This window comes from Limnohabitans sp. MORI2 (assembly GCF_027925025.1).
Classification (GTDB): domain Bacteria; phylum Pseudomonadota; class Gammaproteobacteria; order Burkholderiales; family Burkholderiaceae_C; genus Limnohabitans.
In genome coordinates this window covers 336,207-450,015 of the sequence record NZ_AP027058.1, presented here as the reverse complement: position 1 = coordinate 450,015, position 113,809 = coordinate 336,207, and the positions used below count along the sequence as shown (strand labels likewise).

At 56.0% G+C, this 113,809-nt stretch carries 113 protein-coding genes and 1 other RNA gene (2 of these 114 only partly in view); 36 read left to right on the top strand and 78 right to left on the bottom strand.

From position 1 onward, the window contains the following. The 4 genes from QMG27_RS02295 to QMG27_RS02280 all read left to right on the top strand — a co-directional run. On the top strand, positions 1-117 hold the 3' end of the coding sequence (locus tag QMG27_RS02295; protein ID WP_281814481.1) for a ribonucleoside-diphosphate reductase subunit alpha. 2,763 nt of this gene lie to the left of the window's left edge; only the last 117 of its 2,880 coding nucleotides appear in the window; its start codon lies beyond the left edge, outside the window; its stop codon occupies positions 115-117. Between the two features lie 84 nt (positions 118-201). Further along, the gene (locus QMG27_RS02290; protein WP_281812751.1) at positions 202-1,404 is read left to right on the top strand and encodes a ribonucleotide-diphosphate reductase subunit beta; all 1,203 of its coding nucleotides are present in this window, start codon (positions 202-204) and stop codon (positions 1,402-1,404) included. A 192-nt stretch (positions 1,405-1,596) separates the two neighbouring features. Continuing rightward, positions 1,597-2,067: a histone H1-like DNA-binding protein gene (locus QMG27_RS02285; protein ID WP_281812749.1), complete on the top strand. Its 471-nt coding sequence runs from the start codon at positions 1,597-1,599 to the stop codon at positions 2,065-2,067. Between the two features lie 80 nt (positions 2,068-2,147). Further along, positions 2,148-2,456 carry a DUF167 domain-containing protein gene (locus tag QMG27_RS02280; protein WP_281812747.1) on the top strand — a complete coding sequence of 103 codons (309 nt, stop codon included), beginning with the start codon at positions 2,148-2,150 and terminating at the stop codon, positions 2,454-2,456. Positions 2,457-2,466: 10 nt separating this feature from the next. Here QMG27_RS02280 and QMG27_RS02275 read toward each other — a convergent pair whose 3' ends face one another. From QMG27_RS02275 to QMG27_RS02245, 7 genes are all read right to left on the bottom strand, one after another. Next, positions 2,467-3,366, bottom strand: a complete 900-nt coding sequence (locus QMG27_RS02275) for a carbohydrate kinase family protein (RefSeq protein WP_281812745.1) — start codon at positions 3,364-3,366, stop codon at positions 2,467-2,469. A 29-nt stretch (positions 3,367-3,395) separates the two neighbouring features. After that, positions 3,396-4,121, bottom strand: coding sequence for a zinc-ribbon and DUF3426 domain-containing protein (locus QMG27_RS02270; protein ID WP_281812743.1), 726 nt, complete (start codon positions 4,119-4,121; stop codon positions 3,396-3,398). Continuing rightward, positions 4,121-5,002, bottom strand: a complete 882-nt coding sequence (gene prmA / locus QMG27_RS02265) for a 50S ribosomal protein L11 methyltransferase (RefSeq protein ID WP_281812741.1) — start codon at positions 5,000-5,002, stop codon at positions 4,121-4,123. The genes QMG27_RS02270 and prmA overlap by 1 nt, the downstream gene beginning before the upstream one ends. Continuing rightward, entirely contained in the window at positions 5,002-6,351 is a 1,350-nt protein-coding gene (accC, locus tag QMG27_RS02260; RefSeq protein ID WP_281812739.1) for an acetyl-CoA carboxylase biotin carboxylase subunit, read from the bottom strand. The genes prmA and accC overlap by 1 nt, the downstream gene beginning before the upstream one ends. A gap of 14 nt (positions 6,352-6,365) precedes the next feature. Then, positions 6,366-6,827: an acetyl-CoA carboxylase biotin carboxyl carrier protein gene (gene accB / locus QMG27_RS02255; RefSeq protein ID WP_281812737.1), complete on the bottom strand. Its 462-nt coding sequence runs from the start codon at positions 6,825-6,827 to the stop codon at positions 6,366-6,368. 72 nt (positions 6,828-6,899) lie between these two features. Further along, positions 6,900-7,427: a TlpA disulfide reductase family protein gene (locus QMG27_RS02250; RefSeq protein WP_281812735.1), complete on the bottom strand. Its 528-nt coding sequence runs from the start codon at positions 7,425-7,427 to the stop codon at positions 6,900-6,902. Then, a complete protein-coding gene (locus tag QMG27_RS02245; protein WP_281812733.1) occupies positions 7,424-8,014 on the bottom strand; it encodes a hypothetical protein in 591 nt (196 codons plus the stop codon). The genes QMG27_RS02250 and QMG27_RS02245 overlap by 4 nt, the downstream gene beginning before the upstream one ends. A gap of 72 nt (positions 8,015-8,086) precedes the next feature. Between QMG27_RS02245 and mpl the strand changes: the two genes are divergently transcribed. Then, the gene (mpl, locus tag QMG27_RS02240) at positions 8,087-9,529 is read left to right on the top strand and encodes a UDP-N-acetylmuramate:L-alanyl-gamma-D-glutamyl-meso-diaminopimelate ligase (protein ID WP_281812731.1); all 1,443 of its coding nucleotides are present in this window, start codon (positions 8,087-8,089) and stop codon (positions 9,527-9,529) included. 401 nt (positions 9,530-9,930) lie between these two features. Here mpl and QMG27_RS02235 read toward each other — a convergent pair whose 3' ends face one another. From QMG27_RS02235 to rodA, 3 genes are all read right to left on the bottom strand, one after another. Continuing rightward, the gene (locus QMG27_RS02235) at positions 9,931-11,040 is read right to left on the bottom strand and encodes a 3-deoxy-7-phosphoheptulonate synthase (protein ID WP_281812729.1); all 1,110 of its coding nucleotides are present in this window, start codon (positions 11,038-11,040) and stop codon (positions 9,931-9,933) included. A 239-nt stretch (positions 11,041-11,279) separates the two neighbouring features. Beyond that, positions 11,280-12,740: a metalloprotease TldD gene (gene tldD, locus QMG27_RS02230; protein WP_281812727.1), complete on the bottom strand. Its 1,461-nt coding sequence runs from the start codon at positions 12,738-12,740 to the stop codon at positions 11,280-11,282. A 7-nt stretch (positions 12,741-12,747) separates the two neighbouring features. Continuing rightward, positions 12,748-13,902: a rod shape-determining protein RodA gene (rodA, locus tag QMG27_RS02225; RefSeq protein ID WP_281812725.1), complete on the bottom strand. Its 1,155-nt coding sequence runs from the start codon at positions 13,900-13,902 to the stop codon at positions 12,748-12,750. Between the two features lie 56 nt (positions 13,903-13,958). On the opposite strand from rodA, the gene QMG27_RS02220 reads away from it, so the two are divergent. The 5 genes from QMG27_RS02220 to ruvC are packed head-to-tail and all read left to right on the top strand — an operon-like array spanning position 13,959 to position 18,830. Then, positions 13,959-14,573, top strand: coding sequence for a YqiA/YcfP family alpha/beta fold hydrolase (locus tag QMG27_RS02220; RefSeq protein WP_281812723.1), 615 nt, complete (start codon positions 13,959-13,961; stop codon positions 14,571-14,573). Positions 14,574-14,597: 24 nt separating this feature from the next. Next, positions 14,598-16,664 (top strand): RNB domain-containing ribonuclease, encoded by a 2,067-nt coding sequence (locus QMG27_RS02215; protein WP_281812721.1) that lies wholly within the window; start codon positions 14,598-14,600, stop codon positions 16,662-16,664. Then, positions 16,661-17,536, top strand: coding sequence for a TonB family protein (locus QMG27_RS02210; RefSeq protein WP_281812719.1), 876 nt, complete (start codon positions 16,661-16,663; stop codon positions 17,534-17,536). Before QMG27_RS02215 ends, QMG27_RS02210 begins: the two co-directional genes overlap by 4 nt. Positions 17,537-17,547: 11 nt before the next feature. Beyond that, positions 17,548-18,282, top strand: a complete 735-nt coding sequence (gene mtgA, locus QMG27_RS02205) for a monofunctional biosynthetic peptidoglycan transglycosylase (protein ID WP_281812717.1) — start codon at positions 17,548-17,550, stop codon at positions 18,280-18,282. Next, entirely contained in the window at positions 18,282-18,830 is a 549-nt protein-coding gene (gene ruvC / locus QMG27_RS02200; RefSeq protein ID WP_281812715.1) for a crossover junction endodeoxyribonuclease RuvC, read from the top strand. The genes mtgA and ruvC overlap by 1 nt, the downstream gene beginning before the upstream one ends. A 17-nt stretch (positions 18,831-18,847) precedes the next feature. On the opposite strand, the gene QMG27_RS02195 is transcribed toward ruvC, so the two are convergent. The 20 genes from QMG27_RS02195 to QMG27_RS02100 form a co-directional block, all read right to left on the bottom strand. Then, positions 18,848-20,239: an ATP-binding protein gene (locus QMG27_RS02195; RefSeq protein WP_281812713.1), complete on the bottom strand. Its 1,392-nt coding sequence runs from the start codon at positions 20,237-20,239 to the stop codon at positions 18,848-18,850. A gap of 43 nt (positions 20,240-20,282) precedes the next feature. Continuing rightward, positions 20,283-21,206, bottom strand: coding sequence for a UDP-3-O-acyl-N-acetylglucosamine deacetylase (lpxC, locus tag QMG27_RS02190; protein ID WP_281812711.1), 924 nt, complete (start codon positions 21,204-21,206; stop codon positions 20,283-20,285). Between the two features lie 20 nt (positions 21,207-21,226). Then, entirely contained in the window at positions 21,227-22,489 is a 1,263-nt protein-coding gene (gene ftsZ, locus QMG27_RS02185; RefSeq protein WP_281812709.1) for a cell division protein FtsZ, read from the bottom strand. 182 nt (positions 22,490-22,671) lie between these two features. Beyond that, positions 22,672-23,901: a cell division protein FtsA gene (ftsA, locus tag QMG27_RS02180; protein ID WP_281812707.1), complete on the bottom strand. Its 1,230-nt coding sequence runs from the start codon at positions 23,899-23,901 to the stop codon at positions 22,672-22,674. Positions 23,902-23,940: 39 nt separating this feature from the next. Further along, on the bottom strand, positions 23,941-24,762 hold the full coding sequence (locus QMG27_RS02175) for a cell division protein FtsQ/DivIB (RefSeq protein ID WP_348773622.1): 822 nt from the start codon (positions 24,760-24,762) through the stop codon (positions 23,941-23,943). After that, the gene (locus QMG27_RS02170) at positions 24,759-25,730 is read right to left on the bottom strand and encodes a D-alanine--D-alanine ligase (protein WP_281812705.1); all 972 of its coding nucleotides are present in this window, start codon (positions 25,728-25,730) and stop codon (positions 24,759-24,761) included. The genes QMG27_RS02175 and QMG27_RS02170 overlap by 4 nt, the downstream gene beginning before the upstream one ends. A gap of 4 nt (positions 25,731-25,734) precedes the next feature. After that, positions 25,735-27,144 carry a UDP-N-acetylmuramate--L-alanine ligase gene (murC, locus tag QMG27_RS02165; protein ID WP_281812703.1) on the bottom strand — a complete coding sequence of 470 codons (1,410 nt, stop codon included), beginning with the start codon at positions 27,142-27,144 and terminating at the stop codon, positions 25,735-25,737. Beyond that, positions 27,141-28,229 (bottom strand): undecaprenyldiphospho-muramoylpentapeptide beta-N-acetylglucosaminyltransferase, encoded by a 1,089-nt coding sequence (murG, locus tag QMG27_RS02160; RefSeq protein ID WP_281812701.1) that lies wholly within the window; start codon positions 28,227-28,229, stop codon positions 27,141-27,143. Before murG ends, murC begins: the two co-directional genes overlap by 4 nt. Then, positions 28,226-29,485 carry a putative lipid II flippase FtsW gene (ftsW, locus tag QMG27_RS02155; protein WP_281814476.1) on the bottom strand — a complete coding sequence of 420 codons (1,260 nt, stop codon included), beginning with the start codon at positions 29,483-29,485 and terminating at the stop codon, positions 28,226-28,228. The genes murG and ftsW overlap by 4 nt, the downstream gene beginning before the upstream one ends. A 32-nt stretch (positions 29,486-29,517) precedes the next feature. After that, positions 29,518-31,377: a UDP-N-acetylmuramoyl-L-alanine--D-glutamate ligase gene (gene murD, locus QMG27_RS02150; protein WP_281812699.1), complete on the bottom strand. Its 1,860-nt coding sequence runs from the start codon at positions 31,375-31,377 to the stop codon at positions 29,518-29,520. A 4-nt stretch (positions 31,378-31,381) separates the two neighbouring features. Then, positions 31,382-32,560, bottom strand: a complete 1,179-nt coding sequence (gene mraY / locus QMG27_RS02145) for a phospho-N-acetylmuramoyl-pentapeptide-transferase (RefSeq protein WP_281812697.1) — start codon at positions 32,558-32,560, stop codon at positions 31,382-31,384. After that, a complete protein-coding gene (murF, locus tag QMG27_RS02140) occupies positions 32,551-33,963 on the bottom strand; it encodes a UDP-N-acetylmuramoyl-tripeptide--D-alanyl-D-alanine ligase (RefSeq protein ID WP_281812695.1) in 1,413 nt (470 codons plus the stop codon). Before murF ends, mraY begins: the two co-directional genes overlap by 10 nt. Continuing rightward, positions 33,956-35,473: a UDP-N-acetylmuramoyl-L-alanyl-D-glutamate--2,6-diaminopimelate ligase gene (locus tag QMG27_RS02135; RefSeq protein ID WP_281812693.1), complete on the bottom strand. Its 1,518-nt coding sequence runs from the start codon at positions 35,471-35,473 to the stop codon at positions 33,956-33,958. The genes murF and QMG27_RS02135 overlap by 8 nt, the downstream gene beginning before the upstream one ends. Then, positions 35,473-37,212 (bottom strand): penicillin-binding protein 2, encoded by a 1,740-nt coding sequence (locus tag QMG27_RS02130; RefSeq protein WP_281812691.1) that lies wholly within the window; start codon positions 37,210-37,212, stop codon positions 35,473-35,475. The genes QMG27_RS02135 and QMG27_RS02130 overlap by 1 nt, the downstream gene beginning before the upstream one ends. Then, positions 37,209-37,523: a cell division protein FtsL gene (gene ftsL, locus QMG27_RS02125; protein WP_281812689.1), complete on the bottom strand. Its 315-nt coding sequence runs from the start codon at positions 37,521-37,523 to the stop codon at positions 37,209-37,211. Before ftsL ends, QMG27_RS02130 begins: the two co-directional genes overlap by 4 nt. Beyond that, positions 37,520-38,437 (bottom strand): 16S rRNA (cytosine(1402)-N(4))-methyltransferase RsmH, encoded by a 918-nt coding sequence (rsmH, locus tag QMG27_RS02120; protein WP_281812687.1) that lies wholly within the window; start codon positions 38,435-38,437, stop codon positions 37,520-37,522. Before rsmH ends, ftsL begins: the two co-directional genes overlap by 4 nt. Positions 38,438-38,446: 9 nt before the next feature. Beyond that, positions 38,447-38,875 (bottom strand): division/cell wall cluster transcriptional repressor MraZ, encoded by a 429-nt coding sequence (gene mraZ, locus QMG27_RS02115; protein ID WP_281812686.1) that lies wholly within the window; start codon positions 38,873-38,875, stop codon positions 38,447-38,449. Between the two features lie 306 nt (positions 38,876-39,181). Further along, the gene (dksA, locus tag QMG27_RS02110) at positions 39,182-40,405 is read right to left on the bottom strand and encodes an RNA polymerase-binding protein DksA (protein ID WP_281812684.1); all 1,224 of its coding nucleotides are present in this window, start codon (positions 40,403-40,405) and stop codon (positions 39,182-39,184) included. Positions 40,406-40,519: 114 nt separating this feature from the next. Beyond that, entirely contained in the window at positions 40,520-41,623 is a 1,104-nt protein-coding gene (locus tag QMG27_RS02105) for a GTP-binding protein (RefSeq protein WP_281812682.1), read from the bottom strand. Between the two features lie 58 nt (positions 41,624-41,681). Next, the gene (locus tag QMG27_RS02100) at positions 41,682-42,875 is read right to left on the bottom strand and encodes a class I SAM-dependent methyltransferase (RefSeq protein ID WP_281812680.1); all 1,194 of its coding nucleotides are present in this window, start codon (positions 42,873-42,875) and stop codon (positions 41,682-41,684) included. Positions 42,876-42,913: 38 nt separating this feature from the next. On the opposite strand from QMG27_RS02100, the gene QMG27_RS02095 reads away from it, so the two are divergent. Continuing rightward, positions 42,914-43,243: a hypothetical protein gene (locus QMG27_RS02095; RefSeq protein WP_281812678.1), complete on the top strand. Its 330-nt coding sequence runs from the start codon at positions 42,914-42,916 to the stop codon at positions 43,241-43,243. Here the strand turns inward: QMG27_RS02095 and QMG27_RS02090 are convergent, their stop codons facing one another. Genes QMG27_RS02090 through dapF form a run of 3 tightly spaced genes read right to left on the bottom strand, consistent with a single transcriptional unit; the run spans position 43,244 to position 45,749 of the window. Continuing rightward, positions 43,244-44,170, bottom strand: coding sequence for a tyrosine recombinase XerC (locus QMG27_RS02090; RefSeq protein WP_281812677.1), 927 nt, complete (start codon positions 44,168-44,170; stop codon positions 43,244-43,246). Positions 44,171-44,190: 20 nt separating this feature from the next. Continuing rightward, positions 44,191-44,895 (bottom strand): DUF484 family protein, encoded by a 705-nt coding sequence (locus QMG27_RS02085; protein ID WP_281812675.1) that lies wholly within the window; start codon positions 44,893-44,895, stop codon positions 44,191-44,193. Next, positions 44,892-45,749 (bottom strand): diaminopimelate epimerase, encoded by an 858-nt coding sequence (gene dapF, locus QMG27_RS02080; RefSeq protein ID WP_281812673.1) that lies wholly within the window; start codon positions 45,747-45,749, stop codon positions 44,892-44,894. Before dapF ends, QMG27_RS02085 begins: the two co-directional genes overlap by 4 nt. Positions 45,750-45,902: 153 nt before the next feature. Between dapF and QMG27_RS02075 the strand changes: the two genes are divergently transcribed. Beyond that, positions 45,903-46,460, top strand: a complete 558-nt coding sequence (locus QMG27_RS02075) for a carboxymuconolactone decarboxylase family protein (RefSeq protein ID WP_281812671.1) — start codon at positions 45,903-45,905, stop codon at positions 46,458-46,460. A gap of 55 nt (positions 46,461-46,515) precedes the next feature. Here QMG27_RS02075 and QMG27_RS02070 read toward each other — a convergent pair whose 3' ends face one another. Then, positions 46,516-47,496 (bottom strand): tripartite tricarboxylate transporter substrate binding protein, encoded by a 981-nt coding sequence (locus QMG27_RS02070; RefSeq protein ID WP_281812669.1) that lies wholly within the window; start codon positions 47,494-47,496, stop codon positions 46,516-46,518. Positions 47,497-47,628: 132 nt separating this feature from the next. Between QMG27_RS02070 and QMG27_RS02065 the strand changes: the two genes are divergently transcribed. After that, positions 47,629-49,293 carry an MBL fold metallo-hydrolase gene (locus tag QMG27_RS02065; protein ID WP_281812667.1) on the top strand — a complete coding sequence of 555 codons (1,665 nt, stop codon included), beginning with the start codon at positions 47,629-47,631 and terminating at the stop codon, positions 49,291-49,293. Between the two features lie 10 nt (positions 49,294-49,303). Here the strand turns inward: QMG27_RS02065 and QMG27_RS02060 are convergent, their stop codons facing one another. The 4 genes from QMG27_RS02060 to rnpB form a co-directional block, all read right to left on the bottom strand. Continuing rightward, complete coding sequence (locus QMG27_RS02060) at positions 49,304-50,983, bottom strand: DUF748 domain-containing protein (RefSeq protein ID WP_281812665.1); 1,680 nt, start codon at positions 50,981-50,983, stop codon at positions 49,304-49,306. Positions 50,984-51,020: 37 nt separating this feature from the next. Then, positions 51,021-51,746 carry a fused MFS/spermidine synthase gene (locus tag QMG27_RS02055; protein WP_281812663.1) on the bottom strand — a complete coding sequence of 242 codons (726 nt, stop codon included), beginning with the start codon at positions 51,744-51,746 and terminating at the stop codon, positions 51,021-51,023. Further along, entirely contained in the window at positions 51,743-53,182 is a 1,440-nt protein-coding gene (locus QMG27_RS02050) for a PLP-dependent aminotransferase family protein (protein ID WP_281812662.1), read from the bottom strand. The genes QMG27_RS02055 and QMG27_RS02050 overlap by 4 nt, the downstream gene beginning before the upstream one ends. Positions 53,183-53,586: 404 nt before the next feature. Then, positions 53,587-53,906, bottom strand: an RNA gene (rnpB, locus tag QMG27_RS02045) — RNase P RNA component class A. A gap of 70 nt (positions 53,907-53,976) precedes the next feature. Here rnpB and QMG27_RS02040 point away from each other — a divergent pair. The 3 genes from QMG27_RS02040 to QMG27_RS02030 all read left to right on the top strand — a co-directional run bounded on the left by QMG27_RS02040 (position 53,977) and on the right by QMG27_RS02030 (position 57,253). Beyond that, complete coding sequence (locus QMG27_RS02040) at positions 53,977-55,788, top strand: FAD-dependent protein (RefSeq protein ID WP_281812661.1); 1,812 nt, start codon at positions 53,977-53,979, stop codon at positions 55,786-55,788. Positions 55,789-55,851: 63 nt separating this feature from the next. After that, the gene (gene cysK / locus QMG27_RS02035; protein WP_281812660.1) at positions 55,852-56,769 is read left to right on the top strand and encodes a cysteine synthase A; all 918 of its coding nucleotides are present in this window, start codon (positions 55,852-55,854) and stop codon (positions 56,767-56,769) included. 37 nt (positions 56,770-56,806) lie between these two features. Next, positions 56,807-57,253: an SRPBCC family protein gene (locus QMG27_RS02030; protein WP_281812658.1), complete on the top strand. Its 447-nt coding sequence runs from the start codon at positions 56,807-56,809 to the stop codon at positions 57,251-57,253. 45 nt (positions 57,254-57,298) lie between these two features. Here QMG27_RS02030 and QMG27_RS02025 read toward each other — a convergent pair whose 3' ends face one another. From QMG27_RS02025 to pyrC, 4 genes are all read right to left on the bottom strand, one after another. Then, a complete protein-coding gene (locus QMG27_RS02025) occupies positions 57,299-58,453 on the bottom strand; it encodes a hypothetical protein (RefSeq protein ID WP_281812656.1) in 1,155 nt (384 codons plus the stop codon). Positions 58,454-58,456: 3 nt separating this feature from the next. Further along, positions 58,457-59,329, bottom strand: a complete 873-nt coding sequence (gene htpX, locus QMG27_RS02020; RefSeq protein ID WP_281812654.1) for a protease HtpX — start codon at positions 59,327-59,329, stop codon at positions 58,457-58,459. 99 nt (positions 59,330-59,428) lie between these two features. Next, the gene (locus tag QMG27_RS02015) at positions 59,429-60,310 is read right to left on the bottom strand and encodes a DUF3025 domain-containing protein (protein ID WP_281812652.1); all 882 of its coding nucleotides are present in this window, start codon (positions 60,308-60,310) and stop codon (positions 59,429-59,431) included. Further along, positions 60,295-61,326, bottom strand: a complete 1,032-nt coding sequence (pyrC, locus tag QMG27_RS02010) for a dihydroorotase (protein WP_281812651.1) — start codon at positions 61,324-61,326, stop codon at positions 60,295-60,297. Before pyrC ends, QMG27_RS02015 begins: the two co-directional genes overlap by 16 nt. Before the next feature lie 139 nt (positions 61,327-61,465). Here pyrC and QMG27_RS02005 point away from each other — a divergent pair, with 139 nt between their 5' ends. From QMG27_RS02005 to QMG27_RS01970, 8 genes are read left to right on the top strand one after another with little or no spacing between them, the layout of a single operon-like run. Then, positions 61,466-62,635 carry an ABC transporter substrate-binding protein gene (locus QMG27_RS02005; protein ID WP_281814709.1) on the top strand — a complete coding sequence of 390 codons (1,170 nt, stop codon included), beginning with the start codon at positions 61,466-61,468 and terminating at the stop codon, positions 62,633-62,635. Next, positions 62,636-63,385 (top strand): alpha/beta hydrolase, encoded by a 750-nt coding sequence (locus QMG27_RS02000; protein WP_281812649.1) that lies wholly within the window; start codon positions 62,636-62,638, stop codon positions 63,383-63,385. It begins immediately after the preceding gene. Further along, positions 63,379-64,245: a branched-chain amino acid ABC transporter permease gene (locus QMG27_RS01995; RefSeq protein ID WP_281812647.1), complete on the top strand. Its 867-nt coding sequence runs from the start codon at positions 63,379-63,381 to the stop codon at positions 64,243-64,245. Before QMG27_RS02000 ends, QMG27_RS01995 begins: the two co-directional genes overlap by 7 nt. An 11-nt stretch (positions 64,246-64,256) precedes the next feature. Further along, the gene (locus QMG27_RS01990) at positions 64,257-65,216 is read left to right on the top strand and encodes a branched-chain amino acid ABC transporter permease (RefSeq protein ID WP_281812645.1); all 960 of its coding nucleotides are present in this window, start codon (positions 64,257-64,259) and stop codon (positions 65,214-65,216) included. Beyond that, positions 65,213-65,974, top strand: a complete 762-nt coding sequence (locus tag QMG27_RS01985) for an ABC transporter ATP-binding protein (RefSeq protein WP_281812643.1) — start codon at positions 65,213-65,215, stop codon at positions 65,972-65,974. The genes QMG27_RS01990 and QMG27_RS01985 overlap by 4 nt, the downstream gene beginning before the upstream one ends. Beyond that, the gene (locus QMG27_RS01980; RefSeq protein ID WP_281812641.1) at positions 65,971-66,678 is read left to right on the top strand and encodes an ABC transporter ATP-binding protein; all 708 of its coding nucleotides are present in this window, start codon (positions 65,971-65,973) and stop codon (positions 66,676-66,678) included. Before QMG27_RS01985 ends, QMG27_RS01980 begins: the two co-directional genes overlap by 4 nt. Before the next feature lie 18 nt (positions 66,679-66,696). After that, a complete protein-coding gene (locus QMG27_RS01975) occupies positions 66,697-67,755 on the top strand; it encodes an aromatic ring-hydroxylating dioxygenase subunit alpha (protein ID WP_281812639.1) in 1,059 nt (352 codons plus the stop codon). Continuing rightward, on the top strand, positions 67,752-68,030 hold the full coding sequence (locus QMG27_RS01970) for a 2Fe-2S iron-sulfur cluster binding domain-containing protein (RefSeq protein WP_281812637.1): 279 nt from the start codon (positions 67,752-67,754) through the stop codon (positions 68,028-68,030). The genes QMG27_RS01975 and QMG27_RS01970 overlap by 4 nt, the downstream gene beginning before the upstream one ends. A gap of 63 nt (positions 68,031-68,093) precedes the next feature. Here the strand turns inward: QMG27_RS01970 and QMG27_RS01965 are convergent, their stop codons facing one another. From QMG27_RS01965 to QMG27_RS01950, 4 genes are read right to left on the bottom strand one after another with little or no spacing between them, the layout of a single operon-like run. Then, entirely contained in the window at positions 68,094-68,831 is a 738-nt protein-coding gene (locus QMG27_RS01965; RefSeq protein WP_281812635.1) for an amino acid ABC transporter ATP-binding protein, read from the bottom strand. A 27-nt stretch (positions 68,832-68,858) separates the two neighbouring features. Further along, positions 68,859-69,527, bottom strand: coding sequence for an amino acid ABC transporter permease (locus tag QMG27_RS01960; protein ID WP_281812633.1), 669 nt, complete (start codon positions 69,525-69,527; stop codon positions 68,859-68,861). Positions 69,528-69,529: 2 nt separating this feature from the next. Beyond that, complete coding sequence (locus tag QMG27_RS01955) at positions 69,530-70,264, bottom strand: amino acid ABC transporter permease (protein ID WP_281812631.1); 735 nt, start codon at positions 70,262-70,264, stop codon at positions 69,530-69,532. Positions 70,265-70,282: 18 nt separating this feature from the next. Continuing rightward, positions 70,283-71,182 (bottom strand): amino acid ABC transporter substrate-binding protein, encoded by a 900-nt coding sequence (locus QMG27_RS01950; protein ID WP_281812629.1) that lies wholly within the window; start codon positions 71,180-71,182, stop codon positions 70,283-70,285. Between the two features lie 150 nt (positions 71,183-71,332). Here QMG27_RS01950 and QMG27_RS01945 point away from each other — a divergent pair, with 150 nt between their 5' ends. Genes QMG27_RS01945 through QMG27_RS01935 form a run of 3 tightly spaced genes read left to right on the top strand, consistent with a single transcriptional unit; the run spans position 71,333 to position 73,225 of the window. Continuing rightward, positions 71,333-72,046 (top strand): ABC transporter ATP-binding protein, encoded by a 714-nt coding sequence (locus tag QMG27_RS01945; RefSeq protein WP_281812627.1) that lies wholly within the window; start codon positions 71,333-71,335, stop codon positions 72,044-72,046. A gap of 2 nt (positions 72,047-72,048) precedes the next feature. Continuing rightward, on the top strand, positions 72,049-72,642 hold the full coding sequence (locus QMG27_RS01940) for an energy-coupling factor transporter transmembrane component T (protein ID WP_281812625.1): 594 nt from the start codon (positions 72,049-72,051) through the stop codon (positions 72,640-72,642). Between the two features lie 22 nt (positions 72,643-72,664). Further along, positions 72,665-73,225, top strand: a complete 561-nt coding sequence (locus QMG27_RS01935; RefSeq protein WP_281812623.1) for a biotin transporter BioY — start codon at positions 72,665-72,667, stop codon at positions 73,223-73,225. A 10-nt stretch (positions 73,226-73,235) separates the two neighbouring features. On the opposite strand, the gene QMG27_RS01930 is transcribed toward QMG27_RS01935, so the two are convergent. The 9 genes from QMG27_RS01930 to QMG27_RS01890 form a co-directional block, all read right to left on the bottom strand. Further along, on the bottom strand, positions 73,236-74,237 hold the full coding sequence (locus QMG27_RS01930) for an aldo/keto reductase (protein WP_281814707.1): 1,002 nt from the start codon (positions 74,235-74,237) through the stop codon (positions 73,236-73,238). Between the two features lie 2 nt (positions 74,238-74,239). Next, entirely contained in the window at positions 74,240-75,121 is an 882-nt protein-coding gene (locus tag QMG27_RS01925) for a TIM barrel protein (protein WP_281812621.1), read from the bottom strand. Between the two features lie 12 nt (positions 75,122-75,133). After that, on the bottom strand, positions 75,134-76,012 hold the full coding sequence (locus QMG27_RS01920) for a 4-hydroxyphenylpyruvate dioxygenase (protein WP_281812619.1): 879 nt from the start codon (positions 76,010-76,012) through the stop codon (positions 75,134-75,136). A gap of 17 nt (positions 76,013-76,029) precedes the next feature. Further along, positions 76,030-76,881 (bottom strand): ThiF family adenylyltransferase, encoded by an 852-nt coding sequence (locus tag QMG27_RS01915; RefSeq protein ID WP_281812617.1) that lies wholly within the window; start codon positions 76,879-76,881, stop codon positions 76,030-76,032. Between the two features lie 3 nt (positions 76,882-76,884). Beyond that, positions 76,885-77,328: a type II 3-dehydroquinate dehydratase gene (aroQ, locus tag QMG27_RS01910; RefSeq protein WP_281812615.1), complete on the bottom strand. Its 444-nt coding sequence runs from the start codon at positions 77,326-77,328 to the stop codon at positions 76,885-76,887. A 66-nt stretch (positions 77,329-77,394) separates the two neighbouring features. Further along, positions 77,395-78,417: a TRAP transporter substrate-binding protein gene (locus tag QMG27_RS01905; RefSeq protein WP_281812613.1), complete on the bottom strand. Its 1,023-nt coding sequence runs from the start codon at positions 78,415-78,417 to the stop codon at positions 77,395-77,397. A gap of 87 nt (positions 78,418-78,504) precedes the next feature. Beyond that, the gene (locus QMG27_RS01900; protein WP_281812611.1) at positions 78,505-79,782 is read right to left on the bottom strand and encodes a TRAP transporter large permease subunit; all 1,278 of its coding nucleotides are present in this window, start codon (positions 79,780-79,782) and stop codon (positions 78,505-78,507) included. Positions 79,783-79,803: 21 nt separating this feature from the next. Then, the gene (locus tag QMG27_RS01895; protein ID WP_281812609.1) at positions 79,804-80,334 is read right to left on the bottom strand and encodes a TRAP transporter small permease; all 531 of its coding nucleotides are present in this window, start codon (positions 80,332-80,334) and stop codon (positions 79,804-79,806) included. Between the two features lie 106 nt (positions 80,335-80,440). Beyond that, complete coding sequence (locus QMG27_RS01890; RefSeq protein WP_281812607.1) at positions 80,441-81,106, bottom strand: TetR/AcrR family transcriptional regulator; 666 nt, start codon at positions 81,104-81,106, stop codon at positions 80,441-80,443. 107 nt (positions 81,107-81,213) lie between these two features. Here QMG27_RS01890 and QMG27_RS01885 point away from each other — a divergent pair, with 107 nt between their 5' ends. Together QMG27_RS01885 and QMG27_RS01880 are read left to right on the top strand one after the other, a co-directional pair. Next, positions 81,214-81,951 carry a sulfite exporter TauE/SafE family protein gene (locus tag QMG27_RS01885; RefSeq protein ID WP_281812605.1) on the top strand — a complete coding sequence of 246 codons (738 nt, stop codon included), beginning with the start codon at positions 81,214-81,216 and terminating at the stop codon, positions 81,949-81,951. Further along, positions 81,948-82,991, top strand: coding sequence for a Gfo/Idh/MocA family oxidoreductase (locus tag QMG27_RS01880; RefSeq protein WP_281812603.1), 1,044 nt, complete (start codon positions 81,948-81,950; stop codon positions 82,989-82,991). Before QMG27_RS01885 ends, QMG27_RS01880 begins: the two co-directional genes overlap by 4 nt. 54 nt (positions 82,992-83,045) lie before the next feature. Here the strand turns inward: QMG27_RS01880 and QMG27_RS01875 are convergent, their stop codons facing one another. The 5 genes from QMG27_RS01875 to QMG27_RS01855 form a co-directional block, all read right to left on the bottom strand. Further along, positions 83,046-83,789: an ABC transporter ATP-binding protein gene (locus QMG27_RS01875; protein WP_281812601.1), complete on the bottom strand. Its 744-nt coding sequence runs from the start codon at positions 83,787-83,789 to the stop codon at positions 83,046-83,048. Between the two features lie 2 nt (positions 83,790-83,791). Beyond that, on the bottom strand, positions 83,792-84,550 hold the full coding sequence (locus tag QMG27_RS01870) for an ABC transporter ATP-binding protein (RefSeq protein ID WP_281812599.1): 759 nt from the start codon (positions 84,548-84,550) through the stop codon (positions 83,792-83,794). Further along, positions 84,547-85,530: a branched-chain amino acid ABC transporter permease gene (locus tag QMG27_RS01865; RefSeq protein ID WP_281812597.1), complete on the bottom strand. Its 984-nt coding sequence runs from the start codon at positions 85,528-85,530 to the stop codon at positions 84,547-84,549. Before QMG27_RS01865 ends, QMG27_RS01870 begins: the two co-directional genes overlap by 4 nt. Beyond that, a complete protein-coding gene (locus QMG27_RS01860; protein WP_281812595.1) occupies positions 85,527-86,402 on the bottom strand; it encodes a branched-chain amino acid ABC transporter permease in 876 nt (291 codons plus the stop codon). The genes QMG27_RS01865 and QMG27_RS01860 overlap by 4 nt, the downstream gene beginning before the upstream one ends. A 73-nt stretch (positions 86,403-86,475) precedes the next feature. Continuing rightward, positions 86,476-87,621: an ABC transporter substrate-binding protein gene (locus QMG27_RS01855; protein ID WP_281812593.1), complete on the bottom strand. Its 1,146-nt coding sequence runs from the start codon at positions 87,619-87,621 to the stop codon at positions 86,476-86,478. Positions 87,622-87,817: 196 nt separating this feature from the next. Between QMG27_RS01855 and QMG27_RS01850 the strand changes: the two genes are divergently transcribed. Further along, positions 87,818-88,615 carry an IclR family transcriptional regulator C-terminal domain-containing protein gene (locus QMG27_RS01850; protein WP_281812591.1) on the top strand — a complete coding sequence of 266 codons (798 nt, stop codon included), beginning with the start codon at positions 87,818-87,820 and terminating at the stop codon, positions 88,613-88,615. Between the two features lie 13 nt (positions 88,616-88,628). On the opposite strand, the gene QMG27_RS01845 is transcribed toward QMG27_RS01850, so the two are convergent. The 3 genes from QMG27_RS01845 to QMG27_RS01835 are packed head-to-tail and all read right to left on the bottom strand — an operon-like array spanning position 88,629 to position 92,708. Continuing rightward, entirely contained in the window at positions 88,629-89,438 is an 810-nt protein-coding gene (locus QMG27_RS01845; RefSeq protein ID WP_281812589.1) for a sugar phosphate isomerase/epimerase, read from the bottom strand. A gap of 19 nt (positions 89,439-89,457) precedes the next feature. Further along, the gene (locus QMG27_RS01840) at positions 89,458-91,857 is read right to left on the bottom strand and encodes an FAD-dependent oxidoreductase (protein WP_281812587.1); all 2,400 of its coding nucleotides are present in this window, start codon (positions 91,855-91,857) and stop codon (positions 89,458-89,460) included. A gap of 35 nt (positions 91,858-91,892) precedes the next feature. Then, on the bottom strand, positions 91,893-92,708 hold the full coding sequence (locus QMG27_RS01835) for an IclR family transcriptional regulator (RefSeq protein ID WP_281812585.1): 816 nt from the start codon (positions 92,706-92,708) through the stop codon (positions 91,893-91,895). A gap of 124 nt (positions 92,709-92,832) precedes the next feature. Between QMG27_RS01835 and QMG27_RS01830 the strand changes: the two genes are divergently transcribed. Next, positions 92,833-93,627, top strand: a complete 795-nt coding sequence (locus QMG27_RS01830; RefSeq protein WP_281812583.1) for a ThiF family adenylyltransferase — start codon at positions 92,833-92,835, stop codon at positions 93,625-93,627. 3 nt (positions 93,628-93,630) lie between these two features. Beyond that, the gene (locus QMG27_RS01825) at positions 93,631-95,400 is read left to right on the top strand and encodes an FAD-dependent oxidoreductase (protein WP_281812581.1); all 1,770 of its coding nucleotides are present in this window, start codon (positions 93,631-93,633) and stop codon (positions 95,398-95,400) included. Here QMG27_RS01825 and QMG27_RS01820 read toward each other — a convergent pair. Both QMG27_RS01820 and QMG27_RS01815 read right to left on the bottom strand, forming a co-directional pair. Beyond that, positions 95,397-96,236 carry a class III extradiol dioxygenase family protein gene (locus tag QMG27_RS01820; RefSeq protein WP_281812579.1) on the bottom strand — a complete coding sequence of 280 codons (840 nt, stop codon included), beginning with the start codon at positions 96,234-96,236 and terminating at the stop codon, positions 95,397-95,399. The genes QMG27_RS01825 and QMG27_RS01820 overlap by 4 nt on opposite strands. Before the next feature lie 18 nt (positions 96,237-96,254). Then, entirely contained in the window at positions 96,255-96,605 is a 351-nt protein-coding gene (locus tag QMG27_RS01815) for a protocatechuate 4,5-dioxygenase subunit alpha (protein ID WP_281812577.1), read from the bottom strand. Between the two features lie 87 nt (positions 96,606-96,692). Here QMG27_RS01815 and QMG27_RS01810 point away from each other — a divergent pair, with 87 nt between their 5' ends. Next, positions 96,693-97,586, top strand: a complete 894-nt coding sequence (locus QMG27_RS01810) for a LysR family transcriptional regulator (RefSeq protein ID WP_281812575.1) — start codon at positions 96,693-96,695, stop codon at positions 97,584-97,586. On the opposite strand, the gene QMG27_RS01805 is transcribed toward QMG27_RS01810, so the two are convergent. From QMG27_RS01805 to QMG27_RS01765, 9 genes are read right to left on the bottom strand one after another with little or no spacing between them, the layout of a single operon-like run. Beyond that, on the bottom strand, positions 97,577-98,644 hold the full coding sequence (locus QMG27_RS01805; protein WP_281812573.1) for a Gfo/Idh/MocA family oxidoreductase: 1,068 nt from the start codon (positions 98,642-98,644) through the stop codon (positions 97,577-97,579). The two genes, QMG27_RS01810 and QMG27_RS01805, sit on opposite strands and share 10 nt — an antisense overlap. A 17-nt stretch (positions 98,645-98,661) precedes the next feature. Further along, on the bottom strand, positions 98,662-99,543 hold the full coding sequence (locus QMG27_RS01800) for a DMT family transporter (protein ID WP_281812571.1): 882 nt from the start codon (positions 99,541-99,543) through the stop codon (positions 98,662-98,664). Positions 99,544-99,549: 6 nt separating this feature from the next. Further along, positions 99,550-100,506 carry a Gfo/Idh/MocA family oxidoreductase gene (locus QMG27_RS01795; RefSeq protein ID WP_281812569.1) on the bottom strand — a complete coding sequence of 319 codons (957 nt, stop codon included), beginning with the start codon at positions 100,504-100,506 and terminating at the stop codon, positions 99,550-99,552. Positions 100,507-100,516: 10 nt separating this feature from the next. Continuing rightward, positions 100,517-101,395 carry a class III extradiol dioxygenase subunit beta gene (locus tag QMG27_RS01790; RefSeq protein WP_281812567.1) on the bottom strand — a complete coding sequence of 293 codons (879 nt, stop codon included), beginning with the start codon at positions 101,393-101,395 and terminating at the stop codon, positions 100,517-100,519. Between the two features lie 4 nt (positions 101,396-101,399). Next, positions 101,400-101,837 (bottom strand): protocatechuate 4,5-dioxygenase subunit alpha, encoded by a 438-nt coding sequence (gene ligA, locus QMG27_RS01785; RefSeq protein ID WP_281812565.1) that lies wholly within the window; start codon positions 101,835-101,837, stop codon positions 101,400-101,402. 1 nt (position 101,838) lies between these two features. After that, positions 101,839-102,774: an amidohydrolase family protein gene (locus tag QMG27_RS01780; RefSeq protein ID WP_281812563.1), complete on the bottom strand. Its 936-nt coding sequence runs from the start codon at positions 102,772-102,774 to the stop codon at positions 101,839-101,841. A 14-nt stretch (positions 102,775-102,788) separates the two neighbouring features. Further along, positions 102,789-103,472 (bottom strand): 4-carboxy-4-hydroxy-2-oxoadipate aldolase/oxaloacetate decarboxylase, encoded by a 684-nt coding sequence (ligK, locus tag QMG27_RS01775; RefSeq protein ID WP_281812561.1) that lies wholly within the window; start codon positions 103,470-103,472, stop codon positions 102,789-102,791. A gap of 45 nt (positions 103,473-103,517) precedes the next feature. Beyond that, the gene (locus QMG27_RS01770; RefSeq protein WP_281812559.1) at positions 103,518-104,552 is read right to left on the bottom strand and encodes an amidohydrolase family protein; all 1,035 of its coding nucleotides are present in this window, start codon (positions 104,550-104,552) and stop codon (positions 103,518-103,520) included. A 27-nt stretch (positions 104,553-104,579) separates the two neighbouring features. Next, positions 104,580-105,296: a substrate-binding domain-containing protein gene (locus QMG27_RS01765; RefSeq protein ID WP_281812557.1), complete on the bottom strand. Its 717-nt coding sequence runs from the start codon at positions 105,294-105,296 to the stop codon at positions 104,580-104,582. A 106-nt stretch (positions 105,297-105,402) separates the two neighbouring features. Between QMG27_RS01765 and QMG27_RS01760 the strand changes: the two genes are divergently transcribed. Then, positions 105,403-106,329: a LysR substrate-binding domain-containing protein gene (locus QMG27_RS01760; RefSeq protein ID WP_281812555.1), complete on the top strand. Its 927-nt coding sequence runs from the start codon at positions 105,403-105,405 to the stop codon at positions 106,327-106,329. 13 nt (positions 106,330-106,342) lie between these two features. Here QMG27_RS01760 and QMG27_RS01755 read toward each other — a convergent pair whose 3' ends face one another. After that, a complete protein-coding gene (locus QMG27_RS01755) occupies positions 106,343-108,082 on the bottom strand; it encodes a tannase/feruloyl esterase family alpha/beta hydrolase (protein WP_281812553.1) in 1,740 nt (579 codons plus the stop codon). A gap of 104 nt (positions 108,083-108,186) precedes the next feature. Here QMG27_RS01755 and QMG27_RS01750 point away from each other — a divergent pair, with 104 nt between their 5' ends. Beyond that, positions 108,187-110,307 (top strand): tetratricopeptide repeat protein, encoded by a 2,121-nt coding sequence (locus QMG27_RS01750; protein ID WP_281812550.1) that lies wholly within the window; start codon positions 108,187-108,189, stop codon positions 110,305-110,307. 9 nt (positions 110,308-110,316) lie between these two features. Here QMG27_RS01750 and QMG27_RS01745 read toward each other — a convergent pair whose 3' ends face one another. Beyond that, positions 110,317-111,192, bottom strand: coding sequence for a hypothetical protein (locus QMG27_RS01745; RefSeq protein ID WP_281812548.1), 876 nt, complete (start codon positions 111,190-111,192; stop codon positions 110,317-110,319). A 103-nt stretch (positions 111,193-111,295) separates the two neighbouring features. Continuing rightward, positions 111,296-112,459, bottom strand: a complete 1,164-nt coding sequence (locus QMG27_RS01740) for a porin (RefSeq protein ID WP_281812546.1) — start codon at positions 112,457-112,459, stop codon at positions 111,296-111,298. Between the two features lie 262 nt (positions 112,460-112,721). Between QMG27_RS01740 and coq7 the strand changes: the two genes are divergently transcribed. Next, a complete protein-coding gene (coq7, locus tag QMG27_RS01735; protein WP_281812544.1) occupies positions 112,722-113,351 on the top strand; it encodes a 2-polyprenyl-3-methyl-6-methoxy-1,4-benzoquinone monooxygenase in 630 nt (209 codons plus the stop codon). Between the two features lie 18 nt (positions 113,352-113,369). On the opposite strand, the gene QMG27_RS01730 is transcribed toward coq7, so the two are convergent. After that, positions 113,370-113,809 carry the 3' portion of an OsmC family protein gene (locus QMG27_RS01730; RefSeq protein ID WP_281812542.1) on the bottom strand. The gene runs 10 nt beyond the window's last position, so only the last 440 of its 450 coding nucleotides appear in the window; its start codon lies beyond the right edge, outside the window; it ends in the stop codon at positions 113,370-113,372.

The following is a 113,809-nucleotide window of genomic DNA, read 5'->3' as shown; positions in this document are numbered from 1 at the left end:
GGCATGAGTGCACTTGAAGCAGCTGCAGCTGCAGCACAAGCGCAGATGAATGCGATCCCTGCGACTGACATCAAGTTCTGCGGTGTGGATGATCCCACCTGCGAATCGTGTCAGTGATACAACAAAATTCGGCAACGAAGTTCACGAATGCTTTGCGTTTGTCTTCGTTGCATTCATAATTCGCACATTGGATAATTTTTTATGTTGACCTGGGACGAAGAAGTCAAGCCCTCATCGCCATCACCTTTTGCAAGCGGCACACCTAGCCGCTCGATGGAACTCCCACCTCTTTCTGCGACACCTGCCATGCAGCCTGTCGCTGCTGCTCGCCCTCTGAATGATGGTGCGGCCCCCGCACAAACCACCTCTGCAGCTGCCACCAGCGAACGTCGCGTGAATGCTGCGGACAAGCGCATCATCAACGGCCAAACCGACGTGAACCAGTTGGTGCCGTTCAAATACAAATGGGCTTGGGAAAAATACCTCGCCACTTGTGCCAATCACTGGATGCCCCAAGAGGTGAACATGACGCGCGACATCGCGTTGTGGAAAGACCCCAATGGCTTGAGCGAAGACGAGCGCCGCATCATCAAACGCAACCTCGGCTTCTTTGTGACTGCCGACTCTTTGGCGGCCAACAACATTGTGTTGGGCACATACCGCCACATCACTGCGCCTGAGTGCCGTCAGTTCTTGCTGCGCCAAGCGTTTGAAGAAGCGATTCACACCCACGCTTACCAATACATCGTTGAATCTTTGGGCTTGGATGAGTCTGAAATTTTCAACGCGTACCACGAAGTTCAATCCATCCGAGACAAAGACGAGTTCCTGATCCCGTTCATTGACGCCATCATGGACCCCAACTTCCACACAGGCACTTTGCAAAACGACCAAACGCTGTTGAAGTCGTTGATCGTGTTTGCTTGCTTGATGGAAGGCTTGTTCTTCTACGTAGGCTTCACACAAATTTTGGCCTTGGGTCGTCAAAACAAAATGACGGGTGCTGCCGAGCAGTACCAGTACATCTTGCGTGACGAGTCCATGCATTGCAACTTTGGCATTGACTTGATCAACCAAATCAAACTCGAAAACCCACAGCTGTGGACCGCCGAGTTCAAAGAAGAGATCAAAGCCTTGTTCATGCACGCTGTTGAGCTTGAGTACCGCTACGCCGAAGACACCATGCCTCGTGGCGTGCTCGGCTTGAACGCCTCAATGTTCAAAGGCTACTTGCGCTACATTGCCAATCGTCGCGCCACCCAAATTGGCTTGGAGGCCCTCTTCCCCAACGAAGAGAATCCCTTCCCTTGGATGAGCGAGATGATTGACCTCAAGAAAGAACGCAACTTCTTCGAGACCCGTGTGATTGAGTACCAATCTGGTGGTGCTCTGTCTTGGGATTGATAGCTTAAATACACACATGTCACCGAACTTGTTCACCACCCCAACAAACACCCGTTCACGAGGTGTGGTGGTGGACTTACCCTGTTCATGGCGTTGGACCCGGGTCCAGCGCCATGAATCGTTTTGCGCACACAAAAAACCGTGCAAAGCGTTTTTCACCCAATGATCTAAATTCGATCTAGGAGAACAGAAATGGCAACTGCAAAAAAACCGGCCGCCAAAAAGGCCACTGTAAAGAAAGCTGTCGCTAAAAAGCCAGCAGCAAAGAAAGTCGCGGCTAAAAAGCCAGCAGCTAAAAAAGTAGCGGCTAAGAAGCCAGCTGCTAAAAAAGTTGCAGCTAAAAAGCCAGCAGCTAAAAAAGTAGCGGCCAAGAAGCCAGCTGCTAAGAAAGTTGCGGCTAAAAAGCCAGCAGCTAAAAAAGTAGCAGCTAAGAAGCCAGCCGTTAAAAAAGCTGCCGCTAAAAAGCCTGCTGCTAAGAAAACCGCTGCTAAAAAAGTAGCGAAAAAAGCAGTCGCTAAAAAGCCTGCTGCTAAAAAACCAGCTGCTAAAAAAGCCGCTAAAAAGCCTGCTGCTAAGAAAGCTGCGAAAGCACCCGCTGCCCGTGCACAGACCACGTTGAACCCGCAAGCTGCTTGGCCTTTCCCAACAGCAAGCAAGCCTTAATCTGTAAAGATCTAGGCAACGGTTTACCGTTAACTCAAGCCCGATGTCGTAAGGCCTCGGGCTTTTTCTTGGCCCAATTCATGACACTCCCTGCCAAAACGTACCTTCGCCTCGAAAAAACAGGTGCTGTGATCGTGGACATCCATGTCATTCCCAATGCCTCTCGTACGCAAACAGATGGCGAACACGATGGCGCATTGCGTGTGCGCCTACACGCACCGCCAGTCGACGGCAAGGCCAACTTGGCTTTGGCAGCTTGGCTAGCTGATGCGTTGGGAATTGCCAAACGCGATGTAGAACTCATTCGTGGACAAACGTCCAAACGAAAACAGCTGCGGGTCAGCGCAGCTGCTGGTGACAAAGCCGACTGGTCGGCTTTAGCGCGTTAAACGCGTTGAATTACGCGATGGTCAAACCATCCACGTTGTAATTCTGTGGTCCGCGCTGCGCAATTTTGAGTGCGCCCACTTGGTTACCCAAAGCTGCACACTTGGCCAATGACCAGCCTTGTTCCAAACCAAACAACAACGCACCGCGCCAAGCGTCACCGCAACCTGTGGGGTCCACCACAGCCGAGGGTTTGACAGGTGGCACCAGCGTTTTCTCGCCATCGACCCATACTTCGCAACCTTCAGCTCCCAAGGTCACGATAAGGCCTTGGACACGGCGCGAAATGTCTGCATGACTCAGGCCCGTACGATCACTGAGCATCTTGCCTTCGTAGTCATTCACCGTCACCCAAGTCGCTTGATCGATGAAACGCATCAAATCAGCGCCATCAAACATGGGCAAGCCCTGACCTGGGTCAAACACAAATGGAATGTCCGCAGCTTTGAGTTGCTCAGCATGTTGCACCATGGCATCACGACCATCGGGAGAAATGATGGCCAATTTGATGTCAGCACGCTTCTCAACCTGGGTGATGTGCGCTTGCATCATGGCGCCCGGGTGAAAGGCCGTGATTTGGTTGTTGTCACGGTCTGTCATGATCATGGCCTGAGCGGTATAGCTACCTTCAACTTGACGCACATACTCGGTTGAAATACCCAGCGTTTTCAGTCGTTGCAAGTAGTCTGCGGCATCAGTACCCAAAGTCGCCATCGGCAAGGGCGTGCCGCCCAACACCTTCAAGCTGTAGGCGATATTGCCTGCACAACCGCCAAAGTCACGACGCAAGGCGGGAACCAAAAATGACACATTCAATATGTGCAATTGATCGGGCAAGATTTGCTCAGCAAATCGGCCTTCAAAGTCCATGATGGTGTCAAACGCGAGTGAGCCGCAAATCAGCGATGCCATACAACTACTTTCTAAAACAAAAAGAAAAATTAAGGATAAAAAACAATGGCGCGAAAACCAGTGATGCGCTTGCTCACCTTCTCGTCTAAATCAAAATTCAAAGTCGAACGCACATCACGCAGGGCCTGCACATGGTCTTTGCCAGAAAGCTCTTCTGCTGTGAACACGCGTCGCACCAGTACTTGATCTTGCAAGTCCGTCAAGCTCAGTTCCAAAGCAGGCATTGCCACTGGATGATGCTGGGTATTTTTCAAACGCAGCTGAACGGTGTAGCCACCCTGCGGGTTCTCTGTGAAGCTACTACTTTCAATCAACACCGCTTCAGGCTCACGAGGCCATGTCACTTGGCATGCGCATAAGGTGGCAAGAACGGGTCGTAAGGCTGGCTCTTCCGCTGCTAGCCAGTGACGCTGAACCACCAAGAACTGCATGCACAACAGCAACGCCAACAAGGTTGAACCAACTACCCACGGCATGGGCAGCTTTGCATTTGCATCGTCTTGGGCCTCAGTTTTCGCTGGGAATGTAGTGACCTGATCTTTCGCGACAGCAGGTGCTATGACAGAGCGGAACAAAGACGGCGCATCCGCGCTCGCCAAAGGCGGTACTGGAACCTCAGGCGGCGTTTCAAAATACAACGCCGCCTCAAACACATGCGCACAGCGACCGCACCGCACCCACCCTTTGGCCAGCTCTAGCTGTTGGGGCGACACCTTGAAAGCGGTCTCGCATTGGGGGCAGTGGGTAATTTGCATCAGCAATGGGCGGTCATCAAAATCCAGCCGTCTTCAGAGTCGCTCACTTGCAAAGTGCAATACGGCGCATAGGCGTCTTTGAGCTCTTGGGCTTGTCGCTCAAGGATACCCGCTAACACCAAGTTGCCACCTGCCGCCACATGACTGCGCAGCAGGGGTGCCAACACTTTGAGTGGCGTCGCCAAGATGTTAGCCAACACGGTTTGGTAGTGGCCCGTGGCTTTTTCAGGCAAGCCTGCATTCAAGCGCACGTTATTCGCATCGGCGTTGAGTTCCGTGGCAGTGACGGCCGCATCATCAATGTCAACCGCATCAATCGTGCTTGCGCCATGCAAGGCTGCACCAATCGCCAAAATGCCAGAGCCGCAACCGTAATCGAGCACACGTTGATTGGCCACATCATGCGTGGCAATCCAGCGCAAACACATGCGCGTGGTGGGATGTGTGCCTGTTCCGAAAGCCAAACCCGGATCTAAACGAATGACTTTCTTTGCCTGCGCGGGGGGCTCATGCCATGTCGGCACAATCCAAAACTCTGGCGTGATATCCACAGGCGCAAACTGCGACTGCGTCAAACGCACCCAGTCCTGATCAGCCACTGCTTGAATACCCAAGACTTGGCTATCAGTAAAGAAATCTTGCAAAGCCAGTAAACGCGATGCATCTTGAGCCTGCGCCTGTTGAGCAAACAAGGCCACGATGCGCGAACGCTTCCACCCCTCTTTGGGTGGTGGCATGCCGGGCTCGCCAAACAGCGCCTGCTCGGCATCGGTTTGGGCATCAGCGTCTTCGACGGACACACTCAAAGCGTCGAGTGCATCCAGTGCCTCGCAGACAGCTTCGACGCTGTCTTCGGGGCACATCAATCGCAACTCAAACATCAGCGCTTGTGAGCGGCGAGCCACTCTTCCAAGTAATGGATGTTGGTGCCACCGGCCATGAACTTGGCATCCACCATCAACTCGCGATGCAGCGGGATGTTGGTGTTGATACCTTCGACCAAAGTCTCAGCCAAGGCCGTGCGCATGCGTGCCAAGGCTTCGTCACGGGTGTCGCCATGCACAATGATCTTGCCGATCATCGAGTCGTAATTTGGCGGCACATAGTAGTTGGTGTAGATGTGTGAATCCACACGCACGCCAGGGCCACCAGGAGCGTGCCACATGGTGATGCGACCAGGCGATGGGATGAACTTGAAGGGGTCTTCTGCGTTGATACGGCACTCAATCGAGTGGCCGCGCACTTGAATGTCACGCTGTGCAAAAGGCAACTTCAAACCAGCCGCCACCATGATTTGTGTTTTCACGATGTCCACGCCAGTGATGTATTCCGTCACAGGGTGCTCCACCTGCACGCGGGTGTTCATCTCAATGAAATAGAACTCACCGTTCTCATACAAGAATTCGAACGTCCCCGCACCGCGGTAACCAATCTTTTTACATGCGTTGGCACAGCGCTCGCCAATCTTATCGATCAGTTTGCGAGGAATACCTGGCGCTGGCGCTTCCTCAATCACTTTTTGGTGACGACGTTGCATGGAGCAATCGCGCTCGCCCAAGTACACCGCATTCTTGTGCTTGTCAGCCAAGACTTGGATTTCGATGTGACGCGGGTTTTGAAGGAACTTTTCCATGTACACCGCGGGATTGCCAAACGCTGTACCAGCTTCTGCTTTGGTCATTTGCACGGCGTTGATCAGCGCAGCTTCGGTGTGCACCACACGCATGCCGCGACCACCACCACCGCCAGCGGCCTTGATGATCACTGGATAACCCACACTCTTCGCCACACGTTTGATCACTGCGGGATCGTCAGGCAACTCACCTTCGGAGCCGGGCACGCAAGGCACACCTGCTTTGATCATGGCTTGCTTGGCCGATACCTTGTCGCCCATGATGCGAATGGATTCAGCGGTCGGTCCAATGAATTGGAAACCACTCTTTTCAACGCGTTCCGCAAAATCTGCGTTCTCGCTCAAGAAACCGTAGCCGGGGTGAATGGCTTCAGCGTCTGTCACTTCAGCAGCCGCAATGATGGCGGGCATGTTGAGGTAGCTTGCGGCAGAAGGGGCTGGGCCAATACACACCGCTTCGTCAGCCAATTTGACGTACTTGGCATCTCGGTCGGCTTCGGAATACACCATCACCGCTTTGACACCCAACTCGCGACAAGCGCGTTGAATGCGCAGCGCGATTTCGCCACGGTTGGCGATCAGGATTTTTTTAAACATGGAACGTCCGCCTGTTATTCAATGATGAACAGGGGTGCGCCGTATTCCACAGCTTGGCCGTTTTCAGCCAAGATTTTGGTGATGGTGCCCGCCTTGTCAGCCTCGATCTCATTCAAGATCTTCATGGCTTCAATGATGCAGATGGTGTCGCCTTCTTTGACTTGTTGTCCCACTTCGGCAAATGCCTTGGCGCCGGGGCTAGAAGCACGGTAGAACGTGCCAACCATTGGAGATTTAACCGTATGCCCCGTGGGTGCTGCCTCGGCTACAGGAGCCGCAGCAGCGGGCGCAGGTGCAGCAGCCACAGGTGCGGCCACCGCGACAGGCGCAGGTGCAGCCATTTGCGTCACCATCGCCACTGGGGCTGGTGCACTCTTAACGATACGGACCGTGCCTTCTGCCTCAGTGATTTCGAGTTCAGACACATTGGAGTCGGAGACCAGGTCAATCAACGTCTTGAGTTTTCGCAAATCCATAACTACATCCTATTTGTTGTAAATAATGTGCTAATTTACACCAATTTCAAGATTTTCACCTCTCCAAACCAGTTAAACAGTCCATTTTTTGACATCATCTGCTGTCAATTTGCCCAATTTCCGCAAAATCAACTGCCCATCTGCATTTAAAACAACAGTAAATGGCAGCCCTCCGACGTCATTTCCCAACATCTTGCCGAGTTCTGTGCCGTTCATACCCGCCAGACCAATCTTGTAACTCACGGGAAATTGCGTCAAAAACTGACGCACACGGCTCGGTTGGTCAATGGCCAAGCCAAGCACTTGCCAGCCTTTAGATTCATTTTCACGAAAAAAAGCATCAATTAAAGGCATTTCCTCAATACAAGGCGTACACCAGGTGGCCCAAAAGTTGATCACCAAAGGGCGACCTTGCAAGGTCTTCATCAACAAGGGCTCTCCAGTCGGCGTATCGAACTCTGCCGCCCAAAAAGCATTGAGCGCTTCAGGCGCAATTGACCCGAGCGCTTGACGCTTCCATGCCACCCCCGCCCCGGCAAGGGCAGCCAGTGCTGCCACACCTGCGTACATGGCTGTACGTCTGTTTGCATAGAACGTCATTCAACTTCCTTCATCAATCGATTTAATGCCGCCAAATCACCCCGGTAGGTTCGCCCTTGCCCGTCTGGCTTCAACGCGCCACGCAAGTCATCTAAGTCATAAATCATCAAATGCACCAGTACTTTTTGCGACAAACCTGGGCAAGCGCTCAAGACACTCAAGGCATCCACGGCATCTCCTTGAAAGCCCTGGACAGTACTGACGTCGTAACGCACATTGTGATCGATGAGGCTAATTTCGGCTGATTTGGGGTCATCACAAAACAACTGTAGATAAATATCGGACAAACGCGTGGCCGTCCCTCGCCAAACGGCTCCCGTCAAATGCGGCCTGAAAGCCGCCATGCGATCCATCCACACTGCCGCCAGTTCGCGTAAAGCCTGCAGTTCAGCGGGCTGGGTATCGGCACAGAATAAGTCCAAGTATTCACGCACTGCGTCTTCCACTTGGTCGTTGTTGGGCAGCTGGGCACGGGCATTCAAACCCAGCTGTTTGACCGCGCGGCGTTTGGCAGGGCCGTATTCCAACCCCTCTTCCACCACCATCCGCGCCGCAGTGGCTGCAATTTCTTCTTGAACCGTATTCATAGGGTTGCGATTGTGAGGCCACCGAGACCTGCCCGCTCAAGCGCAGCCGAAACACCCTCCTAAAATGCATGGATGCACATACATATTTTGGGAATTTGCGGCACGTTCATGGGTGGACTGGCTGCATTGGCGCGTGAAGCGGGTCATAAGGTCACAGGTTGCGATGCGGGCGTCTACCCGCCGATGAGCGACCAGCTACGGGCCTTGGGCATTGAACTCATTGAAGGCTTTGGCGCAGACCAAATGGCTTTGAAACCCGATGTGTACGTGATTGGCAACGTTGTCTCTCGCGCGCGCTTGGCAGACGGCAGCCCCAAATTCCCGCTGATGGAAGCCATTTTGGAAAGCGGCGCCACTTACACCAGCGGCCCCCAATGGCTGGCGGAACATGTGCTGCACCACCCTAGCCAACCTCGCCACGTCCTGGCTGTAGCTGGCACACATGGCAAAACCACCACCACCTCCATGCTCGCTTGGATTCTTCAAGCCGCAGGCTTAGAGCCCGGCTTCTTGGTCGGCGGTGTACCCATGAACTTTGGGGTGTCTGCCCGCTTAGGTCGTTTGAGCAGTCCAGCCGATGTGGCCGCACACAAACGCACGCCATTCGTCATTGAAGCCGATGAGTACGACACCGCCTTCTTCGACAAGCGCAGCAAGTTCGTGCATTACCACCCACGCACGGCCATCTTGAACAACTTGGAGTTCGACCACGCCGACATCTTTGACAACCTCGCTGCCATCGAACGCCAATTCCACCACTTGGTGCGCACTGTGCCAGGCAGTGGCCGAGTGGTGGTCAATGCGGACGAAGACAGCTTGCAACGCGTGCTAGACCAAGGCTACTGGAGCGGCGTGGCCAAGTTTGGCGTGAATGCCAACGCAACGGGCCAAGAAGGTTGGTCTGTTCAAGGTGAGCCTGACAACTTTACAGTGTTGCATCACGGCACAGAGGTGGGCCGCGTGCAATGGGACATCACCGGCGTGCACAACCAACTCAACGCATTAGCGGCGATTGCCGCTGCGGAGCACTTGGGGGTGTCGCCCGCACAAGCCGCGGCGTCGCTCAGTGAATTTCAGAACGTGCGCCGACGCATGGAAGTGCGCGGCACGGTACATCGTGCTGGCGGAGACATCACGGTGTACGACGACTTCGCACATCACCCCACCGCCATTCGCACCACGGTCGATGGCCTGCGCCGCAAAGTGGGTCCGAACGCGCGCATCTTGGCGGTGTTTGAGCCACGCAGCAACACGATGAAACTGGGCACGATGAAGTCGCAATTGCCTTGGAGTTTGGAAGACGCCAACCTCGCGTTTTGTCACTCAGGTGGTTTGGACTGGGATGCTGTTGACGCTTTGTCACCCATGGGTGCACGTGCATGCGTAGGTGCGACTGTGGATGAAGTCATTGCGCAAGTCGTGGCGGCTGCGCAGGCGGGGGACCATGTGCTGTGTATGAGCAATGGTGGCTTTGGTGGGATTCACGCTAAGTTGTTGACGGCTCTGGCTGCTTAACTTCTCTTCTTCTATCGCTTGCTTCGTGTGTGTGTTGCTACTTGTTTCTCTCGTACGCACACAGAGCGGCCAGCACCTGACACGGCTTAACGTCCCTACGGGCCGTGATGGCGCCGTATCAGGCGCTGACCACTCTGCATGCTGAGCGTGTGCAATCGAAACGTTTTGGGACTTGCTCCTGCTACGCAGTTCGGCGACACCAACGCCAACATCAACGCCTATCTGTTCGCGCGAAATCTTCCGAACCACAAAACGCCGAGAGCGCGGTGTCTGATTTGGCGCCATCACGGCCCAAAGGGACGCTAAGCCAAGTCAGACACCGCGCTCTCGGCGTACTGGATCAAAGAAGCTCAACCTTGCGCTAGGAATCTAAACCCCAGCGCAAGGAAAGCAAAACGCAATTACCCGCGCTTACGACGCGCCGCCACAGCGTGAGACAACACATCCAGCGAAGCGACCGAGTCGTCCCAACCCAAGCACGCATCGGTGATGCTCTTGCCGTATTCCAGCTTGGATACATCATCTTTACCGGGCGTGAACTTTTGAGCACCACCGTGAATGTGGCTTTCAATCATCACACCAAAAATTTGATGTGAACCACCGCTGATTTGCTCGGCAATGTCTTTGGCCACTACCAACTGACGCTCGTGTTGCTTACTGCTGTTCGCGTGGCTGCAATCCACCATCAATGAAGCAGGCAGTTTGGCTTTACCCAACTCTTCACAAGCAGCGGTCACGCTGGCTGCGTCGTAGTTAGGTGTTTTGCCGCCGCGCAAGATGACGTGGCAGTCTTTGTTGCCCTTGGTTTGCACGATCGCGACTTGGCCGTTTTTGTGAACCGACAAAAAGTGGTGAGCGCCAGCAGCCGCTTGAATCGCATCGGTGGCGATTTTGATGTTGCCATCAGTACCGTTCTTGAAGCCGATGGGCGCAGAAATACCAGAAGCCAATTCGCGGTGCACTTGGCTCTCGGTCGTGCGCGCACCAATCGCGCCCCACGAAATCAAGTCGCCAATGTATTGCGGACTAATGGCATCCAAAAATTCACTGCCTGCGGGCAAACCAAGGCGGTTGATTTCAATCAACAGCTGACGTGCGATGCGCAAACCTTCGTCAATGCGGTAGCTCTCGTCCAAGTACGGGTCGTTAATCAAACCCTTCCAGCCCACGGTCGTGCGTGGTTTTTCGAAGTACACGCGCATCACGATTTCTAAGGTGTCGGCGTACCTTTCGCGCAACGGTTGCAAGCGACGTGCGTAGTCAATCGCAGCAGCGGGGTCATGGATCGAGCATGGACCAATCACCACCAACAGGCGGTCATCGCTGCCGTGCATGATGTTGTGGATGGTTTTGCGTGTCTTTGTAATCAGCTTCTCAACAGGCGAGCCTTGAATGGGGAAGAAGCGAATCAAATGTTCGGGAGGAGGTAGCACGGTGATGTCCTTGATACGTTGATCGTCGGTTTGACTGGTGTGTTCAACGTGGCTTGGATAAGGGGTGTTCGTTTTCATGGTCTCGTCCTCAAGTTTCAAAATTCAAATTCGGCAAAAAAAAACCGCCGGGAGGTCCGGCGGTTGGCTTGGAGTTCAGATCGTTGGGCTACGTTCAGATCTCTCGACCGCCGTGGGGGCGTGAGATAAAAAAGTAAGCAAAGTAAAAACGTGCTGAAGTCATGGATTGGAATGTAGCACAGAGATTCTGGCAGTTTGCTGACAAGTTGCTAGGGTTTACGCGGTTCCACCCACAGCCTTTAGGCTGTGCCACCGACTGTCAAACCATCAATACGCAAAGTAGGCTGCCCCACCCCCACCGGCACACTCTGGCCTTCTTTGCCGCAGGTGCCCACACCGGGGTCGAGTTGCATGTCGTTGCCAATCAAGCTCACGCGGGTCAATGCGTCAGGCCCGTTGCCCACTAGGGTAGCGCCCTTGACGGGGTATTGGATCTTGCCGTTTTCTACCCAAAACGCTTGAGAGGCTGAGAACACAAATTTGCCCGAGGTGATGTCCACTTGGCCGCCACCGAAGTTCACGGCGTACAAACCTTTTTTCAGGCTCGACACAATTTCTTCTGGCGATTTGTCACCGCCCAACATGTAGGTGTTGGTCATGCGCGGCATGGGCACATGAGCATAGCTTTCGCGGCGGCCATTGCCTGTGGGCTTGACGCCCATCAAGCGGGCATTCATACCGTCTTGGATATAGCCCTTCAAAATGCCATCTTCAATCAACACATTGCGTTGACTGGGGTTGCCTTCGTCGTCCACATTGAGTGAACCGCGACGATCAGGGATCGTGCCGTCATCCAACACGGTCACGCCTTTGGCTGCCACACGTTGGCCAATGCGACCACTGAATGCGCTAGAGCCTTTGCGGTTGAAGTCTCCCTCCAAACCGTGGCCAATCGCTTCGTGCAACAAAATGCCGGGCCAGCCTGGGCCCAACACCACACTCATTTCACCCGCAGGTGCGGGGCGTGCATCCAGGTTGGTGAGTGCGCATTGCACAGCTTCATCGACATAGCCTTGCACCAAGGCGTCATCAAAATGGTCCAAGCCGAAGCGGCCACCGCCGCCAGCAGACCCCATTTCACGGCGACCGTTTTGTTCAGCAATCACGGTCACGCTCAAGCGCACCAGCGGGCGCACATCGGCAGCCAAGGTGCCATCGGCACGCACCACCATCACCACGTCGTATTCGCTGGCCAAACCCGCCATGACTTGGATGATGCGAGGGTCTTTGGCGCGGGCCATGTGTTCCACACGGCCGAGTAGCTCGACTTTTTCGGTGCTATTGAGCGAACCGATGGGATCTAAATCGCCATACAACGAACGGCTCGAAGCAACTTTGCGCGCAGGCACTTTGACACGCCCGCCTTTGGCAGCTGCACCAATCGAGCGTACGGTGCGTGCAGCGTCAAGCAAAGAGGCTTTGGAGATATCGTCGGAATAAGCGAAGGCGGTTTTTTCACCACTCACGGCACGCACGCCCACGCCTTGGTCAATGCTGAATGAACCGGTTTTGACAATACCCTCTTCCAGGCTCCAACCCTCGGCACGGGTGTATTGAAAATACAAATCGGCTTCGTCAACCTTGTGCGCCTTGATTTCGGCCAAGGTATGGGCCAGATCAGTTTCGTCTAAACCAAAAGGCTCTAACAACAGTTGACGGGCAACAGCCAATCGCTCAAGGGTAGGTTCGCGTGAAATCATGCGCGAATTATGACTGCACCAACTGTTTGGCCTTGGCGACCGACATCAATATCCCTAGGCCCAAACCGAGTGTCACCATGGCTGTCCCACCGTAACTAATGAATGGCAACGGCACACCCACCACTGGCAACATGCCGCTGACCATGCCCATGTTCACGAAGGCGTAAATGAAGAAGCTCAAGGTCACACTGCCCGCCAGCAAACGGGCAAACAAGGTGGGGCCTTCCACTGCAATGGCCAAGCCACGCATGATGAGAAAGATGAAGCCAAAAATCAGCATCACATCGCCTACAAAGCCAAACTCTTCGCTGTAAGCAGCAAACACGAAGTCGGTGGTGCGCTCGGGGATGAAGTCCAAATGGGTTTGCGTGCCTTGCATAAAGCCCTTACCCCAAAAACCGCCCGAGCCAATAGCGATCATGCCTTGGATGATGTGAAAGCCTTTGCCCAGTGGGTCTCGCGTTGGATCGAGCAAGGTGCAAATGCGTTGTTGTTGGTAGTCGTGAAGAATAGGCCAGCGAAAGCCATCGGCGCACAGCGTCGGCTCAAACACCACCACCAAGCCCACACCAATCACCCCAAGGATGATGGGCGGCACAATGAGCCACCAGCTCAAGCCAGCAAAGAAAATCACGGCCATGCCTGCAGACAGCACCAAAATAGCGGTCCCCAAATCTGGCTGTCGAACAATCAATCCCACGGGCACCATTAGCAGCAAACCAGCCACCAAAAAGTCCAGAGGTCGCAACTGGCCTTCACGCTTTTGGAACCACCAAGCCAGCATCAGTGGCATGGCAATTTTCATGATTTCACTGGGCTGAATCACCACACCAATATTCAACCAACGACGTGCGCCTTTTTTGGTCAAGCCAAACAAAGCCACCGCCACCAACAGCGCCACGCCCACGGTGTAAAGCGGTACGGCAAACGCCATCAGACGTTGCGGTGGAATCTGCGCCACCACAAACATGATGAAGCCCGCGATCAACATATTGCGACCGTGGTCAAAGAAGCGCGCACCGTTGGCAAAGCCGGACGAATACATGGTGAGCATGCCTGCACAAGCCAGCAAAAAAATACCAAACGCCAGCGGACCATCAAAGCCTTTGAGCAAAGGCATCAAACGTTGAAACGGGCTGGGTTTGTGAATGACGGTGGGCATGCCTGAGATTATCCCCTGTTGAGACATTGGCCCGCCAGGCACTGCTAGCATGTGCCATGACCTTGCCCAGCCCTTCGTTACCCACCACCCATGTGCTGTATTTGCATGGGTTTCGCTCGTCGCCCCAATCCACCAAAGCAAGACAAGTCGCAGCCCTCATGGCGCAACAGTTTCCGCATATCACCTGGTGGTGCCCGCAACTGCCGCCCTCCCCGCAAGCGGCGGCAGCCTTGATTGAAAAAGGCACAACCCATTGGCCTGCGCAAAGCACGGCCGTCATCGGCTCATCGCTGGGCGGGTTTTACGCTACTTGGCTAGCCGCCCACAAGGGATGCAAAGCAGTGTTGCTCAACCCAGCCATTGACCCTGCCCGCGATTTGGCTAAGTACATTGGCGAACAAACCGCTTGGCACGATCCAAATGAACGCTTTTACTTTGCACCTGAATTTGTCGAAGAATTACGTGCCATGAAAGTCGGCCCACTGTCACATCCCGAACGCGTCTGGGCCCTCATCGCCAAGGGCGATGAAGTGTTGGACTGGCGCGAAATGACAGCGCGTTACCCAGCGTCACCACAAGTGGTTTTAGAAGGGGGAGACCACGCCATCAGCGACTTCCCACAACACCTGCCGCAGCTGCTGGAATTTCTCAATTTGCAGCCTGCACCCTAGGTCGAGCGTGGGACAATGTGTCCCATGTACGCATTGTTTGAAGAAGCTGGAAAATTCCAGACGGGCCGCATCCTTTCTGAAGCTGAAAGTTCGGCCCAAATTGAGCTGGAATCCGGCAAACGGGTCAAGGTCAAGGCCGCTAATTTGTTGCTCAAGTTTGAGAAGCCCTCGCCTGCCGACCTCATGCGCGATGCGCAAGCCTTGAGCCCATCCATCGAGCTCGATCTGGCCTGGGAGTTCGCCCCCGAAGACGAGTTTGGCTTTGCCGATCTCGCCCGCGAATACTTCAGTGCGCAAGCCACACTCACCGAACAAACTGCGGCGCTGTTTCGTTTGTACGACGCACCGCATTACTTTCGTCGCGCAGGCAAAGGGCGGTTCAAAAAAGCCTCTGCCGAGGTGATTGCCCAAGCGCTTGCCGCGATCGAAAAGAAAAAACAAATCCAAGCGCAAATTGAGAGTTGGGCGACTGAGTTAGGCCAAGGTACATGCCCTGAACCCATCCGCACGCAACTCTACAAAATCTTGTTCAAGCCCGACAAGAATGCGCCTGAATACAAAGCCGTGGTCGAAGCCGCGCGCGCCACCCAAACTGCGCCGCTCGCACTGCTGCAAAAAGCAGGCGCCATCACCTCGGCCTACCAGTTCCATTGGCAACGCTTTTTGTTTGACAACTTTCCAAAGGGCACGGGCTTTCCCACTTTGCAAGCACCGGCCATTGCGGACGAATTGCCACTGGCCAATGTGCAGGCCTACTCGATCGACGACTCACAAACCACCGAGATTGACGACGCCTTGTCGGTGCAAGGCTTGGGCACTGGCACGGTCACACTGGGTGTTCACATCGCTGCACCTGCACTCGCTTTGAAACCGGGCGATGCCATTGACCAACTCGGTCGCCAGCGTTTGTCCACCGTCTACATGCCGGGCTACAAAATCACCATGCTGCCCGACGATGTGGTGCAAACCTACACCTTGCAAGAAGGTCGCGATTGCCCCGCCGTGTCGTTGTACGCCACATTTGACGAGGCCACACTGGCGTTGCAACACACCGAGACACGCGTGGAGCGTGTCCCCATTGCGGCCAACTTACGCCACGACCAACTGGATGCCATCGTCACCGACGCTTGGTTGAACGACGACACATTCACGCATGCCGCTGATGTGACTGAACCTGCCATGCCCCGCGCTCAACTGGCATTTTTATTCCGCTTGGCCAAACACCTCAAAGCCCAACGCGAAGTGGTGCGCGGCAAGCCTGAAACCTTTAACCGCCCCGACTACAACTTCCGCTTGGTCGGCAACGAGGGCCGTGAGCCCACAGGCCAAGAACAAGTACACATCAGCATCCGCCAGCGCGGTGCTCCTTTGGATTTGATGGTGGCTGAAGCCATGATCTTGGCCAACAGCACCTGGGGGCAATGGATGGCTGAGCTGGGTGTACCCGGCATTTACCGTAGCCAAGCCAGCTTGCTGCCAGGCGTCAAAGTCCGTATGGGCACCAAGGCGTTGCCCCATGCGGGCATTGGTGTGCCGAGCTATGCGTGGAGCACCTCACCGTTGCGCCGCTACACCGACCTCGTCAACCAATGGCAAATCATGGCGTGTGCCAAACACGGCAGCACCGCTGCACTGGCCGCGCCCTTCAAACCCAAAGATGCAGAACTCTTTGCCATCATCTCAGCCTTCGATGGCGCTTATGGCGCGTACAACGCCTACCAAAACGGCATGGAACGTTTTTGGACACTGCAGTACCTGAAACAAAACAACATCACCGAACTCAGCGCCACCATCTTCAAAGCCTTCCCTGGCCAGCCTCCGATGGCACGCGCTGATGACTTGCCTTTGGTGTTGCCCGTCTTCGGTGGTGGCGATTTGCCACGCGGTGCCCATGTGCAACTGCGCTTGAGTGAGATTGACGACATCAGCCTCGACATCAGCGGCCAACTGCTGCACGTGCTGGAGGTCGATGCGCCCGCCAGCACCGAAGAAGCCGACATGAGTGACGACGAGGACGACAGCGCCGCCGGCCCCATTGCTTTGGCCATGGATGTGAACGAAGCGCCAGCCACAGAAGGAAACGCGGCATGAAACTGACGCGTTGGTCATGGCACAACTGGACTCGGCTGCAAAAGGCCTTGTTCATTTCATTTGCCATTCACGGCGCGTTGCTCACACTGCGCATTGCAGACCCTGAGCGCTTTGACCGCTTGTTCAGCGATGCACCGCTGGACGTGATTTTGGTCAACACACGAGCTAAGGCCGATGCGCCAGACAAAGCTCAGGCCTTGGCGCAAACGCAATTGGCAGGCGGCGGCGAGCTCAAGAGCGGCCGCGCCGCATCACCACTACCCACCGCTGCCACAACGTCTGTGGGCGATATGGCCGAATCGATGCAACGCCAAGTGGCGGCCATGCGTAAAGAACAGTCGTTGTTGCTAGCGCAAGTGAAAAACCTACTCGCGCAACTGCCACCCCCTCAACCGCAAAAGTCGAAAGCCGAACAAGAAGCTGTCGAACAAAAGCGCCGCCAGCTGCTCAAGCTCTTGGCCGAGATTGAGCAACGCATCAACCAAGACAACGCACGTCCCCGTAAACATTACGTGAGTCCTGCCACCAAACAAGTGGCCTACGCGCTCTATTACGATACTTTGCGTCGCAAAATTGAAGACCGCGGCACGCGATACTTTCCCGCCACCAGCAGCGGACAAAAACTCTACGGCGAGCTGACCATGATCATCACAGTCAATACCGATGGCCGAGTACTTGCAACCGAAGTGGTGCAAAGCTCAGGACTAGCAGACCTTGACCGTCGCGCACAAGCCATTGCCACTGCGGCTGGCCCATTTGGCGAGTTCACAGAAGAGATGCGCAAACAAGCTGACCAATTGGCTGTGGTGTCACGTTTCATCTTCAGCCGAGACAATGTGTTGCAAACCAAAGGCGGTGAAGCCGTCCACTGACACGCCACACCATGAATACGACACGCTTTCGCCCCTGGTTTCGCTGGTTGCTGCTAGTCGGTGTGGCATGGATGGGGTTGCAAGTCTTCTTCTTGGCACGCATCGCCGTGATGGCACGCGTAGCTCCAGAGTCCACGGCCTTTGAACGCTCAGAAGCTTGGCGCATCGTCAACACCAAAGACCGTTTGCGTTGGCGCCAAGACTGGGTGCCCTATGCCCAAATTTCTAATAATCTCAAACGCGCTGTGATTGCGTCTGAAGACGACATCTTTGCGCAACACGATGGCGTGCAATGGGATGCAATTGAAAAGGCTTGGGCCAAGAACGCCAAAGCCGAGCTGCAAGCCAGTAAAAAAGCGCAAGGCAAAGCAATCCCCAAAGTGGTGGGCGGCTCTACCATCACGCAGCAACTGGCAAAGAATTTGTTTTTATCAGGCGAACGCACCTTCATCCGCAAAGGCCAAGAGTTTGTGCTGACCTTGATGCTCGAAGGCTTGCTCGGTAAACAACGCATCCTCGAGATTTATCTCAACCATGTGGAATGGGGTGAAGGCATTTTTGGCGCAGAAGCGGCTGCACAACACTACTTTCAAAAGCCTGCGTCACAACTCACGCCTTGGGAGGCCGGCAGATTGGCGGTCATGCTGCCTCGACCCAAGCACTACCAAAAATTCCCACAGTCTGAGTACCTCTCAGGTCGTACCGAAATTATCTTGATGCGCATGGGCAGTGCGCAGCTGCCCTGATGCGCATTCTTGGCATTGACCCCGGCTTGCGTACCACTGGCTTTGGCGTGGTGGAAAAACACGGTAGCCAATTGCTTTACGTGGCCAGTGGGACCATCAAAACCAACAAGCAAGAACAAGGCAATTTGGCAGAGCGTTTGAAGGTGCTGTTTGACGGCATTCACGAAGTGGCCGAGCGTTACCAACCCGACACCTCGGCGGTGGAAATTGTGTTTGTCAACGTCAACCCACAAGCCACTTTGCTGCTGGGCCAAGCTCGCGGTGCGTGCATCACCGCTTTGGCCACCTGCAACTTGCCCGTGGCCGAATACACCGCCTTGCAAATGAAGCAAGCTGTGGCCGGTCATGGCCTGGCCAAGAAAGAGCAAGTGCAAGAGATGGTCAAACGCATGCTCAACCTTCCAGGTTTGCCTGGGCCTGATGCGGCAGATGCCTTGGGCATTGCCATCACCCATGCGCATGCAGGCCATTCGATGGCCAAGTTGGCCGCTGCCACCGAGTTGCAGCGCAGCACCAGCGGGATGTATAAAAAAGGGCGCAGTCGCTAACGTTAGCTGCCGTGGCTTTATGCAGCAGGCAAATTCAGCTCAACCAACGCGCCGCCGCCCACTGCATTGGTGATACTGAAACTGCCGCCGTGCATTTCGGCGATGGTGGTGGAAATTGACAACCCTACACCCAAGCCTTCTGCCTTGGTGGTGACAAAGGGCTGCCCGAGTTGGTCACGTTTGTCTTCATTCAATCCGGGGCCGCTGTCATGCACACGTAGCACCACATGATGTTCTTCTCGCTCCAATGCCACATGGATCGTGCGCACATCTGAATAAGCCATGGCCTGAACTGCATTGCGGTACACATTCAGCACGATTTGTGACAGCTGTACTTTATCTCCGCGTACCAAACATTCTGCGGCATCAAAGTCCCATTGAAACGTCACGTTTTGCTTGCGTATATCGTGTGCCAGCAGAAGTTGTACGTCATGAACCAATAACTTCAGGTCCACCAACTCATGCATGCCTTTCGTGGGTCGTATGAAGTTACGAATCCCCTCAATCAATGCGACCGTGCGATTCGCGCTTTTCTCAATCTCGTGAATTGAGTCTGTGACATCTTCCAAGTTCAACACCGGGGATTGCAAACTGGTTTTGATAGATTGCGTGTCCATCAAGAGGGCAGTCAGTGGTTGACTCAATTCGTGCGCAAACGCATACGACATGGCGCCCAATGTGCGCTGGCGTTCGAGCTGCGCAATTTGGTCTGCCAGTCGCGCACTCTCTTGCTGCCTTGCTCTGTTTTCGACATCAATCAAATCCCGCTTTGCGGAACGCTCTAAGAACATACTGACAAAGGTAAAACTGCCAATGACTGAGATCAAAAGTCCGCTGACCACCGTCAGGATGCTATCGACACCATCGGCGACGACATCGGGTTCAGTCATATCCAACATCACTCGACCAATGCGCAGAATCAGTGCAATTGCGGCCACAACATACACAACAGCCAACCAACGACCACTTCGCAGATCTTGCTCTGTAGAAATTTGCCATGCTAAATATGCGATGTACAGGAACACCATCACGTAAAGTGTCATGGACCATGCAAAACGATAATCCTGACTTTGCAGCACCACTCTGAAATAATCAAAAACGATCGCCCATAAAACGACGATCAGGGCAAGCCATTTGACGTGCCACTGTTTTTTGAGAGCATGACGTAAAGCAGTGGCTTGCATCAGAATACCGGACCAAGCAAACACATTGGCCACGGTGTAAGTTACCCACAAAGGTAAAAATTGGCGTTGTGAAATAAACAACAGGCCAACGGCCAACACGCCGCCACCCAGACACCACAACGACACGGTGTGAGAAGCCTGATGTTTGAGTACTAACCAAACAATGATCGGCAAGAAAAGATAAAGCAGGCCAATGATGAAGAACGCTGTGGGGATATGAAACATCATGACTTCACCACCTCACAGACTTCAATGCATAGCTAGTTATTTACCACGCAGGCGCAAGTTGAGCCAAACCTGGCGGTGCTTTGCGGGCATCTTCAAAAGTAACCACTTCGTAAGCGTCAGGCTGACTCAGCAACTCACGCAACAGCAGGTTATTCATCGCATGCCCTGAGCGGAAGGCGACATACGAAGCCAGCAAGGGTTTACCGATCAAATACAAATCGCCCATGGCGTCGAGAATCTTGTGTTTCACAAACTCGTCGTCATAGCGCAAACCATCGCTGTTCAAGACCTTGTAGTCATCCATCACGATGGCGTTGTCCAAACCGCCGCCCAGTGCGAGGCCATTGGCACGCATCATTTCCACATCGCGTGTGAAACCAAAGGTGCGGGCACGCGCAATGTCTCGGGTATAAACATCCGTATCCATGTCAAAAACCACGCTCTGCCCTGTGGAGTCGACTGCTGGATGACGGAAATCAATTTCAAAGCTGAGCTTGTAGCCATGATGTGGGTCTAGACGCGCCCACTTCACATTGGCTCCCTCGCCTTCACGAACTTCCACTGTTTTCAATAGGCGAATGAAACGTTTGGGTGCGTTTTGCTCCACGATGCCCGCGCTTTGCAGCAAGAACACAAACGACGAAGCCGAGCCATCCAAGATGGGCACTTCTTCTGCCGTGATGTCGATGTAAAGGTTGTCAATGCCTAAACCTGCACAAGCCGACATCAAATGCTCAACAGTGAACACCTTCGCACCGCCATTGGAAATAGTCGAAGCCAAACGCGTATCCGTCACCGCCGTGGCGGTGATGGGGATATCGACAGGCTGCGGCAAATCCACCCGACGGAACACGATGCCCGTGTCGGGTTGCGCAGGCCTTAGGGTCAGTTCCACGCGTTGACCGCTGTGAAGACCGACGCCAACGGCTTTGGTCAGGGATTGAAGGGTTCTTTGTTTAAGCACAGATGGATTTTAGTGAATCATCAGTCAGCTTGCTTGCGCAAGAAGGCTGGGATTTCGTAATCGTCCATACCACCAGAAGACAAAGCATCCACTTTGGCCGCAGCCGATGTACGGTTGTTACGGAACACAGCAGGAGATGTCATGGCATCGTAGTTCGGTTGTGCAGTGCTTGCGCCCACACCAAAACCAGCAGCCAAACCAGCCAAACCTGTGGATGCAGCAGCCAACACGCCAGCGGGTGAAGCGTTAGGCGCTTGTGTAGTGGGGAAGCCCACACCGTCTGTACCTGTGCGCAACACTTGCAACTGAGGTGCAGCACGACGACCACCTGCCAAGCCTGTAGCCACTACGGTGACGCGAATTTGGTCACCCAAGCTTTCGTCGTAAGCCGTACCGTAAATTACATGCGCATCTTGCGAAGCAAACTTGCGGATGGTGTTCATGGCTTCGCGCGACTCTGACAACTTCAAGCCACCCTTGGCAGCGGTAATCAACACCAACACGCCCTTGGCACCTGACATGTCCACGCCCTCGAGCAATGGGCAAGCCACAGCTTGTTCGGCAGCAATGCGTGCACGGTCTGGGCCATTGGCCACAGCCGTACCCATCATGGCTTTGCCGGTTTCGCTCATCACGGTGCGCACGTCTTCAAAGTCGACGTTCACCAAAGCTTCGACGTTGATGATCTCAGCAATACCGCCGACCGAGTTTTTCAACACGTCGTTGGCAAATGCGAAGGCTTCGTCTTGGCTGGCGTCTTCGCCCAACACATCCATCAGCTTTTCGTTCAACACCACGATCAGTGAGTCGACGTTGGCTTCCAGTTCGGCCAAACCGGTCTCAGCGTTGTTCATGCGACGGCTGCCTTCAAATTCGAAAGGCTTGGTCACCACGCCCACGGTCAAGATACCCATCTCACGTGCCACACGTGCCACCACAGGTGCAGCACCTGTACCTGTGCCGCCACCCATACCGGCCGTCACGAACAACATATTGGTGCCTTCCAGCGCCAAACGGATGTCATCAATCGCGGCCTCTGCTGCTTCACGGCCGCGCTCTGGCTTGCTGCCAGCGCCCAGACCTGTCGAACCCAGTTGAATCACTTTGTGCGCATTGCTCACGCGCAGGGCTTGTGCGTCGGTGTTCGCGCAAACGAACTCCACGCCTTGAACGCCAGAGCTGATCATGTGTTCCACAGCGTTACCGCCGCCGCCACCCACGCCAATGACTTTAATTTGGGTGCCTGAGTTGAATGCTTCCACTTCGATCATTTCGATGCTCATGATGTTTCTCCTAATCTAAAAATTTGCAGTTGCCTAAGTGTTTGTGTTTTTGCTTTTTGGTTCATCGCGCTCCTTCTATGAGGGTGGCGCGGTGGCAGCACAGAATCGACATCGTCGATATCTGTGCGGTCGTTGCGGCGGGCTGCCGCGTGCGAGGTAAAGCAAGGTGTGTGGAATCATGGTTAGAAGTTCCCCACAAACCAGTTTTTGAGGCTGTCCATCAAGGAATTGACGGAGCCACTCTTTTGTGAAACTTTGAAACCGCGTTGACGGTCTACGCCAGCCTCAGCCAGTAAGCCCATCACGGTAGATGCACGAGGCTGAGCCACCATATCGGCCAACACGCCGTTGTAATGAGGTACGCCACGACGAACGGGTTTCAAGAAAATATCTTCACCCAGCTCCACCATGCCTGGCATCACGGCACTACCGCCCGTGAGAACGATGCCTGAGGACAACACCTCTTCGTAACCTGAATCACGAATGACTTGCTGCACGAGCGAGAAGATTTCTTCCACGCGTGGCTCAATCACGCCCGCCAACGCTTGACGACTCAACATGCGTGGCGTGCGGTCACCCAGACCCGGCACTTCCACTTGAATATCTGGGTCGGCCAATAATTGCTTGGCATAGCCTGACTCAATTTTGATTTCTTCCGCATCTTTGGTCGGCGTGCGCAAAGCCATCGCGATGTCGCTGGTGATCAAGTCGCCCGCAATTGGAATCACCGCCGTGTGACGAATCGCGCCATTGGTGAAGATCGCCACATCCGTGGTGCCTGCACCAATGTCCACCAAAGCGACGCCAAGTTCGCGTTCATCATCGGTCAACACCGACATGCTCGACGCCAAAGGATTGAGCATCAAGCGATCCACATCCAAGCCGCAACGACGTACACACTTGATGATGTTTTCTGCCGCACTTTGTGCGCCGGTCACGATGTGTACCTTTGACTCCAAGCGAATGCCGCTCATACCAATGGGTTGCTTCACATCTTGCCCGTCAATCACAAACTCTTGTGGTTCAACCAACAGCAAGCGCTGATCGGTAGAAATATTGATGGCCTTCGCGGTCTCCACCACACGGGCCACATCTGCGGCTGTGACTTCTTTGTCTTTGACTGCCACCATGCCTGTGGAGTTGAAGCCACGGATATGACTACCGGTAATGCCGGTATAGACATGTGTGATCTTGCAGTCAGCCATGAACTCGGCTTCTTTCAACGCTTGCTGAATGCTTTGCACCGTGGCATCAATGTTGACCACCACACCACGTTTCAAACCATTGCTTGGCGCCACACCAAGGCCTGCGAGTTTGAGCTCACCATCGGGCATGACTTCGGCCACGACCACCATGACCTTGGCTGTGCCAATGTCTAAGCCGACCACCAAATCTTTGTTTTCTTTTGCCATAACAGCCTCGTTCTTTCTCGTCTTCTCTTGTTGTGCTTGTCAGCGCTTGGAGGGCACGTCCTGCGTGCTCACCCCTCGCAAACGAAGCGCATACCCGTTGTCATGTCGCAAATCGGCTGACTCAATCGCCGTCACTTTTCGTCCTAACTTTTGCGTCACTTGTGCCAAGGTTTGTGACACGCGTTGCACCCTGGCCATCACATCCCCGACGTTGCCTCTTCCCAACTCGATGACCGCACCGTGCGCCAACTTGGCACGCCAGCTGCCGCGCTCAGTCAGCACCAAGCTGTTGAGCGGCAAACTCAACGCGTGAAATGCAGGCTCTAAGGCTAAATACATGGTCAACACTTGCTGCGACTGACTATCTGGCCCACTCAAACGTGGCATCTTGTCGTCATCCAAATCGCCCACATTGGCTTCAAACACTTCACCAAAACTGTTGACCATGCGTTGGTCGCCGTCGTCACCCCAATAAGCCACTGGTTTGTGCTCTTGCAAGGTGACACGCAAACGGTTGGGAAACTCACGTTGCACGGAAGCCATGCGCACCCAAGGCACACTCTCAAACGCACTGCGCACACGACCCAAATCGGCCGTGAAGAAGTTACCCGTGAACTTGGTCACCACATTGGCACGCAAAGTCACTTCGTTGTTGTGCTCCACATCGCCCTTGACGGTGATGCCCTTCAACGCAAATGCAGGTAACTGAACCAAAGACCACACACCACCGACCAACACGCCCACGACCAAGCCCACGAACATGAGCGAAGCCGCCATGTGCATGAGCTTGACGTCGAGCGGCACCGGCACTGAGGCATTCACCTCTGGACGGGGTCGCATGTGGGTATAGCGCGAGGTCATACGGCTTTCGGACCTCCGGGGTGATCAAGCGTGGCGCTCTCGAGCAACATCAAGCACAAATCTTCGTAGCTGATGCCTGCTGCACGTGCAGACATGGGCACCAAAGAATGGCTGGTCATACCAGGCGATGTGTTCATCTCCAGCAAAAACGGTTTGCGGTCTGACGCACGCAACATGATGTCTGCGCGGCCCCAGCCACGGCAGCCCAAAGCGCGGTACGCAGCCACCACCAAACGCTGAATCTCTTGCTCTTCGGCTTCAGGCAAACCGCTTGGGCAGTGGTACTTCACATCGTCGGTGAAGTACTTGTGGTTGTAGTCATAAGCACCATCGGGTGCGGCAATGCGCACCACAGGCAAGGCGCGGGCATTGGGGCCATTGCCCAAGATCGGACATGTCAGCTCTTCGCCTGAGATGAATTCTTCTGCGAGTAAATCTGGGTCGTACTGGGTGGCCAGCTTGGCAGCGGCTTGGATCTCGTCAGCATGCGTCACCTTGCTCATGCCAATGGATGAGCCTTCGCGTGGTGGCTTAACGATGAGCGGCAAACCCAGCTTGGCAGGAATCGCTTGGATGTTGTCTGCCGTTTGGTCTTCGGGTGACAACCACACATAACCGGGGGTTGACAGACCCACCGTACTCCACACGCGCTTGGTCATCACCTTGTCCATGGCCATCGCAGAAGCCATCACGCCCGAACCGGTGTAGGGAATACCGAGCAACTCCAATGCACCCTGCACCGCCCCGTCTTCGCCGTAGCGGCCATGCAGCGCGATGAAAGCGTGTGTATAGCCTTCACGCTTGAGTTCGTCCAAACTGCGATGGGCAGGGTCGAACGCATGCGCGTTCACACCTTTGCTTTGCAAGGCTTGAAGCACGCCCGTGCCCGACATGATGGATACATCGCGTTCGGCAGACAGGCCACCGGTAAGGACAGCAACTTTGGCAGTGTTGATGTTGAACGTCATCTCTTTAACTCTTACGTTGTTGCACTAGCTCTAGCACTTTGGCTGGCACTTGGCCAATTGAGCCTGCGCCCATGCACATCACCACATCACCCGCTTGGGCGTTGTCGGCAATGACTTGGGCCATGTTTTGAATGTCATCCACGAACACCAAGGCCTCGTGGCCCGCCACACGCATGGCGCGTGACAGTGCGCGACCATCGGCAGCGGGAATGGGTGCTTCCCCTGCGGCGTAAATTTCTGAGAGCCACAACACATCGGCGCGGCCCATGACTTGCACAAAGTCTTCAAAGCAGTCACGCGTGCGGGTGTAGCGGTGCGGCTGGAAGGCCAACACCAAGCGACGGCCAGGGAACGCCCCACGGGCCGCAGCCAAGGTGGCGGCCACTTCCACAGGGTGGTGTCCATAGTCTTCAATGAGGGTGAACTCACCACCACTCTTGGCAGCCACATCGCCATGGCGCTGAAAGCGGCGGCCGACGCCTTTGAACTCGGCCAGGGCTTTTTGCAAAGCTTCATCGGGCACGTTCAGCTCAACCGCAATTGCAATCGCCGCCAAGGCATTGAGTACGTTGTGCTCGCCCGCCAAGTTGAGTGTGATGTCAAGGTCGGGCAAAGTCACGCCGTTGCGGCGTTGTACCGTGAAGCACATGCGGCCGTTGTCTGCACGCACATTCACCGCGCGCACTTGCGCATCTTCGTTGAAACCGTAGGTGGTGATGGGGCGTGACACCTCGGGCAAGATGCTGCGCACTGCCACATCGTCGGTGCACAAAATGGCGGCGCCGTAGAAGGGCATGCGGTGCAAGAACTCGATGAACGCGCCTTTCAACTTGTTGAAGTCATGGCCATAGGTGTCCATGTGATCGGCGTCGATGTTGGTGACAACCGCCATCACGGGCAAGAGGTTCAAGAACGAGGCGTCTGACTCGTCGGCCTCCACCACGATGTAGTCACCCGAGCCCAGCTTGGCATTCGCGCCTGCGCTGTTGAGCTTGCCACCAATCACAAAGGTGGGGTCCATGCCGGCTTCGGCCAACACACTGGCCACCAAGCTGGTGGTGGTGGTTTTGCCGTGTGTACCGGCAATCGCCACGCCGGTTTTGAGGCGCATCAACTCAGCCAACATCACAGCGCGTGGCACGACAGGAATGAGCTTGGCGTGTGCCGCCACCACTTCAGGGTTGTCTGCGTGCACCGCAGTGGACGTGACCACCGCATCGGCACCCGCAATGTTTTTGGCATCGTGACCCACATGGGTTTGAATGCCCAAACTTTGCAAGCGTTTCAAGGCTGCGCTGTCTGACAAATCAGAACCTGACACGGCATAGCCCAAGTTCAACAGCACTTCAGCGATGCCGCTCATGCCCGCGCCGCCGATGCCGACAAAATGGATGTGACGAATGGCGTGTTTCATTGTTTTTTTCCTTTCGCTGCGAGCTGCTCGCAAGCGGCCACCACTTGATCCACCGCGTCCACTTGACGCACGGCATACGCCTTCTCGGCACATGCCAACAAAGTGCGGCGCGTCATGAATTGCAAACGGTCAGCCAAGTCTTGGGCTTTCAGTTCTTGTTGTGGCATCAACCAACCACCACCTGCATCCACCACAAAGCGGGCGTTGGTGGTTTGGTGGTCGTCCACTGCATGGGGGAACGGCACATAAATGGCAGCCGCGCCGACAGCGGCAAGTTCGGTCACAGTGCTAGCACCCGCGCGAGCAATCACCACATCCGCATCGGCAAAGGCCTGTGCGGTGTCTTCAATGAACGGGGTCAACTCAGCTTGCACGCGCGCTTCTTCATACGCTGCACGCAAGGCGTCAATTTGTTTCGCGCCACTTTGGTGGGTCACGATGGGCCGTTGGTCGTGCGGAATCTTGGCTAGGGCTTGCGGCACCACGGTGTTGAGTGCTTGTGCACCCAAACTGCCCCCCACCACCAACACACGCAGCGGGCCTGTGCGATCAGCAAAACGTTGCGCAGGCTCGGGCTGCTTCATAAAGCCGTCGCGCATGGGGTTACCCACCCATTCGGCTTTTGACAACACATTTGGGAAGGCACTGAACACACGGTCCGCCACACCACTCAACACTTTGTTGGCCATACCAGCCACTGAGTTTTGCTCGTGCAAGACCAAAGGCTTGCCGCACAACACGGCCATCATCCCGGCTGGGAAGGTGATGTAACCACCAAGCCCCACCACCACATCAGGTTTCACGCGTCGCACCACGCACAGGCTCTGCCAGAAGGCACGCAACAACTTGAAAGGCAGCAATGCCAAGGTTTTGACACCTTTGCCACGCACGCCACCGAAATGAACGGTCTCATAGGCAAAGCCACGAGGGGGTACCAACTGGCTTTCCATGCTGGGCTCGGGCGCACCGAGCCAATGCACATTCCAACCGTGAATGCGCAATTGTTCAGCCACAGCCAAGCCCGGAAAGATATGGCCGCCAGTGCCGCCTGCCATGATGAGTGCGGTGCGTGTATTGAGCGTCATAGTCGCCCTCCATGCATCACCACACGGTTTTCAAAGTCCACACGCAATACCACGGCAATGGCAATGAGGTTCAACAAAATCGCAGAACCACCATAGCTCATGAGGGGCAAGGTCAAGCCCTTGGTTGGCAGAGCCCCCAAGTTCACGCCCATGTTGATGAAGGATTGAAAGCCAATCCAAATACCCACGCCTTGTGCGACCAAGCCGGCAAACACACGGTCCATCGCAATGGCTTGTCGACCGATGTACATGATGCGACGTGTGAGCCACATGAACATGGCGATGATCGCCACGACCCCCACAAAGCCAAACTCTTCGCCAATCACAGCCATCAAAAAGTCGGTGTGTGCTTCGGGCAACCAATGCAGTTTTTCAACACTGCCGCCCAAACCCACACCAAATATTTCGCCACGCCCAATCGCAATCAACGAATGCGACAACTGGTAACCCTTACCCAGCGCATGCTCCATGCTCCAAGGATCGAGGTATGCAAAGATGCGCTCGCGACGCCACTCAGAGGTAGCGATGATCAAGCCAAACACGCCCACCAACGCAGCGGCGATCAAGAAGAACATGCGTGCGTTCACGCCACCCAAGAACAAGATACCCATCGCAATCACAGCGATCACCATGAAGGCACCCATGTCTGGCTCAGACAACAAGAGCAAGCCCACAGCCGCCACCGCAGCGCCCATGGGCGTCACAGCAGCGAAGAAGTTCTCTTTCACATCCATCTTGCGCACCATGTAGTTGGCGGCATACAACAACACGCCCCACTTGGCCAGTTCAGAAGGTTGAAAGTTCATGAAGCCCAGGCCAATCCAGCGTCGTGCGCCGTTGACCGACTTGCCAATGAGCGGAATCAACACCGCGATCAACAACACGATCGAGGCAATGAACACCCATGGCGCAATGCGCTCCCATGTATTGAGCGGAATTTGGAATGCCAACAAAGCAGCCACGAAAGCCACAAACAATGACAGTGCATGACGCAACAAGAAATGCGTTTGGGTGTAGCCCGCCCCCATGCGTGGGTTATCAGGAATCGCAATGGAGGCTGAGTACACCATCACCAAGCCAAACATGAGCAATGCAAATGTGACCCACACCAAGGGTTGATCAAAGCCTTTGACATGCACGGGCGAAGCCGCTGTGCGTGCAAACTCAGTGCCGTGCACACGCACGGGCAAAGCATCCATCCCACGCTCTGGCTCGGTTGCCAAAAGATGGCCCATGCGCAGCTTCATGCGTTGCATGAACGAGACTTTTTCAGGCGTCACGGCTTCAGTCACACCATGCCTCCTGCTTCTTCAACCAAATGGTTCACCGCACTCACAAACACTTCAGCGCGCTGCGCGTAGTTGCGGAACATGTCCATGCTCGCGCAAGCGGGCGACAACAACACGGCATCACCCGAGTGGGCTTGCTCGCTACACAGCTTGACGGCGTCTTCCAAAGTGGCTGCATCTAACAAGGTCACCCCGCTGTGCTGCAACACCTCGCGCAAAGCGGGGGCATCGCGGCCAATCAACACCACTGCACGCGCATAACGCGCAACGGGCTCGCTCAAAGGCGCAAAGTCTTGCCCTTTGCCATCGCCACCCAAGATAACCACCAAGCGACGATCGACACCAAGGCCATGCAAGGCCGCCACAGTGGCGCCCACGTTGGTACCTTTGCTGTCGTCAAAATATTCCACGCCGTTGAGCACAGTGACTGGCTCCACACGGTGTGGCTCACCTTGGTATTCACGCAAACCAAACAACATTGGGGCCAAGTCGCCACCAGCGTTCCCTGCCAAGGCCAAAGCCGCCAAGGCATTAAGCGCGTTGTGGCGACCACGGATGCGCAGCGCATCGGCGGGCATCAGGCGTTGGATGTGAATTTCTTCTTCGTCGTCTTTTTTGCGCTTGCGGGTTTCGTCCGCCTCGAGTGCACGCACCAGCCATGTCATGCCATTGACGGTTTCGATGCCATAGTCGCCTGGGCGTTGTGGCAGGTCTCCACCAAAGGTGAGATGCGCACGCACTTGAACTTTGGGCGCCTTCGCACGAGAAGGTTTGGCTACAGCTTCTGCCACCTCAACAGGGGCACTGTCCAACATGACCATCACAGCTGCGTCTTCGCGGTTGAGCACCATCACACCACGCTTGCCAAAAATGCGGGCTTTGGCGGCGGCGTAGCCGTCCATGCTGCCGTGCCAGTCGAGGTGGTCTTGAGTGAGGTTGAGCACCGCAGCTGCAGTGGGTTCGAAATTGTCCACGCCTTCCAACTGGAAGCTCGACAACTCCAACACCCACACCTGTGGCAGATACGGATGGTCTGCAGGTGGTGGAGGTGGTGGCACGAGGGGTGGTAAGTCCACTTCGAACGGCTCGTCATCTGCGGCTGCAACAGTTGCAGCTTGCTCAGCATCCGTATCCGCCAGTGCCATTTGAGATTCAGTGTCGCCCTGAGCTGCTGTTTCTTGCGCGAGGGCTTCTTCAGCATCCAATGCCATTTGTGCAGCTTGTGCAGCCGCAGCTTTTTCTTTGGCCTCTAGCTCAAGACGTGCTTGCTCGGCCAAAGCTTCATCAGCAGCCAGCGCCTCAGCTTCTTGAGCCGCCAGCGCATCAGCTGCGGCTTGCTCATTGGCCGCTTGATCGAGTGCTTGCGACAAGGTATCCAAGAGCGTCGGGCCAATATTGCCTGCCACGGCCACGCGCTTGCCTGCGCGCTCCAGCAACTGGCCTGTCAACGAGGTCACGGTGGTTTTGCCGTTGGTACCTGTGATGGCTAACACCTTGGGGTGATACGCCATGCTCTCTTGCAAATCGCTCAGCGCTTGCGCAAACAAGGTCAGCTCAGTGCCCACCCACAAACCAGCTGCCACGGCTGCATTCCAGACGGGCGCGACTGACTCGGGGCTCAAGCCTGGGCTCTTGAACACCGCACGCACGTCTTGACCTTCAACCAAGTTTGCGTCAAACGCGCCGTGCACAAATTTCACAGCCGGCAACTCTGCTTGCAATGCCGCCAAATGCGGTGGCTGCTCGCGTGTGTCCACGACTTTCACTTGCGCACCATGGCGTGCGCACCAACGCGCCATCGCTAGGCCGGAGTCACCCAAGCCCAGAATCAGCACCGATTGGTTGTGGAGTACTTGCATCGTCTTATCTCAGCTTCAAAGTAGACAGACCCACCAAGCACAGCAGCATGGTGATGATCCAAAAACGCACGACGACTTGGGTTTCTTTCCAGCCGCTTTTCTCAAAGTGGTGATGCAAAGGCGCCATCTTCAAAATGCGGCGGCCTTCGCCATATTTCTTTTTGGTGTACTTGAAGTAAGTCACTTGCAGCATGACCGACAAAGCTTCCACCACAAAAATGCCACCCATGATGGCGAGCACAATTTCTTGACGCACGATGACGGCAATCGTGCCGAGCGCACCACCCAAAGCAAGCGCACCTACATCGCCCATGAACACTTGCGCAGGGTGGGTGTTGAACCATAAAAACGCCAAACCAGAACCCGCCATGGCTGCACAGAAGATGAGCAACTCACCCGAACCTGGGATGTGCGGGAAGAACAAATATTTGGAATACACCGCGCTGCCCGTGACATAGGCAAACACGCCCAAGGCCGAGCCCACCATCACCACCGGCATGATGGCCAAGCCATCCAAACCATCGGTCAAGTTCACCGCATTGCTCGACCCCACAATGACCAAGTAGGTCATGATGACAAAGCCAAACACGCCCAATGGATAAGTGATTTCTTTAAAGAAAGGCACCATCAAACCGGCTTTGGGTGGCAAGTCCACATCAAAACCAGATTTCACCCACGAGATAAATAGTTCAGCGACTTTGTAGTTGTTGCTCTCAGAAATGCTGAACACCATGTACAGCGCTGCCACCAAACCGATGATCGATTGCCACATGTACTTCTCGCGTGAGCGCATGCCCTCTGGGTCTTTGTTGACGACCTTGCGCCAATCGTCCACCCAACCAATGGCACCAAAGCCAAAGGTGACGATCATCACGATCCAGACAAAGCGGTTGGACAAATCAGCCCACAGCAATGTGGAGATGGCGATGCCAATCAAAATCAACACGCCGCCCATGGTGGGCGTGCCGCTCTTGGTCAAGTGGGTTTCCATTGCGTACTCGCGAATGGGCTGGCCAATTTTCAAAGCGGCTAGGCCACGAATCACAGCGGGGCCTGCGATCAAACCAATCAGCAATGCGGTCAATGCCGCCATCACCGCACGGAAGGTGATGTACTGAAACACGCGGAAAAAGCCAAAGTCTGGCGACAAAGTTTGCAGCCATTGGGCCAAGGTCAGCAGCATGGTGCAGCCTCCTTTTTAGATGAATCACATTGAAGAATGGCGTCGATCACGCGTTCCATCTTCATAAAACGCGAGCCTTTGACGAGCACGCTGCCCATGTGCGGCAACAGCTTGGTCATCTCAGCGTTGAGGGTGTCGATGTCAGCCATGTGCTGCGCCGCAGCGCCCACGGCTTGTGCGGTGTGCACCGCCAAGTCGCCCAAGCACAACACGTGGTCAATGCCTTGGGCTTTGGCATACGCGCCCACCTCTTGGTGGAACTCGGGGCCTTGCTGGCCCACTTCGCCCATGTCGCCAAGCACCAGCAAACGTGGCGCAGGCAGGTCGGCCAACACATCGATGGCGGCACGTACCGAGTCGGGGTTGGCGTTGTAGGTGTCGTCCACCACGGTGATGGTGCGGCCTTGGCACGTCACACTCAAGGCGCGTGAGCGGCCTTTGACAGGTTCAAACTGACTAAGGCCTTGTGCAATCACATCAAGCGACACACCTGCGGCAAGTGCACAAGCGGTAGCGGCCAGAGCGTTGCCAATGTTGTGACGACCGGCAATGTGCAGTTGCACATGCAAGTCACCCGCAGGCGTGTGGGCCACGACCGCCCAATGGTCTTGCTGCCACGCGGCGCTTTGCAAACGCACAGGTGCGCTGCTGTGGGGCGCGAGCGAGAAACACAAGGTGGCACGTGCACCAGCCATGGCTTGCCATTGCGCGGTGTAGGTGTCGTCAGCGGGGAACACCGCCACGCCGTTGGCGGGCAAAGCCAGAATGACTTGGCCGTTTTCTTGGGCCACGGCATCCACGCTGTTCATGTGTTCTTGGTGTTCGCGCTGAGCGTTGTTGACCAAGGCCACGGTGGCTTGGGTCATGTCAGCCAGACCTGCAATTTCACCAGGGTGATTCATGCCCAACTCCACCACCGCACTGCGGTGATGCGCGCGCATACGCAACAGGGTTTGCGGTACGCCAATATCGTTGTTGAGGTTGCCTTGTGTGGCCAACGCGTCGTCACCAAAGCCTGCACGCAAGATGCTGGCAATCATTTGGGTCACGGTGGTTTTGCCGTTGCTGCCAGTCACCGCAATGATGGGCAGCTTGAATTGGCTGCGCCATCCTTTGGCCAGCTGCCCCAATGCGATGCGCGTGTCGCTCACTTGCACACCCGCGAGCTTGGCTTCGGTCAAACCGTGTGTAGCCAAAGCAGCAGTAGCACCGCTGGTGGCCACTTGCGGCAAAAAGTCGTTGGCATCAAAGCGCTCACCTTTCAAGGCCACAAACAAGTCGCCCGCTTGGCAGGTGCGGCTGTCGGTGTTGATGCGTTGAACCGTCAAGGCGGCATCACCCACCAGCTGTGCGCCGCTGAGCCACTGGCTGATTTGCTTCAAGCTGAGGTTCATCTCAGACATGGGCCGCCTCCTGCTTAGCGCGACGAAGCAACGCATCGCGTGCGTGTTGAACATCGCTGAACGGATGTTTGACGCCTGCAATTTCTTGGTAATCCTCGTGGCCTTTGCCTGCGACCAACACCACATCTTGTGCGCGTGCGTGCTGCACCGTTTGCGCAATCGCTTGCGCACGGTCGGCAATGACGATGGCTTTGTCTGCGTTTTGTACGCCAGCCAACATCTGATTCAAAATTGTTTGCGGGTCTTCGCTGCGTGGGTTGTCGCTGGTCAACACCACCTGCTGTGCGTATTGCTCAGCGGCTGCGGCCATCAAGGGACGCTTGGCGACATCGCGGTCACCACCGCAACCCAACACGCAGGTCAGTTCGCCACCGCGTGACTGCGCGAGTGGCAACAATGCTTGTACGGCTTGCGCCACCGCATCTGGCGTGTGTGCGTAATCAATCACGACCAAAGGCTCGCCCGCTTCGCCCACGGTTTGCATGCGGCCTGGCACGGCTGGCAACACACGGCAAGCTTGCACGGCATCAGCCAAGCTATAGCCCAAGGCGCGCAAACAAGCGATGACACCCAACACATTGCTCACGTTGTAATGACCAACCAAATGGGTTTGAAGCGCGTGCACTTCATCGCCCTCTGTCACATCAAAGCACAAGCCTGTTGTGCCGTGTTGGATGTGTCGAGCCACGATGTGTTGAGCTGACGCCTGTTCGCTTGAATCTGCCACACACGATACTGTCCAAACACTTGGCGCTTTAGCGCGTGCTTGCAGTTGCGCAGCCAAGGCAGAGCCTTTGGCATCGTCCACATTGATCACCGTCGCTTGCAAACCTGTCCAGCTGAACAAAGCCAGCTTGGCCTGCCAGTAGCTGTCCATGCTGCCGTGGTAGTCCAAATGGTCTTGGGTGAAATTGGTGAACATGGCCACACGCACCTGCGTGCCGTCCAAGCGGTGTTCGGCCAAACCGATGGATGACGCCTCAATCGCGCAGGCCTTCACGCCGGCATTCACCATATCGCGCAAACGGGCTTGCAACAACACGGGGTCAGGCGTGGTCATACCCGTCACTTCGAGATGACCAACTTCACCCACACCCAAGGTGCCCACGATGGCACAGCGCTTGCCTCCGTTTTGCAGGGCATGCGCCAACCACCATGCGGTGGATGTTTTGCCATTGGTGCCCGTGATGGCCACCACGTCCAACGCTTGGCTGGGTTGTTCGTAATACGCTGCAGCAATCAAACCACTGGCGGCTTTCAAGCCGTCATAAGTAGCAATAGCGTCGCAGTCAGTCCACGCAAATGCGTCAGCGCCTGAGTGCTCCACGACACAGGCTGTCGCGCCCTGCTTCAATGCAGAGGCCACAAACTGACGACCGTCCGTCACACCACCGGGCCAAGCGATGAAGCCATCACCATCGCTCACACGACGGCTGTCGGTGTGCAGCATGCCGCGCACTTGGGTGCGCAGCCACTGTGCGGTGTCTTGAGGGCTATGCAGTCGCTTCATCAAAACGACTCCTTCTCAACTTTGGTCACCACTTGGGGCTTGACCGCCATGTCGGGCTGCACACCCATCATGCGCAAGGTTTGTTGCACGGTTTGACTGAACACCGGTGCAGCCACATCGCCACCGAAGTAAGCACCATTGGTCGGCTCATCCACCATCACCGCCACCACGATGCGTGGGTTGTCGATGGGTGCGATGCCAACAAAGAAGCCACGGTATTTTTTGCTCGCGTAGCCCTTGCCTTCGACCTTGTGCGCGGTACCGGTTTTGCCACCGACCGAGTAGCCCATGGTTTGCGCCTTCGGTGCGGTACCGCCTTGGATGGTGACCATGTGCAGCATGTTGCGAATGGCGGCTGCATTTTGAGAGGACAACACGCGCGCGCCGCTGACCACCGCTTGGTTGGTTTTAACCAAACTCATGGGCACCATCTCGCCATCGTGTGCAAACACGGTATAGGCCTGCGCCAACTGAAACAAACTGGCCGATAGCCCGTAGCCATAGCTCATGGTGGCTTGCTCAATCGGACGCCATGTTTTGTAGGCGCGCACTTTGCCAGCAACCGCACCTGGGAACGGCACTTGGGGTTTTTGTCCCAAACCCACTTGCGTGAACATCTCCCAAATATCGTGAGGCTGCATTTGCATGGCGATCTTCACCGTGCCCACGTTGCTGGATTTTTGAATCACTTCATTCACACTCAGCACACCGTGTGGATGCGCATCGGTAATGGTGGCCGTGCCCATTTGCAATTTGCCAGGCGCGGTTTGAATCAAGGTCTCAGGCTTGACAATGCCCTTCTCCAAAGCCAAACCCACCACGAGTGGTTTCATGGTGGATCCTGGTTCAAACGTATCGGTGAGGGCTCGGTTGCGAAGCTGCGCACCACTCAGGCTACCCCGTTTGCCCGGCGAGTAACTGGGGTAATTGACCAAGGCCAATACCTCACCCGTTTTGATATCCAGCACAACCACGCTGCCAGCCACGGCCTTGTTGTTGACCACGGATTCTTTGATTTTTTCGTAAGCGAAATATTGAACCTTGCTGTCTATGCTCAGTTGCAAATCTTCACCATCCACAGGCGGCACCATTTCGCCAATATCCTCAACCACCTGACCCAGACGGTTTTTGATCACGCGACGCGAGCCAGCCTTGCCACCCAACGCTTGGTTGAAGGTGAGCTCTACACCTTCTTGACCCAAGTTTTCGACATTCGTAAATCCCACCACATGGGCAACCGATTCACCTTCGGGGTAGATGCGCTTGTACTCTTTACGGTCGTAAACGCCTTTGATCTTGAGCGCCGCAATGTCTTTCGCCACCGACTCATCAACTTGACGTTTGAGCCACACAAAGGTTTTGTCTTCGTCTTGCAGCTTCTTTTCCAGATCTGCAGGGCTCATGCCCAGCAACTTGGCCAACGCCTTGAGCTTGACAGGGTCGCGCTCAATATCCTCTGGATTGGCCCAAATACTTGGCACCGGCACACTGGAGGCCAAGATATTGCCGTGGCGGTCCAGGATGCGTCCTCGGTTCGCTGGCAAGTCCAAGGTGCGCACGAAGCGGACCGCACCTTGTCGTTTAAAAAAGGCGTTATCGATGACCTGCACATAAGCCGCGCGCACCACCAATGCCAAGAAGCCAGCCGCAATCACAGCCACAATGAACTGACTGCGCCAGATCGGCGTCTTGCTTGCCAACAAAGGGCTAGAGGTGTATTGCACGCTGCGGTTGGTCATGGCCTCACCTCCGCAGAAGCAACTGGCGCAACTGATGTCTCAGCACCTGCTTTGATGGTGGCGTATTGGGTGATGGCCGGCGTGATGGTGCGCATGTGCAATTGCTCACGCGCCAATTTTTCAACACGCACAGGCGTGGCCTGCGCACGGCGCTCTACATCCAAGCGATCGTTTTCTGTTTCTAGGTTACGCGCCAAACTGGTGGCACGGTCAATCTCTGTTGTGAGCGAGCGCGACTCGTACTGTGTGCGCACCAAGTACAACGCACTGGCCATGACCGCGATCATGAGGAGCAAGCTCACGCGACTCATGCGCCAGCTCCTAACCGTTCAGCCACGCGCATGATGGCACTGCGTGAGCGGGGGTTTCCCTCCACCTCGGCCGCGCTGGGCTTGATGCGATCAATCGCTTTGAAGTCCATCACCTTGGGTGCCGCAAAAGGCGCACGGCGGTCATACACCTCACGCGAATGTTGCGTGATGAATTGCTTGACGATGCGGTCTTCCAAGGAATGGAAACTGATCACAGCCAATCGACCTCCGGGGCGTAAGACTTGCAACGAAGCGCTCAGCGCTTGTTGCAACTCCTCAAGCTCGGCATTGATGAAAATCCGAAAAGCCTGAAATGTGCGCGTTGCAGGGTCCTTGCCCGGCTCGCGGGTTTTGACCGTGTCAGCCACGAGCTGGGCCAATTCAGCGGTGGATGTAGGCACGCCCCGTTCTTGTCGGCGAGCATCAATCGCCTTTGCAATCTGTAAAGCAAACCGTTCTTCGCCGTATTCACGTATCACCTCCGCCATGTGTTGGACTTCTGCCTCGGCTAGCCACTCGGACACGCTCTGGCCACGGGTGGTGTCCATGCGCATGTCCAAAGGACCATCGTTTCGAAATGAAAAACCGCGTGCTGGGTTGTCGATCTGGGGTGAGCTCACCCCCAAATCCATCAGCACGCCGTCGACCGACGCCGCATCCAACTCGCCCAGGTGCGTGAAGCCTTGGTGGCGAATTGAAAAGCGTGGGTCTTGAATGGTGTTGGCCTCGGCAATGGCATCGAGGTCTTTGTCGAAGGCGATCAAACGCCCCTGCGGCGAGAGCTTGGACAAGATGAGACGGGAATGCCCACCGCGACCAAAGGTCGCATCTACGTAGGTACCGTCCGGCTTGATGTCGAGTGCATCGACAGCTTCGCTGAGTAGGACGGTGGTGTGCTGCCATGGCGTGTCCACCGTCATCCTTTAAAAAGAGAATTCCTTGAACACATCGGGCATCTCGCCCTGCATGGCTTGGGCTTCTTGCTCGTCGTACGTCGCCTTGTCCCAAAGTTCAAAGTGGTTACCCATACCCAAGAACATGGTGTCTTTGCTAATGCCCGCTGCCGTGCGCAGCTCAGGCGAGATGAGGACACGACCTGTGCCATCCATCTCCACATCCATCGCATTGCCCAAGAAGATACGTTTCCACCATTGCGCACTCATCGGCAGAGAGGCAATGCGCTCACGGAACTTCTCCCACTCGGTGCGTGGAAAGATCATCAAACAGCCGTGGGGGTGACGCGTGATGGTGAGCTGCCCAGCCGCAGTCGCGCTCAAGACGTCGCGATGCCTGGTTGGCACCGACAGACGACCTTTGGCGTCGAGACTCAGCGATGAAGCGCCCTGAAACACGTTGGCGACCCTTTTTCCACGAGCAAACAAAACAAACAACCAGCGGCGAAAGCACTTAAGGCACTTTTCACCACTTAATTGCACTTATTTGCACTGTAGCAGGAAAACAGGTTCTGAACGACTAAATTGGGAATTTTTTCAATGAAATCAACAACTTACAGCGATTTCGAGATGCAATCAAGAGGTTAAAAAACGTTATAAATGAAGCACTTAGAAAAGGCACTAAAAGTGGCTTATGAAGAAAAAAAGGCATAAAAAAAGCAGGTCCAAGGACCTGCTTTTTGAGGATTTTTGGCGTTTTGGCCATCAATCCCCAAACATACGCTGCTTGATTTCGCGACGCTCTTGTGCTTCGAGCGACAAACTGGCCGTTGGGCGAGCCAACAAACGGCCCACACCGATGGCTTCACCAGTTTCGTCGCAGTAGCCATAGTCGCCATCGTCGATGCGCTGAATGGACTGCTCAATCTTCTTGAGCAACTTGCGTTCGCGGTCGCGTGTACGCAATTCCAAGGCGTGCTCTTCTTCAATCGTGGCGCGATCAGCTGGATCAGGCACCACCACGGTGTCTTCACGCAGATGCTCTGTGGTTTCACTGGCATTGCTGAGCACTTCGTTTTTCAATTGCACGAGTTTGAGTCGGAAGAAAGCCATTTGGGTGGCGTTCATGTACTCGCTGTCAGGCATGGCGATGATTTCTGCATCGGTCAGTTGGTCGGCCGTTTTGGTCTTCCAGTTATTAGCAAGCTTGGCGTCTTTTTTAGGTATCACGGGAACAATAGTTGGAGCAGTAGGTGCCGTCATCGGCATAAAGCTGTTTTTGGCTGCATTGGACGCAACCACTTGAGCTGGCGGGGGTGGAACCAAAGCTGCCATCTTGGCGGCTCTGGAGTTTTTCTTGTGCACCACAGGGGTGTAACCAGGAATGATGGGCGTCACATGCACCACAGGTGCAGGTGCGGCCACCACTTTGGCTTTTGGTTCTTTGGCAGGCTTGGCTGCTTTGACCACAGGCGCTTTAGCGGGCGTGGGTTTGGCTGCTGGGGCCTTTTTGGCTAGAGCAGCTTTCGCTGAAACCTTAGGTGCTGCTTTTGGCGAGGCCTTGACTGCTACTTTGACGGCTGTCTTTGCTGCTGCCTTCTTGACAACGGGCTTAGCCGTTGCTTTGACTGCTTTTGCAGGTGCTTTCACCACTTTGGCAGGCGCTTTCTTGGCGACGGCCTTTTTAGCAGGTGCAGCCACCTTCTTAGCAACCACCTTTTTAGGTGCGGTCTTCGGCGTTGCTTTAGAAGCCACTGGCTTTTTAGCTGGAGCCTTCTTAGCAACCACCTTCTTAGCAACCGACTTAGCAGGTGCAGCCTTCTTAGCCACAGGCTTGGCTGCGGGCTTGGCAGACTTTGCGGAGGGCTTAGCCGCCACAGGTTTTTTCACGACCTTCTTCGCAACCGCTTTAGGCGTTGCAACTGTCTTAGCCGCCTTCTTGGCGGGAACAGGCTTCTTAGAAGCGGGTTTCTTGGATTTAGCGTTCACTGTGGGTCTCCTCGCGGCCTCAGCCAAGGCGGATGCATTGGCAGGGTCTGGCGCGCGGGATTGTAGCCACAATCCCCAAGGGTTCAATAAATTAGTTAAAACTGACAAAACTCATCAAACCAGAGATTGCTCAAGGCCTTGCACCAAGATGTCTTTCGGCAAATCAATACCAATGAACACCATCTTGCTGATGCGCTCTTCGCCTTCGGCCCAATCGGGGCCTAAATCACTGCCCATTAACTGGTGCACGCCTTGGAAGATCACCTTCTTTTCAGTGCCTTTCATATTGAGCACGCCTTTGTAGCGCAGCATCTTGGGGCCATAGATGTTGACGATGGCGCCCAAAAAGTCTTCCAGCTTGGCAGGATCGAACTTGCGCTTGGTCTTGTAGACAAAGCTCTTCACGTCATCATCATGGTGGTGATGGTGACCGTGGTTGCAATGCTCATCATGCACATGGTCATGGTCGCAATGTTCGCCGTGCGCATGATCGTGGCCATGTGAATGGTCATGCTTGTGCGAAGGGTGGTCGCAGTGTTCGCCATGGTGGTGATGGTGGTCGTCGTCCGACAAGAAGTCGGGATCGATGTCGAGCTTGGCGTTCAAGTTGAAGCCACGCAGGTCAAACACCTCGCTCAAAGACACTTCACCGAAATGCGCCACTTTTTGTGGCGCGCGTGGGTTCATGTGCTTCAAGCGGTGTTGCAACGCATCTAGCTCGGCAGGTGATACGAGATCAGCCTTGCTGATGAAGATTTGGTCGGCAAAGCCCACTTGGCGGCGCGCTTCTTGGCGGTCATTCAGCTGCTGGGCGGCGTGCTTGGCGTCGACCAAGGTCAAGATGGAGTCAAGCAAAAAGCTCTCAGCAATTTCGTCGTCCATGAAAAAGGTTTGCGCCACAGGGCCGGGGTCGGCGAGGCCAGTGGTTTCAATCACCACACGCTCAAAATCGAGCAAGCCTTTGCGTTTTTTAGCGGCCAACAGTTGCAATGTGGTGCGCAAGTCTTCGCGGATCGAGCAGCACACGCAGCCGTTGTTCATCTGAATGATTTGCTCGTTGGTGTCAGACACCAAGATCTCGTTGTCGATGTTTTCTTCGCCAAACTCGTTTTCAATGACGGCAATTTTTTGGCCATGTGCTTCGGTCAACACGCGCTTGAGCAGCGTGGTTTTGCCCGAGCCCAAAAAGCCGGTCAGGATGGTGGCGGGGATCAACATAAAAAGTAACCTTGTAGAAACAACTTCATTAACGCGCTATTGTCGCCGAGCTGGCTGCTCAGGCCAGCGTCGCCGCTTTGATGACCACCAAGCCCTTGAGGTATTCGCCCTCAGGGAAGGTCAGAGTCATGGGATGGTCGGGGGCGCCCTGCATGCGCTCGCTGATGTAGCCGTCCACGCCCGCATCCGTGCCCGCCGAGGCCACGATTTTGTGAAACAAGTCAGCGCTGATGCCGCCCGAGCAGCTGTAGGTGAACAACACACCACCTGGCTCCAACAGCTTGAACGCCAAACGGTTGATGTCTTTGTAGGCCCGTGCCGCACGGTCGGCATGCGCGGCTGTGGGCGCGAACTTGGGCGGATCGAGCACGATGGCGTCAAACGTACGCCTCTCTTGAATGAATTGCCGCAAAGAGGCATTCACATCCGCATCCATCATGGTCGTGCGCGTGGCATCAAAACCGTTCAAAGCCACATTGGCTTTGGCCAGTTCAATGGCGGGGCCGGACGAGTCGATAGACGTCACATGCACCGCACCGCCCGCCAAAGCGGCCACCGTGAAGCCACCGGTGTAGCAATAGCAGTTGAGCACGCGCTGAAACTGCAAACGCTTGGCATAGTCGGCAAACTTCTTGCGGCTGTCGCGCTGGTCTAAATAAAACCCCGTCTTGTGCCCTTCGGCCACATCGAGCGACAGCTGCCATTCGTGTTCGCGCAGCACCACGCCAGTCTCGCCCTTGCCGCGCAACCAGCCCGTGACTTCGGGCAAGCCTTCGAGTTGGCGCACGTTGGCGTCTGAGCGTTCGTAGAGTTTCGTTAAGCCCGTTTGCGCCAGCAACTCGTCGGCAATCACGCTTTTCCAGCGCTCCGTACCGCACGACAAAAACGCGGCCACCAAGATGTCGCCATAACGGTCGACGATGAGGCCGGGCAGACCATCGGACTCACCGTGAATCAGCCGCACGCCGTTGCTTTGAATGTCAAAACGGCTGCGCGCTGCAATGGCACGGGCGATGGAGGCTTTGAAAAACGAAGCGTCAATGCGTTGCTTTTCGTCAAAGCTCCAAATGCGCGCACGGATTTTGGAGTTGGGGCTGAACGAGGCCCAGCCCAAGAACTGCCCCTCAGCGCTCTCCACACGCACTGTCTCGCCCGAGTCGCCACCGCCTTTGGCAATCGCGCCTTCAAAAATCCAAGGGTGACGGCGCAGGGCCGAGCGTTCTTTGCCTGCTTTGAGTTTGATGGTTTTCATTGCTTTGATTGTCGCGGCAGAGATGGCCGCTTGCCTCATTGATCGAAACTCAAAAATATATTGATCGCAAATTACTTTTAAAAATCTGTCACTTTTACAGTCATCCCTCATTCAAAAATCACAGTGAGCGCGGTTTGAGCAAAGAAAATGGCTGGCTTTCCATCAGTTGCATCCGGCCAGAAGATGGACAACTTTGTCTGGTGACCCGCTCAACGTGGGCAGAGCCAAGACTTTTGAGGTTTCAGCTCAGCGCACTCATGGTTGATTGGGCATTTGTGGGCAACACGCGTCAGCGCATCAAAGCCAACGCCGCCGATTTGCTTTGGATCCCAGCAGATTGGGAAGCGCCAAGCCATCCAAACCCTTGATTATTTTTTACGCGCCCTCGGGTGCGCCGCGTCATACGCTTTGGCCAAATGCTGAAAATCCAACCGCGTATACACCTGCGTGGTGGTGATGTTGGCGTGGCCCAGCAACTCTTGCACCCCGCGCAAATCTTGGCTGGACTGCAGCACATGGCTGGCAAATGAGTGACGCAGCATGTGCGGATGCACGGGCGTAGACAACCCCGCTTTCAAGCTGCGCTGACGCAAGCGCTGCCACACAGCTTGCGCGGTCAGGCGCGTGCCGTTGCGACCAATGAACATCGCGGTTTGTTCGGCAGTGGCGGGGGTTAGGCCTTGCTCGCGCACGGCTATCCAAGCTTGCATGGCTTCTAAAGCTTTGCCACCCACAGGCACGCTGCGGCGTTTGCTGCCTTTACCCAGTACGTGGGCTTCGCCGCCTTCAAAATCGATCCAGCCTTTGGCTTGTGCGCCCGCTTGCACATCTAAGCCAACCAATTCGCCCACGCGCAGGCCACAGCCGTACAGCAGTTCCACCAGTGCAGCGTCGCGGCAGTCTAGCCAAGGATCGCTTGCGTCATATGGCGTTTTGTATTCGGCTAATTGCACAGCATCGTCCACGCTCAGTGCTTTGGGCAAAGGCTTTGGGGCTTTAGGCGCACGCACATCTTGCACGGGGTTACTACTGACCAAGCCTTGACGGCCGAGCCACACATAAAAACCTCGCCAGCCCGAGAGGATGAGCGCAATGCCGCGTCCGCTGCGGCCACCGCTGTGCATCTGTGCCACCCAACGACGGATGTGTGTACTTTGCACCGCTTCGAGTGCCACATTGGCTTGGTCTGCGTAGTCGGTGAGTTTTTCTAGGTCGAGGCTGTAGAGCGTGACGGTACGCTCAGCCAAGCGCTTTTCAAAGCGAACGTGGTCGAGGTAGCGGGCGACCAGGTCCATGTGCTTTGAATGCGTAGTTTTTAACGGAGATGTGAGAGCGCTGCGCTGGCCAAGTCACCCATGCGCTCGATGATGGTGGTACCCATGCCTTCGTAGTAGCGCTGTGGGTCGGGCGAGGCCAACACCAACAAGCCAATCACGGGTTGTGCGGCGGCAGTTTGTGGCGTGTCCTCAGGGCGTGTGGCGCGCAAAGCGATGATGGCCACCGACTGCGCGGCCTCAGGCTCAGCCAACCACTGCACCGCATCGAAGTTGTGGTTGATGCCCACATAGGGTGTGGCCAATGTGGCAGCAAATTCTTTGATGGCATCTGTCGCGCCTTGTGCGAAAGGCTCAATTTGAAATGACTCGCCCACGCCCCACACCTTGATGGCCACTTGCGGGACCATGAAGTCGTGTTGAATGTGATCGGCAATGGTGTGCGGCAAATCGCGCGCATTGCTGGTCATCAGCAAGGTTTTGACCCAGCGTTGCATGCGCTCGATCAGCACCTCGTTTTCTGTGCCGTGGCGCATCATGTCCATCATGCGCAGCTCGAGCACGCGAATTTTTTCGCGCATCATTTCGGCTTGACGCTCTTGCAAGCTCACCGCACGATGGCTGTGTGGGCTGGTCAGTTTGACGGCTGACAACAGCTCGGCATGGCGCTCAAAAAAATCAGGCGTATGCACCAGGAAATTGGCAATGTCGTCTTCGGTGATGGGGTTCATAGCAGCGTGGGTCATAAAGTGTCTGGAAGAGTGATTTCGCCTTGAAAGACGGTGGTGGCAGGGCCAGTCATGCGCACAGATGTGTCGCCGCCCTGCCATTCAATGGTGAGTGTGCCGCCGTGGGTTTGCACCGTCACGCGTGAATCAAGCAAGCCCCAGCGAATGCCGGTGACGACCGCCGCACATGCACCTGTGCCGCAAGCCAGGGTTTCGCCAGCGCCGCGCTCAAACACGCGCAAGCGCACGGCACCGCGATTGAGCACTTGCATGAAACCCGCGTTCACGCGCTTAGGAAAAGCCGCATGGTTTTCAATGAGAGGGCCTTGCTCCAACACGAGGGCAGTGTCCACATCGTCCACCACTTGCACGGCATGTGGGTTACCCATAGACACCACGCCCACTTTGGGTGAGTCACCATTGCCCAGTTGCAATTGCCATTGCGTGTCGTTAATTGCCACGGCGTATTTGGGTGCAAAGGGCACTAGTGGCAAATCAAACACGGGCGCCCCCATGTCGACCGTCACTTGACCATCGGACATCTCTTGCAAGGTGATGACACCGCCATGCACTTTGACGCGCACCGTGGTTTTGTCGGTCAGGCCCTGTTCGCGCACAAAGCGCACAAAGCAGCGTGAGCCATTGCCGCACTGCTCCACCTCGCCGCCATCGGCGTTGTGGATGACGTATTCAAAGTCCACGTCAGGCTGCGGCGCGGGGCGCACAGTGAGAATTTGGTCTGCGCCCACGCCAAAGTGGCGGTCGGCCAGAAAGCGGTAGTGAGCGGGCGTGAGGTGCAAGCGCTCCGTGGTCTCGTCCAAGACCACGAAGTCGTTGCCGGCGCCCTGCATTTTGGTGAAGCGAATTCGCATGGGCTGATTATCGGCCACGATGCACACCACGCGACACGCGCTTGCGAGCCTTGGCATTCCCCTTGGCTACGCAAAGGCTGTCGCTCAAAGGTCAGCTCTTGAGCGCGCTAGCGTTTATCCTGCAGGCCCTTTGTTAATCAACCTCTGTTTCACATGCGCATTCCAGCTTGGACCCCCGAACAAAAACACCAACCTCAAGACTTGGTCGACGCCATCTTGGCCCGCCGTGGCGGTGAGCTGATCAACCTCGACCGAGCCCTGCTGTGGAGTGAGCCAGTGGCACGTGGCTGGAACGTGTACATGAAGAATGTGCGCACGGGTCTACCCACCAGCCGCAAGCTCTGCGAATTGGGCATTTGCACCGTGGCGCTGTTGACCGATGCCAAGTACGAATACCACCACCACGCACCCGATTTTTTGACAGCAGGTGGCACACAAGCCGAGCTAGACGCTTTGAACCGCGTGGTGCAAGGCGACGCTCGCCAGCCCGTGACCGATGCAGACTTGGGCGAAATTGAACGCTTGGTGGTGCAATACGCCGCACAACTCACAGTCAATGCCAAAATTGAAGATGCGCTGTTTGCCGCCATGCAAACACGCTTCACCACCACCGAACTGGTGGAGCTCACCATCGCCATCTCGGCCTACAACATGGTGGCGCGCTTTTTAGGCGCCTTCCAAATTACGCCCGACGGCGAACCCCCTCGCTGAATGTAAATAGGCCACCCAATTGGGTGGCCTATTTGTTGGAGGGCGCGATTAAAAGTTAATCCGCCTTGATGCCGTTGTCTTTGACTACTTTGGACCAAATGTTCATTTGCTTGTCAATGAATGCCGCTGCTTGTGCTGTTGTGCCGCCCATGATGTCAATGCCTTGCGCGTCGAGCTTCTTAGCTACTTCGGGGTTCTTGAGCGCTTTGTTGAGCTCTTCATTCATACGCTTGACCACATCAGCCGGTGTTTTGGCGGGAGCCAACACAGCCCACCAAGCAGGGGCCTCAAAGCCGGGGTAGCCATTTTCGGCAATGGTGGGCACGTTCGGCAAATCAGCGGCACGTTTGCTGGTGGTCACGGCCAATGGGCGCATGCGACCGCTGTCGATGTGGGGCTTGGTCACAAAGACGGAAGCGATGGACAAAGGCACGTGGCCTGAGATGGCATCGCTCATCAAGGGGCCACCGCCTTTGTAGGGAATGTGTGTCCATTCCAAATTGGCATCCTTGCCCAGCAAGGCCATGGCCAAGTGGCCCAAGCTACCGTTACCGATGGAGCCAAAACCCACGTTCTTCTTAGCCTTGGCAGCGTCCACCACGTCTTTGAAGGTTTTGTATTCAGAGTTCACGTGCGTCGCCAACACCATGGGCGATGTGCCTACCAACACCAAAGGCACCAAATCTTTTTTGCTGTCGTAAGGCAAGTTGGGATTGAGCGCGGGGTTCACACCGTGGGTGTCAAACACCACGGCAAAGGTATACCCATCAGGTGCAGACTGCGCCACAGCAGCCGTACCAATAGCACCCGATGCACCGCCACGGTTTTCCACAATCACACTTTGACCAATTTGCGTGCTGAGTTGCTGCCCCAAAATGCGAGCCACTTGGTCCACCGAACCACCGGGCGGAAACACGGCCACCATCTTGATGGGCTGCTTGCTTGGCCATGCTTGCGCATGGGCCCACTGTGGCATCGCAAGTGCGGTCAACGTCAGCGCCAAACCGATGGCAGCTTTGAAAGTGCGTCTTTGCATGTGAATCACTCCTTATGGTTGTCTTGGGCAAATTGTTATAGCGAACACGGCCAACTTTCATACGGCTTTTACGCAAGGGTAAATACTCGGTAATCAAAAGATTTAACGAATTGGCTTCTTCATAATGCACGAATGGTTAGATCTACCCAACTCCTTCATCCTCACAAAGAACCTGCGCGCCTGCTGTCAGCAGCGACCGTGCTGCTGTTGCGCGATGGCCCGCAAGGCCTAGAAGTGCTCATGACCCGCCGCTCCATGACGGCCAGCTTCGCACCGGGCGCGTATGTGTTCCCGGGCGGTGGCATTGACGCAGCGGATGCACAGGCCCACGCTCATGCCAAACGCCGCGCTACGCAAAGTGACTTGCACCTCACGCAAGCCATTGCCGCCATTCGCGAAAGCTTTGAAGAACTTGGCATCTTGCTGGCCCGCCACGCCAACGGCCAAATGGCCAATGCGGCTGACATTGCCGCGCTTGACCGCAAAGCCTCCGGCGGCGATTTCGCCCAGCAGTGTGCAGCACGCGGCCTAACGCTCGCGGCTGACGAAGTGTTTGTGCTGGCCCACTGGATCACCGACCGCGACCTGCCTCGTCGCTTTGATGTGCCGTTTTTGGTAGCCCGCATGCCCGACGCGCAAACACCCGTGGCCGATGAGAAAGAACAATTCGCACCCGAGTGGATACGCCCTGCGGAAGCGCTGAGCCGCCACGCCCAAGGCGACTTCTTCATCATCTACCCCACCATCAAAACCCTAGAGCGCATGCAATGCTACGCCACGGTCGACAGCGTGTTGGCGGACTGCGCCAGCGAACAACCTTGGTTCACCAGCTGTCCGCGTGCAGGTTGGTTGGGCGGTAAAGAAGAACGTTATATGGAGCACGAGGGGCCATTTGGTGAACTCGCCCTCACCTGCCCCGATGGACAAATGCTGCATCACCTGGATTGGGTGAGTGACCAACCCGTGCTGCTGCTCAAAAACGTGCAGCGCCTCACCGCCCCCAACCCGGGCGTGATGACCGGCCCCGGCACCAACAGCTATTTGGTGGGCGACCCCGACACTGGTTACGCGGCCATCGACCCTGGCCCCGAAGATGCCGAACACCTCGACCGCTTGTGGCGTGCTGCTGGCGGCAACATCCGCTACATCGTGTGCACGCATTCGCACCCTGACCACTCACCAGGGGCAGCACCGCTGCAAGCCCTGTGTGCACAACATGGACACACGCCCCCCGTTTTGGGCCTGGCCTCACACACCTCTGCGCGAGCACACAGCCAGTTCACCCCAGACCGCGAGCTTGACGATGGTGAGCGCTTGATCTTGCAAGGCAACGGTGTGACGCACACCTTGCGTGTGATTCATACACCGGGCCATGCCGCCAACCACCTATGCTTGGTGCTCGAAGAAGACGGCTTGTTGTTCAGCGGCGACCATGTGCTCAACGGCAGCACCACCGTCATTGATCCGCCCGATGGCAACATGAACGACTACTTAAACTCGCTCGACAAACTGTTGACCGCATGCGAGCAAGACCGCATTGAATTCATCCTGCCTGCACACGGCTATGTGCTGGGCAACTTGTGGGATGCGCCGCACGATGCGCGTGCTTGCATCAACCACCTCAAAGCCCACCGCCTCAAACGCGAAGCCAAAATTTTGAAAGTCATGCAGCAGCACCCCGAGGGCAGCATGGATGATTGGGTGAAGCTGGCTTACGACGATGTGCCACCCCGTTTGTGGCCCGTGGCCATGCGCTCGTTACTGGCGCATGTGGAGCGTATTCGTATGTTGGGCTGAGGGTGCGACCTCAGTCCTCCTTGTCCTCACTCCCTAGCAAACTTCCAACGGCACGCACCGGCGCTGTGACGACTTTGACCAGCGTATTGCCGATGGTCTGAGCCACCAAGCCACCCAACGAAAACGCAGGCGCATCCACCGCACCCGACATGGGCAAATCGATGTCAATTTGTCCGCTGCTGTTTGTGAGCAACGACACCCCCAAAGACACCGGCGCATCAATCGCGTGTGGGCTTGACACTGGCTCGCCCAAAGTCAAATGGTCAATGACGACGTGGTTGTCTGCTTGCAGTTGTTTGTCTTGGATGCGGTAACTCGCGTCCATCGACAACTTGCCTCGGTGGATCGGGTAACCCAAATATTTTTGGGCATAACCTGAAAACTGGATGAGATCCATACCACTGACCTGCAACTTTGCATCCAAAAAGGCCGTCAGGTCGAGCGGCTGTACACGCGCCTGCAACTGCAACGGTGCAGCAGAGCCCAAGTTCGCCTTGAGCGCCAGCTCGGCTTGTGCGCCCGGCTGTGTGCTGATGTTGGTCATCTCAGCGTTGATGTCCGTGATGCGCGTTTGCACGGCCGGTTTGACAGACCCATCTGAAAACATCGCGACACCACGACGCAGATTGAACTGCGCGACTTGCATTTCCAAAGGCGACTTTGTTTTGATCGGCGTGCTCTGCTCAGGCTGAGCAAGTGGCTCACCAACCATCCAATTGGGTTTGCCGTCTCGGTTGATGTGCCACGCGATTTGAGGGGCCTCTAACGTCACCTGACTGAACAGCAAAGGACCCGCTAAGACGTCACTAGGACTCAATGACATGGCCAAGGTTTTGAATGACAGTAAGGCACGATCGTGCACATCGTTGATCACCACATCTTGCAGTTGCGACGTTCCATTGAGCAGCAAGGCCAAACGATCTGGTGCATCGCTGAACTGAAGCTTCAAATCAGCACGCCATTTGCCACGGACCCAACGCAGGGGCAAGGTCTGAGGTACATACGCCTGCAACGCTGATAGATCAAAAGCCGCCACCGACAACGCCAACACGCCGTCAGGCGCATCAGCCAACGGTCGCACATGTCCGGTCAAATGCACAGGCGCGCCATTGAAGACGGCCGATAACTCAGGCTTCAGTGTGAAACCATTTTCGCCAGATAGGCTGCTGACAAGCGGCAACATCAATTCGAAATACTCAACGGTGTGCGTGCGTTCAAAGGGCCGATCCTCCAAACGGATACGACCATCATGAATCGTCAACTCGTGCAAAACAAACGGAGGTAATTTGGTGGTTGTGCGTTCCTGCGAATCGCTTTGCAACAAGTCTGAAAAATCAAAGCGACCTTGGCCTAAATGCACCACAGACACACGCAGACTTTGTACCGTGAGGGCATCCAGCACCAACGCGCGTTGGAGAAAAGACTTGGCTGACACATCCACCGTCAGACTCTGCCAACCCACCCACTCACTGCCATCGGTGTTTTTGACAGACAACCCGTCCACCCTGAGTGACAAAGACAGAGGATGCAGATGCACAGCCTGCACCATCACCTCGCGGTGCAAAACGTGATGGAGTTGCTGCACCAGCAACCACTTGATGCCCAATGGCGTGACCCACATCACGACCACTAAACACAACAGCGCGATAGCCACACGTCGGATCGCAAAAGATAACTCTTTAATACTCATATTGAATGAGTTTAATTCGACGACGATGACAGACGCTTTATTGCGTCGCTAAAAACGTTCTCGCCACGCTAGGGGAAATTTGCGCCCACGCCTCCGCACTGATGTGCTCGGGCTTGTGTTTGCTGTAACTGAGCCTGATGTCTTTTGAAAACCCATGCATGGCGAACACCACGCAGTTGGTCGTACCTGGCGCATTCACCACCCACAGCGCGCCGTCAAACGCAGATTCGATGCGATCTACATACACATCGCGGTACGCATGGAATCTATGCAGATTCGCCACGGCCATGCCACCCGTATTGAGCACGCGGCGGCAGTCTGAATAAAACTGCGGCGAGCACAACTGCTCGGGCATGCCGTGCTGGTCAAACCCATCCACAAACACCACATCAAAAGTTTGCTCGGTCTGCGCCATGAAATGTGCCGCATCCATCTGCACCACTTGAAACCGTGCATCGTCGTCGGGAATGCAAAAGCTCTGACGCAGGGCGATGACGTGTGGGTTGATCTCCACCACGGTGATGTGCGCGTCGGGCAAATGCTTGTAACAAAACTTGGCGAGCGAACCGCCGCCCAAGCCCACCATCAAGATACGTTTGGGTTGCGGCTGAAACAACAACACGCCCATCATCAAACGCGTGTATTCAAACTGCAGCTCGTCGGGTCGCGCCGTGCTCATGCGGCTCTGGATGTCGATGTCGGAAAACACCATCGACTTACTGAGTGCGGTTTCTTGCACCACAGGAATCTCATATGAACTCACGCAACACCCTTTGAAATTTCACCTATCTTGCGCAAGGCTTGGCGCTCCACATCAGTCCATGTGCCAGCAAAGCTTAACCGCAAGCAATGATCAAACCTGTCAGTGGCCGTGAACAAAGCGCCGGGACCAAAGCTGATGCCCTGCGCCATGCACTGCTTGAAGAGCTCCATCGTGTTGAATGCTTCTGGCAACTCCACCCACAAGGTGTAGCCCGATGCAGGGCGACTTACACGGGTGCCACTGGGGAAACATTCGCTGATGATGTTGCGTGCTTCTTCTAGGCGCTCACGCAAAAAACCACTGAGCCGACGCATGCGTGCCTCGTAATTGCTTTGCGTCAACAAATCGGCCAATGCGTGTTCCAACACATCGGTGGTCTGAATGCCATGCACGCTTTTGAGTCGCATCACGCTGTCTTTCCAACGCCCCGCTTCGCACCAGCCCATGCGCACACCCGGTGTGAGCGTTTTAGAAAACGAGCCACACACCATCACCCAACCATCTACATCATAGGCTTTGGCCGCTTTGCGGCGTTCATCGGAGGCCAGCAAATCGTTGAACACCACATCTTCAATCAATGGCACTTGGTGCTTGGTCAACATCTGCACCAAAGCTTTTTTGTCGGAGTTTTTCATCACCGCACCCAAAGGATTCGACAACGTGGGCACGCTCAACACGGCCTTGACAGGCTGCGTGTCCAGCGCCAACTGCAACGCAGACAAGGACATGCCATCTTTGGGATGTGTTGGTATTTCAAGTGCGCGCAGATTCAAGGACTCAATCAAATCCAAAAAACCAAAATGTGTGGGCGACTCCAACGCCACCACATCACCAGGCTTGGTCACAGCACGCAAACACAGGCTGACGGCATTGATGCAACTCGACGCAATGACGATGTTGTCTGGTTGCAGTCGACACCCCAAATGCAAAGCTCGGCGTGACACCGACTCTTTCAACGCCGGTGTACCGGATGAATCGGTGTACGCCACCAAGCTGAAGCGATGCTCACGCGTGGCCCGATTGACAGCAGCACGCACACGCGCTTCGTCAAAGAAATCTGGATCTTTGGGACAAGTCCCACCAAAGCTAACGATGGGACCAGGGAAGTTTTCTAAGCCAATTTGCTCTGATCTGTTTTGGCTGTCGACCTGCAAACTGTATTTAGGTGGTCGGCTTGTGGCAGGTAGGGCTGGCCCTTTGTTGCGGGACGCCACGTAATAGCCAGATTTAGGCTTTGCAGTGATGAGGTTACGCTCTTCGAGCCAACGATAGGCTTGAACGGCTGTCGACACAGACACCGTGTTCTGTGCTGCCACCTCGCGCACCGAGGGCAAGCGCTTGCCTGCCTTGAATACCTGACCGTCAATCAGCTGTGAGATGCCCTGCGCAATCTGCGCGTACAACGGCTGCGAAGGATCAGGTGAGTGGCTGGGCATGTCGAAACATTGTGCCGTACAGATTTCACCTCGATTTGATTTCAACCAGTACAGATTGAACCCTTTTGGTGAAGAACAGTTAAGCCAAGCGCTAGATTGCGATGGTGTAAATCACTCCTGCGTGTGGATAGGCAAAGAGCCAACAAAAAGCGACATTGGTGCCATCAAGGAGCATTCATGTCGGCACTGCTGCACTACCTCTCACCCCATCAATGCGAAACCTTTGAGGCCAAGCCTCACACGCAGCTGCATGTGGTCAGTGGTCGTTTGTGGGTGACGATGGCCAATGACAGCGCCGATCACTTCATCACACCAGGCCATACGCTGGCGTTGAGAGTAGGTTGGGTCACGCTGCAAGCAGATTCATCTCAACCGGCCACATTTGCGATAGAAATACATGAAAAGTGTGAAGTTCGCCGATACGCCGGATTCTGTGCACGCGGGTTGCCCCACGCGTGACCGTCATTAATCTGGGCCGAGGGTCACCCACTCGGCTCGGTGCTACCTACCCGCCAACTCTGCGGAACCACATCAACGCTGGCCTACTTGGTATTGCTGCGCGTAGAGATTGCCCGTTTCACCCGAACTGAATCGGCTCGTCTCTGTTGCTCTGATCCTCACCTCACGGTGGAGAGGTGTTACCTCTTACGCTGTCCTACGCAGTCCGGACGTTCCTCCAGTGCCTGGTTTCCCAGATTGCACCAGCGACGGCCTAGCGAACTTCACGCGTGGATTATCGACGGATAATCACAACCCTCGACATAACTTGCCCGATCACTACGGGCCACACGCTTGTGATTCGACTCTCAGAACTCAAACTGCCTTTGTCGGCTGTCCCCTTCGAAGAACGCCGCGCTGCCGATGCGCCCGCCGAAACCGAGGCCGACCGCCAGCTCCCGCCCCACCCCTTAGACGCACTGCGCACTTTGGCCGCGCAAGCCTTGGGTATTGAGACCAATGCCATCGCCGAAGTGAGCGTGTTCAAGCGCAGCTTTGACGCACGCAAACAAAACTTGCTGGTGGTCTACATCGTTGATGTCACCTTGGTGGATGCCTCGCAAGAAGCGGCGCTGCTGGCCAAGCACGAGAAGAACTCTCACATCCAAGCCACGCCCGACATGGCGTGGCACGCGCCTGCGCATGCCCCCGGCGACTGGGGCACGCACACCGGCGAGCGCCCTGTGGTGGTGGGCTTTGGGCCGTGTGGCATCTTCGCGGCGCTGGTGTTGGCGCAAATGGGCTTCAAGCCCATCGTGATTGAGCGCGGTACTACCGTGCGCCAGCGCACCAAAGACACCTGGGGCTTGTGGCGCAAAAAGATTTTGAATACCGAGAGCAATGTGCAGTTTGGCGAAGGCGGTGCAGGCACGTTCTCAGACGGCAAGCTGTACAGCCAAATCAAAGACCCACGCCACTTGGGCCGCAAGGTGATGCACGAGTTTGTGCGCTTTGGTGCGCCCGAAGAAATTTTGTTCACCGCACATCCGCACATTGGCACGTTCAAGTTGGTCAAAGTGGTGGAAGGCTTGCGCGAAGAAATCATTCGCTTGGGCGGCGAGGTGCGTTTTGAGCAGCGTGTGGTGGACATCGAATACGACGACAACACACCATCACGCGCCATTCAAGCCCTGAAGGTCCACAACCACGCCACGGGCGAGACCTACTCCCTGCACGCCCGCCATGTGGTGATGGCGCTGGGCCACAGCTCGCGTGACACCTTCACCATGCTGCACCGTCATGCGGTGGCGATGGAGGCCAAGCCCTTCTCTGTTGGCGTGCGCATTGAGCACCCGCAAAGCGTGATTGACCGCGCCCGTTGGGGCCAACACGCGGGCCATCCGCTGCTGGGCGCTGCCGACTACAAGCTGGTGCACCACGCCGAAAATGGCCGCGCCGTCTACAGCTTTTGCATGTGCCCCGGCGGCACGGTGGTGGCCGCCACCAGCGAGGCAGGCCGCGTGGTGACCAATGGCATGAGCCAATACTCACGCGCTGAACGCAACGCCAACTCTGGCATCGTGGTGGGCATTGACCCGAGCGACTACCCCACTGACCCCGCCGCATTTGAAGCCGAGCTAGGCCAAGAACTCGGCAACGCCGTGCGCCACAGTACGCACGATGCGCCCGGCGGCTACCACCCACTCGCAGGATTGGTGCTGCAACGCCAACTTGAAGCCCACGCCTACACCTTGGGCGGTAGCACTTACGAAGCACCCGCACAACTCGTGGGCGACTTCGTGGCCAACCGTGCATCCACTGCGCTGGGCAGTGTCGAGCCTTCTTACAAACCCGGCGTGAAGATGGTCAGCCTCAACAGCGCTTTACCCGACTACGCCATCACCGCCATGCGCGAAGCGCTGCCTGTGTTTGGTCGCAAGATCAAAGGCTACGACATGCACGACGCGGTAATGACAGGCGTGGAAACGCGCACCTCATCGCCTTTGCGGATCGCGCGTGACGACGACACCTTACAAAGCCCCAACCTGCATGGCCTGTACCCCGCTGGCGAAGGCGCGGGCTATGCGGGCGGCATTTTGTCGGCGGGGGTGGACGGCATCAAAGTGGGTGAGGCTGTGGCCAAGCAACTCATGGCACAGCGACACTAACCCTTTGCACCACCCAGACTTTTCGCTTCACTCACAATCACCCATCGCCATTTGGAGACACCCATGAAAGCCAACAACGTTTTAGACACCATCGGCCACACGCCACACATTCGCATCAACCGTTTGTTTGGCAACACGCATCAGGTGTGGGTCAAGTCCGAGCGCACCAACCCCGGTGGCTCGATCAAAGACCGCATTGCCTTGGCGATGGTCGAAGCGGCTGAAAAGTCGGGCGCTCTGAAAGCGGGCGGCACCATCATCGAGCCCACCTCGGGCAACACCGGCGTGGGCCTCGCCATGGTCGCTGCGGTGAAGGGCTACAAACTCATCTTGGTCATGCCCGACAGCATGAGCGTGGAGCGTCGCCGTTTGATGCTGGCCTACGGCGCCAGCTTTGATTTGACGCCCCGCGAAAAAGGCATGAAGGGCGCCATTGCCCGTGCCGAAGAACTGGCCGCGCAAACACCTGGCGCATGGATCCCGCAACAGTTTGAAAACCCTGCCAACGTCGAAGTGCACACCCGCACCACCGCGCAAGAAATCATCGCCGACTTTCCCGAAGGCGTGGACGTGCTCATCACCGGCGTGGGCACGGGCGGTCACTTGAGTGGCGTCGCGCAAGTGCTCAAAGCCAAGTGGCCCAAGCTCAAGGTGTATGCGGTCGAGCCCACAGCCTCGCCCGTCATCTCGGGCGGCGCGCCTGCACCTCACCCCATTCAAGGCATTGGCGCGGGCTTCATTCCGAAGAACTTGGACACCGCCTTGCTCGACGGTGTGATTCAAGTCGAAGCCGATGCCGCCCGCGAAATGGGCCGCCGCAGTGCAGCCGAAGAAGGTTTGTTGGTCGGCATCTCTTCTGGCGCAACACTGGCCGCGATTGCGCAAAAGCTGCCTGAAATTCCCGCAGGCGCAACGGTGCTGGGCTTTAACTACGACACGGGCGAGCGCTATTTGTCGGTGGAAGGTTACTTGCCGGTTTAAGGGATGGCAGTTGCCCCCGTTTCCAAAGGAGTTCGCCATGTCCAGTCGCAGCGTTCAACTGCATCGCGTTTTGAAAACATCACCTGACAAGGTGTATCGCGCCTTCCTTGAAGGCGGCGCTTTGGCCAAATGGCTGCCGCCTTACGGCTTTACTTGCACAGTACATCACCTCGACGCACGCGTGGGTGGCACGTTCCGCATGTCGTTTCACAATTTCGGCAGCGGCAATGGTCATTCGTTTGGTGGTGAGTATCTTGAGCTTGTGCCTAACGAACGCATCCATTACACCGACAAGTTTGAAGACCCCAACTTGCCCGGAGTGTTGGAAGTCACCGTGTCACTCACACCCGTGCTGTGCGGCACAGAGTTGAACGTCACACAAGCTGGTATTCCAGAGATGATTCCGCTGGAGATGTGCTACCTCGGATGGCAAGAGTCCTTGGAACAGCTGGCGAAATTGGTGGAGCCGCACATCGAGGGCTAAGCCCGCAAAGCCCCCACGTCAAAGCGCCCAACTCGGGCGCTTTTTTCATCGGTACAACAAGCGGTCTAAGTCGGTTAACTCAACTCTGGCTTCCTTGGCCAACTGCGCTTGCTCTTTGAGCCAACGTTTCAGCTCGGCCTCGTTTTGAATACGGCGCAGGTCGCGCTCTAGCGTATCCACCTCGTGCTCTTTGTCGCGTAGCTGAATGGCCAGCGCACGGGCCAAGCTCTCAGCGCTGATGTGATCGAGCTCATGCACACCAAGGTAGTGGCGAATTTCAAACTGGGCTTGAGCTTCGTCCTCTTCCAACGCCTCCACTTGCTCTTTGAGCAGCAGGCACATGGCGTTGAGTTTGTCGTCTGCCATGCGACTCAAGGCCGCGCTGTCGATTTGGGCAATGTGCAGTTGCAGCTTGAGCAACTCCGATAAGTTCTTGCGGTCATACGCAGCGTTGACTTCGCTCATCAACGCCGTTTTGCGCAAGCGCTCGGCTTCGTCAGGTTCGCGATCAGGATGCAGGGCACTGGCGAGCTGGCGATACACCGTGCGCAGCGCGGTGTTGGCATCCATCTTTTGCTGCGCGTCTTTGAGCTGACGGGCTACAGGTTTTTTCTTGGCCTTCTTGGCTTGGCGTTTGTCTTCGAGGCGTTGTTCCTGTTCGCGGTATTGGCGCAGACCCGCTTCAAACACCGCCTCTGCCGTGTGCAAATCGTCGGCGCCGTGCAGGGGCTTGCCAAACAAATCTTCAAACACAGCCTTGGCATGCTCAGCACCGGCGCGCGCTTCTTCGGCCAAGGCTTGCGCATCTTCTTCACTGTGGTGTTGGCTGAAGATGGCTTGCACTTGCGGGTCTTGCTTGTGCGCCAGCGCTTCACACAAAGCCAAGATGATTTGCGTGGCGCTGCGTCGGTGCGTCGCTGTGAGCTCAACCGTGTGCAGGCGACCATCCAAAAACAGCAACAAGTTTTTACGCGCCGCGTCTTCTTGGTTCTTTAACGCACTCATCGCACGCAAGTGGCTGCTGCGATGCTGGGTAGACAAAGCCTCTAGTGTGGCGATGGACTCAGACAACGCTGACACGCGCGCGAGCAAGGTGTTGAACCGCTTTTGCGCAGGTGTTAACTCTGCATCAGGTTGAATGGCAACGGTCGCCACCGCTTGCGCGGGGGCGACCGTCCAAGGGGATTGCGGTGCGCTCAACGATCAGCGTGCGTTTTGCAATGCTGCAATACGCTCTTCCAACGGTGGATGCGAGGCAAACAACTTGCCCAAACCGCCCGTGATACCCATCGCCGCCACGCTGGTGGGCAACTCGCCCGCTTGCATGCTGTTCAAACGCGCCAAGGCATTGATCATGGGTTGCTTGTTGCCCAAGAGCTGAGCTGAGCCTTCGTCGGCACGGAATTCGCGGTAACGGCTGAACCACGCCACGATCATGCTGGCCACAAAACCCAGCACGATGTCGAGCACAAAGCTGGTGATGTAGTAGCCCATGCCGGGGCCGCTGGATTCTTCATCGTTCTTACGCAGCATGCCATCTACAAAGTAGCCGATGACGCGGCTCAAGAACACCACGAAGGTGTTGAGCACGCCTTGGATGAGCGTGAGAGTGACCATGTCGCCATTGGCCACGTGGGCAATTTCGTGGCCCAACACGGCTTCAACTTCTTCCTTGGTCATGCCTTGCAGCAAACCGGTGGACACGGCCACCAAGGCCGAGTTTTTAAAAGCACCCGTGGCAAACGCGTTGGGCTCGCCTTCGTAAATCGCGACTTCAGGCATGGCGATGCCAGCGCGTTCAGACAAACGTTGCACGGTGCTCACGATCCAAGCTTCGTCTGGGTTGCGTGGCTGGGTGATGACTTCAGCACCTGTGCTCCACTTGGCCATGGACTTGCTCATCAAGAGCGAAATGATGGCACCGCCAAAACCCATGATGAGCGAGAAGCCCAGCAAGGCAGACAAGTTCAAACCGTTGGCAGTGAGGTAACGGTTGACGCCGAGCAAACTGGCGACGACCCCCAGCACCACCATGACGGCGAGGTTGGTGAGGACGAACAGAAGAATGCGTTTCATGGTTTCCTTTTCAGCGGGTAGTACAAAGGTCCGCTGTTGTGAATGGTAGGGGTGAATGTTGGCAATTCAATGCTTGCACGTCAAAAAGCCACACAAAAGTTAGGTAACTACGCGCTTGGGGCGAAACACGGTCGTGTCTTCGTAAAAAGCACGCTCAGCATTGGCGGCACACCAGCCCGGGATGCCTAACACCGGCAATGGCTCGTAGGGTTTGGTGGCAAGCTTCGCAGGTTGAAGGTCTTGCACGAGCCATGCGTCTAGTGCGATTTCGTCGTGCGGATTTACTTCATTCGCAATGCGGTACACATGGCCTGTGATGGACTTGTAGGGGGTGACGAGTTTTTCCACCAAGGCATGGCCAAACAACACCAAGTGCACCTGCTGCCATTGATCGCGCAAATCGACAAAGAGCTTGAGCCAATCGCGGGCTTGCAGCGCGGCCCACACCGCATCGGGCGCATGCATGAGCACCACGTTTTCGTCAAACAGCGTGAGGGCATCGCGCACAGGTCCGCGCGTAGAGCGAATACCCTGAGCCTCAATTTCGGCAGCTTGCAATTGGTTCAAGCGGCGTTTGGCCAATGGGAAGCGATGCCAACACAAACCGTTGAAGAAGTCGTGCAGGCCATCGCGGGTGGGGACTTGCGCGGTTTTGAAGATGAAGTCTTCGTAGGCCTGGCCTTCGGGCAGGGCTGATTGGGGAACGAACTTCACTTCGTTGGCGTCGCCAAGCGCGAGGCCAGCACGGGTCGTGTTCACGCTCGCTGCGCTCGCAATATCACCCGAGCCCGCACTGGCCTCGCGCTTGGCTGCGTATGTGATTGCGTTGAGAGCTTCGGCAACGCTTAGCTGCTGTAGCGCTTGCTGCACCGTAGGCTCACCCAACTCGCGCCACGGCGCGAACCACGGTTGAGACCAATCTATCTCGGCTAAGACAGCGCCTGCAAAGCCTTCTGTTTTCGGACTTAAACCACGCGCCAAGGCAAGGCCTCGCCAGAGCGCAGGGGTTTGAGCTCAGCTTCGCCGAAGGCAAAACTCTCTGGCGGTGTCCAGCTTTCGCGACGCAGGGTGAGCGTGCCGCTGTTGCGTGGCAAGCCGTAAAAGTCTGCGCCAAAGAAGCTGGCGAAGCCTTCGAGTTTGTCGAGTGCACCTTCGTTGTCAAACGCTTCGGCGTACATGGGCATGGCGGCGTGTGCGGTATAGCAGCCGGCGCAGCCGGTGGCGTGCTCTTTGAGCTGCGCGGGGTGAGGCGCGCTGTCTGTGCCCAAGAAGAATTTGGGTGAACCGCTGGTGGCCGCCTTCACCAAGGCTTGGCGATGTGTTTCGCGCTTGAGCACGGGCAAGCAGTAGTAATGCGGACGAATGCCACCGGTGAAGATCGCGTTGCGGTTGTAGAGCAAATGATGCGCAGTGATGGTCGCGCCGGTGTACTTATCTGCAGAGGCCACGTATTGCGCGGCGTCTGCAGTGGTGATGTGCTCGAACACAATCTTGAGTTCGGGGAAGTCTTTGCGCAGCGGAATGAGCTGGGTGTCGATGAAAACGGCTTCACGGTCAAACAAATCGATGTCACTGCTGGTCACTTCACCATGTACTAACAACAACATGCCCGCCTTTTGCATGGCTTCGAGTGTTTTGTAGGTCTTACGCATATCGGTTACACCGGCGTCGCTGTTGGTGGTAGCACCCGCTGGATAGAGCTTGGCAGCAACCACGCCGGCGTCTTTGGCTCGGGCGATTTCGTCAGCGGGCAAGTTGTCTGTGAGGTAGAGCGTCATCAAAGGCTCGAAACTCATGCCCTTTGGAACGGCGGCCAAGATGCGTTGTTTGTACTCAAGCGCTTGGGCCGCGGTGGTCACGGGCGGCTTGAGGTTGGGCATGATGATGGCACGGCCAAATTCGGCGGCGGTGTGGGGCACCACGGTATTCAGGGCAGCGCCATCGCGCACGTGCAGGTGCCAGTCGTCGGGTCTTGTGATGGTGATTTCTGTTGTCATGCCTCAGATTGTCGCTTTGTTTTTTGACACACTTCGCGGTGTCACCTAAGTGCATGGTTTACGGGTTTTTCTGTAGGTTCCGGCCTTACCCTATCAGCAAAGATCCTCTATGAATTTAACTAGGAGACATGTGATGCACATGAACAAACGTCGACTTTTGGTGGCCTCCGTCCTCAGCGGTTTGGCTTTGACCAGCATGGGGGCAATGGCCCAAACAGACACTTTCAAAATTGGTCTGATCTTGCCCATGACGGGGCCGTTCGCCTCGACGGGCAAACAAATCGAAGCGGCCGCACGTTTGTACATGGCACAAAACGGCAGCACCGTGGCTGGCAAAAAAGTTGAACTGATTGTCAAAGACGACACCAGCGCCCCCGACGTGACCAAACGCATCGCCCAAGAGTTGGTGGTGAACGACAAAGTCAGTGTGCTCGCTGGTTTTGGCTTAACGCCTTTGGCACTCGCGACAGCGCCCATTGCCACCCAATCTAAAACGCCCTTGGTGGTCATGGCGGCAGCCACGTCCAGCATCACGGAAGCTTCGCCTTTCATCGTGCGCACCAGCTTCACCCTGCCTCAAGCGGCTGTGGCCATGGCGGACTGGGCGGCCAGCAATCAAATCAAAAAAGTGGTGACCTTGGTCTCAGACTACGGCCCTGGCATTGATGCTGAAAAGTATTTCAAAGATCGCCTGTTGCTCAACGGCGGCCAGGTGCTCGACACCCTACGTGTGCCCATGCGCAACCCCGACTTCGCGCCGTTCCTGCAGAAGGTGCGGGACCTCAAGCCCGATGCGGTGTATGTGTTTGTGCCCTCGGGCATTGGCGCACCGCTGATGAAGCAGTTTGCCGAACGTGGACTGGACAAAGCGGGCATCAAACTGATTGGCACGGGTGACATCACGGACGACGATATCTTGAACGGCATGGGCGATGTGGCCAATGGCGTGGTCACCGCGCATCACTACTCGGCTTCGCACAATTCACCGCTGAACAAGAAATTTGTCGAAGCCTTCGGCAAAGCCAACAACGGCCTGCGTCCCAACTTCATGGCCGTGGGCGGCTATGACGGCATGCGCGTGATCTACGAAGCAGCCAAAGCCACCAAGGGCGCGGGCGGCCAGGCCTTGCTGGATGCAATGAAAGGCCAGATCTTCGAGAGCCCGCGTGGCCCGATGTTCATCGACGCACAGACCCGCGATGTGGTGCACAACATCTACATCCGCAAAGTCGAGAAGGTGAACGGCCAGCTCTACAACCAGGAGTTCGCGACCATCAAGGATGTGAAAGATCCAGGCAAGGCCAAGTAAATGACCCCTGCCAAGCCCACGCTCGTGCTGGTGCCGGGCCTGATGTGTGACGCCTCATCTTGGGGCGCTGTGCCATCGGGCCTGCCCGACTGGCATGTCCAGGTGGTGGACCATGGCCGTGCCGACAGCCTGGTGCAGATGGCCGAGCAGTTGCTGTCGCGAGCGCCTGTGCGCTTTGCGCTGGCAGGCCACTCTATGGGTGGGCGCGTGGCGCTTGAAGTCATGCGCATCGCGCCCGAGCGGGTGACGCACGTAGGCCTGTTCGACACCGGTCACCTGCCCAAACCGGCCGGTGAGGCCGGTGACGAAGAGGTGCGCAAGCGCATGGCCTTGCTGGCAATCGCCCGCTCGCAGGGGGTGCGCGCCATGGCCAGCGAGTGGGTCAAAGGCATGGTTGCGCCACAGCGCCTGAACGACCGGCCCCTGATCGACGCGATCCTGGACATGTTCGAGCGCAAAGATGCCGACATTTTCGAAAAACAACTGCACGCCTTGATCCATCGGCCCGATGCCACCACCGTGCTTCAAACGGTGAAGGTGCCCACGCTGGTGCTGTGTGGTGCGCTCGATGCCTGGTCGCCACCCATCCAGCACCAAGCTATCGCTGATTGCATTCCCGCGCGACCGGCCATCGTCTCGGTGCCTGATGGCGGCCACATGGTCATGCAGGAGCAGCCCGAGGCGGTGCTGGCCGCCATGCGCCAGTGGCTGGCTCTGCCATCGTCAGTCTCTCAAGGAGCGTCATGCTGACCTTGCTTTTTGACGGCATCGCCTACGGCATGCTGCTCTTCATCCTGGCCGTGGGCCTGTCGGTGACCATGGGCCTGATGAACTTCATCAACCTGGCCCACGGCGCTTTTGCCATGGTGGGGGGTTACATCACGGTGGTGCTGATGCAGCGCTTGGATGTGCCGTTCCTTTTGTGCCTGCCATTGGCTTTTGCCGGTGCGGCCGCGCTGGGCGCGGTGCTGGAGGGCACGGTGTACCGGCCCATGTACCGCAAGCCGCATCTGGACCAGGTGTTGTTCTCGATCGGCCTGGCCTTCATGGCCGTGGCGGCGGTCGACTATTTCATGGGCTCGCAGCAGCAGATCATGCAGCTGCCCGAATGGTTGCGGGGGCGCACTGAATTGTGGGATGGTGCCCTGGGGATGGGCCACTACCGCCTGTTCATCATCGCCGTGTGCGCGGTGCTGACGGTGGCGCTGCAATACGTGCTCACCCGCACGCGCTTTGGCAGCCGCCTGCGCGCCAGCGTGGACGACAGCCGCGTGGCCGCGGGCCTGGGCATCCCGGTCAACCAGGTGTTCGCTCTGACCTTTGCGGTGGGCTCGGGCTTGGCGGGCCTGGGCGGCGCATTGGGTGCCGAAGTGCTGGGGCTGGACCCGACTTTTCCGCTCAAGTTCATGGTTTACTTTTTGATCGTGGTCGCCGTGGGCGGCACCTCGTCCATCACCGGCCCGCTGCTGGCCGCACTGCTGCTGGGCGTGGCCGATGTGGCGGGTAAATATTACGTGCCCAAGCTGGGCGCTTTCATTGTGTATGCGCTGATGATCGCCATTCTGATCTGGCGGCCGCAAGGCCTGTTTGTGCGCAAGGGGGGCAAGTGATGGCACATCCCATGGATGCCCGTTCCCGACTGCTGTCGGCCTCTCGCTGGCGCTGGTACGAGCCGCTGCTCTGGGCGGTGGCCTTCGCCCTGCCTGCTTTGCTGCCGGGCCATGCGCTCATCGTCAACGAGATCGCCATCGTGGCCCTGTTCGCCGTCTCGCTGGACCTGGTGCTGGGCTACACCGGCATCGTCACGCTGGGGCATGCAGCCTTTCTGGGTTTTGGCGCGTATTGCGCGGCGCTGTTTGCCAAGTTCATCCATCCCGATCCTTTGCTGGGTCTGGCGGTGGGCATGGCTGCCGCCACGGTGCTGGGCGCGGTCTGCTCGGTCACCATCCTGCGCGGCTCGGACCTCACTCGCCTGATGGTCACGCTGGGCGTGGCGCTGCTCCTGCTGGAACTGGCCAACAAGCTCGACTGGCTCACCGGCGGCTCGGATGGTTTGCAGGGCGTGATGATGGGGCCGCTCTTGGGCCGATTTGAATTTGACCTGTACGGTCAGACGGCCGCCTGGTACTCGCTCACGGTTTTGCTGCTGTTGTTTGCCTTGGCGCGGCGCTGGGTGTCTTCGCCCTGGGGCGCTACCTTGAGGGCGGTGCGCGACAACCCGTTGCGCGCTGCGGCGATTGGCATTTCGGTGCCCTCGCGCCTGGCCGTGGTCTATACCCTGGCCGCAGGCGTGGCAGGCGCTGCCGGGGCGCTGCTGGCGCAGACCACCGGCTTTGCCTCGCTCGATGTGTTCGCGCTGGAGCGCTCGGCCGATGCGGTGCTGATGCTGGTGATTGGCGGTGTGGGCTGGCTGTATGGCGGCGTGCTGGGTGCGGTGGTGTTCAAGCTGCTGCACGACATCATCTCGGGCATCACGCCGCAGTACTGGACTTTCTGGATGGGCCTGTTCCTGGTGGTGTTGATGCTGGTGGGGCGTGAGCGCTTGAGCCCTGCCCGCTGGTTCAAAGGGGGGCAAGTATGAGCCAAGTCGTGTTGCAGGCCCATGGCCTGGTCAAACGCTTTGGGGGCATCACGGCCACCGACCATGTGAACCTGTCGCTCCAGCTCGGCGCACGCCATGCCCTGATCGGCCCCAACGGCGCGGGCAAGACCACGCTGATCAACCTGCTGACCGGCGTGTTGCCGCCCACCGAAGGCCGCATCGAGCTGCTGGGCGAAGACATCAGCCACTTACCCAGCCACCAGCGGGTGGCGCGTGGCCTGGTGCGGACCTTCCAGATCAACCAGCTGTTTGCCAGCATGACGCCTCTGCAAACCCTGGCCATGGTGGTGTCGCAACGGCGCGGCTTGGGCGCGCGCTGGTGGCCCAAGCTGGGCCAGGATGCGGCCGTGGTGGCGCGCTGCGAAGAGCTGCTGGCCCTGTTTCGCCTGACCGAAGTGATGCACCAGAACACCGCTGCACTGCCTTACGGCAAACGCCGCCTGCTGGAGATGGCCATTGCCCTGGCCTGCGAGCCCAAGGTGCTGCTGCTCGACGAGCCGGTGGCCGGCGTGCCCGCCGGTGAGCGCGAAGAACTGCTGCAGACCGTGGCCGCATTGCCTGCCGATGTGTCGGTGCTCTTGATCGAGCACGACATGGACCTGGTGTTTGAATTCGCCGACCGCATCACCGTGCTGGTCAATGGCGCGGTCTTGACCGAAGGCACGCCCGACGTGATTGCCAACGATCCGCAGGTCAAGGCGGTGTATTTGGGGCATGGAGAGGAGCTGAGGGCATGACGCAACTCCTGCAAGTTGAACAACTGAGCGCAGGTTACGGCGATGCCGTGGTGCTGCACGACGTGAGCCTCTCGCTCGCTGAAGGCCAGACCCTGGCCCTGCTGGGCCGCAACGGTGTGGGCAAGACCACCTTCATGGACACGCTGGCCGGGGCCACGCGTCAGCATGGCGGGCGCATCACGCTCGGTGGTGTGGCGCTGCACAGCCTGCCTTCGCATGCCCGGGCGGCCGCCGGTATCGGCTGGGTGCCGCAGGAGCGCAACATTTTCAAATCGCTCACGGTGGATGAAAACCTCACCGCCGTGGCGCGCCCCGGTGCTTGGACGCCGCAGCGTGCTTACGAGATGTTCCCGCGCCTGGCCGAACGCAAGGGCAATCTGGGCACGCAGCTGTCGGGCGGCGAGCAGCAGATGCTGGCCGTGGCCCGTGCACTGGTGCTCAACCCCAAACTGCTCTTGCTGGACGAGCCGCTCGAAGGCCTGGCACCCATCATCGTGGAAGAGCTGCTGCGTGCGATTGCCCGCATCACCCGCGAAGAGGGGCTGTCGGCCATCATCGTCGAGCAGCACCCGCAGGCCATTCTGGCCATCAGCCACCAGGCGGTGGTGCTGGACCACGGCACCGTGGTGCACGCCAGCGACGCCGACACGCTGCGCCAAGACCCCGAACTGCTGGACCGCCTGCTGGGCGTGTCCCGCCATTGAACACTTAGGAGACCGATCATGTTCATCAAGAACACCTGGTATGTGGCCTGCTCGCTGGCCGAACTCGAAGCGTTGGGCGACAAGCCGCTGGGCCGCACCATCTGCAACGAGAAGATGGCCATCTTCAAAGGGGTGGACGGCAAAGTGGCGGCGGTCGAAGACTTCTGCCCGCACCGGGGCGCGCCCATGTCGCTGGGCAAGGCCTGCAAGAACGGTTTGCGCTGTGGCTACCACGGGCTGGAGATGGGCGCCGATGGCAAGACGGTGCACATGCCCGGCCAGCGCGTGCGCGGCTTCCCAGCGGTCAAGGCCTTTGCAGTGGTGGAGCGTTACGGTTTTGTCTGGGTCTGGCCCGGCGACCAAGCCCAAGCCGATGAGGCGCAAATGCCGATGTTCGAATTTTTCGACAACCCCGCGTGGGCCTATGGCGGCGGTCTGTACCACGTCCAGGCCGACTACCGCCTGATGATCGACAACCTGATGGACCTGACGCACGAGACCTATGTGCACTCGACCAGCATCGGCCAGCCCGAGATTGACGAGACGCCATGCGAAACCAAGGTCGATGGCGACAAGGTGGTCACCCAGCGCTTCATGGACGGCATCCAGGCCCCGCCGTTCTGGCAGATGGCCATGAGCGCCAATGGCCTGGACCCGCAGGCGCAGGTGGACCGCTGGCAAATCTGCCGTTTCAGTCCACCCAGCCACATCATGATCGACGTGGGTGTGGCCCTGGCGGGGCACGGCGGCTTTGATGCGCCCGCTGACAAGAAGGCCTACAGCGTGGTGGTGGACTTCATCACGCCCGAGACCGAGACCTCGCACTGGTACCACTGGGGCATGGCCCGCAACTTCAAGGCCGATGATGCTGCGCTGACCGACAGCATCCGCCAAGGCCAGGGCAAGATTTTTGGCGAAGACATGGAGATGCTGCAGCTGCAGCAGCAAAACATCCTGCGCCACCCCGAACGCAAGCTGCTCATGCTCAACATCGACGCTGGTGGCGTACAGTCACGCCGCGTCATTGACCGCCTGCTGGCGCAAGAAAAAACCACAGAAACTGGAGCGAACGCATGAGCGACCACAACACCTTTGAAGTGCACTTGGCCCAACGCAATCTCACCTTGACGGTACCCCCCGAAAAAAGCATTTTGCAAGTGCTACAAGATGCCGGCGTGGAGGTCCCCTTCTCGTGCAGTGAAGGCGTTTGCGGCACTTGCCTGACGCAAGTCAAAGAAGGCGAGCCCGAGCATTGGGACATGTACCTCACCCCCGAAGAGCAAGAGAAAAATGACTGCATGATGGTCTGTATCTCTCGCAGCAAGTCACCGCGCTTGGTGCTAGATCTGTAAACGTAACACGCCCAACAAAAAAGGCGTCTCGTCGAGACGCCTTTTTTTACGAGCAAGCCAAAATCAGTGCTGCAAAATTTTGGCCAAAAAGTCTTTGGTCCGTGGTTGACGGTTTTCAGGATGGTTGAAAAACTCATCCTTGCTGCAGTCTTCCAAAATCTTGCCTCCCACGTCCATGAAGATCACGCGGCTGCCCACCTTGCGGGCAAAACCCATTTCGTGCGTCACACACATCATGGTCATGCCCTCGTTGGCCAAGTCCACCATCACGTCCAACACCTCGCCCACCATCTCAGGGTCGAGAGCCGATGTGGGTTCGTCAAACAACATCACGATGGGGTCCATGCTCAAAGCACGGGCAATGGCCACGCGTTGTTGCTGACCGCCTGAGAGCTGACCTGGAAACTTGTCTTTGTGCGCCATCAGGCCCACGCGTTCCAAGTACTTCAGGCCATGGGCGCGAGCCTCTTCGGCGCTGCGGCCCAGCACTTTTTGTTGGGCGATGGTGAGGTTGTCCGTCACCGACAAATGGGGGAACAGCTCGAAGTGTTGAAACACCATGCCCACGCGGCTGCGCAGTTTGGGCAGGTCGGTGGTCTTGTCATGCACAGCCACGCCGTCAACATAGATTTCGCCCTGTTGCACAGGCTCAAGCGCGTTGATGGTTTTGATGAGGGTGGACTTGCCTGAGCCTGATGGACCACAGATCACAACCACCTCGCCTTTTTGGATGTTGGTGGAACAGTTGTTCAGCACCTGCACCGGGCCGTACCACTTGGAAACATTTTTTAATTCAATCACAGCAAACTCCAGTGAACGTCAATGCGCTCAGCGAATGATGGCAATGCGCGCTTGCAAGCGACGCACCAGGGCCGAGAGGCCAAAACAAATCACGAAATACACCAAGGCGGCCAAGATGTACACCTCTTCGACGCGGCCATAAATCTTGCCGGCAGTCACGAAGCCCTTGAGCAGGTCGTAGGCGCCAATCGCGTAGACCAACGAGGTGTCTTGAAACAAGATGATGGTTTGCGTGAGCAAGACAGGAATCATGTTGCGAAAAGCTTGCGGCAACACAATCAGGCGCATGTTCTGGCTGTAGCTCATGCCCAAGGCTTGACCCGCCATCACCTGACCGCGCGGGATGGACTGGATGCCCGCACGCATGATCTCGCTGAAGTACGCTGCTTCAAAAGCCACAAAGGTGATGGTGGCCGACAGCTCAGCGCCAATCGAGCGGCCAATCAAAAACGGGATCAGCAAGAAGAACCACAGAATCACCATCACCAAAGGGATGGAGCGCATGCCGTTCACATAAATGACGGCTGGCAGTTCCAGCACTTTGTTACCCGACAAGCGCATGAGCGCAAGGAGGGTGCCAAACACAATGCCGCCCACGGTAGCGATGATGGTCAGCTCCACGCTGAACAACATGCCCTTCAACACAAACTTGTTGAAGATGTCCCATTCGAGAAAAGAAAAATCGAGTGCGCTCATGCTCAGTGCCCTCCGCCCACATTACCCGCAACCACGAGGCCGGGGATTTGCATGCGGCGCTCCACGAAGGCCATCACACGGTTCACAGCAAAAGCTGACAAGGTGTACAACGCTGTCACGGCCAAGTACACCTCAATACCACGCGAGGTTTCTTCTTGCACTTGCATGGCGTACATGGTGAGCTCGGCAATCGACACCGCAAAAGCCACCGATGAGTTCTTGAGCAAGTTCATCGACTCGCTGGTGAGCGGTGGCCAAATGGTGCGAAACGCAATGGGCAGCAACACATAACGGTAAGTCTGCCAAGTGGTAAAGCCCATGGCCATGGCCGCATAACGCTGGCCGCGTGGCATGGCTTGAATACCTGCGCGCAGCATCTCGGCCACGCGTGAGGATGTGAAGAAGCCTAAGCCCAACACCACCAACACAAACCCCGGTACTTGTTGCATGGCCGGAAAGACCTTGGGCAACACAAAGTACCAGAGAAAAATTTGGACCAACACCGGGATGTTGCGAAACAGCTCCACCCACGCGTTGGCGAATCTTGCTAACCAAACATTCAAACGCGTGTCTTGTGGCAAGGTGCGCAAGATGCCCATCAGGCACCCCGACACCATGGCCACAACCCAAGCGCTGCCCGCGACTGAAAGCGTCCAGCCCCAGGCATCAAACATCCACTCGAGGTAGGTTCGTCCCCCACCGTCGTCCTGAAGAAAAACCTGCCAATCGAGTGTCATGTTTTGTCGCTTCTGAAATTACTTCTTGGCGTAGGCTTCGACTGGCTTGTCGTTCAAGTTCTTCCAAGCGTCCTTGTTGGCATCGCTGGCAGGCATGCCCAGCTTGATGTTCTTAGGAGGAATAGGTTGTGTGAACCACTTGTCGTACAGCTTGGCGAGCTCGCCAGATTTGGCCAAACCGGCGATGGTGTCGTCAGCCAATTTCTTGAAAGCTGGGTCGTCCTTGCGGAACATGATGGCGATCGGCTCAACGTTCAACACTTCGCCCACGATCTTGAAATCAGCGGGAGTTTTGGAGTTAGCAATGTTGCCAGCCAAGATTTGGCCGTCCATCACGAACGCGTCAGCGCGGCCAGACTCGAGCAACAAGAAGCTGTCTGCATGGTCTTTGCCGAACACTTCTTTGAAGTCAACACCAGTAGCGCGCTCGTTCTTGCGCAGCAATTGCACAGAAGTAGTACCGGTGGTGGTGGCCACGTTCTTGCCATTCAACTGAGCGATGGAGGTGATGCCCGAGTTAGCGCGGACCGCGATGCGCACTTCTTCCACGTAGGTGGTGTAGGCGAACGCCACTTGTTTTTGGCGCGCTTCGTTGTTGGTGGTGGAGCCACACTCGATGTCGACTGTGCCGTTCTCAACCAAAGGAATGCGGTTTTGTGAAGTAACAGGGGTGTACTTCACTTCCAGCTTTTTGCCAGCTGCTTTTTCGAGGTTGGCAATGATGCGTTGGCAAATCTCAACGTGATAACCCACATACTTGCCGTCACCCAAGGTGTAAGACAAAGCGCCTGAAGAGTCGCGCACACCCATGGTGATTGAGCCTGCGGCTTTGACTTTGGCGATGGTGTCATTGGCTTGCGCGAAAGCGGTGCCTGCCAACAAAGTGGCTACGGCCAAGGTAACGAACTGCTTTTTCATGAGTTGCTCCAGTTGAGGTGAATGAATGGGTAAATCTACATTCTAGAGAGTGCAGCCATGGGGAAATTACTTACCTCACTTGCGGTTTCAAGCCGCAAATTGGCTCCAACGATAATCTGACTTTTCAAAACAGCACACGCCCCCTCAGCCTTGAATTCAACGACCAAACTTTCGGCGAACGCAAACATCACGCTTGATGACGTGACCTTGCAGCGTGGCAATACCACGGTGTTTCACTCGTTGAGCTTGACATTCAATGCGTCACGCATTGGTTTGATCGGTGACAACGGGGCTGGCAAGAGCAGTTTGTTTCGTTTGATTTGCGGATTGGATCAACCAGATTCAGGGCGTGTGCATGTGCCATCGTCAGACGATCAACACGCTGCGCCTGTCGTGGGCATGATGTTTCAAAACCCCGACGAGCAAATCATTTTCCCCACCGTCGAAGAAGAATTGGCACTCAGCCTGCGCCACCTGAACCTGTCGCGTGCACAAACGCAAACACAGGTGCGCACGTGGTTGGCCGCCCGCGGATTGGCAGACTGGGCGCAACGCGCGATTGGTAGCTTGAGCCAAGGGCAGCGTCAGCATGTGTGCTGGCTGGCTTTGCTGATTGGTGGGCATCGCACTCTTTTGCTCGACGAGCCGTTTTCCAGCCTTGACCTACCGGGACAAGCCTTACTCCGCCACGAGATCAATGCGGCCTCGCAGCAAATCATTGTGTCGACGCATGTGCTTGATCATGTGCGTCACTTTGAACGAGTCATCTGGTTGGACAAAGGGCATGTACGTTCGGATGGTCTGGGCGTTCAGGTGTGCGCGCAATACGAAGCAGATGTCGCCGCGCGGATGGGCAAAGTCTGAACATGGGCAGCCTGTACAGCGATCACCCGACTTGGTTACATGGTTTGCCTGCGGGCTTCAAACTATTGGTGTTGACCCTTTTAGGCATAGGTGTTTTTGCCTCGCAAGAGTTGCCCGTGTTGTTTGCCAGCGCGGGCGTTTGTATCCTCATGTTTGCATCGCTGGGTCGTACCGCGAAGCGGACGCTACCTTTGCTCATCGCTTTGGGCATCACCAGCCTATTGATTGGCCTGTTTCACGTTTACATGCAGCAACCCTGGGTAGGGGTGATCAGCGTGTTGCGTTTGCTTTGCACGACTTTGATGGGTTTGGCACTCACGCTGACCACGCGTCACACAGATTTGCTAGCAGTGTTCGAATGGCTACTTGCGCCCACGAGACTCTTGGGCATGCACCCCGAACGTTTGTCATTACAAGTGGCATTGATGCTGCGATTCACTGAGCATTTTTTCATCGTGTGGCGCCGTTTGGATGAAGCTCATCGATTACGTACAGGCAAGGCTGGCGGTTTTAAAATACTGGCACCACTTACCATCCACATGCTTGTAGCCGCAAGACGTGTGGCGGACACCCTTCATGTGCGCTTTCAGCGCTGAAGCTAAAAACCTCATTCTTTTTATGAACACATCCTCTTTGTCCATCGCCTTGGTTTCGCTCTTCGCTGCGTTGATTGCTGTGTTGGGCTTGATTCCCAAAATCGATTTACCCCTGGGCGTCCCCATCACCATGCAAACCTTAGGCGTCATGCTGGCGGGTTGTATGCTGGGGCCGAAACGCGCACTTCAAGCTTTGGGACTATTCCTTGCGGCGGTCGCCATTGGCTTGCCCTTGCTCTCAGGCGGGCGCGGTGGTATCAGCGCATTCTTTGCCCCCACGAGTGGCTATCTCATCGGATGGCCTGTTGGCGCATTTGTCGCGGGATGGATCATGCACACATTGCCCACCAGCTCGCCGCGCAGCGCTGCTATCAGTGCGTTCATTGCTTCTGCCATTGGTGGCTTGTTGGTGGTGCACGTGTTTGGCGTGATCGGCTTGGTCAACATCGCCAATTTACCTCTTGAGAAAGCCATCATGGGCACCTTGGTGTTTGTGCCGGGCGACTTGATCAAGTGCGCAGTGTGCGCCAGCGTGGTTCACACCGTGGCGCGTGGTCTGCCAGACTGGCGCTTGGGTCGCTGAGATCGCTGACTCAAACGAATTCTTCGGTATCCACCTCAGAGGCGTTCAACGCGTTGTAACGCGGCCCCTTCACCGTCTGCTGATTGACGAGCACCTCTAAGCGTTGCATCTGCTCAGCCGACAACACCACATCAGCCGCAGCGATGTTGTCTTCGAGGTGATGGATGTTTTGTGTGCCGGGAATGGGGATGAGCTTGTCATCTTTGTGCAGCAACCAAGCCAAAGCCAGTTGAGCGGGTGTGCAACCCACTTCTTGCGCAATAGCTTGGTAGGCATCCAGCAAAGGCAAATTGGCGGCGTAAGTATCAGGCGCGAAGCGAGGCATAGCGCGTCGAATGTCATTGGCAGCCAAGGTACTCACATCACGCAAATCACCACACAAGAACCCACGCGCCACGGGGCTGAAGGCCACAAAGGTCGCGCCTAGTTCTTCGCAAGCTTTGAGCACGGCAATTTCAGGGTTGCGTGTCCACAGCGAGTATTCGGTTTGCACGGCTGCAATGGGGTGCACCGCATGCGCTTTGCGCAGCATAGTGGCCGAGACTTCGCTCAACCCAATCTCGCGAATCTTGCCTGCGCGCACCAAGTCGCTCAGTGCGCCCACACTGTCTTCGATGGGCACTTGTTTGTCCCAGCGGTGCAGGTAGTACAGGTCAATCACATCGGTGCCCAAACGCGACAAGCTGTCTTCACAGTTTTTGCGCAGCGTCTCGGGGCGGCCATCAATCACGCGCTTCACACCATCCGGGAACGACACACCGGCCATGCCACCTTTGCTACACAAAGTAATCTCATGGCGATGCGCTTTGAGCGCCCTGCCCACCAACAACTCGTTGGTGCCAAAGCCATACAAGGCTGCGGTGTCAAACATCGTCACGCCGAGGTCCAAGGCACGATAAATGAGCGCCTCACCCACTTCAGGCGCAGGTGGCGCGCCGTAAGCGTGGCTGAGATTCATGCAGCCTAGGCCAATGGCTGAAACTTTGTAGGGACCGAGTTGGCGTTGTTTCATAGTCAAGCGTGTGTGCGTGTCCAAGCTGGCAATGGGGCTGAGCGGTGCAGCACGTTGTCGTGCAACCATGTGGCGCTCTTGCGCGCGCGCTCGGCCACGGTGGCCAAGGGGAGTTGTTGGTAGTCGTCGTTGAAGACTTCAAAGCTGTAGTCGCCGCGATAGCCAATGCGGTCCAAGCGCAGCACCAAATCGGCCAAAGCTTCGCTGTGCACGCCTTCGCCTGGGAACACGCGGAAAGTGCGTGCCGTGGTCATGCGATCTTCAAACGTGGGCGTTTCGTGCCACATGAAGTCAGACAGTTGTACCAAGAAAATTTTCTCGGGGTCGAGGTCTTCAATCGCATCCAGCGGCGTGTTGGCTGCAAAGATGTGGAAGGAATCAATGCCGATGCCGAGGTTTGGGCAATCGGCGCGGCACACCACATCCCACGAGGTGGTGAACTCGTTGACGGTGCGGCCCCATGACAAACCTTCATAGGCCACTTTGATACCCAAAGGCAAGGCCAGCATGGCGAGCTTTTTCAAATCGCGTGCGATGTGATCTAAGTCATCTGTCGCGTGGCGTGAGGTGGATGAACACGCGAGCAACACTTTGCTGCCCGTGGCCGCACACATCTCCAGCATCGATTTGGCAATGTCTACTTTGTAGCCATGCAAGTGGCCCGACAAACCTTCAAAGTCGCGCAACACTTGGAAACCTGTGGGGCGCAAACCGCTGGCCTGCACTGCTGCCACCGCAGCAGGCACGCCGCCGGGGTGGGTGACCAAGTCACGCGCCATGAGCATGACTTGCGAGAAGCCTGCGTCTTTCATCGCCGACAGCTTGGCTTCCAAAGAGCCCGCCATCGTGATGGTGTCCATGCCGAAACCGTCGAGTAAGTTCATGGCGTGGCCTTCTTAATCTTTGTGAACCAACTCAAATGACACCGAGCCCAAAGCGCTGCGTGTGAGCGCGCCACGGTCTTCTGGGTGCAACTGGGTGGATTCAACAAACTCCACACCGCGAGCTTTGAGCGCCGTCACGGCTGCGCCGACATCTTTCGCGCCCAGGCCAATGCGTTGCAGACATTCAGGTGATTCATCTGCATCCATCCAAGGATCGGGCTCGATGAGTTGCCACAAGAAGTTGCCACACGGGCTCTTCATCAACTTACCTTTGGGCAAGATGCCAAAGCGTTGGTCATCAGGGACGAAGCTGAAATCAAACATGTGTTCGAAGTACGCTAGCCAGTCTGCGCTGCGGCCTGCACCGATGTACTGCACCACACCAAAGTAGCTCATGCCAGCCGTCGCTTCTGGGTGTTGGTCCACCGTGGGGATGGGTTTGAAGTCGATGTCGTAAATCGAGAACTCTTGCCAGCGATCCACAAAGTAAAAGCGGCTACCACCTGGTCCGTGGATGGCGGGAATGTGCAGCTCCATCGCTTGCGCTTGACTGCTCACGCTCCATGCACCGAGGTCCATGCAGCGGGTGTGCGCTTGCAAGGCATCGCGCACGCGAAAGGCCACGGCCGAGATGACGGGTTGGCCATCGCTGGTGGCGCTCACGCGCGCATCATCGGGGCTGGCATTGACCACCAAGTTCATGCCGCCTTGGCGGTACAACGTGACTTCACGCGAGCGATGACGCGCCACAGGGCGAAAGCCCATGTTCTCCAACACTTGACCCAGCGCTTGTGGGCGGCTGGTGGCGTATTCGATGAACTCAATCCCCTCTAAGCCCAAACGGTTGGGCATATCAGGCACAGACTCTCGGTGTGTGGATTGCAAGGTCATCGTGGACTCCAAGAAAATTAGTAACTCAGCTGCGCGACATCGCGCAGCACTTCAGCGGTCGTTGTGGGCAAGCCGAAGTATTCCAAATAAGCAGGGATTTGTTCAAACAGCATATCTGAACCCACCTGCACACGGCAGCCACGGTTTTTAGCGGCTTGCAAAAAGGCTGTCATTTCGGTTTTCATCACCACTTCGCCCACAAAGGCATCGGGTGAAATGCGAGACACATCCATCGGCAAGGGATCACCTTCGTTCATGCCCATGGGTGTGGCGTTGACCACCAAGTCTTGGTCAGCGGGGTCGTTCGAACCCGTGCGCACATCGATCTGTGGGTAGTTTTGTTTCAGGCGTTGGCCCAAGGCCTCGGCAGATGCGGTGTTCACATCAAACAAGCTGATGGCCGCAATGCCTGCGCCCGCGAGCGACGCCGCAATCGCGCAGCCCACGCCGCCCGAGCCGACCACCAACACGCGTTTACCTGCGAGGTCAAAGCCTTTGCGTTGCACGCCGCGGACAAAGCCAGCGCCGTCAAACATATCGCCCACCAAACGGCCATCTGAAAGCTTTTTGACCGCGTTGCAAGCACCAGCCACGCGCACAGTGGCCGTGACTTCATCGAGCAAGCCCACCGTCACCACCTTGTGAGGCATGGTGATGAGCGCACCGCAAATATTGGTGAGGCTGAACACCGATTTCAAAAACACCGGGTAGTCAGGCGTTTGGCAACCCATGGGCACCACCACCGCATTGACCCCCGCACTGGCGAAGTACGGGTTGTAGATCATGGGTGACTTGAACGTGTGCGTGGGGTAGCCAATATGGGCAATCAACTGTGTGTTGCCATTGATGGAAATACCATGCTTGCTCATGATTTATTTGGATGACTGAACGGCAGACACGGCAGCACGCAAAGCCAGTTCATAGCTGTCTGCACCGAATCCACAAATTTGGCCACGCACAACTTCGGAAAATACCGACACATGACGGAACGCCTCGCGTGCGTGCACATTGGACATGTGTAGCTCAATGATGGGACAAGTCAACATAGCCAAGGCATCACGAATGCCGTAGCTGTAGTGCGTCCAAGCGCCTGCATTGATGAGTACCGCGCTCACGTTGTCTGTGAATGCACGATGGATGCGTTCACACATCTCGCCTTCGAAATTGGTTTGGAAACATTCCACCTCGGCACCCAGCTCTTTGCCGAGGGCTTGGAGTCGCTCGTCAATCTGTGCGAGCGTGGTCGTGCCGTAATGCTTGGGATCGCGTTTGCCAAACATGTTCAGATTGACGCCATTGAGAACCAAAATTTTCATAACAAGGCCTTTGTTTCAACAAAAAAAGCTTCGCCGCTACCTAGCGGCGAAGCATCGCGAAGTCAATTACTTCGACTTTTTACCGGCTGCGGCTGTTCGCACTTTGTCAATTTCAGCTTGCAACTCTTTCACCACATCTTGACCCACGTTCACGCCGTGCTTCGCTGTGACAGGACGCATTTTGTCGCGCAAGATGGACATCTCGGATTCGGGCAATTGTGTGACTTGCATGCCGTTCTTCTTCAAATTAGCCAACAAGCTGGCTTCCAAGTTGCGAGCAGTTTCGCGTTGGAACTTGGCTGACTCGGTTGCAGCATCAGCCACCACTTTTTTCTCAGCAGCGCTCAGGGTGTCCCAGAACTTTTTGCTGATGATCACAGACTGTGGGTTGTATTGGTGAGCGGTCAGCACCATGTGCTTTTGCACTTCGTACAACTTAGCGCTGTTGATGGTGGGGATGGGGTTTTCTTGGCCGTCCACAGCACCTTGCTCTAACGCGGCATACAACTCGGGGAATGGCAGCGGTGTGGGGTTGGCACCCAAGGCCTTCACCCAATCGACGTTGATCGGGTTAGGAATCACACGCAACTTCAAACCTTCGAGGTCAGACACTTTGTTGATGGCGCGCTTGCCGTTGGTGATGTGACGAAAGCCTAGCTCGTAGTAAGCCAAACCGACCAAGCCTTTTTCTTCCAACTTGGCGTGCATCTTCTTGCCGAAAGGACCGTCCACCACGGCATCCGCTTCTTTGGTGCTGGCGAACATGAAGGGGAAGTCATAAATGGCGAATTCTTTGACTTGGCTGGCGAAGATGCCAGAGTTCATGGAAGCCATTTCCAATGAGCCGCCTTGAATGGCAGACACGTTGGCTTGGTCGCTACCCAGAGTACCACCTGGGAAGATGTTGACCTTCAGCTTGCCGCCAGAGTTCTTCTCAACGATCTCTTTGAATTTCTCCATGCCTTGCACGATGGGGTGACCCGCAGCGTTCTGGTTGGCAAACTTGATGGTTTTCACTTGTGCCGAGGCAATGCCCATGGCGGCCATGGCCACAGTGGCGATCACGGTCTTGATAAATACACGTTTCATGTCAGTGTCTCCTGAAGAACTTTGCGGTCGTACGCCAAAGAAAAGGTTTCACGGTCTGGCGTACCCGGTCAGACCGTGAAAAAGAAATCAATAGAACCAGCGTGCAGGCACCATCACCAATTGTGGGAAGGCCACCATCGCAAACATGATGATGAATTGCGCCACCATGAAGGGCATCACCCCGCGCGTGACCTCGTCCATGCTCACTTTACCCACCCCAGCCACAGCGTTCAACACGGTGCCTACGGGAGGGGTGATCAAACCAATCGCATTGTTGATGATGAACAATACGCCGAAATACACGGGGTCAATGCCAGCCGCTTTCACCACAGGCATGAGCACCGGCGTGAGCAACAAAATCGTGGGCGTCATGTCCAACGCGGTGCCCACCACCATCGTGATGACCATGATGGTCAGCATCAAGAGTTTGGGGCTATCCAGCAAGGGCTCCAACAAGGCCACCAATTCAGCCGGCAAATTCGCCACCGTGATCAACCAAGCTGACACCATGGCAGCCGCCACCAAGAACATCACAATCGCGCTGGTCTTGGCTGAGGCCACAAACAAGGGGTACAAGGTTTTGAGGTTAAGCTCTTTGTAAACAAAGGTGGAAATCACCAAGGCATACACCGCTGCCACCACAGCCGCTTCGGTGGGTGTGAACACACCAAACTTCAAGCCAAACACCACGATGACGGGCAACACCAAGGCCCATGTGGCTTCGCTCAGCGCTTCACGAATCTCACCAAATGATTTGCGAGGGGGCACAGTGACCACCTCTTGACGGGCCAACCACCACCAGGTGATCCACAAGGAAGCACCCAGCAACACGCCCGGCACGATACCGGCCATGAACAGCTTAGAGATGGACACATTGCCTGCCACACCAAAAATCACAAAGCCAATGCTCGGTGGGATCACGGGGGCAATGATGCCGGCAGAAGCAATCAAACCCGCCGAACGTGCACGGTCATGCCCTGCTGCCACCATCATGGGCAACAAGAGCGAGGCCAAAGCCGCAGCATCTGCCACAGCCGAGCCAGACAAAGCCGCCATGATCACCGCGGCCATGATGGTCACATAACCCAAACCACCTTTAATGTGGCCCACGCACGCCATGGCAAAGTTCACGATGCGACGTGACAAACCACCCGCATTCATGATCTCGCCAGCCAACATGAAAAACGGCACAGCCAACAGTGGGAAGCTGTTGGAGCCCTCAATCAAGTTTTGCGCCAAGATTTGTGCGTCAAACATATTGAGGTGCCACATCAGCGCAGCACCGCACAACAACAAAGAGAAAGCGATTGGGATGCCCAACGCCATGGAACCCATCAGGGAAAAGAGAAATACAGCAATCGTCATGGTCTTATTCCTGAAATGGGTTTAGTGGTTGTCGCCGTGAGGGGCCTCTTCAGACTCTTGAATCATCACCAAGTCTTCGTCGCGTACCTGGCCTGTCAACAAGCGAAGAAACTCAGCCGCCAAAATCAAACCGCCCAAGACGGCGAACAAAATGCCTGGCAAATAAATCCATGCCATCGAGGCTTCCATCACTGCACTGGTGCTGTCTAAGTTGATCAACGCTTGGTCGTAAGCGCCTTTGAACAACAGCCAGCACGCAAACAACATCAGGCTGTACGAAGCGCCCAAACAGACTTTTTTACCGAATGGACCGAGGCGACCGATCAACATGTCGGTGCCCAAATGGCCGTGCTCTTTCAAAGCGACGATCGCACCCAAGAAGGTCATCCACACGAATGCCCAACGTGAGAGCTCTTCAGACAAGGTAATGCCAGAGTTCATGGCGTAGCGCAAAAACACGTTGCCAAAGACCAGCACCACCATCAAGGCCAGGCAAAAGGCGATCGCTGCTTCGAGCACTTTGCAGCAGCGATCCAAAATGAGGTTAAACATGAAGAAGATCCTTGAAGAATAGGGGTTTACACAAAATGTACAAACTAGTTACTTTATTGAAGATTGGTGGAAACCCTTATTCGCACATGACATAGCAAACTACCTGCTATGCCACATTTGAATAACTGACAAACCGCAGAACCATATCCACCACACTTTGGCGCCGAGCTGCCAGCGCCTTGCCGGTTTGGCCATTGCGTTTGAAGATCAGATCGAAGGTGTAACGGTTGGACACGTTGAAAAACGTGAGCGCCGAAATCGAGGCGTGGATGTCTATAGGGTCCAGCCCTTTGCGAAACACACCTGCTTTCACGCCGCGCTTGTAAAGCTCTTCGATCGACTGAATGGCAGACACGTTCAGCTCTTGAATGAGCTTGCTTTGCGCCAAATAGGCACCACGCTCAATGTTTTCATTCATCACCAAACGGATGAAATCTTGGTTGCTGTGATGGTGGTCAAACGTGAAACCTACCAAGGCTTTGAGCGCCTCGACGGGAGACAAATCAGCCAGATGCAACTCAGCCTCAGTGGCTCGGATACGGCGATACGCGTCTTCCAATACGGCGAGGTACAAGCCCTCTTTGCTGCCGTAGTAGTAATAGATCATCCGTTTGCTGGTGTGCGTGGCCTCGGCAATGGCGTCGATGCGACCACCCGCCAAACCCTTAGCCGCAAACTCTTGCGTCGCCACAGCCAAGATGCCCGCCATCGTCCGCTCGGGGTCGTTGGTACGCTTAGGCGGCTTGCGCACAGAATGTACTGTTTGGTTCATTCGTAAAGTATAGGTGCCAATCGTTTTCAAACTGTCTCCAGAAGAACCCTAGGAACCGAGTCGAAGCTGCTGGCTACTTAAACTCTGTAAACCATCTCCCTATGCACATGCCCTTCGATTCCTATTTCGTTCTAGCAGGCCTCGCCGCTCTCTTGGTGGGCTTATCCAAGGGCGGCTTGCCTACAGTGGGGATGTTGGCTGTTCCCCTGCTTTCGCTGTTCATGTCACCCGTCAAAGCCGCCGTGCTGTTGCTGCCGATTTACATCATCTCGGATGTGGTGAGTGTGTGGCTGTACCGCAAAAACTTCAGCGCACCCAATTTGAAAATTCTCATTCCCGCTGGTGTGTTGGGTGTGTTCATTGGCTGGTTGACGGCATCGTTCACCTCTGACAGCGCGGTGAAGCTGATGATTGGTTGCTTGGGCGTGGGCTTTTGTCTCAACACCTGGCTGCGCAAAACACCGCAAGACAAGCAACCTGTCAATGCAAAAAAAGGTTGGTTCTGGGGAACAGTGGCGGGCTTTACCAGCTTCATCTCGCATGCAGGTGGGCCCCCTTTTCAAATTTATGTGTTGCCACAGCGCTTACCAAAAGTAGAGTTTTCAGGCACAGCCACCTTGTTGTTTGCCGTCATCAATGCCGCCAAAGTTTGGCCGTACCAACTGTTACAGCCTTATTCGTATGACGACTTGATGCGTGCGGCTGACTTGATTCCATTTGCGTTGGTGGGCACCGTGCTAGGCGCATACATCACCAAGAAAATCGCAGACGCTTGGTTTTACCGATTGGTACAAGCGGGCCTGTTTGCTGTGTCCATCAAACTCATCACGGATGTTGTTCTATGACCACCTCTCACCACGCCCCTTTGCGCATGGGTATTCTGGGTTGCGCCAACATTGCCAAGCAGTTTGCACGCGATGTGACTGATAGCCCACTGGTGTCGATTCAAGCAGTGAGCAGCCGTGATCTCAGCAAAGCACAACACTTTGCGCAAAGCTTTGGCGTCGCCCGCGCCTACGGCAGCTACGAAGCTTTGCTGGCCGATACCTCGCTAGACGCCATCTACATTCCACTACCCAACAGCCTTCACGCCGAGTGGGCCATCCGCGCCATGCAAGCAGGCAAACATGTGCTGTGCGAAAAACCGCTGGCACTCAACTTAGCCGAGGTCACACGCATGTTTGAGGTGGCGCGCCAACACGGTGTGATGCTGCTGGAGTCTTACCCGTATTGGTTTCAACCCCAAACCCGCGATTTGCTGGCGTGTTTGAGCCACGAAAAAATTGGCACTGTGCGCAGCATACAAGCCAGCTTTGGTTTCACTGTGGGCAATGTCGACACCAACATCCGCATGAAACCGGATTTGGGCGGTGGCGCATTGCTTGATGCAGGCAGCTACCCGCTCAGTCTGATTCGCTTGGTCATGGGCTGCGCGCCCACACATGTGATGGCGCATGCGAATTGGGCCGACACGGGCGTGGACATCAGCATGATGGCCACATTGTTTTACGCTGATGGTCGCAGCGCACAAATGTCATGCGCCATGAACACAGCCAACCATCGCCGCGCCACCATCGTCGGCTCGCACGGCACGGTCGAGACCGAGTACCTCAACCACACCAGCGACTCGCACACACATGCTTGGGGCTACTTGCCTAGCCAGCTGCGCGTGCGCCAAGGCATTGCCAATCGCATTGCGTTTGAAGAGATTCAATCAGCCACTGGCAGTGGCTTTCGATTTGCAGCCGAAGCATTTGCGCGTGTCGTGCACGAGGGTGACATCGCCGCCATTGAACGCGCGGCAACCGCGAGCCATGACATCGCCGCCACATTAGATGCCATCCGTACCAGCGCACAGACAGGGCAAACCGTCACGCTGAAGTAGGCGTAAAAAACGTCAGCCTGCAAAGCAAGTTGGCGTTTGTCGGCGCAACGCGAGTTACACAGTTGCAGCAGCCGTGGTGGTGTGCGCCCCACCCAAGAACAATCGTTCCATTTGTGGATCCGCCAAAATTTCAGCGGCTGATTTGTGCAGCACCAAACGGCCAGACTCCAAGGCAATCGCATCGTCCGAGTACTTCAATGCACTCTTGACGTTTTGTTCCACCATCAACACCGTGGTGCCTTGGTCGGCGAGTTTGCGCAAGAGCTTGAACACGTCTTGCACCACCATGGGCGACAAACCAATCGAAGGCTCGTCAATCAACAAGACCTTGGGACGCAGCAACAAAGCGCGGCCAATTTCAAGTTGCTTTTGTTCACCGCCCGACAGTGAAGATGCCAAGGAATTCATGCGCTCTTTCACGCGCGGGAAAAACTCCAGCACCTCAGGAATGCGTTCATGTGTGGTCTTCATGCCCAGCGTGATGCCGCCCAGCTCTAGGTTTTCGTACACCGACAGCTGGCCAAACAAATTGCGACCTTGCGGCACAAAGGCAATGCCACGCGCCAACAAATCTTTTTGCGTGGCACCCGTGATGTCGTCACCATCCAAACGAATCTTGCCTTGGCGTGGATTGAGCAAACCAAACAAGGTTTTGAGCACGGTGGACTTGCCCGCGCCGTTGGGGCCAATCAGCAAAGTGATGGAGCCCTTGGGCACTGAGAACGACAGGTTGTTCAAGATCATGAAATCTTTGTAGCCCGCCACCACATCATCAAATTCAATACAAGCTTGCGTCATGGTCAGTTCCCCAAATAAGCGTCCAGCACTTGTTTATTTGCGCGAATTTCTTCGGGCGTGCCAATGGCCATCACCTTGCCCTCGACCATCACCATGATGCGATGGCACAGGTCCATCACAAAGTCCATGTTGTGTTCGATCACCACAAAGCTGCCCTTGCGGGTTTGGTTCAGTTCCTTGAGCAAGGTGCTGATGCCGCCCACAAGTGATGGGTTCACACCCGCACAAGGTTCGTCGAGCAAGACCAAATCAGGTTCACTCATGAAGGCCATGGCAATGTCCACCAGCTTTTGTTGGCCGTAGCTCAACTCGCCCGCTTTCTTGTCGGCCACATGCTTGATGTGGAATTGGTCAATCAAGGCATCGGCTTTGTCGCCCAAGTTGGAATCGCTGGGCGCAAACATGCGGCTGAACATGGTGCCTTGGTGCTCTTGCGCGGCCACGATCAAGTTGTCACGCACAGTCATCTTGCCAAACACCTGCAAGGTTTGAAAGGTGCGGCCCACGCCACGGCGGTTGAGCTCCAAGGGGCCCAACTGGGTGACGTCTTCGCCATTGAGTTCAATCTTGCCAGTGTCGGGCGTGATTTGGCCCAACATGCTGTTGAACAGAGTGGTCTTGCCCGAACCGTTGGGGCCAATGACACCAAAGATTTCACCAGGACGCACCTCGAACGACACGCCACCCACCGCTTGAATCGCGCCATAGGCTTTCTTCAAGTCAGTGACTTTGAGAACGGGATGATTGGCAGACATCGTCATGCTTGAACTCCTGATTGCGCAGCGGCAGCACGGGCAGCCGATGCTTCACGCGACTGGCGCTTGGCACGCAGACGATCGGGGATGCTCAACAGGCCATCGGGCAAGTAAATCATCAGCATCACCACAGCAGCGCCGAACACAAACAAATACCAAGCCTGCGCAAAGCGCAGCCACTCAGGCAAGATCACACCCACAGCCGCACCCAGCAACGGGCCCAAGAAATAGCCAGGGCCACCGACCACCACCATGAGGTACATCATGATGGACGCCTCTACCGTGAATGGTGCGGGATCGATGAACTGGACCAAGGAGCCAAACAAACCACCGGCAATGCCTGCATAGGCCGCGCCAATGGCAAAGCTCAGCAGGGTGTAACCACGGATGTCCACACCCAAACTTTCGGCACGGATGGGGTTGTCACGCAAGGCAGTAAACGCCTTGCCCCATGGCGAGTGCAACAAGCCCCATAAGAGCAAGCCCAACACCACGGCAAAAGCCAACACCAAGTAGTAGTACGCCAGGTTGCCATCCAAGCTGATGCCAAACGCTTCGGGACGTGCAATGTTGTTGATGCCAAATGTGCCGCCTGTCAGCCACTCTTCGTTGCGCATCACCAACCACACCGCGGTGTTAAAGCCGAGCGTGGCAAACGCCAAATAAATGGTTTGCACGCGCAGGGCTGGAAAGCCAAGCACCAAGCCGACCACAAAGCAACCCAATGCGGCAATCGGCATACCCAACCAAAAGCTGTAGCCTGCTTGCATCAGGATGGCCACGGTGTACGCACCGATGCCAAAGAACGCCGCGTGACCGAGTGATTTTTGACCGGCGTAGCCAATCGTGAGGTTCAGCCCCATCGTGGCAATGACGTAAATCAGCCAGTAGGTGAACAAATAAATGCCGTGGTTTTTAAGCAGCGTGGGCACAAAAATACAGGCCAACAGCCCCAAGAGGCCTGCCAAGAATGCGAGCTTCTTCATACTTTGCGCTCCACTTTTTTACCGAGCAAGCCTTGTGGCTTGAACAAAATCACGACCATGAAAATGATCAGCGCCACGGCGTCTTTGTAGGCAGGCGAAATATAGGCAGCCGCCAAGTTCTCGCACACGCCCACAATCACGCCGCCCAACAACGCACCACGTGAGTTGTTGAAACCACCGATGATGGCGGCGAAGAAAGCCTTGTTACCCAAAGACGACCCCATGTCGAACTTGGCCAAGTAAGTGGGCGTCACCAAGATAGCTGCTGCCGCTGCCAACACCGCGTTGATGGCGAAGGTGTAAAAAATCATGCGTGGCACATTGATGCCGAGCACTGAAGCGCTCTCGGTGTTTTGCGCCACGGCTTGCATGGCACGGCCAGTGACGGTCTTGGCCAAAAACGCTTGTGTGGCCAACACCAAAATCATGGCAAACACAAAGGTGCCAATGTCGGTGGCCGAGATGGTCACCCCTGCTAGGTTGTACACCTCGTCAGGGAACAAGTTGGGGAAAGGTTGGGGCTCAGCGCTGTAGCCCGCACGCACGGCATTGCGCATGGCGATGGACAAACCAATGGTGGCCACCACGATGGGCATCATGCCGAACTTGAACAAGGGGTCCACCACACCGCGCTTGAACAACCAGCCCAGCACAAAGACCGACAACACACAGCTGGCTGCAAAGCTCAGCACCAAAGGAAAGCCCGCAGCCATGAAACCCAGCATCATGAAGGCAGGCAACATCACAAACTCGCCTTGCGCGAAGTTGATGGTGCCCGACGCTTGCCACAGCAAGGTAAAACCCAGCGCGGCCAGCGCATAAATGCTGCCGGTGGCCAGGCCACTAAAAAAGAGTTGGAGGAAGTCGGTCATGATTTTTTGAAAATAAGAACCCCATCGCATCGGCTTTTGGCCGATGCGTTCGAGTCAATGACAAAAGGAAAAATTACTTCTTGGCGTTCAACGGGGGCAAGGTGGCTGTCACCACTTGGCGGCCGTTTTTCACTTCGATCAAATAGCTTTCGCGATCGAGGTCACCGTTGGCATCAAAGCTCACATCCATGATGACGCCAGGATTTTTCTTGGCGCTGATTTGGATGCCGTGCAGTGCTTGAGCCACAGCCTTGCGATCGAGCTTGCCCACTTTTTCAATGGCTGCTTTCAACACATACACACCTGTGTAGCCCTTGATGCCGTTGTGGTCAGAGATGCTGCCGTAGGCTTGGTAGTACTTGGCCTTGAACTTCAACATTTCGGGGTTAGGCGCGTCCACGGTCAAGCCAACGTGGGCAATCGCGCCGTTGGCAGCGTCGCCCGCCAACTCAATCACTTTTTGACCAACCAAGGTGGTCTCACCAATCACAGGCTTGTTCCAACCTTGCTTTTTCAACTCGCGCAACAAGCGAGCAGATTCTTCTTCGTTGGTGTAGGCAAAGATCGCGTCAGCATTGCTTTGCTTGGCTTTCAACACAGCGGCTGAAAAGTCCACTTGGCCAGCATCGGTCGAGATGTCGGCCACCACTTTGGTGGAGCTGCCATCCAACAATTTGGCCAAGGTGTCGCGACCGCCTTTGCCGAAGTCGTTGTTCACATAAATCACAGCCAAAGTTTTGGCCTTGGTGTTGATGAACTTAGCGAGTTTGGGGAAAGAAACACTTTGACCAAACGCTGTGCGGAAGACATAGGGGTTGCCTTGCGCGGTGATGGCAGCTGCTTCGCCACCGGTGAAGTTAGGCACTTCGCCGCGCTTAGATTCGGCCATGGACACCATGATGGAGCCTGAGTACACAGGGCCGTAAATGGCGAACACGCCATCGTCCACTGCTTTTTGCGTCAAGCCTTTGGCCACGCCGGGGTTGGTTTGCGTGTCGACGGTGTAGTTCTCGATCTTCTTGCCCAAGATACCGCCGTTCTCGTTGATCTCTTTCACCGCCAATTCCACACCGTTTTTAAACACGGTACCAGCCGTGGTGCCAGGGCCAGAAAGCTCAACGATGTTGGCAATCTTGATGGTTTGCTGGGCTTGTGCCATGCCAGCTACGCCGAGGATGGCAGCGGCTGCCACGAGCTTGAGGGTCATACGTTTTGTCATGGTTTGTCTCCTAAAGGAAGGTGAGGCCTGAAGGTCAGGCTAGGGTTACAGGGCAACGCGTTCTCGTCCATCCTGTCTGGTGCAGGAATTTAGGTTGAAAACAGCGTTTTTTCGAAAAAACTTTTCCGTTTTGCGCGATTAACGAACATTTTTGCGCGATCATCGAACCCTCCAAGGGTTTCCACTGGACAGACTCATGACCGCTGCTTACAAGGGCGTCGAAAACGAAGCGCCCCACACACTCGACAAACGCGACTGGATTGCGGGATTGGAAAAAGGCTTGACATTGATTCAAACCTTCGACGAAGCACACTCGCGCCAAACTGCCAGCCAAGCGGGACAACGCTGCGGTCTCACGCGAACAGCCGCGCGACGTTACTTGCTGACCTTGCAACATTTGGGCTTTGTGGCGGGCGATGGCAAATTGTTTTGGCTCACGCCCAAAGTCATGCGCTTGGGGCAGTCGTATTTGGAATCTGCGCGCTTGCCACGTTTGGTGCAACCCTCGTTGCAACGGGTGGCGATGGGAACACAAGAAATTTCGTTTGTCGGTGTGCTCGACGGTTACGACATCGTCTACATCGCCCGCAACGGGCAAAACCGCAGCATGAACACCAGCTTCGCGCTGGGTGCGCGTGTGCCGGCGCACACCACCGCATCGGGCATGTTGCTCATTGCGCTGTTGGGGCCCGCTGAAGTGGATGCGTGGCTCGACACCTCGCCCCTGCGCACCTTCACCTCGCACACCATCACCGATGTGAACTACATGCGCCAGCAAATGCAAATCATCCGTCAACAAGACTGGTGTCTGTCCGAGCAACAACTCGACATGGCCTACCGAGGCGTGTCGGTCCCCTTGCGTGACCACAAAGGCACGGTCATTGCCGCACTGAGCGTGAGCATGCCCATGCAGCAAGAAACCTCCGAGCAAGCCGTCAAGCGCGTGCTGCCCCTGCTGCGCGAAACCGCGCAAGGGCTGATGCCGCTGCTGTGACGTCGCCTGCATCTCAAGTGTCTCCCAATAGTTTTTTGCTCGCCTCCAGTGCCAGCTTGGCCCAAGCTTTGTCGCCGATGGGCTGCGAGCGTTCGAGGTTGACGATTTCCACGCTCACCGGCAAGTCTTGCGGCAAGGTGGTAAACAAACCTTTCAGGTCAATATTGCCTTCGCCGGGTAGCAAGCGTTCTTGGCGTGCGGTGTGAATGAGTTCGTCGGTCGTGAAGTTCAAGCCTGCGGTGGCATCGCACATCTGCGCGTAGTGCAACAGTTCGCGTGGGATGGCCGCTATGTCTTGCAGCGTGGTGGCGGAACGCCCAAAGTGCAAAGCATCCACCAAGATGCCCGAATTGCTGGGGCGACCAGCTAATTCAATGATGCGCATAGCTTGCTTGGCGTCTTTCACTGCCGTCCACGGCATGAATTCCAAATCGCCAGTCAACCCATAGGGACGCATGGCCTCGCACAAACGTGCGTAGTTGTCGGCCAAGCGTTGTTCGTTCGTGTCGTCAGCGGCCACCAGCACGGCCTTGGCGCCCAAGGTTTGGCCAATGTCCATCAACGCAGTTTGATCGCACACGTTGAAGTGTTCGCCGATGCGGATGATTTCTAAGTCGTACACACCCACACCGGTGTCACGCATCACCGCTTGGGTTTCGCGCAGCACAGCAGCATTGCCAATCAAGGTTTGAAAGGGTGCACCGGGTCCGTTAGGTTGCACGCGCAAGCCCACATAGGCATAGCCCAACTCTGCCGCAATGCCAATGGCTTGCGGGACAGTGGATGCATTGGCCGTGAGGTACGCGAGCGAATAGGTACGCATGGTGTGCTGCCTTGACGATTTATTTCAGTGGAGAAACCGCCGTGGGCAACGCGATGGTGGAGACCATGTTGGTGGTCAAGTTGGCAGGGCCGCCTTTGGGCGGCCAAATGCCTTGAGCCACCGCATCGGCGCGGGCTTTGCTGCGTGCATCAATCGTGGGGTAAGCCCAGATGTTGGTGAAACGCAGGGGGCCATCCAAAGCGACCATGGCCACCACGCAAGGTGAAATTTTTTCGCGTGCAGGAATGGCTTGCTCCCACAAATCAATCGTGGGTTGCACGCCACCGGGTTTGATGCCATAGGTTCGGATTTCATACACGGGGCCATTGATGCCACTCTCTGCGCTGGGGCGCACGGGCTTCATCCAAGGAAAGCCTTGGTAGCTGTGTTGCTCCAAACTTTGGAAGATGTCGCCGCAACCAAAGGGACTGGCGTTTTGTTGTGTGCGGTTGCGTTCGGCTTGCAACGTGGCGAGGTCATCAAAACCGCGCAACACAATCATTTGGTTGAGCACGCCAATGTCAGTGAACCAGCAGCCCAGCAATTCGCCTTGGCCTTGGGCGCAAAACGTTTGCACGTTGGTGGCGGCTTGCGCAGCAGTGCCAAAAGGCAGCGTCATGGTGGCGAGTTCGTAATACATGGGGGAAGTCCTTTTCAAAAATGGATGTTCAGAAGATGCAAAGTCGGGTGACAAACGTGCTGCGTGATGCGCCGCCAAATAGCCAAAGGTCATGGCGGGGCCGAGGGTGATGCCGCCACTCGGGTAGTTGCCGCCCATCACGCTAGAAAGATCGTTGCCGCCCGCATATAAACCGTCGATGGGTTGGCCTTGTGCATTGAGCACTTGTGCGTGCGCATTGCAACGCAGACCCGCAAACGTGCCCAAGCTACCCGCGACGATGCGCACTGCGTAAAACGGACCATCTTGAATGGGGGCCATATTGGGGTTGCGGCCTTCGTGTGCAGCGTCGCCTTGCACACGGTTGTAGGCGGTTTGGCCTTTGGCAAATTCACCGTCGTAGCCAATGTCGGCTTGGGTGTTGTAACGCGCCACGGTGTTTTGCAAGGCCACGGGGTCGATGCCGCAAACTTGCGCCAACTCGGCCAAGGTGTTGCCACGCTTCAAGTAACCGTTGGCCAACATGCTGTGCATGGGCACGGGTGCAGGCTTGACCGCACCCAAGCCCCATCGACGGATGAAGCGGTGGTCCACCACCAGCCACGCTTGCACGGGCTCGCCTTCCGGCAGGGCGTTGATCAAACCTTGCATGAAGTCGTGGTACGAGTCGGCTTCGTTCACAAAGCGTTTGCCAAAGCGTGTGACCGCAATCAAGCCGGGCTTGCCGCGTTCGATCAAATGGGGGAAGTGCGTCACCCCTCCATCCGATCGTGGCACCAAGGACACAGGCGCCATGGCGGCGGCGTGCTTCAAATCGGTTGCCACCACAGCACCCACCGATTCGCCTAAGCGCAAACCATCGCCGGTGTTGCCGCCTGAAGCGGCAGAAAAATGTTGCTCGCCGGTGGGGTCGTGCGGCAAAAGTTGACGTTTACGCTCTGGGTCGTGCGGGAAGCCGCCAGTGGCCAACACGACACCGCGCTTGGCGCGAAGGGTTTGCTCTACGCCGTGGTGCATCACCACCGCGCCACACACTTTTTGCGAACCATCGTCGCCTTCGGTGAGCAAACGCACCGCAGGGCTGTTCACGCGAATGTCTACGCCTGCATCGAATGCAGACTTTGCCAGTCCTGCGATCAAGGCATTGCCGTTGACCAACTGCATGCCGCGCCCATGCAAAAGCAAATCGAACAAATGACGCGTGACACGCTTGGCCACATGGAAGAACGAGCCCCATGAACGCAAGGCATTGAAGAAGTGGCGAATGTCTGCACCCGAGGCAATGCCCATGCCCAAGAAAGTCATCTCATACAGGGGACGCTTGAGTTGCTTGACATGCTTGCCTAGCAAGCGGCCATTGAAAGGTGCCGCGCACACCGAGCGACCACCCAAGGCTGCGTCTTCGGTCTTGCCGTGGAAATCAGGAATCAAGTTGCCATCGATGAATTGCAGTGCGGTGTGCTCTTGAAAGAAACGCACCATGCGCGGACCATGAGTCAGGAAAGCACGCGCACGCGTTTCGTCAAACTGCTCACCGAGTTCGTGGCGCAAATACGAGAGTGGCTTTTCAATCGGCTCGGTGATGCCCGCTTGAATGGCGAGTGGGTTGCACGGAATCCACATCCAGCCGCCCGACCACGCGGTGGTGCCCCCATAGTGCGGGTCTTTCTCGACCACGATGACTTTGAGACCTAAATGCGCTGCGGTCACTGCGGTGGACAACGCGCCCGCACCGGAGCCCACCACGAGCAAATCGCAATCCCAAGCTTTGTGGGTGGTGTCGAGTGATTGAGGCGTCATGATGAACGTGTCCGTGTCAGTTCATGCAGCGCCCATCAAGCGGCGTAAATGGGTTGCAAACGCACATGACTGGTACCACGCGTCAACATAGGCGACGCGCCACTGGCCGCAGCCAACTGCGCCGCACACGACAACAAATCAGGCGCCAAAGCCAACATGCGCTCACGCGTCAAACGCGCCGATGGACCCGCCACACTGATGGTGCCCATGGGCAACTGCCCCGCCAAGCCCACAGGGGCGGCGATGGCATTGAGGCCCGCAGTGTAGGTTTCTTCGGTCAGGCTAAAGCCTTGTTTGCGGGTGTCATGCAAAACCTTGAGAAAGGCTTTCAAACTCTTGGGTGCATTGGGGCCGAAGTCTTGTGGCAAGCCCAAACCTTGTTGCGACACGAGCGCCAAAGCATCGTCATCCTTCATGGTGGACAACCAAGCCAAGCCCGACGATGAACAACTCAGTCGCGCAATGCTGCCCATGTCTGGGTCGTAGCGCAGTCCTTGGCGTGCACCTTGTGCGCGGGCCACCCATGTCAGGCGGTCGCCATCAACCACGGACAAACGCACAAGCTCGCCGGTTTGCTCGGCCAAGCGATCCAGCAGTGGCTGAGCCACGTCAATGACACCGGTTTTGCTGAGGTAGCTCAAACCCAAAGACACGAGCTTGGTGGTCAACACATACTCGCCCATGTCACGGGTTTGGCGCACGTATCCAAAACGAATGAGGTCCGCCAGCAAACGGTGCGCAGCGCTTTTGGGCATGTTCAGCTTGTCAGCCAACACAGCCAGCTCTACGCCCTGCCCTTGCTCGGACAGCAGCTCCAAGATACCCAAAGTTCGTTCAAGTACGCCGCTCATGGTGGTGTGTGTTGGTGAAGATGAACGTCACTTTAGCACAAAAATTGAAATTTGTTCAAAAGTTGAACGTCGTTCCATTTTTGGATAAACTGCACCACATTCATCCACTCAACGCTTCATCTCCATGCTTGAAAACTACAGCGGCGCCACACGTGTTCATGTCATTGTTGGCGACCCGATTGCCCAAGTGAAATCGCCCTACGGCGTGACCCAAGCGTTTGAATCGCAGGGCCGTGACGCCATCTGCGTTCCCGCGCATGTCGCCCCCGCTGACTTGACCGACTGGTGGGCTGGCACCAAACGCGCACAAAACATCGACGGCCTCATCGTCACCGTGCCGCACAAATTTGCCTGCACCGCGTTTTGCGACGAGCTGTCTGAGCGTGCGGCCTTCTTGGGCACGGTCAACACCGTGCGCCGTGACAAGCAAGGCCGCTGGCACGGCGACATGTTTGACGGCCTGGGCTATGTGCGCGCGATGGAGAACAACGGCTGCGTGTTGAAAAACAAACGCGCCTTGCTGGTGGGCGCAGGTGGCGCTGGCTCAGCCATCGCGCACAGCTTGGTGCTGGCAGGCGTGAGCGAATTGGCCATTCACGACCCCGACAACCAACGCCGTCAATCACTGATCGACCGCCTCAACAGCTTGAAGCTGGGCAAAGTCACGCAAGGTAGCTCAGACCCCACGGGCTTTGATGTGGCCGTGAACGCCACGCCCATCGGTATGAAAGAAAGCGATCCCACACCGATTGACGTCACCAAAATCAACGGCGACATGTTCATCGGCTGCGTCATCACCGCGCCCGCCATCACCCCCTTGATTGCCGACGCTCGCGCCAAAGGCTGCAAGACCGTCACAGGTGCCGACATGTTTGCGCAAGTGCGTGAGTTGATGGTGAACTTCCTTCTGGAGATTTGAGCCATGAGCCACACCTTGCAAGCGCTGACCCAGCGCATCAACACCGATCTGTCCCAATTCAAAGACCAACACACGGTCGACCTCGTGGTCATTGGCTCTGGCGGCGCGGGCTTTTCTGCCGCACTCAATGCCGCCATTGACGGTGCACGCGTGTTGCTGGTGGAACGCATGGCCCATGTGGGTGGCACCACCGCCCTGTCAGCGGCGACCACTTGGGTGCCTGGCACCAAGCGCGGTTTGGAAGTGAACCCCGACGACACACCCGAGCGCGTGGCCACGTTTTTGAACCTCGCCGTGGGCGAGCGCTCAGACGCCAAACTGCGCCAATCGTTCATCGACAACGGCCCACACGCGATTGCCAAACTCGAAGCCAACAGCGCCCTGCAATTCCAAGTGCGCATGTTGCACCCCGACTATTTGTCGGAGCTCGAAGGCTCGGTGTTGCGTGGTCGCGCGATTGAGCCTCAACCCTTCGATGGCAAACTGCTCGGCCCGAACCTCCCGCTCGTACGCAACCCCATCCCCGAGTTCACCGTGCTCGGCGGCATGATGGTGGACCGTGATGACATCTTCCACTTGCTCCGTTTGACCGAAACATGGAAGTCGTTCAGCTACAGCGCACGCATCATCGTGCGTCATTTCCTCGATCAATTACTGCACCCACGCAGCACGCGCTTGGTCATGGGCAACGCCATGATTGCGCGCATGCTCTACAGCTACATCCAACGCCAAGGCTTGTTGGTGACCAACACCGAAGCTACACAATTGCTGCAAGATGGCAACACCATTCAAGGTGTCGTGTTGCAACAAACCTTTGCAGATGGCACCTTGGTCAAACGCACCGTACGCAGCAAAGGCGGCGTGGTCATGGCCAGCGGTGGTTTTAACCGCCACGCCACACGCCGCGCACAAATGTTGCCCGGCGCCCAAGAAGCCTGGTGCCCCGCAGGCCCCGGCCACTCCGGCAAAGCGCAAGACTTGGCTTTGCAAGCAGGAGGTCAACTCGGCACCTGTGGTTTGAGCCACGCGTTTTGGGCACCTGTGTCTACACGCCAACGCACCGATGGCAGCACCGCCGTGTTTCCTCACTTCGTGATGGACCGCGGCAAGCCCGGCATGATCACCGTGGACAGCCAAGGCCAACGCTACTTGAACGAATCCACCTCGTACCACTTGTTTGGCATTGCCATGCAAGCCCACCACGCCACCACGCCCAGCGTGCCCTCGTGGTTGGTGTGTGATGCAGGCGCATTAAAGCGCTACGGCATTGGCATGATTCGGCCCGGTGGCAAGGGCCTTGCACCTTTCTTGGCCGATGGCTATTTGAAGCAAGGCCACACCTTGGCCGACTTAGCCAAGCAACTCAACATGCCCGCAGACAAGCTGCAAGCCACCGTTGAGCGTTTCAATGCATTTGCAGACAAAGGCGTGGACGAAGACTTCCAACGCGGCACCACCGACTACCAACGCGCCAACGGCGACGCCACATGGCACGGTCCTAACCCCTGCTTAGGCGCGTTGCGCGAAGGCCCGTTCTACGCGATTGCGCTCTACCCCGGCGACATTGGCGCGGCCACAGGCTTGGTCACCGATGGCGATGCGCGTGTGCTCAATGCACAAGGTGTGGCGATTGATGGTTTGTATGCGGCGGGTAACGACATGCACTCCATCATGGGTGGTATTTATCCAGCGCCCGGCATCACCATTGGTCCTGGGGTGACGTTTGGTTACTTGGCTGCGAAACATGCCGTGGCTCGCGCACGCATGATTTAAGCGGCCGCCAACGCCATCACACCCGTGGCCGTGTTGGAAATTGGGATGTGATAGTTGCTGTGTACGGTCTTGGCTTTGGTCGCCCCCAAGGCACCGCGCATGGCCAGCCAGTTGAGCAGCTCGATACCCTGCGTGCCCGTTTTCTCCACCAACTCGTGGATGCTGTATTGCGTGGCCCACTCGGGGTTGTCGTTCAAGCTTTGCATGAACTCGAGGTCAAACTTCTTGTTGATGAAGCCTGCGCGTTCGCCATCAAGCTGGTGGCTCAAGCCACCCGTGCCGATGACCACCACGTTCTCGTTGCTGTCCCAGCTGCGAATCGCTTCGCCAATGGTTTTGCCAAACTCGTAGCAGCGCTTGGCACTGGGCAGGGGGAACTGCACGGTGTTCAAGTTCACAGGCACGATGCGCACGGGGCAAATCTCTTGCGGCCAAAACAGTTTGAGTGGAATCGTGCAAGCATGGTCCACCAACATTTCTTGGCAAGTGACGATGTCGAATTCTTTCTCGATCAAGTGGTTGATGAGGTGCCATGACAAATCCACACAACCTTGAATGGGCGGCAAGGTAGGAATGCCCCAGCCTTCATCGGCGTTGCGGTATTCGGTGGCGGCACCCACGGCGAAGGTGGGCATTTTGTCGAGGAAGAAGTTCAAACCATGGTCGTTGTAAAACACCACCGCCGTGGTGGGCTTGACTTGGCCAAGCCATTCACGGATGGGCGGAAAACCATCAAAGAATGGTTTCCAGTACGGGTCTTGCTGCAAGCCTTTGGCAATTGCGCCGCCAATGGCTGGGATGTGAGATGCGGCCAAGCCGCCAACAATGTTTGCCATGAAGGTGTCTCCTGAAATTTATTGGTGGGCAGCAGCCAAGAGCTTGGCTTTGAATTCATCTTTGGTCATGCCTGTTTGGGCAGCACCGAGGTCTTGCACGTCCAAGCCCAAGATGCCCGCGAACTTGGCGAGGTAATACACATTGCCGCCCGCAGCAATCAGGCCCAGCACGTTGCGCGTGCGAATCGCCGTGGCCTGCTCGTCGTTGAGGCCATAGGCTTTCATGTACGCCTCTTCATCGCCTTTGAACGCATTGCGGTTGTCGGCTGAGTTGAAGGAGTAGCACATCTTGTTGAGGGCGTAGCCTTTTTTGGCTTGCTCGCCATCAAACAAGGTGGTGCCAAAAATAGGTTCAGGCTTGTTAGTCATGGGCGCCTCTTGGCTAGAAGTATTGGAATGAGACAGAGTGTGTCGTTTTCAACCCATAAAATAAACAAGGCAATACTCATATATTCCATGAAAAAATTTAATCATTTGGATTTGGACGGTCACCTACTGCATTCACTGAGCACCGTCATCGAGCAAGGCTCAGTCACGGCTGCGGCCAACGTCTTAGGGCTAACCCAATCGGCCGTGAGCCACCAGCTTGACCGCTTGCGTGCCATCGTGGGCGATGCTTTGTTTGTCAAATCAGGGCGCGGCATTGTGCCCACGGCACGGGCCGAAGCATTGGCTTTGCAAGCGCAAGGGCTGCTCACTCAGCTGCAAGGGTTTGTCCACAGCGGGGCGTTTGAACCAGCACGACTCACGCAATGCTTCACCATCGCCGCCAATGATTTGCAACGCGACTTGTTGTTGCCGCGCTTGCTCAGCCGCTTGCAAGCACAAGCCCCGGGCGTGACACTGCGCGTGGTGCCCTCGGATGTACCCAGCGCGGATATGCTGCGTGCACAAGATTGCCAGTTGGTCATCAGCCCCCGCCCGCCCGACGCCACCGACATCAAACACAAACGCTTGTTTGCCGACAGCTACCGCGTGTTTTACGACCCACAGGTGCGCAAGGCGCCGCGCTCTGTCAAAGCCTACGAAGCGGCAGAACACATCACGGTGGTGCACCAACCGCGCCGCAGTTTGGACATTGACGACTTGTTACTCAAGCGTGGCGTGAACCGTCGGTTTGCAGCCACCCTCAGCAGCTTTGCAGGCGTAGCGGCATTTGTAGCAGGCACCGACCGCTTAGCCACACTACCGGGTTTGCTGCGTCAAAGTTTGCTGCGCGGCTTGGCCGATGCGCCACTCCCGTTTGAAACGCCCGAGATGCCCATGTATGCCATTTGGCATGTGCGACACCAACAAGACCCGGTGCACATTTGGCTACGTGAGCAGCTCATGCAGATCAATCAGCACTGAGGAATATCAACCAATACGCCTGTTTTGGCAGCCAACGAAATGGCCTCGGTCACACGCAAGTTATTCAAACCATCACGCGCCGTCACCAAGGGTTGCGCATGGCCTTGCACCACATCGCACAAGTGATCAATTTGTCGCACCAAGGGGTCATCACGCAACAACGCCACCGAGCTGACTTCAAACGGCTTCATCCACGAACGGTCTTCATCGCGAGCATAGGTTTTCAGTCGCATGGTGGGCACCGACAAACTGCCGCGCGTGCCTGAAACGACATAGCAGTCTTCGTCGTCATAGCTGGCGTAGGCCTTGTTTTCTTGGCTGGTTTGCTCCCAGCTGCGTGCGCAAGCCGCGGTGTCGGACAACATGAACGTGCCCAGCACGCCACTGGCAAAACGCAGGTTGATGGCCACCGTGTCTTCCACCGCAAAGCCGCGTGTGGCGTTGGACGCAAACGCTTGCACAGCCACAATGTCGCCGCACAACATGCGCAGGTTGTGCACTTCATGAATCAAATTAATGAGTATGGGGCCACCACCCACTTCACGTCGCCAAGGGCCGTCGTTGAAATAGCTGTCGGGTTTGAAAAACAAAGCGCTGCCCATCACGGACACCAACGCGCCTAATTTGCCAGAGCTGACTACCTGCTTGGCTTGCGCCATGATGGCACTGTGCGCGCGGTGATGGCCAATCAACACCTTGGAATGTGTAGCCTCTACTTGGTCGACAAGAGCTTGCGCTTCTTGCACCGTGGTGGCGATGGGTTTTTCTAGCAGCACAGGCACGCCCGCTGCGATGCACTGCAAGGCCTGCGGCACATGCAAGGCGTTGGGCGTGGCCAAGATGATGGCATCGGGTTTGTGCTGTGCCAACAAGGCATCGAGCGTGGCAAACAATGGAACGCTATGAATTTTTGCCACAGCACCAGCGTTGGGTGATGGATCCACAATGCCGCTGAGCAGGCAACGCGGGTTGTGCGCGATGGCTTGAATGTGCGCCAAGCCAATCGCGCCCGCACCCGCCACAGCAATTTGCAAAGGTGAAGGTGAAGGTGTGGTCATTGTGAAAGCACTTTCTTTTAACTGATTTTCTTGCGTAATTCATAAACCGTGAGTACGCCACCGGCTGTACCGCACAAAGCGATCAAACCAATGCCCAGCAGCGAGAAGTGGTCAGGGACATGGTCAAACACCAGCCAACCACCCAACATGGCAAAGCCAATTTGCGCGTACATATAGGGCATCAAGGTCCCCGCAGGCGAACGCTCAAACGCCATGATGAGCAAAAAGTGTCCTGTGACACCCGACACACCCATGAGCACCAACTCCAGCAGCACGCGCGTTTCCGTCACGGGTACCCAAAACCAAAACAGTGGCACCGATGTCAACACCGTGCCCACCCAAGTGGTGTAGAACTGCGTGGTGAAGGCATCTTCGGTGCGGGCCATTTTGCTGGTGAGCAGCTGAAAGGCGGCATTGACCAGAACCAAGGCCAAAGGAATCAACAAGGTCCAACCAAACACAGCCGTGCCAGGCCGCACGATGATGAGTGTGCCCACAAAGCCACCGCACACCAGCCACACACGCTGCGGCGACACATGCTCACCCAACGTACGAGCAGCCAACAAGGTAACGAGCAACGGCACCGTCATGACGATGGCCGTGAACTCTGCCACTGGCAAAAGCTTCAGACTTAAAAACGCCAAGCCCGTGACCAAGGTCAACAAAACGCCACGTGTGAGTTGCTGCCGTGGATTTTGCGTTTGAAAAACAGCCAACCCTTTGAGCGGCAACACCACAGCTGTGGTGAGTAAGGCTTGAAAAAAATAACGGGCCCAAATGGCCATCACCACAGGTACCACCATGGTGACGCGTTTGGTGGTGGTATCCAAGATAGCAAAGCACGCCGATGCCATCAGCAATAAGCCGATGCCAAACAAGGCGTGCTTTGATCGACTCACCCAGGCTTAAGCGTTGAGCTGCAACTCCAACTCGTGCAACACCTTGTAGCAAGGCAACACCTGCGCCACGCTGCTGTTGGGCTCACGGCCTTCTTTGATCGCAGCAAAGAATTCACGGTCTTGCAACTCAATGCCGTTCATCGACACCGCCACTTTGGACACATCGATTTGCTCTTCTTTGCCTGTATACAAGTCGTCGTAGCGGGCCAAGTAAGTGCCGGTGTCACCGATGTAACGGAAGTAAGTACCCAAGGGGCCGTCGTTGTTGAAGCTGAGCGACAAGGTGCAAATTGCACCGTTGGCGGCTTGCAACTGAATGCTCATGTCCATCGCAATGCCCAAGTCTTTGTGGATGGGGCCTTGCACGGCGTTGGCCTTGACGATGGGGCTACCTGCTTGGTAAGCAAACAAGTCCACGGTGTGTGCAGCGTGGTGCCACAGCAAGTGGTCGGTCCAGCTGCGGGGCTGGCCCAAGGCGTTCATGTTGGTGCGACGGAAGAAGTAGGTTTGCACATCCATTTGTTGGATGTTGAATTCGCCTGCTTTGATTTTGTTGTGCACCCATTGGTGGCTGGGGTTGAAGCGGCGGGTGTGCCCGCACATCGCCACCAAGCCTTTTTCTTTGGCCACGCGCACCACTTCTTCCGCGTCTTTCCAGCTGTCGGCCAAGGGGATTTCCACTTGCACGTGTTTACCAGCTTTCAAACAAGCCAAGCTTTGCGCGGCGTGCATTTGGGTGGGTGTGCACAAGATGACAGCATCGACTTCTGGCAATGCCAAGCTGTCAGCCAGGTCGGTGGTGATGTGCTTGATGCCGTATTTGTCTGCGACTTCTTTGGTTTTTTCCAAATCACGACTGATCAATGAGACGACTTCCACGCCGTCGATGTTTTTGATGCCGTCCAAGTGTTTGATGCCGAAAGCACCTGCGCCAGCCAAGGCGACTTTGATGGTTTTGCTCATGATGGTCCTCTTATGCGTTCTCAAGAATAGCGTGGCCCACTGCGGTGTTCGAAGCAGGCACATGGTAGAAGCGGTGCGTCAGTTTAGGCGCTGGGCCTGTGACCTTGCCGTTGTTCACATCGGCCATCGCGCCGCGTGCGATGAGCCACATGACCAACTCAATGCCTTCGCTACCCGCTTCACGCACGTAGTCGATATGGGGCACATTGGCACACGCCACGGGATCGTTGATCATCAAGTCGAGCCAGTTGTTGTCCCACTCGCGGTTGATCAAGCCCGCACGCGCACCTTGCAACTGGTGGCTCATGCCGCCTGTGCCCCAGATGTGAATGTTCAGGTCTTCGTCGTAGCTCTCCACCGCTTTGCGAATGGCTTGGCCAAGGTTGAAACAACGCTGACCGCTGGGCACTGGGTATTGCACCACGTTCACCGCAAATGGAATGACGGGGCAAGGCCATGCGTCTTTGACGGGGTCTTTCTCGCCGCACATCAACGACAGGGGCACGGTCAAGCCGTGGTCCACATCCATCTTGTTGACGATGGTGAGGTCGAAGTCTTGTTGAATGACCGCCTGCGCAATGTGGCTGGCTAACTCGGGGTGACCTTTGACCACAGGCACGGGGCGTGCACCGTAGCCTTCGTCCGCAGGCTTGTACTCAGCCGCTGTGCCGATGGCGAAAGTGGGAATCATGTCCAAGCTGAACGCCGTGGCATGGTCGTTGTAGACCAAGAAGATCACGTCGGGCTTGTTGTCCTTCATCCATTGCTTGGAGAAGTCGTAGCCTGCGAACAGCGGCTTCCAGTAGTCTTCGTGGGTTTTGCCCAAGTCCATGGCCGCGCCGATGGCGGGCACGTGCGAGGTGTAAACAGATGCGGTAATGCGTGCCATGTGCTTAGCCTTTCTTGCCTGCGGCGCCTTGGGGTTGGTTTTTTTCTTGAGCGTCGCCGTCTTCACCGATGTAGCGGTTGCCCTCGGCTGAGCGGCCACCTTTCAACATCATGTTGCGGTATTCCTCTTCGGTCATGCCGGTCATAGAGCCTGCCATTTGTTGGAAGCTCAAACCATCGGTCGCGCCGATTTTGGCGAGGAAGTAAATATTGCCGCCGGTGCGCATACACCAGTTCAAATCGCGCGCCAACACAGCTTGCTTTTGCTCTTCGGTCATCGCCCACTCGTCGAGGTAGGCCCGCTCGTTGGCCTTGAAACGGCTGCGGTTTTCAGCCTTCATCAGCGACATGCAAAACTGGTTGAGCCAGTAGCCTTTGCGCGATTGCTCGGCATCAAAAATGATCGTGCCGGGCACGTCTTTGTAGGGTTTGTCGAGTGCCATCTTAAAAAGTCTCCTCTGGCCAATACAGACGCATGGGGTTGTCCACCAAGAGTTTTTGTTGCAACTCTGGCGTGGTGGCGATGTGTGGAATGAAATCGACCAACAAGCCGTCATCGGGCATGTGGTCTTTGAGGTTAGGGTGCGGCCAATCGGTGCCCCAAATCACGCGGTCTGGGAACTCATCCACGATGCGCTTGGCAAAGGGAATCACATCTTGGTACGCGTTTTGTTCACCGTTCAAAGCCTTAGGACCTGACACCGACAAACGCTCGGGGCAAGTCACCTTACTCCACACGTTTTTGTGTTCGCGCATGAACTTCACAAACAACTCAAACTCGGGGCCATCCACAGGTTTGGTCACATCGGGGCGGCCCATGTGATCGACCACCACATTGGTGGGCAAAGCAGTGAAGAAGTCCCACAACTCAGGCAAGTCCACAGCTTCAAAATAAATCACCACGTGCCAGCCGTACATCTGCACGCGTTTGGCAATTTCAAGCAATTCGTCTTTGGGTGTGAAGTCGACCAAGCGCTTGACGAAGTTAAAACGCACACCGCGCACACCTGCGTCGTGCATGGCTTGCAACTCGTCTTCTGTCACATCGCGTTTGACGGTGGCCACACCACGTGCCTTACCACCTGAGCTCACCAAGGCATCCACCATGGCGCGGTTGTCGGCACCGTGGCACGTGGCTTGCACCACCACGTTGCGGGCAAAGCCCAAGTGGTCGCGCAAGGCGTAGAGCTGATGCTTGGATGCATCGCATGGGGTGTACTTGCGCTCAGGTGCGTACGGAAACTCATCGCCCGGGCCAAACACGTGGCAGTGGGCGTCCACCGCCCCAGCGGGGAGTTTGAATTGCGGTTTGGCTGGGCCGGTGTACCAGTCCATCCAGCCTTCGGTTTTGGTGAAACCACCTGCGGTCGGTTTGCTCATGTGTCTCTCTCCGATCAATCGATGTATTTCAAACCTGCAGCGGCCAAAGGCTCGCGCATTTTGTACATATCGAGGCCCAAGACGCCGGAAGCCAACTTCTCGCGCTTCTCGCCTTCAAAGCTTTCGCGTTTTTGTGCGGCAGCCAAAGTTTCGGCAGCGCGTGCCGCGGGCACGCACACCACGCCGTCGTCATCGGCCACGATCACGTCACCAGGCGTGACCAACATGCCTGCACACACCACAGGAATGTTGACAGAGCCGATGGTGGCCTTGATGGTGCCCTTGCTGCTGATGGCTTTGCTCCACACAGGGAAGTTCATTTTTTGCAGCTCTTTCACATCGCGCACACCGGCGTCGATGATGAGGGCGCGCGCGCCACGTGCTTGGAAAGACGTGGCCAATAAATCACCAAAGTAGCCATCGGTGCACTCAGCGGTGATGGCTGCCACCACGATGTCGCCAGGCTGAATCTGCTCTGCAACCACGTGCATCATCCAGTTGTCACCGGGATGTAAAAGCACGGTCACTGCAGTGCCCGACACTTGCGCGCCAGGGAAGATGGGACGCATATAAGGCTTGAGCAAGCCCACACGGCCCATGGCTTCGTGCACAGTGGCCGAACCCAAAGCGGCCAAGCCGTCTGCAGCTGCGCGGTCTGCGCGTTTGATGTTGCGATACACAACGCCGAGTTCGTACATCTGATTTCTCCTAAAAATTAATTAGGTTCTGACCCCGATTGGGTATCAGCGACCTTGAGACTTGAGTTTGGTGTCCAAGCGTGAGAACACGCGACGTGCGTTGCCTTCGTATACCTGATGGCGTTCTTCGGCATTGAGGTTCAACGTCGCTTCGATGTAGCGCTTGGTGTCGTCAAAGTAGTGGCCCGTTTCTGGGTCAATACCGCGCACCGCGCCAATCATTTCAGAAGCGAACATGATGTTCTTGACCGGAATCACTTTAGTCAACAAGTCGATGCCAGGCTGGTGGTACACGCAGGTGTCAAAGTAAATGTTGTTCAACAAGTGTTCGTCGAGCAAAGGCTTTTTCAGCTCTTGCGCCAAACCACGGAAGCGGCCCCAGTGGTAAGGCACCGCACCACCGCCGTGAGGAATGAGGAACTTCAAGGTGGGGAAGTCTTTGAACAAGTCAGACGTCAAGCACTGCATGAAGGCGGTGGTGTCAGCATTGAGGTAATGCGCGCCAGTGGTGTGGAAGCAGCCATTGCAGCTGGTCGACACGTGAATCATGGCGGGGATGTCGTACTCGACCATCTTCTCGTAGATGGGGTACCACGACTTGTCGCTCAAGGGGGGCGATGTCCAGTGGCCGCCCGATGGGTCTGGGTTCAAGTTGATGCCGACGTTGCCGTATTGCTCGACGCACTTGACCAATTCAGGGATGCAAGTCGCTGGGTCCACGCCGGGCGACTGGGGCAACATGGCCGCAGGCACGAAGTTGTTGGGGAACAGCTCGGACACGCGGAAGCACAGCTCGTTGCAAATAGCTGCCCAAGTGGACGACACATTGAAGTCGCCAATGTGGTGTGCCATGAAGCTCGCGCGGGGGCTGAAGATGGTGATGTCAGAGCCGCGCTCTTTCATCTTGGCGAGTTGGTTGGTTTCGATGGTTTCGCGCAACTCGTCATCGCTGATTTTGAGGTCAGACACTTTGGGCATAGACGCTGGGTCTTTGATGCCGGCGATTTGTTTGTTGCGCCACTCTTCCAAAGCCTTAGGCGCTGTGGTGTAGTGACCGTGAACATCGATGATGAGAGACATGAATACCCCTTGCTAAAAATTAAACAATCAAAGCCAGTCCATGCCTTGTTTGCGCTTGACGTCTTCCACGCCAGCCGAAGCCAAGAACTGTAAAAACGCTTGCACCGCCGCAATGCGTGCTGCATCGTTGGCAATGACAGAAGGAATGCCCGACGAGAACGTGGTGATGAACGCCACATCCGCAGGCAGGGTGCCCAGCACGTCAATGCCGGGCAACGCAATCAATTCACTCAGCTGTTGAAAACCCAAAGCAGCCTTGCCACTGGCCACCAAAGCGCCCACGGGCGTGCCTGGCGGTGGCACCACGATACGGGCTTTCACGTCGTCGGCAATGCCCCAGCGCTCGAACAGTTTTTCTAAATACACGCCACTTGGGCCAGTCGAATAACTCAGCGTGGGACTGGCCAACACTGCGGCTTTCACCGCTGCCTCGTTGCTCAAGTCAGGTCGCGCAGCGCCCGCTTGCACGGCCATGGCCACGGGCGAACGCACCCAATCGCAGCGCGAGCCGGTTTGCACATGACCCGAGGCAATCAAACGCTCAATCGCATCCGAGGCCAACAGCACCATGTCAAACGCTTCGCCTGCTTGCACACGCTTGGCGGCATCGACACCACCCACAGATTCAATCTGCACCGACACGCCGCTTTGCGCCGCATACGCCTGCGTCAAATCGGCCAGCAAGGCCTTGGTGGCCATGGACGAAATACCGCGCAGTACAAGAGATGAAGAAGATGTTTGCATGCGAACAATTCTAGAGATTTACCCCAAAACTGGACCTTAAATGACGGACTAGCTGCTATAACGTTTTTAAATAACGGACAATTGGTTATTCAAATTCGAGAATCACATGGAACTCAAGCAAATCGAATCATTCGTGCGCGTCGCCGAGCTGGGCAGCTTCACCAAAGCCGCGCTAGCGCTAGGCATTCCTCAACCGCTGCTCAGTCGGCATGTGCGCCAACTCGAAGTGGAGTTGCATCAAAACTTGCTCATGCGCAATGGCCGCGGCGTGACCGTGACTGAAGCGGGCTTGGTCATGCTCGAACACGGACGAGGCATCTTGCACCAAGTGGCTGTGGCACAGGAAGAACTCGGTTCGGTGCGCGGCGCTTTGGCTGGGCGAGTGTCCATTGGTTTGCCACCTAGCCTGTCTAAGCTGGTCACAGTGCCATTGACCATGGCGTTTCGCAAAACTCTCCCTCATGCACAGTTGTCGTTGACCGAAGGCTTCTCAGTGCTGATGGTGGAAAGCTTGCGTGCAGGTCGCTTAGACATGGCCGTGCTCTACAACCCTGCGCCCTCGCCCGATTTAGAAATGTCCGTGCTCCACGAAGACACCTTGGTGCTAATTGCAGGCAAGAAAAGCAAACCCATCTCAGGCAATGCCCCACTCAAAGCCGTGGTGCCACTGGCCGATTTGGCCAAGCTCCCGCTCATCGCCCCGAGCCGACCTAATGCATTTCGTTTGCTGATTGACACGGAAATGCTGCGGCTCAACTGCAAGCCCAACATCATGCTGGAGATTGATGGCCTAAACGCCATCTTGGAGCTAGTGAAAGAGGGCCTCGGCTACGCCGTGTTGCCCGCCTACACACTCAACAACTTTGCCAAGCCCGAAGACTTCACCACACACCGCTTAGAAAAACCCAAGCTCATGAGCCAACTCATGCTGGTGTGGTCTGCACGCCGACCGATGACATCCACACACAAGGCGGCGATGCAGCTGACGCAAGATGTGGTGCAACTGGCGTTACTCGACAGTTCACCCAGTTAAGCCACAGACAGCTTTATTTGCACACAAAACTCTCTGCTTTTTCTGGATCGCCCGATCCCTTGTAGCGGGCAACTTTGGGCGATGGACACAAAGGCCGTGTGCGTGCGCCATCCCATGTGCTGGGCAAATCAGGGTTTGCGCCGCCAGCATTGCCAGCGCCTCGTGCAGAAGCCACCACACGCTCGGGCACCACGCCTTGCTCTACCCATTTCACCAAAGGCGTAAGCAAATCAAACTGGTCAGTCGCTGGACCGCCCGAGCAGTGTCCCATACCTGGAATTGGGTAGAGCTTTGCCATATCGGTTCCTGTGCGTTTTTGAACCCCTTTAAACCAAGCCTCGGTGTCATGCACAGAGAAAATGGAATCGCTGACACCGTGGTAGACCACAATTTTTCCGCCTTTGTTGCGCAACCCAGTCATATCCGTTGGATGGGGTGGCGTCATAAACGACATGGCTGACTCGGTGTACAACTCGTTGCTGGCATACATGGCCTTCAACAGTGCATCCACATCTGTTTTCAGAGAAAACTCAAGCCCTTGGAAATTGACGGGGCTCTCTGGTGGGACCTTAAAAATAATGCCTGTGGCGCCGCTGTCGAGATTGGTCGAAGCAAAAAACTCCCAGAACGCCACCCCTGAACCCACAGGGCTTCCGCCGGATGGAACGCCTGAGCGTCCGCCACCGAAACCACCATCAAAGGGGAAAGACGCGTAAATCCGTTCACCTTTGCGCGTTTTGGGGCCCGCAAAAATTTGTGCCAACACATCTTTTTGCGCGCCCGTCAGGCACATGCCATCACGCTCGCCCTGACAGGTGGGCACATCTTTTTTCAGTGAAAACACTTTTTGGCAGGCCGCCACATCTTGCACCATCCCATCTTGAAGGCCATCCAGCGCATCGCAACGAGCCACCACTTTGTCAGCCACCAACTGACGCTCTTTGTCTGTCAATGCAGTCGCCAAGTCGATGTGGTTGTTCACCTCACGCGTCGCCACTGACTGATACAAACGTGCCCCGGCCAAGTTGGCAGTTGCTGCAAGAGGCAAGTTGTAGCCAGGCGCGCCTGCTAGCACACCGTCGTAGTCCTCAAAATAACGCGTGGCAGCCACCATCGCATGTCGCCCACCGTTAGAGCAACCCGCAAAATAAGACCGATCCGGCTTTTTACCGTAAGCCGCCTCAATCAAAGCTTTGGCCATAGGCGTTAGTTTGCCAACAGCCTGATACCCGTAATCCAAACGCGCCTGCGGATCCACACCAAATGCGGGGTTCGCACCTGCATGCCCTGCATCAGAACTTAAAACCGCAAAACCTTGATGCAACGCACTCGTCAATGGCCCACCACCGAATGCGCCCACAGCAGGATGGACAACGCCATCAATCCCGCCATTGCCTTGATGCAAAAAACGACCATTCCAGTTTTTGGGCAACCGCATCTCAAAACCAATGGCATAGGGCTTGCCATCGATCGGACTGGTTCTTTCGTACATCTTTCCTGTCACTCGGCAATGCTCTGCCACCGCTTGGCCACCCTGTTGCAATGCACCGTCTTTGATCGTTTCAGACAACGTCAACTGCGTGTGTGGCAAAGACGTAACCCTTGAAATTAAGGAGCCGCAATCCTCGGACAACACACCTCCTATCGCCGGTGACAGTTGAGGTACAGGTGCAGCAGCATGCGCAGCACCTGACAGTGCGCCCATTAAGAACACTTGCACATAAAAGCGTGAAAGAGATTGAGCAGTTGGCATTGAATCATCCATCGTTCGTTACTTTGAATAACGATTATTCAAGCTCTATGGTGATGCGCAATTAGGGTTAGCAATACCTAAGCCCAATCAATCCACAATAACTTTTGATACATCCTCTGCTCCGCCATGATATCGATGCAGAAATCCGCAATGGAGAAACTGCAAGATTTGCTGCAACTGTCATTGGCTCACTCGCTGGGAGTGGAATAATCTTCAACTACCAAACGAGCAACACATGGCTCAGATTATTCACCCCTCACCAACTCTTCAAATTCGTGAAGTCACCTGAACACCTTTTCCAACAAGCTCTCGCACTTCATCGTGAAGGCAGATTGGTAGAAGCGAGCGCTTTATACGAAAAAGCGCTAAAAATGCGTCCATCATTTTTCGATGCCATGCACATGTTAGGCGTGGCTTGCTATCAAGGTGGGCAATCAATTCGGGGCGTAGAGCTCATAGCCCAAGCGATCAAATTACGCCCACACATCGCTCAAGCTCATAACAACCTTGGCAATGCCCTCGTCACTTGCGGACGCATACCTGAAGCTATTTCTGCTTACGAACAAGCTGTAAACCTCAAGCCTGATTACGCTGAAGCGTTTTACAACGCAGGGTGCGCATTCGCCAAACTAGGCGAACTCTCACTCGCAACTTCATGTTATTCGAAAGCCATTGAAATCGAACCACACTACTGGCAAGCCTATGCCAATAGAGGTCTTGCGTTCGACCGCATGCACATTCACGACTTGGCAGCGGATGACTACAAAGCAGCTTTAAAACTAGACCCTAGAAATGCAGATCTAAATAGCAAACTTGGCAATCATTACCTTGGGCAGCATATGCCGCTTGAAGCGCTGCAAGCATTCAGCCAAGTCCTAGCCAATGAGCCAGATATGCCTTACATACGCGGCAACGTTCTTCAGACCAAAGCCCAGTTGTGCGATTGGGAAGGTTGGAAGGACTTGATTAATTCAACCCATGACTTAATCAAATCAGGTTGTGGGCATGTCATTCATCCCATGCATGTCATCAACTACCTAGACGATCCAGTCACACAACGTCAAGTTGCGGAAGACTGGATCAAAGCCACTCTTCCGACAGCTTCAGAAACGCCTGCATTTATAGCTCCTGAAAACCGTATTCGAATTGGTCTTTTTTCCGCTGACTTTCGCACTCATCCTGTCTCTCAACTTTTACTTGACTTCTTTGAAAATCACGACCGTGAAAGGTTTGAGCTCGTCGCTTTTTCTTACCGAAATGTGGATGACGAACTTCAGCATCACCTCAAATCCGTTTTTTCGCGCTTCATTGATATTGAATCAATGGGGCATTTGTCCGTCGCTAATTTAGCGCGCGAAATAGGTCTCAACATGGCCATTGACCTAGGTGGTCACACTCAAAATGCGCGCACTGAGATTTTTTCGCTGCGCATTGCTCCTCTACAAGTAAGTTTCTTGGGCTATCCGGCAACAACAGGTGCTACTTTCATCGACTACATCATCGCTGATCACCAGGTCATTCCACACGAGGACGAAATTCACTACACAGAGCGCGTTGTGCGATTGCCCCACTGCTTCATGCCACGCGATTCCCGTGTAAAGCCATCTGGCGTCAATTTCACTCGAGCTCAATTTGGATTACCCGAGATTGGCATGGTTTATTGTTGCTTCAACAATCACGTCAAATTCACACCCGACATGTTTGACTTGTGGATGAAAACACTGGCCCAAGTCGACGGAAGCGTACTGTGGCTCGCAACACCATCTGCACAGGTGTCAGACCGACTTAAATTTGAAGCAACCCGCGCAGGAATTGACCCCAATAGAATTATTTTTGCAACACGCATGGATAGTTTTGAGGACCATTTGCAGCGACTTTCGCTTGCCGACTTATTTCTTGACACCTGGCCCTACAACGCACACACAACGGCAAGCGACGCGCTCTTTGCAGGTTTGCCTGTGCTTACTTATGCGGGGAGAACATTTGCATCTCGCGTAGCAGCAAGCATGCTCACAACCCTCGATGTGCCTGATCTCATTACCTACTCCCAAGAAGCTTATTTAGAAACAGCCATTCGGCTTGGTAACGACTCAAGGTCTCTGCAAAATTTACGTCATCAAGTCAAGGTAAAGCGAGTGACTTCGCCACTTTTTAACAGTGCAGAATACAACCGTCATTTGAGCGACCTACTTAGCAATCTAGCCTTAGGTCACATGGCACATTAAAAATCTGAACTACTCCCCCACGAACTCCACGCGCTCGCCCGTCAGTATCCAGTGAGCCATGGCTTCTAAAACCACCAGCTCGCGTCCTTGGTAGGAATGCAAATGCCCACCACCACAGGGGTCCCCCTCTGCTACACCACCCCTGACGGTTGTTAGCCTAGAACCAGCCAAAGACTGAATGGGGGCATATGCCGTGGTGTGACACCCATCGTTTTGGTGATGGAAAAACACCCAAGGTGCAGACGCTTTGGTGATGTCAATCTGTGCAATCGAGCTGCCGTAATCCGCAAAACGCGGCCCTGCAAACAAACTCATCGAGGCGGAGTGGATGCTGCCTTGAATTTGGTCACCCAAACGAATGGCCAACCATCTGGACGACACACTGCCATAGCTATGCCCAAAGATATAGATTTTTTCGATGCCTTGCTGTTCTTTCAAATGACGGATCAGTCGCCCAATGTCTGCGGCATGTTGCTCTGACGACCGATAGGCATCGCTACAACCCGTTGGGGTGGGTGAGCGAAAACTGCCACCCCATTGATCCGTCGGACAGTCCACCACAACAAAGGTGAGGCCTTTTGCAGGGAAAAAATCAATGTGTTTCAAAGCATAGAGCTGAGCCTTGGTAATGGCATTGGCGAAACGATCTGCATCGACTGTCTCCGGAATCCAAAGCTGACTAGGCCAACCTACAAAGAAAAGAACTGCCGTTTTAGGCTGAGACTTTTCTTGACGAACGGATACTGCCCTGAGCAAGGCGGGTGATTTGCTGAACACGCCGTATTCACGCCCCAAGTCGATTTGAATCAATTGGGCATCCAGTGCTTGCGAATTGGCCGCCATGCTGAACAATACGAAGCAAAACGTAGCGATCAACTTGTACATTCGCATCCCCTTGAAACACACAGACAAATAAAAAACCCCACCGTGTTACCACCGTGGGGTTTTAAGACTTTTAAATCCTTAACTGGCTAAGCCAGCGGGGGGATTAGAAGTTTGTTTTCAAGCCGATGGCTGTACGTGTACGCTTGGTGTTGCCAGACACGTCTGTGGTAGCAGCAGCAGCGATCACAGCAGCATCGTCTTTGATGGACTCAGAGCGGAGGTACAAGCTAGTTGTCTTGCTCAAGTTGTAGTTAGCACCGAAAGAAGTCAACTTGGACTCTTTGCCAGCGTATGTGCCCACGTCTTGCTTCAACTTACCTGTAGAAGCCATCAACTCGGTGTTACCCATGGTGTACACAACTGAGTAGGCGTTGTAAGAAGTGTCAGTAGCAACAGTACCTGTTGTTGTCTTCACTGTTTGGTTCAAGAACATGCCTTTGATAGCACCCATGGTGTAGTTAGCACCCAAGGTGTTCACTGTGGTAGCAGTAGTACCTGTACCAACGCTCACGCTGTCTTGCTTCAATGTGCTGTAAGAAGCTGCCAATGGGCCGTTAGCGTAGTTCACGCCAACTTCAGTAGAACCCAGCTTGTCGTAAGCACCCAATGTGGTGCTGAAAGCTGTTTGTTGAGCTGTCAAGCCAGTTGATGTGCTGGCAGATGCGCCGTTGTTGGCTTTGGTTTGCTTGGCAGATTTGTTCAAAACAGCCTTGAAGCCAGAGAAAGTGGCAGAAGACAAACGGACTTGGTTTTCGTCACGCACTGCAGTGCCAGCAGCGTCAACGCGAGACACTGAACCGTAACCACCACCGATGGCTGTACCGTAAGGTTGGCCGGTGCCCAATGTGTCCAATGTGTTGAAGTTGATCGCGCCGAAGTCGATGCGGCCGATACCAGCTTGGTCCAGACCAACGCGCAATTCGCCGTTGCCGAATGTGCCAGCTGTTGCGTTCACTTGTTTATCAAGCGCCAACTTAGTAGCGTCGCCAGAGGTGCTGGAAGCAGTACCTTGGTTGGCCTTATTAGACACAACGCTCCAGTCGGTTTCAACGCGGAAGTCAGCCTTCAAACCGCCACCGAGGTCAGATGTACCACGGAAGTTGATTTGAGAAGTGCCAGAACCGTTGCCTTGGATACCGTTAACTTTGGTACCTTTGAGGTTCAGAGATTGGTAGCCAGCGTCCATCAAGCCGTCGATTTGGACAGAAGATTGAGCTTGTGCGCCGAAGGCTGCGAGTGCTGCGATAGCAACGAGGGTTTTTTTCATTTCAAGGTTCTCCAAGGTTTGAACAGGGGCCCTACTTTTTCGTAGAGCCAACCTCCGTTTTCGGGAAGTTGAACGTATTGAACCAGACTCCGTTGAATAAAACTATGACAGGTGTCAAAAACTCGTCTTTTCCGTTGCATGCATGCAACAACCCCTAGGGATAACCCCGCGCAAACCCTTGGAAATTGTGGGTTTTGACAAATTTATGCGGCTTTGACGCACGTCATGCAACACCCCGACTCGCCACCTTAAACTTCCACACATGGACCGTTTATTGACCGCCGCCGACAGTGCCTTGCGCACGGTGTTTGCCCGCCACCACGCCAACCGCCCCACGCCCATGTGGGCTGCCGAGGCCCCTACACCGCCAGCATTGACAGACGCCGAAAAAACCGAGGCAGCCGCCCTGATGCGCGTGAACCATGTGGGCGAGGTGTGCGCCCAAGCGCTGTACACCGCCCAAGCCTTGGCCACGCAAGACCACGCCTTGCGCCAGCACCTGACCACCGCATGTGACGAAGAAACTGACCACTTGGCTTGGTGCGAACAACGCCTGCAAGAGCTAGGCGGACGCCCCAGCTGGCTCAACCCGCTTTGGTACGCAGGTGCATTCGCTATTGGCTACGCCGCCGCCAAACTGGGTGGCGACCGCATGAGCCTTGGATTTGTGGTGGAGACCGAACGCCAAGTGGAAGCGCACTTAGAAAGCCACCTTGGGCGACTGCCCGCCAACGATGGCCCCAGCCGTGCCATCGTGGCGCAAATGAAGGTGGACGAGGCGCAACACGCGAAGGACGCGCAACACGCAGGTGCAGCAGAACTGCCCGCGCCTTTCAAAGCCATGATGCAAGTGGCCGCCAAGGTGATGACCACCGTGGCGCATCGCATCTAAGTCTTTGCTTTACGGCTTTTAAGCCTCTACCAGCTCAAAGCTGGTGGTGATTTCTGCGGTTTTGCCCAGCATGATGCTGGCCGAGCAGTATTTGTCGTGGCTCATGGCAATGGCGCGCTCCACCGCGCTGGCTGGCACGCCTTGGCCCGTCACGGTGAAGTGCATGTTGATCTTGGTGAACACCTTGGGGTCTTCGGTGGCGCGTTCGCTCACTATCTTCACGCTGCAGCCTTGCACGTTGTGACGGCCACGTTTCAAGATGAGCACCACGTCATACGCGGTGCAGCCACCTGTGCCTGCCAAGAGCATCTCCATGGGGCGAGGCGCCAAGTTTTGGCCGCCGTTCTCGGGCTTGGCTGCATCGGGCGCGCCATCCATGGCCACCACATGGCCGCTGCCTGTTTCTGCAATAAAGCCCATGCCTGAACGGGTGCCTGAGTTGCCGGTCCAGCTGACGG

Excerpts from the sequence above, each read along its gene's own strand:
- QMG27_RS02290 (WP_281812751.1), top strand. The coding sequence starts at position 202 with ATGTTGACCTGGGACGAAGAAGTCAAGCCCTCATCGCCATCACCTTTT.
- QMG27_RS02285 (WP_281812749.1), top strand. The coding sequence starts at position 1,597 with ATGGCAACTGCAAAAAAACCGGCCGCCAAAAAGGCCACTGTAAAGAAA.
- QMG27_RS02280 (WP_281812747.1), top strand. The coding sequence starts at position 2,148 with ATGACACTCCCTGCCAAAACGTACCTTCGCCTCGAAAAAACAGGTGCT.
- QMG27_RS02275 (WP_281812745.1), bottom strand. The coding sequence starts at position 3,366 with ATGGCATCGCTGATTTGCGGCTCACTCGCGTTTGACACCATCATGGAC.
- QMG27_RS02270 (WP_281812743.1), bottom strand. The coding sequence starts at position 4,121 with ATGCAAATTACCCACTGCCCCCAATGCGAGACCGCTTTCAAGGTGTCG.
- prmA (WP_281812741.1), bottom strand. The coding sequence starts at position 5,002 with ATGTTTGAGTTGCGATTGATGTGCCCCGAAGACAGCGTCGAAGCTGTC.
- accC (WP_281812739.1), bottom strand. The coding sequence starts at position 6,351 with ATGTTTAAAAAAATCCTGATCGCCAACCGTGGCGAAATCGCGCTGCGC.
- accB (WP_281812737.1), bottom strand. The coding sequence starts at position 6,827 with ATGGATTTGCGAAAACTCAAGACGTTGATTGACCTGGTCTCCGACTCC.
- QMG27_RS02250 (WP_281812735.1), bottom strand. The coding sequence starts at position 7,427 with ATGACGTTCTATGCAAACAGACGTACAGCCATGTACGCAGGTGTGGCA.
- QMG27_RS02245 (WP_281812733.1), bottom strand. The coding sequence starts at position 8,014 with ATGAATACGGTTCAAGAAGAAATTGCAGCCACTGCGGCGCGGATGGTG.
- mpl (WP_281812731.1), top strand. The coding sequence starts at position 8,087 with ATGCACATACATATTTTGGGAATTTGCGGCACGTTCATGGGTGGACTG.
- QMG27_RS02235 (WP_281812729.1), bottom strand. The coding sequence starts at position 11,040 with ATGAAAACGAACACCCCTTATCCAAGCCACGTTGAACACACCAGTCAA.
- tldD (WP_281812727.1), bottom strand. The coding sequence starts at position 12,740 with ATGATTTCACGCGAACCTACCCTTGAGCGATTGGCTGTTGCCCGTCAA.
- rodA (WP_281812725.1), bottom strand. The coding sequence starts at position 13,902 with ATGCCCACCGTCATTCACAAACCCAGCCCGTTTCAACGTTTGATGCCT.
- QMG27_RS02220 (WP_281812723.1), top strand. The coding sequence starts at position 13,959 with ATGACCTTGCCCAGCCCTTCGTTACCCACCACCCATGTGCTGTATTTG.
- QMG27_RS02215 (WP_281812721.1), top strand. The coding sequence starts at position 14,598 with ATGTACGCATTGTTTGAAGAAGCTGGAAAATTCCAGACGGGCCGCATC.
- QMG27_RS02210 (WP_281812719.1), top strand. The coding sequence starts at position 16,661 with ATGAAACTGACGCGTTGGTCATGGCACAACTGGACTCGGCTGCAAAAG.
- mtgA (WP_281812717.1), top strand. The coding sequence starts at position 17,548 with ATGAATACGACACGCTTTCGCCCCTGGTTTCGCTGGTTGCTGCTAGTC.
- ruvC (WP_281812715.1), top strand. The coding sequence starts at position 18,282 with ATGCGCATTCTTGGCATTGACCCCGGCTTGCGTACCACTGGCTTTGGC.
- QMG27_RS02195 (WP_281812713.1), bottom strand. The coding sequence starts at position 20,239 with ATGTTTCATATCCCCACAGCGTTCTTCATCATTGGCCTGCTTTATCTT.
- ftsZ (WP_281812709.1), bottom strand. The coding sequence starts at position 22,489 with ATGAGCATCGAAATGATCGAAGTGGAAGCATTCAACTCAGGCACCCAA.
- ftsA (WP_281812707.1), bottom strand. The coding sequence starts at position 23,901 with ATGGCAAAAGAAAACAAAGATTTGGTGGTCGGCTTAGACATTGGCACA.
- QMG27_RS02175 (WP_348773622.1), bottom strand. The coding sequence starts at position 24,762 with ATGACCTCGCGCTATACCCACATGCGACCCCGTCCAGAGGTGAATGCC.
- QMG27_RS02170 (WP_281812705.1), bottom strand. The coding sequence starts at position 25,730 with ATGACGTTCAACATCAACACTGCCAAAGTTGCTGTCCTTACCGGTGGC.
- murC (WP_281812703.1), bottom strand. The coding sequence starts at position 27,144 with ATGAAACACGCCATTCGTCACATCCATTTTGTCGGCATCGGCGGCGCG.
- murG (WP_281812701.1), bottom strand. The coding sequence starts at position 28,229 with ATGACGCTCAATACACGCACCGCACTCATCATGGCAGGCGGCACTGGC.
- ftsW (WP_281814476.1), bottom strand. The coding sequence starts at position 29,485 with ATGCAACGCATGAAGCTGCGCATGGGCCATCTTTTGGCAACCGAGCCA.
- murD (WP_281812699.1), bottom strand. The coding sequence starts at position 31,377 with ATGCAAGTACTCCACAACCAATCGGTGCTGATTCTGGGCTTGGGTGAC.
- mraY (WP_281812697.1), bottom strand. The coding sequence starts at position 32,560 with ATGCTGCTGACCTTGGCCCAATGGCTGCAAACTTTGTCGCCAGACTTT.
- murF (WP_281812695.1), bottom strand. The coding sequence starts at position 33,963 with ATGTCTGAGATGAACCTCAGCTTGAAGCAAATCAGCCAGTGGCTCAGC.
- QMG27_RS02135 (WP_281812693.1), bottom strand. The coding sequence starts at position 35,473 with ATGAAGCGACTGCATAGCCCTCAAGACACCGCACAGTGGCTGCGCACC.
- QMG27_RS02130 (WP_281812691.1), bottom strand. The coding sequence starts at position 37,212 with ATGACCAACCGCAGCGTGCAATACACCTCTAGCCCTTTGTTGGCAAGC.
- ftsL (WP_281812689.1), bottom strand. The coding sequence starts at position 37,523 with ATGAGTCGCGTGAGCTTGCTCCTCATGATCGCGGTCATGGCCAGTGCG.
- QMG27_RS02105 (WP_281812682.1), bottom strand. The coding sequence starts at position 41,623 with ATGTTGATCCCCGCCACCATCCTGACCGGCTTTTTGGGCTCGGGCAAA.
- QMG27_RS02100 (WP_281812680.1), bottom strand. The coding sequence starts at position 42,875 with ATGAAAACCATCAAACTCAAAGCAGGCAAAGAACGCTCGGCCCTGCGC.
- QMG27_RS02090 (WP_281812677.1), bottom strand. The coding sequence starts at position 44,170 with ATGGACCTGGTCGCCCGCTACCTCGACCACGTTCGCTTTGAAAAGCGC.
- QMG27_RS02085 (WP_281812675.1), bottom strand. The coding sequence starts at position 44,895 with ATGACCCACGCTGCTATGAACCCCATCACCGAAGACGACATTGCCAAT.
- dapF (WP_281812673.1), bottom strand. The coding sequence starts at position 45,749 with ATGCGAATTCGCTTCACCAAAATGCAGGGCGCCGGCAACGACTTCGTG.
- QMG27_RS02075 (WP_281812671.1), top strand. The coding sequence starts at position 45,903 with ATGCGCATTCCAGCTTGGACCCCCGAACAAAAACACCAACCTCAAGAC.
- QMG27_RS02070 (WP_281812669.1), bottom strand. The coding sequence starts at position 47,496 with ATGCAAAGACGCACTTTCAAAGCTGCCATCGGTTTGGCGCTGACGTTG.
- QMG27_RS02065 (WP_281812667.1), top strand. The coding sequence starts at position 47,629 with ATGGTTAGATCTACCCAACTCCTTCATCCTCACAAAGAACCTGCGCGC.
- QMG27_RS02060 (WP_281812665.1), bottom strand. The coding sequence starts at position 50,983 with ATGAGTATTAAAGAGTTATCTTTTGCGATCCGACGTGTGGCTATCGCG.
- QMG27_RS02050 (WP_281812662.1), bottom strand. The coding sequence starts at position 53,182 with ATGCCCAGCCACTCACCTGATCCTTCGCAGCCGTTGTACGCGCAGATT.
- cysK (WP_281812660.1), top strand. The coding sequence starts at position 55,852 with ATGAAAGCCAACAACGTTTTAGACACCATCGGCCACACGCCACACATT.
- QMG27_RS02030 (WP_281812658.1), top strand. The coding sequence starts at position 56,807 with ATGTCCAGTCGCAGCGTTCAACTGCATCGCGTTTTGAAAACATCACCT.
- htpX (WP_281812654.1), bottom strand. The coding sequence starts at position 59,329 with ATGAAACGCATTCTTCTGTTCGTCCTCACCAACCTCGCCGTCATGGTG.
- pyrC (WP_281812651.1), bottom strand. The coding sequence starts at position 61,326 with ATGACAACAGAAATCACCATCACAAGACCCGACGACTGGCACCTGCAC.
- QMG27_RS02005 (WP_281814709.1), top strand. The coding sequence starts at position 61,466 with ATGAACAAACGTCGACTTTTGGTGGCCTCCGTCCTCAGCGGTTTGGCT.
- QMG27_RS02000 (WP_281812649.1), top strand. The coding sequence starts at position 62,636 with ATGACCCCTGCCAAGCCCACGCTCGTGCTGGTGCCGGGCCTGATGTGT.
- QMG27_RS01995 (WP_281812647.1), top strand. The coding sequence starts at position 63,379 with ATGCTGACCTTGCTTTTTGACGGCATCGCCTACGGCATGCTGCTCTTC.
- QMG27_RS01990 (WP_281812645.1), top strand. The coding sequence starts at position 64,257 with ATGGATGCCCGTTCCCGACTGCTGTCGGCCTCTCGCTGGCGCTGGTAC.
- QMG27_RS01985 (WP_281812643.1), top strand. The coding sequence starts at position 65,213 with ATGAGCCAAGTCGTGTTGCAGGCCCATGGCCTGGTCAAACGCTTTGGG.
- QMG27_RS01980 (WP_281812641.1), top strand. The coding sequence starts at position 65,971 with ATGACGCAACTCCTGCAAGTTGAACAACTGAGCGCAGGTTACGGCGAT.
- QMG27_RS01975 (WP_281812639.1), top strand. The coding sequence starts at position 66,697 with ATGTTCATCAAGAACACCTGGTATGTGGCCTGCTCGCTGGCCGAACTC.
- QMG27_RS01970 (WP_281812637.1), top strand. The coding sequence starts at position 67,752 with ATGAGCGACCACAACACCTTTGAAGTGCACTTGGCCCAACGCAATCTC.
- QMG27_RS01960 (WP_281812633.1), bottom strand. The coding sequence starts at position 69,527 with ATGAGCGCACTCGATTTTTCTTTTCTCGAATGGGACATCTTCAACAAG.
- QMG27_RS01955 (WP_281812631.1), bottom strand. The coding sequence starts at position 70,264 with ATGACACTCGATTGGCAGGTTTTTCTTCAGGACGACGGTGGGGGACGA.
- QMG27_RS01950 (WP_281812629.1), bottom strand. The coding sequence starts at position 71,182 with ATGAAAAAGCAGTTCGTTACCTTGGCCGTAGCCACTTTGTTGGCAGGC.
- QMG27_RS01940 (WP_281812625.1), top strand. The coding sequence starts at position 72,049 with ATGGGCAGCCTGTACAGCGATCACCCGACTTGGTTACATGGTTTGCCT.
- QMG27_RS01935 (WP_281812623.1), top strand. The coding sequence starts at position 72,665 with ATGAACACATCCTCTTTGTCCATCGCCTTGGTTTCGCTCTTCGCTGCG.
- QMG27_RS01930 (WP_281814707.1), bottom strand. The coding sequence starts at position 74,237 with ATGAAACAACGCCAACTCGGTCCCTACAAAGTTTCAGCCATTGGCCTA.
- QMG27_RS01925 (WP_281812621.1), bottom strand. The coding sequence starts at position 75,121 with ATGAACTTACTCGACGGTTTCGGCATGGACACCATCACGATGGCGGGC.
- QMG27_RS01920 (WP_281812619.1), bottom strand. The coding sequence starts at position 76,012 with ATGACCTTGCAATCCACACACCGAGAGTCTGTGCCTGATATGCCCAAC.
- QMG27_RS01915 (WP_281812617.1), bottom strand. The coding sequence starts at position 76,881 with ATGAGCAAGCATGGTATTTCCATCAATGGCAACACACAGTTGATTGCC.
- aroQ (WP_281812615.1), bottom strand. The coding sequence starts at position 77,328 with ATGAAAATTTTGGTTCTCAATGGCGTCAATCTGAACATGTTTGGCAAA.
- QMG27_RS01905 (WP_281812613.1), bottom strand. The coding sequence starts at position 78,417 with ATGAAACGTGTATTTATCAAGACCGTGATCGCCACTGTGGCCATGGCC.
- QMG27_RS01900 (WP_281812611.1), bottom strand. The coding sequence starts at position 79,782 with ATGACGATTGCTGTATTTCTCTTTTCCCTGATGGGTTCCATGGCGTTG.
- QMG27_RS01895 (WP_281812609.1), bottom strand. The coding sequence starts at position 80,334 with ATGTTTAACCTCATTTTGGATCGCTGCTGCAAAGTGCTCGAAGCAGCG.
- QMG27_RS01890 (WP_281812607.1), bottom strand. The coding sequence starts at position 81,106 with ATGAACCAAACAGTACATTCTGTGCGCAAGCCGCCTAAGCGTACCAAC.
- QMG27_RS01885 (WP_281812605.1), top strand. The coding sequence starts at position 81,214 with ATGCCCTTCGATTCCTATTTCGTTCTAGCAGGCCTCGCCGCTCTCTTG.
- QMG27_RS01880 (WP_281812603.1), top strand. The coding sequence starts at position 81,948 with ATGACCACCTCTCACCACGCCCCTTTGCGCATGGGTATTCTGGGTTGC.
- QMG27_RS01875 (WP_281812601.1), bottom strand. The coding sequence starts at position 83,789 with ATGACGCAAGCTTGTATTGAATTTGATGATGTGGTGGCGGGCTACAAA.
- QMG27_RS01870 (WP_281812599.1), bottom strand. The coding sequence starts at position 84,550 with ATGACGATGTCTGCCAATCATCCCGTTCTCAAAGTCACTGACTTGAAG.
- QMG27_RS01865 (WP_281812597.1), bottom strand. The coding sequence starts at position 85,530 with ATGAAGAAGCTCGCATTCTTGGCAGGCCTCTTGGGGCTGTTGGCCTGT.
- QMG27_RS01860 (WP_281812595.1), bottom strand. The coding sequence starts at position 86,402 with ATGACCGACTTCCTCCAACTCTTTTTTAGTGGCCTGGCCACCGGCAGC.
- QMG27_RS01855 (WP_281812593.1), bottom strand. The coding sequence starts at position 87,621 with ATGACAAAACGTATGACCCTCAAGCTCGTGGCAGCCGCTGCCATCCTC.
- QMG27_RS01850 (WP_281812591.1), top strand. The coding sequence starts at position 87,818 with ATGACCGCTGCTTACAAGGGCGTCGAAAACGAAGCGCCCCACACACTC.
- QMG27_RS01845 (WP_281812589.1), bottom strand. The coding sequence starts at position 89,438 with ATGCGTACCTATTCGCTCGCGTACCTCACGGCCAATGCATCCACTGTC.
- QMG27_RS01840 (WP_281812587.1), bottom strand. The coding sequence starts at position 91,857 with ATGACGCCTCAATCACTCGACACCACCCACAAAGCTTGGGATTGCGAT.
- QMG27_RS01835 (WP_281812585.1), bottom strand. The coding sequence starts at position 92,708 with ATGAGCGGCGTACTTGAACGAACTTTGGGTATCTTGGAGCTGCTGTCC.
- QMG27_RS01830 (WP_281812583.1), top strand. The coding sequence starts at position 92,833 with ATGCTTGAAAACTACAGCGGCGCCACACGTGTTCATGTCATTGTTGGC.
- QMG27_RS01825 (WP_281812581.1), top strand. The coding sequence starts at position 93,631 with ATGAGCCACACCTTGCAAGCGCTGACCCAGCGCATCAACACCGATCTG.
- QMG27_RS01820 (WP_281812579.1), bottom strand. The coding sequence starts at position 96,236 with ATGGCAAACATTGTTGGCGGCTTGGCCGCATCTCACATCCCAGCCATT.
- QMG27_RS01815 (WP_281812577.1), bottom strand. The coding sequence starts at position 96,605 with ATGACTAACAAGCCTGAACCTATTTTTGGCACCACCTTGTTTGATGGC.
- QMG27_RS01810 (WP_281812575.1), top strand. The coding sequence starts at position 96,693 with ATGAAAAAATTTAATCATTTGGATTTGGACGGTCACCTACTGCATTCA.
- QMG27_RS01805 (WP_281812573.1), bottom strand. The coding sequence starts at position 98,644 with ATGACCACACCTTCACCTTCACCTTTGCAAATTGCTGTGGCGGGTGCG.
- QMG27_RS01795 (WP_281812569.1), bottom strand. The coding sequence starts at position 100,506 with ATGAGCAAAACCATCAAAGTCGCCTTGGCTGGCGCAGGTGCTTTCGGC.
- QMG27_RS01790 (WP_281812567.1), bottom strand. The coding sequence starts at position 101,395 with ATGGCACGCATTACCGCATCTGTTTACACCTCGCACGTGCCCGCCATC.
- ligA (WP_281812565.1), bottom strand. The coding sequence starts at position 101,837 with ATGGCACTCGACAAACCCTACAAAGACGTGCCCGGCACGATCATTTTT.
- QMG27_RS01780 (WP_281812563.1), bottom strand. The coding sequence starts at position 102,774 with ATGAGCAAACCGACCGCAGGTGGTTTCACCAAAACCGAAGGCTGGATG.
- ligK (WP_281812561.1), bottom strand. The coding sequence starts at position 103,472 with ATGTACGAACTCGGCGTTGTGTATCGCAACATCAAACGCGCAGACCGC.
- QMG27_RS01770 (WP_281812559.1), bottom strand. The coding sequence starts at position 104,552 with ATGTCTCTCATCATCGATGTTCACGGTCACTACACCACAGCGCCTAAG.
- QMG27_RS01765 (WP_281812557.1), bottom strand. The coding sequence starts at position 105,296 with ATGCAAACATCTTCTTCATCTCTTGTACTGCGCGGTATTTCGTCCATG.
- QMG27_RS01760 (WP_281812555.1), top strand. The coding sequence starts at position 105,403 with ATGGAACTCAAGCAAATCGAATCATTCGTGCGCGTCGCCGAGCTGGGC.
- QMG27_RS01755 (WP_281812553.1), bottom strand. The coding sequence starts at position 108,082 with ATGCCAACTGCTCAATCTCTTTCACGCTTTTATGTGCAAGTGTTCTTA.
- QMG27_RS01745 (WP_281812548.1), bottom strand. The coding sequence starts at position 111,192 with ATGTACAAGTTGATCGCTACGTTTTGCTTCGTATTGTTCAGCATGGCG.
- QMG27_RS01740 (WP_281812546.1), bottom strand. The coding sequence starts at position 112,459 with ATGAAAAAAACCCTCGTTGCTATCGCAGCACTCGCAGCCTTCGGCGCA.
- coq7 (WP_281812544.1), top strand. The coding sequence starts at position 112,722 with ATGGACCGTTTATTGACCGCCGCCGACAGTGCCTTGCGCACGGTGTTT.